Raw genomic sequence first — 115343 nt, 5'->3', positions numbered from 1 at the left:
GGCGGAACGGCAGGGCGTGGGCGCGGCCATCGCCGATCTGTTCGGCGAGGTGGCCTCGGTGCGCACGCCGGTCACCACGCTGGTGATCGGCGAGGGCGGCTCGGGCGGCGCGCTGGCGCTGGCCGCGCCCGGCAGGACCTGGGCCACGCCGGACAGCTACTTCTCCGTCATAGCGCCGGAGCTCGCGACGGCGATCCTGAAGCGTCCGCCCGGGGAGACGGAGACGACCGCTGCTCAACTGCGGCTGCGTCCACAGGACTTGACCGAGCTGGGCGTGGTGCGGGACCGGCCGTGATCCGAACAGGGGAGCAGTTGTTCCCTGGAACAGGTGATCGTCGCTCCTGAGATCGACCGTGGCACGCGCGGCCCGGGATACTTACGGTGCGCAAGCGACGGGCTGCAGACCGTAGTTGCCGCGCAGGTCCCACACAGGCAACACGCAAGGAGAAAGCACGATCATGAACCTTCTCACCGACATCCTCGCCGGCATCGTCCACTTCGTCGGCTGGCTGGTCTGACGGTCCGAGAGAAGACGACGGCGCCGCCTCCCCGTCCCAGGGAGGCGGCGCCGTCCGCGTGCTACCGGACGCCCACGGCCCGGATGATCTCCTGCGTGACCGAGCCGCCCCGGTCGTCGCGGGCCGAGGCCCGCAGGGAGACGTGCTCGGCGTCGCGGGGCACGGTCAGCGTCCCGCGCCAGGACGCCCCGTCACCGTCGCGCAGCTTCACCGGCTGCCACGACTCGCCGTCGTCGTAGGACACTTCGAGCTTGCCGCCGCCGATGGTCCCGGTGTCCGGGGCGCCCACGACGTACTCCGCGCCGATCCCGACCGGCATCTTCCGGCCGCCGCGCACGTCGCCCGCGAGGTCGGTGTCGATGTCGAAGGAGAGGTTGATCAGCGGGAGGTAGGTCCAGCGGTCCTCGGGTGTGGCGGCCGACCGGAAGGTCCACTCGGCGTGGCCCTCGGTGCCGAGCCTCCAGCGGTCGGCGTCGAGCGCGGTGTCGGTGACGAGCTCGTACGTGTGCTCGTCGGCGGGTGCGTCCCACACGTAGGCGGCGGAACTCGGGCCGTCGTCGACCAGGTCGCCGTCCAGATAGACCGCCGTGGTCTGGGACATGCCGCTGTCCTCGCTCCACACGTCGCCGAAGCCGGTGTGGTCGGGCCCGGAGTCGCCCCAGCCGGGGGCGTTGAACTTGAGCTGGTCGCCGGCCCGCTGCTGGCCCCAGCCGAGCCCGGTGCCGAGCCACGGGTGCCACACGGGCTTGAACCAGTTCAGCTCCTGGCTCGAGCCGCCCTCGTACCGGACCAGCCCGCCGCGCTCCTCCAGCGCGCCGCCGGCGGAGTCCACGGACTCGTGCCACAGCTGACCGGGCCCGGTCGACACGTACTCGGTCCGCTCGACGGGGTAGTCGATCCGCTCCTTGAAGCCGAGGCCGATGGGGAAGGTGTCGGTGATCGAGTACCGGAACTCGCCGCCGCTCGACGGTTCGCCGCCGTGGTACTTCGTGTGCACGGCGGCCAGGTCACGCCTGCCGGGCTCGTAGGTCAGGTCCCGGTCGGGAACCGCGCCGCGGTGTCCCTCCGAGAGGTCGTAGACGTAGGGCGTGTTGCGCGTGCCGGTCATGTCGACCCGCCCGGCCGTGCGCAGCCGGGCCGCGTCGGCGGCGGAGACCGTGGCGATCTGCAGCGGCCGGTCGGCGTTGTCGTCCCTGCCCCACCACCGCATCAGCCGGCCGGGCGCGTCGTCCGTCACGAACAGGGCCTTCGCCCCCGCCTCCTGGGCCGCCTGGGCGAGGGCGGCCGGTTCGGTGCCCCCGGTGAGCCGGGCGAGGACCGCCTTGCCCTCCACCCCGGTGAACGGGCCGTCGCCGACGTCGACCAGCGGCAGCCGGCTGCGGCCCTCGATCAGGGTGCCGCCCGACTGGACCACGGCCTCGCCGATGCCCTTGACCTCCAGCAGCGGCTTGCCGAGCCGCCACACGGTCCGGTACTCGAAGTCCCCCTCGGTGACCTTCCCGGTGGGCGCGGCGAAGACGCTGTCGTACGTCAGGGGCACCTGGGCCGCGCCGAACAGGTCGGAGCCGCCTCCGCTGCGGTCGTACTCCATGATCAGCTGCCGGGTCTCGGTGCGCCGGTCGACGTCCGCGCCGATCTCGCGCAGTGTCCGGCCGTCGAGGGTGATCTCGCGGTCCCGGTCGAGGACGACCTCGGGCGCCGCGAGGAAGCCGAGCCCGAGCGAGTCGGCGCCGTGGCTGCCGCGCACGTCGAGGAAGGAGGTCAGGCTGTACGTCCCGGGCGTCAGCCGCAGCTTCAGGGTGCCGGAGTCGCCGACGTGCGCCGGGAAGGGGTCCACGCCCTCGGCGAGCTGCTGCACCACCAGGTCGGCGGGGGTGGCCGTGCCCGCCCGGTCCTTGACGTGCACGGTGAGCGTGTACCGCTCCTCCTCCTTGACCAGGCCGAACGCCGTGTGCGCGACGGGGGTGCCGTCGGCCGAGGCGACGATCCGCCCGCTCGTCGTGCCCACGGGCGCCTTGGTGCCGTCGCCGGTCACGGTCGTCGAGGCGGTGCCGTGGGCGGGCACGGTCAGCGTGCTGTCGGCGAGGGTGGCGACACCCTCGGCGGCACCCTGCACGGACAGGCCCAACTCGACGTCCGTCTCGGAGGAGTTGGTGTAGGTGACGGTCCGGGTGACCGGCTTGTTGCCGTCGTACGGCCAGGAGTGGAAGCCCAGGTCGGCACTGCCCGTGGCGGTGACCTTCGCGCCGATGGCCTCCGGCACGCTGACCCGGCCCGCGCCCAGCCGGTAGGCGGAGGCGTCGAGCTGCTTCGACGTGGACATCAGCGCGTCCTTGAGCTGCGCGCCGGTCCAGTCGGGGTGCTTCTCGGCGAGCAGGGCGGCCACTCCGGCGACGTGCGGAGTCGCCATCGACGTACCGTCCATGGAGGTGTAGTCGCCGCTGCCCGCGCTGAGCCGGGAGCGGGCGGCGAGGACGCCGACGCCGGGCGCGGACAGGTCGGGCTTGAGCGCGTTGTCCCCGTAGCGGGGGCCGGCGCTGGTGAACCAGGCGGCCTCGTCCGCGGAGTCGACGGCCCCCACGGTGAGGGCGGCGTCGGCGGCGCCGGGCGAGCCTATGGAGGACGGCGCGCCGGTGTTGCCCGCGGCGACGACGAACAGTGCGCCGGTCTCGCGGGACAGGGTGTTCACGGCCTGCGCCATCGGATCGGTGCCGTCGCTGGGCTCGGTCGAGCCGAGGCTCATCGAGACGATGTCGGCGCCCACGTCCCGGGCGGCCCACTCCATGCCGGCGATGATCTCCGACTCGCTGCCCGATCCCTGGTCGTTCAGGACCTTGCCGACGGCGAGCGTGGCACCGGGCGCGACGCCCTTCTCCTTGCCCTCGGACGCGGCCCCGCTGCCGCCGACGGTGGAGGTGACGTGCGTGCCGTGCCCGTGACGGTCGGTCACCTCCTCGCCCGCGATGAAGCTCCGGCTCTGCGCGATCCGGCCGTCGAGGTCGGGATGACCGGCGTCCACGCCCGAGTCGAGGACGGCGACGGTGACCCCCTTGCCGGTCAGCCCGGCCTGCCACGCCTCGGGCGTGCCGATCTGTGCGTTGCTCTCGGCCATGTCGGCGCTGACCCGTCCGTCGAGCCAGACGCCGTCGATGCCGCCCTGCCGGGTGAACGCCTGCCAGAAGGTGCGCCCCTTGTCCGCCTCGACGGCGGCGCCGCGGACGCTGGGCAGCGCCCGCGTCCGCTCGGTGCCCCGCGGGGTGACGGCCCGCGCGTCCTTCTCGTACGTCACGATGAGCGGCAGCTCGCCGGTCTCGGCGTCGGCGAGCCCCTGGCGGAGCAACTCCCCGACGTCGAAGAGCCGTTCGTCGAGGCTGCCGTCGCGCAGGTAGGGAAGGGCCTCGTCCGGTACGACGCTGATCCCGCCGTTCGCCGCCTGCGTGCGCACGGCGCCGGTGGCGCCCCGCGGCCGCTCGACGGTGACGGTCTTCTTCCCGCCGCCCAGGTCCGTGACGGTCACGCGGTCGCCGGTGACGAGGGTGACGGTACGGGCTGCGGCGGTCGCGGTGGGCGCCTCGCCCTCGGGTGCCCCGGCCGCCGGTGCCGGACCGGCCGGCAACAGTGCCATCACAACCCCGGCCGACAGGAGGGTCGCCCCGCGTCTGACAAGTGAGCTGCTCATCCACGCCTCTCTTCGTAGAGTGCTGCGAAGAGTGTCAGGGGGCTTGTGTTGCAGGGGAGTTGACGGAACCTGGCGGGTTGCTGCCCTGGCGGGTTTCCGCCAGGCGCGCGACGGGCCGACGCCGGAACACGGGACATGGCCGAGCACCGTCCGTCACAATGGCGTTCCGCACAGGAACAGGCACGGGGAGCGAGTGGCGCCATGGACGGGCTGGTGCAGTTCACGACCGAGGACGGCGCCCATGTGGTGGTTGAGGCCGTCGAGGACGATTCCGGCTCCCGTCTGGTCTCGCGCGACGACGCACCGGCCCGGACGGCGCGCAGCTTCGAGGGTGCCCTGGAAGGGGTGCGCGCGGCGGCGCAGTCCGCGCTGCGGGTCTTCAGGGACGGCTCGCTCCGACCCGACTCCGTGGAGCTGGAGTTCGGGGTCAAGCTGACCGCGGAGGCGGGGGCGGTCATCGCCAAGGGTTCGGCGGAGGGCCATCTCGTGGTGAAGCTGAGCTGGTCACCGGGTGCGGACCGGACGGAAGGGGCCGCCGGCCCGACGATCCCGGCGCAACCGGGGACGCACGCGCTTCCGGGCGCACACCCGAATCCAGGAGCCGACGGAGGCCCGGGACCCCACGGGAACGCGGCGGCACAGGCGAACCCGGGCACGCACGGGGACCCGGGGACGCAGGCGAATCCGGGAGCGCAGGTGGCCCCGGGACCGCGTGCCGATCCGGGGCCGCGCGCCAACCCGGGGTCGCGTGCCAACCCGGGCGCGCACACCGCCCCGGGCGCGCACCTGAACCCGGGAGGACACACGAGCCCCGGCACGGAGCTGAACCCGGGAGCACACATGACCCCCGGCACGCAGCTGAACCCGGGAGCACACATGACCCCCGGCACGCAGCTGAACCCGGCAGCTCATGCGAACCCCGGCACGCAGCCGGACCCCGGAGCACACCACAACCCCGGCACGCACCTGAACGCAGGAGCACACACCGACTCCCGCGCGCACCTGAACCCAGGAGCACATGCGAACCCCGAGCCCGACCTGCCCCCGGGGCCCCGGGCCGACCCTCGGCCCCACGCCGCCCCGGGTGTCCAGGAAGGCCCGGAGATCCAGGCGGACCCGGGAGCCGCCGGCCGGCCGTGATCAGCGCTGCCTGGCACGCCCGGATCGAGTGCGGGGGCAGGATCGCCGGAGCGGGCTTCCTGGTCACCCCCGACAAGGTGCTGACCTGCGCCCACGTCGTGCGCGACGGCGACCGGGAACCGCTGATGGTGACGTTCACCGAACGCCCGGGCCTGCCATCGGTGCCCGCCCGGATCGTCGCCCACGGCGGCTGGGCCGGCGGCGCCACCGACCCGGGCGACCTGGCCGTGCTGGAGCTGCGGGACGCGGTCGAGATCGAGCCGGCCGCCTTGGCCCCTGCCGACGCGGCACACGGCGAACCGCCCCGCAGGCTGGTCGTGTACGGCTTCCCGGCCGGCTTCGACGAGGGCGCGCTCGCCGAGTACCGCACCACGGGCCCGCAGCTGATCAAGAACGAGTGGACCCAGCTGGAGGCCTGGCAGACCGACGGCCAGCCGCTCGCCCGCGGCTACAGCGGCGCCGCGGTCACCCTGGCCGACACCGGTGAGGTGGTCGGCATGGTCACGGCGGCGGCGGGGGCCAAGGGGGTGCGCAACGGGCGGATGATGCCGACCCGGGTCATGGTCCGTTACTGGCCCGACCTGGAGAGCCTCGTACCCGCCTCCGCGCACGCGGCGGCCCAGCGCGCCCGGCTGCGCGAGCTGGTCGAGAAGGCGGTCCGGGCGGGGCTGGACTGCGACCCGGTGCGGCTGTACACCGCCGCGGCCGACCCGCTCGACCCACTGCCGCCGCCGGACGGCTTCGACTCGCTGCGGTCGGCGGCGCTGTTCGTGCTGTGCGAACTCGACGCGCGCGCAACGGCCACCGTCGCCCGGTTCGCCGACCGGCTGGAGTCCCTGCTGCGCGCCCCCGTCGAGGCGGCCGCGCCCGACTGGTCGCCGATCCTCGTCGAGCTGGCGCCCAGCGGCGCCGGCCAGGGCCTGATCCGCGTGGAGGTGTCGGCGTACAGCGGCGGGCGGCGTCATCCGGTCGGTTCGGACACGGTCCCCCAGGCGCGGCTGCGGCCCCACGTGCAGGACCGGATCGAAGCGGCGTTCCGCCATCTGACCCCCGGCACACAGGAGTTGATCGCCTTCTCCCTGCCCCGGGACTGGCTCGACTGGCCCGTCGACCGCTGGCCCAGCTCCCCCGACGACGAGACGCCGCTCGGCTGCGTCTACCCGGTCGTCGTCACCGACCACGCCCGCCGCAAGGCCGGCACCCGGCACGTCCTGACCCGCGCCTGGAACCGGCTGGACACCCGCGCCGCCGCCCGGCTGCACCGCGTGGAGTGCGGCTGCCCGGAGGACCCCCGGAAACTGCGGCTCGCGCTGCGTCGGTCCGAGGCGTGCCTGGCCGGTTTCGCCGCCGCCCCGCACACGGCCCGGGCCCGCCCGCACTTCGAGGTGTCGCTCACCGCACCGGCCCCGGTGATCGTGTGGTCACGCGGCGGCTGCGCGGACACCCACGGGGCCGCCGCGGACGCCGGCGACTGCCCGGGCACGGCGTTCCTCGACGCGCTCGACGCGCACGTGAGCCGGGTGCCGCCCGCCCAACTGCCGCGCGCCGTGATGGACCTGCGGGAGGAGGCCGACACGGAGGACGGCCACTGGGCGCGGGACATCCAGCTGCTGTGGGACGACCCCCGCTGCTTCACCGAGCCGCACGGCGGCGCCGTCCACCTCCAGTGCCCCGTGGCCTGACCACCGCCCTCTCGACACCCGGAGACCTCAAGATGCCGCACTGGTCCGTCTACACCGGCGACAGCGAGCCGCACGACGGCATCGACCGGCTGCCCGAACCACCGCCGTGGCGGGCCTTCGACGGCGGGCCCCCGCTGCCCTCCCCGCACGACACCGACGACGAGGCGGCCGTCTCGCCGGACCGCGTCCACCGCGCCCAGACGTACGTGGCCACCCCGGAGAGCGTGCAGCTCGTCAACGCCGCCCTGTGCCTGCGCCGCCCGTTGCTGGTCACCGGGCCGCCCGGTACGGGCAAGTCCTCGCTGGCGTACGCGGTGGCACGCGAGCTGCGGCTGGGGCCCGTGCTGCGCTGGAACATCACCAGCCGCAGCACCCTGGCCGACGGCCTGTACCAGTACGACCCGCTGTCCCGGCTCTACGCCGTCCGGCAGGCGGCACGGCACGAGGGCCGCCTCCCCGAGCCCGAGGACGGCGGATCCGGCCCCGGCGGCGGCGTCGAGGACCACCTGCGGCTCGGTCCGCTCGGCACGGCCCTGCTCCCGTACGCGCGGCCCCGCGTCCTGCTCGTCGACGAGATCGACAAGAGCGACCTGGACCTGCCCAACGACTTGCTGAACATCCTGGAGGAAGGCCAGTACGAGATCCCGGAACTGGTCCGGGCGGCCCGGCACTCGGCCGAGGGCACGGCCTCCGTGGCGACGGACGGCGGCGACACACCCGTCACCGTCCGGCGCGGGCGGGTGCGCTGCCGTGCCTTCCCGTTCGTCGTCCTGACCAGCAACGGCGAGCGGGAGTTCCCGCCCGCGTTCCTGCGCCGCTGCGTCCGGCTGAGGCTGCGCCGGCCCGACCGGGCCCAGCTCACCGACATCGTCCGCGCCCACCTGGGGGAACCGGACGCCGGGGCCACCTCCCTGATCGACGCCTTCGTGGACCGGGCGACGAGCGGCGAACTCGCCACCGACCAGCTGCTGAACGCCATCTACCTCACCGGGGTCGCCGGTCTGGAGGCAGACTCCCGCGACGCGCTGGCCGAACAGCTGATGCCCTACCTGAGCGCGGCGGCGGACGGCGATGGCCTCTGACCCGGAGGGCACGGAGCCGCCGGCCGCCGCCCCGGCGAACGGCACCTCGGCGCCCCTCCCGACGCCACCCGCCCGAACGACACCCGGCAACCGCGCGAACCACACGGCAGCCGCCACGGCCGACAACCCGTCGACCGCCGACGAAACGGACACCCCACCGACGGACAACACCACGTCCGCTCCCCCGGCCCCACCCGACGCAACAACCCCCGGAAACCGCGCGAACGACACGGCAGCCGGCGCGGCGGACGGCTCGGCGGGCACCCCGGCGACAGCCGCCCCGGCAGCCGTCGGACGGCTGCGGGCCGTGCTGGCCGCCGCCGCGGGAGCGGACGCCGCCGACGGGCCGACACCCCGCGAGCTGGCGGAACTGCTGTGGCTGGCCGACCGGTTACCGCCGCCGCCCGGTGGGCGCCCGTCGGCCGGCGGACCCGGTGGCCGGGAGGACGCCGCCCGATCCGTCGCCGGGATGCCCCGGGACCCCGCCGCCGGCGCCGCGGTCCCGTCGCCGCCCCGGAAACCGCGCGCCGATCCGCCGCCCTCGGCGCCCCGTGCGCCCTCCGACGACCGGATCCCCCTGCACCTGCCTGCGACCTCCCGGCCCCGCGGGCACGCCGACAGCACGTCGCTGCTGGCGCCCGCGCCACCGATGCTGCCCCGCACGCTCGCGCTGCAACGCGCGCTGCGCCCGTTGCAGCGCAAGGTGCCCACGTCCCGCGCCCGCGTCGTCCTGGACGAGCGGGCCACGGCCGACCGCATCGCCCGGCTCGGCGCGCACCCCGACGTCTGGCTGCCGGTGCTGTGTCCGGCCCCCGACCGGTGGCTGCGCCTGAACCTGGTGCACGACACGGGCCCCACGATGCCCGTCTGGCGGCCCCTGGTCCGCGAACTGCACGCCGTCCTCGCCCAGTCCGGCATCTTCCGCACGGTCACCGTCCATCCGGCCACCCCCGACGGCCGCGCACCCGGCGTCCCCGCCATCGCCGACGGCCGCACCGTCACGCTGGTGGTCACCGACTGCATGGGCCCCCAGTGGCGGCCGGGCCCGGCGGGCGACCGCTGGCACCGCACCCTGCGCCGCTGGGCCGGCCGCATGCCCCTGGCCGTCGTCCAGCCACTGCCCGAACACCTGTGGTCCGGCACCGCGCTGCCCGCCGAGGCCGGACTGCTCACGCCCCCGGCCGCCGCCGCGCCCTCGGCGGCCCTCGCCTTCGCCCCGTACGCCCCGGACGCCCCGGTCCGGCCCCCGTCCGCCGTCCCCGTGCCGGTGCTGGAGCCCGGTCCCGCCTGGCTCGCCAACTGGGCCGCGCTGCTCGCCGACCCCGGCGCCGGGCGGTATCCGGGCGCGGTCGCCTGGCTGCCGCCCGCGCCGGTGCCGCCCGCCGAACCGGCTCCCGACGTCGCCGAGCTGTCCGCCGAGGACCTCGTGCTGCGCTTCCGGGCCACGGCGTCCCCGGAGGCGTTCCGCCTGGCCGGCCATCTGTCCCTCGCCGTGCCGTCCCTGCCGGTGATGCGCCTCGCGCAGCGCGCCCTCGAACGCAGCCCGCGACCGCAGCACCTCGCCGAGATCGTCCTCAGCGGCCTGCTGACCGCCGTCCCCGGCCCGGCCGGTTCGTACGCCTTCCGCCCGGGCGTACGCGACCTGCTGCTGCGGTCCCTGCCGCGCACCGCACGCGGGCGGACCCGGGAACTGCTGGCCCGGATCGGCGGGCTGATCGACGAGCGGGCGGGGTTCGCGGCGGGCGAGTTCCGCGCCCAGGCCCGCCCGGACCCGGAGGGCACGGCGTTCGCGACGGTCCGCGAGGAGACGGTGCGACGGCTCGGCGGGGACCGGGCGAGGGGGCGGCTGGTCGGCGGACGGTACCGGCTGGTGGAGCAGCCGAACTACGGGCGCCGGGTGTGGGAGGCCGTGGACGAGCGGTCCGGCGACACGGTGGTCGTCCACCTGTACCCGGGCCAGTCGTCGCGGGAGCGGTTCGAGCGGCAGGCGGATGTCCTCGCCGGGATCGACGACCCGCATGTGGCGCGCGTGCTGGACCACGGCTGGGAGGGCGAGCAGCCCTATCTGGTCGTGGAGTTCCAGGACGGGGTCACGGTGCGCGAGCTGGAACGCGGCAGCGGACCCGGTGTGTCCTTCGGGGTGTTCGCCCGCCTGGCGGCGCAGACGACGGCAGGGCTCCAGGCACTGCACGCCCGGGGCCTGGTGTGGGGACAGCGCGACACCAAGGGGCTGCGGCTGCGACCGGACGGCACCGTGGTGATCAGCAGGTTCGCCCTGGGCTGGGAGTCCTCCGGCAAGGACGCCGCCCAGGACTTCACGGAGCTGGGCCGCATGGTGAAGCGGCTGGCCCGGGACGTGGCGGCACCGGCCAAGTACCAGCGGCTCGTCGAGGAGATAGAGCACAGTCCGGCGTCGGGCGTCACCCGGTCGGCGGTGGCGGAGCTCTCACGGGTCTCCTGGCCCCGCCGCATGCGCTTCCGCCTGCTCGGCCGCCCGGGGATCCGCCGCGGTGACGGGTCTCGGGTTCTGCTGACGCCGGAGGCGGAGGCCGTGCTCTGCATGCTGCTGCTCAGGCCCGGCAGGCGGGTGTCGTTCGCCGAGCTGACGGCGGGCCTGTGGGAGACCCAGCCCGCGGACTTCCCGGCCAACCGGGTCCGCATGCTGGCGGACGAACTGCGCACCCGCCTCGGCCCCGCCACCGTCGCCGCCCTCCCCGACGGCTACGCCCTGCACGCCCCGGACGACTACATCGACGTACGCCACTGTGAGGAACTCCTCGGCCACCCGACGGCCGGGTCCGAGCCGCGCGAGCGGCGCCGGGCGGTCCAGAAGGCGCTGGACCTGTGGTTCGGCGATCCCCTGGAGCGCGTCCCCGGCCCTGCCGCCCGGGCGGCCCGCGCCCGGCTGCGCGCCCTGCGCCTGAGCCTGTGCGCCACCCGGGCCGAACTCGACCTCGGACTCGGCGACCACGAGCGGGCCGCGGCCGACCTCCGCGTCCTGCTGCGGGACCACCCGGACCGCGAGGACCTGCGCCGACTGCACATCCTGGCGCTGCGGGGCGCGGGCCGGATCGCGGAGGCCGTCGAGTCGTACGAGTCGTACGCCGAGCACCGGCACCGGCAGCACGGCGAGCCGGCCGACCCCGCGCTCCAGGAGCTGTACCGCGAGCTGCGCGCGGCCTCGGAGCGGCCCCGGCCGACGATCGTGTTCGAGGCGGCGTCCGACCTGGACGAGGAGGCCCGCCGCGTGCTCGGCCTGGCGGTCACCGAGTTGCTGGCGCAGGGCGACGTCGCGGCCGGCGATCACGAGGTGCTGGCCCGCGGGAACGGCTACATCGTCCTCACCGAACCGGAGGCCGACGTCCAGCCGGTCCTCGTCGGCGTCCTGCACCATCTGCCCCGGGCGCTCGCCGGGCTGGAGCGCCCGCCCCGGGTCCGGGTGACCTTCTGGCACGCGCCCCGGTTCGCCGACGCCGACCGAGCCGTGGAACCGCCCGAAGTACGCGAAGCCCTCGACCGGTCCGGCGGGGACGTCCTGGTGGTGCTCTCGCCGGCGCTGTACGAGGAGTTCGCCGACGTCCTCGGCGAGCACGGGCCCACGTCCTTCCGGCCCCTCCCGCGGCCCGGATCGCCGAACGCCCAGCCCCTCGCCTGGTACTGCCCCCTGTCCCCGCCGCCGGCGGCCCCGGACGCCCGCCAGCGGGATCTGGTGCGCGGCCCGTTCACCGTCCCGGACAGCACCCGGCTCCCCGCGCCGGACCCTGGCCGCACGGCCGTCGTCCTGGTCTCGACGAACGGCCTGCTGACCCTCCTCGACCCGGAGGAACGGGGCCTGCCGCGCACCGGGCGGGAGATGAAGTACTACGAGGTCGACCTGACCACCCACCGGGCCGCTCACGAAGTGGTCCTGCCCGGTTCCCGCGGCGGGGTGTTCGCGGCCTCCGTCGAACTGTCCTGGCACGTCGTCGACCCGGTCGCCATGGTCGCCGCCAGGACCCCGCGTGTCCTGGACCGCCTGCTCGAGCACGTCCTGGAGGAGGCGCCCCGGCACACCCGCCGCCACCCCGTCCAGCGCGTCGGCGCCGCCCAGCAAGCGGTCAGGGACGCCCTGCGCGAGTGGCGGGTGCCGGGCCTGTCGGTGGCGTGCTCGGTGCGGCTGGAGCCGGAGGGCGGGTCGCAGGGCTCGCCCCAGCGGCCCGGCTCCGGCGAGCGGACGCCGTCGCAGGTGCTGCGCGGCGCGGACGCGGTGCTGCTCGGCTTCGACGGCCCGCTGACGCGCCTGTTCTCGGAGTCGGCCGCCCGCGTCGCGGCCCGCGAGCTGCTGTCCCTGGTGGCCGACGAGCGCGACCCGGCGGACGCGTTGGCCGGCCACCCCCTCCCGCGCCCGGACGTCGCCCGGGCCGGTGCCGTGCACCCGTTGGAGGTGCTGCGCGTCTTCGCCCACGACACCCGTCTCGCGCCGGTGCTGCGCGAGCGCCTGGACCGCCTGGAGCTGAGGGCCGCGTCGAAGGCGTTCCAGACCCCCGACGCCACCTCCCTGGTGGTCGCCCTGACGTCCTCCCGTTTCGCGTTCGACTTCCGGGTGGTCACCGACGTGTCCGAGCAGGCCGCGCACCGGCATCTCAGAGACCACTCGCTGGCGGCGTCGGTGCGCCGGGTGCACGGCCGCAGCGCGGACCTGACCCGGCTGATGCCCCACCCGGACTGTCTGGAGCGGGCGCTGGACTCCCTCCACCACGTGCCCCGCGCGCCCGCGGTGATCGGCTCCTCCTCCGCCGAGCTGGGCGCGGCCCGGCACCTGGGCCTGCCGTTCATCGGCTTCGCGCGCACGCTCGCCGACGAGCAGCGGCTGCGGGCGGAGGGCTGCGAGGTGATCGTCCGCTCCCTGGCACCCCTGATCGACGCGCTGGGCGCGCTGCCCCGATGAGCGCCCACCGCGTGCGGGTCCCGTTCGGCCCCCCATAACAGGCGCCAGCCCCCGCCCCCGCGCACGATGCCTGAGAGGCCGGCCACCCCGGCGGCCCCCGCACGGTCCGCGCTCTCGGGAGGATCTGCCATGCCCGCCAGTCTGGAGCAGCTGCGCCGCTGCCACTTCGCCGTCGACCTGGGAGCGTCACGGACCCGCGTGTACGTGAAGGGTGTCGGGCTCGTCGTCGACGAGCCGTCCGCCGCGGCGATCAACACCCGCACCGGCGCGCTCATCGCGGTCGGCGAGTTCGCGGAGAGGATGACCGGCCGCACCCCCGCCTACATCCGCGTCGTCCGGCCCGTCTCCGGCGGCACGGTGGTCGACATCGAGATGGCCCAGCGCATGCTGCGGCACCTGCTCGGCGACAAGATCCGCCGTGGCCTGCGCCGCAAGCCCCGGCTGCGCGCCGCCGCCTGCACCCCGCACGACGCCGATCCGCTGGCCCAGCGGGCGGCGATCGAGACGCTGGTCGGGCTCGGCGCCCGCCGCGTCGAACTCGTCGACACGCTCATCGCCGCCGCCGTCGGCTGCGGTCTGCCGGTGGAGCAGCCCGAAGCCACGATGATCATGGTGTGCGGGGCGCACGCCACGCAGGTCGCCGTGCTCTCCCTGGGCTCGATCGTGACCGCCGTGCGCATCCCGGTCGGCGGTGAGGCCGTCGACCACGCGATCGTGCAGCACCTGCGCCACCAGCACAGGCTGGTGCTGCCCAGCCAGTCCGTGCGGCCGCTGCAGGTCGCCCTGTCCGGGAACGGGCTCACCCCGCAGGGCCCGGCGTGCACCGAGATCCACGGCCGGGACGTGGCGACCGGTCTGCCCCGCAGCGTGCAGGTCGACACCGCCGCCGTGCGCAACGCCATCCAGACGCCGCTGACCGCCGTGCTCGACGGCATCGGGCAGGTGCTGCGGGGCTGCCCGCCGGAGCTGGTCGCGGACCTCGCCGACCGCGGGATCATGATGGTCGGCGGGAGCGCGCTGCTGCCCGGCTTCGACCAGATGCTGCGTCAGGCGACCGGCATGCCGGTGCACATCGCGGACCGGCCCGACGTGTGCGCCGTCCAGGGCCTCGGCACCATGCTGGAGGGCGGGGTCGAGCCGATGGTGCTGGATCCGCTGGCCGAGTGAGCGCCGAGGAAGCCGAACGGCATGCCCGGCCCGTCCGCCGCGCGGCTGACCCGCCTGCTGGAAGCCGTCCTCGGCGTCGGCACCGACCTCGATCTGCGCGGCACCCTGCAGCACATCGTGGAGGGTGCCGTCGAGCTGACCGGCGCCGCCCGCGCGACGCTGGCCCCGGCCGAGCCCGGGCGGGACGGCCTCACCGAGATCCACGCCGCGTGCCGCCCGGCCGCCGCGTCCGACCCGGCCCACCGCCTGCGGGTGCCGATCCACGTGCACGACGAGGAGTTCGGCCGGCTGCACCTGGCCGGCCGGCGCGGCGGCGGCCCGTTCACGGCCGAGGACGAGCAGGTGCTGCGGGTCCTGGCCGCCCACGCCGGCATCGCGATCGGCAACGCCCGGCTGTACGAGACGGCCCGGCAGCGCGAGCGCTGGATCGAGGGCGCGGCGGCGGTCACCACCGCGCTGCTCACCGGGGAGAGCGCCGACGACGCGCTGATGACCGTCGCCGAGCGGGCCCGGATCCTCGCCGACGCGTCCGCGGGCGTGATCCTGCAGCCCACCGCCGAGGGCGGCATGGAGATCGTGACCGCCTCGGCGCCGGACGACCCGGGGGGCATCGTCGGCACCACGATCGCGCCGGGCAGCGCGGTGCTGGAACAACTCCTCGTCGGTGAACCGGTGTTCATCGCGGACTCCGCCACCGACCCGCGCATGACGACGCATGTGCGGCACCGGTTCGGGCCGAGCATGATGCTGCCCCTGCAGGCCGGCGGCCGGCTCATCGGCACCCTCGCGCTGCCCCGCCGCCGCGGCGGCCGGCCCTACACGTCCGTGGAACGGCTGCTGGCCGGCCAGTTCGCCTCCCAGGCCGCGCTCGCCCTGGTCCTCGCCGACGCGGCGCACAGGCGGGAACGCCTCGCGGTCTACGAGGACCGCGACCGCATCGCCCGGGACCTGCACGACCTGGTGGTGCAGCGGCTGTTCGCCACCGGCATGATGCTGGAGTCCACACGGCGCCGCCGCGGCGCGGACGACGTCGCCGACATCCTCGGCCGGGCGGTGGACGAACTGCGGTCCACGGTCCAGGAGGTCCGTACGACGATCTTCTCGCTGCAGCAGCCCCCGGCGGAGCCGCCGGCCGGTCTGCGGGCCCGGGTGCTGCGGGAGAGCGCGGGCGCCGCCGCGCGGCTCGGCTTCCCGCCGTCCACGCAGTTCACGGGCGCCGTCGACAGCCGCGTACCGGACCGGGTCGCGGACCGTCTGCTCGCCGCCCTGCGCCGCGCCCTGGCCGCCGCGGTCCGGCGCCCCGGCGTCAGCCGGGTCGAGGTCGCCGTCGACGCGTCCGCGACGCTCGCGGACGGCCGGGAGGGGGTGCGGCTGACGGTGTCCGACGACGGCGCCACCGGGGACGAGGGCACCGGTGGCGGCGCGGGGACGACGGTCACCTGGGAGGCGCCCCTGTGAGCGGCCGGGACCGCGGACGGCGGCCGTCGGTCACAGCGCGAACCAGCACCGCACGGTCGTCCCGTCCTCACCGGTGTGCACCCGGACCAGATCCGACACCAGGTTGACGAGCAGCAGGCCGCGGCCGCCGCGCTGGTCGCGGGAGGCGGGCCGGCGTCCGGCCAGCGGGTCCGTGAGCCGCCCGCCGTCGTGCACCTCGCACACCACGAACCCGTCCTCCGGCCAGACCCGCAGCATGCCGGAACCGGCGCCGTGCACCACGCTGTTGGTGACCAGTTCGGCCGTCACGAGCGCCAGGTCCTGCAGCCGGACGCCGGTCAGTCCGAGTCCGGCGCCCTCGTCGACGGCGATGTGCCGGGCGTGGGAGAGCGAGTCGGCGTCGAAGGCGAAGGCGGTCGCGTGCGGCACGGGCGGCAGCGGCTCGTTGTAGCGGGCGACGACGTCGGCCGGGTCGTAGGCGGCGCTGCCCTGCTCGCGCCGGGAGCCGGAGGGGATGACGGTCGGATGGGTGGCGTGGGCGTCGGCGAGAACGCGCTCGTCGAGGCGGCGGGCGTCGTACGGGCAGAGGATGGTCACCGTACGGTCCCGGAAGGCGTCGTTGATCAGCGCCTCGTGCTGGACGCAGGCCGGGTACTCGGTGCTGCTGCGGCCGGCCCAGATCGGCTCGCCGATGATCCGCACCCGTCGGCCGTCCGGCTGCGCGTCGGCGAAGGCGCGCAGCACCCCGGGGATGATCCGGCCGGGGTTGCGGCCCGCCTCCCGCATGTCCAGCAGCCGTACGGAGTCGGCGTCGCCGCCCAGCGCGTCCCGGATCAGCGCGAGCCGCTCACCGGGCACCGCCACGGCCACGGGTTCGCCGGCCGCCAGTCCCTCCCGCACGAAGGGGACCGTGCCGGCGAGGTACTCCTGCTCGTCGCCGTAGAACAGGGCCGGGTGGACGAAGGGCCCGGCACTCTCCACGGGGACCGCGGCCGCACGGGGCTCGGAGGGTGGTTCGGCCACGGCACTCATGACATCGACACCTCGATCGTCGACAGGTCGGGCCAGAACATCTCCAGCACGCGTCGCAGCGTGGGCGGCGGCCGGTCCAGTACGAGCCGACGGCCGTCCGGGAGCCGCTGGGCGGCGGACACGAGCACGTCGGCGCCGGCGACGTCGACGAAGGTCACCGCGGACAACTCCAGGTGGTACACGTCCTCTCCCTCGCCGTCCGCGCCCTCCCGCACCGCCTGCTCCAGCGCACGCTGCCAGGTCGCGTGTGTCGACAGCCCCACCTCCCCCGCCGCCCGCACGCCCCTGCGCCCGGTCAGCGGGGAGACCGTCAGCCCCGGCGGGCAGGCGCCGTCGGACCGCCTCTCGTGCTGAGTGCCCACGCTCGTCTCCCCATGCTCCCGGACGTGTCGCCCCTACCCAGCCCTGGGCCGGTCATTCCTCGGCCGGGTGTGTACTCCGCCGTCCGGGGGGCAGGCGCACCTGCAGCACCACCGGACCACCGCCGGGCCGGGCCCACGGCCCCCGGCCCGGCCCGACGAGGACCGACAAGGCGGTGACATGACCTCAGCGGCACCCCCACGTCCGGCGGAAGGGCCGGCCACACTGCTCATCGAGGAGCGGGTGGACACGGACCGGGCGTTGCTCGTCCCGCGAGGGGAGCTCGTCCACGGATGCGTGGACACGCTGGCCGACACACTGGCCGGGCTGCCGGCCGGCATCGGCCGGATCGACCTGGACATGAGCGGCGTGGTGTTCATGGACACGGCCGGACTGCAGTTCCTGGATCTCCTGGACGGCTACGGCCACCGGCAGTCGGTGGCGGTGACGGCCACCAACTGGAACGGCCAGCCACTGCGGACCCTGGAGCTGGCCGGCCTGGACACCACCGATCCCCTGCGCTCCGTGTCCCGGCGGACGGCTCCCGAGCCGGCGCCGGCCCGCTCCGCGGTGGCGGCGGAGCGCTCGGAGCGGCTGCACGTCCTCCAGGAGGAGGTGGAGCAGCTGCGGCAGGCGATCGTGTCCCGTCCGGTGATCGACCAGGCGCGGGGCGTGCTCATGGCCCTGCACGCCTGTACGCCGGACGAGGCGTGGCAGATCCTGCGGGAGACCTCCCAGTTGTCCAACACCAAGCTGCGCACCGTGGCGGCGGCGGTCACCGCCGGTGCCGGGAACGACGGCCCGGTTCCTCCGGCCGAGGTGCGCACGGCCCTGCGGACGGCTCTGGCCCGGTTCGGCCGCTGAGGCGGCGGGCGGCGTGGTGCCACCGCGCCGGTCGGGGTACTCGGCGTCCGGAACGGCCGGCCGGACGAAAGGCACCACCATGAGCGAGACCACCCCGTCACAGGCCGAGGGCGAACGCGACGACGACCCGGCGGCGGACGACCGCCCGGACCCGCCGCACACGACGCCGTCCCAGGCGGAGGGCGAGCGCGACGACGACGACCTCGGCACGGACCAGGAGGGCCGGGGCCCCGGCGTGGGCTCCTGACGCCCCATGGGCCGGGCACAACCCCCTCCGGGTGGAGGGGGGCAGGCGGCGCCGCAGGTGAAAACGTTCCTGCGGCGGACCGCTTCGGTGGGGCGGGTGGGACTCGAACCCACGGCCGACGGATTATGAGTCCGCTGCTCTAACCGGCTGAGCTACCGCCCCATGGCGGCGTGTCGCGTACAAGTGTGCGCGCCGTCTGCCGCAGCATAGCCGCTCATACGATCTCCTGCCTCGGCTGGTCGGCTACCACGGCTGCCTCCATGACCTTGAGGACTCCGCAGCGTGCCGCGCGGTTCCCCGGAGATCCCGGGAGTTGCCCGGGCGGGGCGCCGGACATGAAAAAGGACCCCGGAGGGGTCCTCGTTCAACATGCTCCCCCGACTGGACTCGAACCAGTAACCTGCCGGTTAACAGCCGGCTGCTCTGCCAATTGAGCTACGGAGGACCGAGCTCCCCCGACTGGACTCGAACCAGTAACCTGCCGGTTAACAGCCGGCTGCTCTGCCAATTGAGCTACGGAGGAATGCCTCGTTGCATCGAACGTACCTCCCTGGGTATCCGCCAGGGGGCGCCCGCTCGCTGCGACACATACATTAGCGCAAGCAGGGGGGTGCTCCGCCAATCCGTACTCCCCGACACCTGGAGCCAGGCAAAGAAAGGGTGGCCGCCATGCGTTACCGGCTCACGTTCGTCGCCGGACTCGCCGTGGGTTACGTGCTGGGCACGAAGGCCGGACGCGAGCGCTACGAGCAGTTGAAGAAGTCCGCCCGGCAGGTCGCGCAGAACCCTGCCGTCCGCAACACCGCGGAGTCTGCGGCACAGCAGGGCCGCCACTTCGCCGACAAGGCGTACCACGTGGTGAGCGACAAGGTCGGCGACCGGATGCCCGACTCGGTCACCCAGCGGGTGCGGTCCCTGCGCGAGCGCAACGCCCATGGGGCGGGCGCGGACGACTGGGGCACCAGCAACACATGAGGCGGCTGCCCCCACCGGGTACGGCCACCCCTCGCGGTGCGGCAGAATTTTCAGCATGGGGATAGTCGCCGGGTTGGACAGTTCGCCCGATTTCACTCGTATCGTCGTCTGTGACTCGGACACGGGTGCCGTGCTCCGGCAGGGGTTCGCGCCGCATCCGGTGGAGAGCCCCGAGGGCGGGGGCCGTCCCTATGACGTCGACCCGCAGGCGTGGCTGCTGTCCCTGGGCGAGGCGGCCGGCGGCGGGCTGCTGGAAGGCGTGCAGGCCATCGGGGTCTCGGCGCAGGCGAACGCGGTCGTGCCGCTGGACACGCAGGGCAACACGGTGCGGCCGGCCATGGTGGGGGGCGACAAGCGGTCCCAGGTGGCGGCCGCGGACCTGATCGACGCGCTCGGCGGGCGCGAGGCGTGGGCGCAGGCCGTGGGCTGCGTGCCGCAGGCCGCGCAGCCGGTGACCAAGCTGCGCTGGCTGGCCAGGACCGAGCCCGAGGCCGCCGCGCGCACCGCCGTACTGCTGCAGGCTCACGACTGGCTGGTGTGGCAGTTGCTCGGGCGGCCCGTGCGGCGGACCACCGACCGTGGCGGGGCCTCCGGGACCGGCTACTGGTCCGCGGCGACCGGCGGTTACCGGCCCGAGCTGGTGGAGCTGGCGCTCGGGCACCAGGCGATGCTGCCGGAGGTGATCGGCCCGGCGGAGGCGGCCGGCACGACGCCCGAGGGGCTGCTGATCTCGGCCGGCACCGGGGAGACGATGGCCGCCGCCTTCGGGCTCGGGATCGGACTGGGGGACGCGGTGGTGTCCCTCGGGGCGTCCGGCTCGGTGATGGCCGTGCACCCCGAGGCACTCGTCGACCAGAGCGGCATGATCACTTCCCTGGCGGACGCGACCGGCATGCACCTGCCGGTCGTCACCACCCTGAACGCCGTACGGACCCTGCGCGGGGCCGCCGAGCTGCTCGGCGTGCCGGACCTGGAGAGCCTGTCCGAGCTGGCGATGAAGTCGACGCCGGGAGCCCACGGCCTGGTGCTGCTGCCCTACCTGGAGGGCGAGCGGACGCCGAACCTCCCCCACACCGCGGGGACGCTGGCCGGGCTCAGGCGCGAGTCGATGAAGCCGGAGCACCTGGCGCGGGCCGCGTTCGAGGGCATGCTGTGCGGGCTCGCCGACGCCCTCGACGTGCTGCGCGGCCGGGGCGTGGACGTGCGGCGGGTCTTCCTGCTGGGCGCGGCGGCCGAACTGCCGGCCGTGCAGGCGGCGGCACCGGCGCTGTTCGGGGCGCAGGTCGTCGTACCGCAGCCGGCGGACTACGCCGCGACCGGCGCCGCCCGGCAGGCGGCCTGGGCGCTCGGTGTGTCCCAGGGCACGCTCGACCCGCGCACGCCGCCGGCCTGGCAGGGTGCGGTCGCGCAGGTGCTGGAGCCGGGCGAGGAACTGGCGGTGGGTCAGGCCGTGCGGCAGCAGTTCGTGTCGGTGCGGGAGCAGACGCATCCGGGGGCGCTGCGGCCCTGAGGCCCCGCGAGTCCGGATGCGGCGCACCGTCGGGTTAATCGGTTGAGGTAACGCGGGTGGAGTGTCCGACGATAGGGGCCACGGGCAACCAACCGCCCCCGTCGCCGACCCCGAGAGACCCAGCGTGCTCATACGACTCCTGCGGACCTATCTCAGGCCCTACAAGAAACCCATCGCCCTGCTGGTGGTGCTGCAGTTCCTGCAGACCTGCGCCAGCCTCTACCTGCCGACCCTCAACGCGGACATCATCGACAACGGTGTCGTGAGCGGCGACACCGGTTACATCCTGACCTACGGCGCCCTGATGATCGGCATCTCGCTGGCGCAGGTCGTCGGCAACATCGGTGCCGTCTACTACGGTGCCCGCACCGCTTCGGCACTGGGCCGGGACGTGCGGGCGGCCGTCTTCGACCGGGTGCAGTCGTTCTCGGCCCGCGAGGTCGGCAACTTCGGCGCGCCCTCGCTGATCACCCGGACGACGAACGACGTGCAGCAGGTCCAGATGCTGGCCCTGATGACGTTCACGCTGATGGTGTCGGCGCCCATCATGTGCGTCGGCGGCATCGTCATGGCGCTCGGTCTGGACGTGCCGCTGTCCGGCGTGCTGGTCGGGGTAGTGCCCGTGCTGGCGATCTGCGTCACGCTGATCGTGCGGCGGCTGCGTCCGCTGTTCCGGGCCATGCAGGAGCGGCTGGACACGGTGAACCGGGTGCTGCGCGAGCAGATCACCGGCAACCGGGTCATCCGCGCCTTCGTGCGGGACGAGTACGAGCAGCAGCGGTTCCGGAAGGCCAACACCGATCTCACCGAGGTGGCGCTCGGCACCGGCAATCTGCTGGCGCTGATGTTCCCGGTGGTCATGACGGTGGTGAACCTGTCGTCGATCGCGGTGGTGTGGTTCGGGGCGCACCGGATCGACAGCGGCGGGATGCAGATCGGCGACCTGACCGCGTTCCTGGCCTACCTGATGCAGATCGTCATGGCCGTGATGATGGCCACCTTCATGTTCATGATGGTGCCGCGCGCGGAGGTGTGCGCCGAGCGCATCCAGGCGGTCCTGGGCACCGAGAGCAGTGTGGTGCCGCCGGTGGCGCCGGTCACCGAGCTGCGCCGGCACGGGCACCTGGAGATCCGGGGCGCCGGTTTCCGCTATCCGGGCGCCGAGGAGCCGGTGCTCCGGGGCATCGATCTGGAGGCCCGGCCGGGCGAGACGACCGCCGTCATCGGCTCGACCGGCAGCGGCAAGTCCACGCTGCTCGGGCTGGTCCCCCGGCTGTTCGACGCCACCGACGGCGAGGTGATGGTCGACGGGACCGACGTCCGCTCCCTCGACCCGAAGCTGCTGGCGCGGACCGTGGGGCTGGTGCCGCAGAAGCCGTATCTCTTCGCCGGCACGGTCGCGAGCAATCTGCGGTACGGCAATCCGGACGCGAGCGACGAGGAGCTGTGGCACGCGCTGGAGGTGGCGCAGGCCAAGGAGTTCGTGGAGCGGCTGGAGGGCGGGCTCGACGCGCCGGTCGCGCAGGGCGGGACGAATGTCTCCGGCGGTCAGCGGCAGCGGCTCGCCATCGCCCGGACACTGGTGCAGCGGCCGGAGATCTACCTCTTCGACGACTCCTTCTCCGCCCTCGACTACGCCACGGACGCCGCCCTGCGCGGGGCGCTCGCCGAGGAGACGGCCGACGCGACCGTGGTGATCGTCGCGCAGCGCGTGGCGACCATCCGGGACGCCGACCGGATCATCGTCCTGGACGCGGGCCGGGTGGTCGGCGCGGGCCGGCACGAGGAACTGATGGCGGACAACGAGACCTACCGGGAGATCGTGCTCTCCCAGCTGACGGAAGCGGAGGCTGCCTGATGGCGGGGCCTGCGGGTCGCATGATGGCCGGGGGCGGCCCCGACCAGCGTTCGATGGACTTCAAGGGGTCGGGCAAACGGCTCGTCGCGCAGTTCAGGCCGGAGCGGATCACCATCTACGCGCTGCTGGCGTGCGTGGTGGTCAGCGTCGCCCTCAGCGTGGTCGGGCCGAAGATCCTCGGCCACGCCACCGACCTGGTCTTCGCCGGCATCGTCGGGCGGGACATGCCGTCCGGGGCGACGAAGGAACAGGTCCTGGACTCCATGCGGGAGCGCGGCGACGGGGATGTCGCCGACATGCTGCGCGGCACGGACTTCCACCCGGGCGAGGGCATCGACTTCGGCGCGGTCGGCCATGTGCTGCTGCTCGCGCTGGGCACGTTCCTCGTCGCGGGACTGCTGATGGCGGTGGCCACGCGGCTGGTGAACCGGGCGGTCAACCGGACGATGTTCCGGCTGCGCGAGGACGTGCAGACGAAGCTGTCGCGGCTGCCGCTGTCGTACTTCGACAAGCGTCAGCGCGGCGAGGTGCTGAGCCGGGCGACGAACGACATCGACAACATCGGGCAGACCCTCCAGCAGTCGATGGGCCAGCTGATCAACTCGCTGCTGACCATCATCGGCGTGCTGGTGATGATGTTCTACGTCTCCTGGATCCTGGCCCTGGTCGCGCTGGTGACCGTGCCGCTGTCGTTCGTGGTGGCCACGCGCGTGGGCAAGCGGTCGCAGCCGCACTTCGTGCAGCAGTGGCGGTCCACCGGGCAGCTGAACGCGCACATCGAGGAGATGTACACCGGGCACACGCTGGTGAAGGTGTTCGGGCGCCAGGAGGAGTCGGCGAAGCAGTTCGCCGAGCAGAACGAGGCGCTCTACGAGGCCGGGTTCAAGGCGCAGTTCAACAGCGGGATCATGCAGCCGCTGATGATGTTCGTGTCGAACCTGAACTACGTCCTCGTCGCGGTCGTCGGCGGCCTCCGGGTCGCCTCGGGGTCGCTGTCCATCGGTGACGTCCAGGCCTTCATCCAGTACTCCCGGCAGTTCTCGATGCCGCTGACGCAGGTCGCCTCGATGGCGAACCTGGTGCAGTCGGGCGTGGCGTCGGCGGAGCGGATCTTCGAGCTGCTGGACGCGGAGGAGCAGCAGGCGGACCCGATCCCGGGCGTCCGGCCCGAGGACCTGCGCGGCCGGGTGGAGCTGGAGCACGTGTCGTTCCGCTACGACCCGGACAAGCCGCTGATCGAGGACCTGTCGCTGAAGGTCGAGCCGGGTCACACGGTGGCCATCGTCGGACCGACCGGCGCCGGCAAGACCACCCTGGTCAACCTCTTGATGCGGTTCTACGACGTCTCCGGCGGGCGGATCACCCTGGACGGCGTGGACATCGCGAAGATGTCCCGGGACGAGCTGCGCGCCGGGATCGGCATGGTGCTGCAGGACACCTGGCTGTTCGGCGGCACGATCGCGGAGAACATCGCCTACGGGGCGTCGCGGGAGGTCAGCCGCGGGGAGATCGAGGAGGCGGCGCGGGCCGCGCACGCGGACCGGTTCGTGCGGACGCTGCCCGACGGCTACGACACCGTGATCGACGACGAGGGCACGGGGGTGAGCGCCGGCGAGAAGCAGCTCATCACCATCGCGCGGGCGTTCCTGTCCGACCCGGTGATCCTGGTGCTGGACGAGGCGACGAGTTCGGTGGACACCCGTACCGAAGTGCTGATCCAGAAGGCGATGGCCAAACTGGCGCACGGGCGGACGTCGTTCGTCATCGCGCACCGGCTCTCCACCATCCGGGACGCGGACACCATCCTCGTGATGGAGAACGGGTCGATCGTGGAGCAGGGCGCGCACGCGGAGCTGCTCGCGGCGGACGGGGCGTACGCGCGGTTGTACAAGGCGCAGTTCGCGCAGGCCGTGGCCGAGGTCGAGTAGCCGCCACGGGTACGGGGGCCGCCGCCGGGCGGCCCCCGTTCAGTCCAGGTAGCCCCTCAGCTGGTCCGCGAAGGCGTGGTCGCGGAGCTTGTTGAGGGTCTTGGACTCGATCTGCCGGATCCGCTCGCGGGTCACACCGAAGATGCGCCCTATCTCCTCCAGGGTGCGGGGGCGGCCGTCCACCAGTCCGTAGCGGAGCTGGACGACCTTGCGCTCGCGTTCGCCGAGGGTGGAGAGCACCGCCTCCAGGTGTTCGCGCAGCAGCAGGAACGCGGCGGACTCGACCGGGCTGGTGGCGTCGCCGTCCTCGATCAGGTCGCCGAGGGCGACGTCGTCCTCCTCGCCGACCGGGGCGTGCAGGGAGACGGGCTCCTGGGCGAGGCGCAGCACCTCGCCGACCCGCTCCGGCGGCAGGTCCAGGTGGGCGGCGACCTCCTGCGGGGTCGGCTCGTAGCCGCGTTCCTGGAGCATGCGGCGCTGGACGCGGACGACGCGGTTGATGAGCTCGACGACGTGGACGGGCACGCGGATGGTGCGTGCCTGGTCGGCGAGGGCCCGGGACATGGCCTGGCGGATCCACCAGGTGGCGTACGTGGAGAACTTGTAGCCGCGGGCGTAGTCGAACTTCTCGACGGCCCGGATGAGGCCGAGATTGCCCTCCTGGACCAGGTCGAGCATGGTCAGGCCGCGTCCGACGTACCGCTTCGCCACGGAGACGACGAGCCGCAGGTTGGCCTCGATCAGGCGGCGCTTGGCCATGCGGCCCATGACGACGAGCCGGTCGAGGTCCAGGGCGAGCCGGCTCTCCAGGTCGGGGGTGAGCCGCAGTTTCTCCTCGGCGAACAGGCCGGCCTCCACGCGGCGGGCGAGCTCGACCTCCTCGGCCGCGGTGAGCAGGGGAATGCGGCCGATCTCGCGCAGGTACTGGCGGAACAGGTCGGAGGAGGGGCCGCCGGTCTCGGCGCGGGCGGGGGCCGGCTCGACGGGTTCGGGGGTGTCGGCCGCCTCCAGGGCCTCGGCGGGCGGGTCCTCCGGGCGCGTCTCGGGGTGGTGCACGGCACGGTTCTGCGGGGGCACCGCGACGAGGACGTCGGTCTCCGCGTCGGGCTCCGTGCCGTCGGTACTGACGTCGGTCTGGGTGAGGGTCTGGGTCTGCACGGGGGCGACCTCCAGGATGAACGCTGCCGAAGGGGTGGGCAGCGGTACTTCGGGGGCGGAGTCGGCGGCCTCGCCGCTGTCCGTCCCGTACACGTTGAACGGAACCGCGGGGGTCAGGGACCCGTCGGGGACGGATCGGCCGCGCTCCGAGGACTCAGGCACCGGAACCCAGTGTGGGGTACGACACATCGCCGCCACGAGGGGCGTGCGGTGACTTTTTGCGTCCGGTCCGTGACCGCCCGGTTATCTCACCGTACGGGTGTGCGACCGACGCGGGGTGAAACCCCCGGAAAGGGCGGTGTCGGGATGTGGCCGGATCTCAGAGGGCGGCGGCGCCGTGCTCGCGCAGGGACTGGTCGTACTGCTGGAGGATCCACAGCTCGTTCTGGACGGCCGCCAGCTCGGCCGGGTCGCCGTAGGTGCCCAGGCGGGTGAAGCGGCTCTGGACGTCCCGGACGCGACGCTCGACGGCCCGGCGGCGGACCCGGACCAGCACCTCGCCCGCGTAGACCTCGTCCACCGCACGGCGCATGATCGCCTCGACGGCGAGTTCCGTGACCATCGCGCGCACGGCGTCGTCCGGGGCGGCGTCGCGGACGCGGACCAGGTACTCCTGCGGGTCCTGGATGCCGTACTCCGCGCCGCCCGCCTCCAGGATCGCCTGGCGCACGGCCGCGTACGGCGCGGCGGTGAACTCGTCGACGCCGTACGCGTCGAAGGCCGGGGAGACCAGTTCCGGGCGCTGGAGGGCGAGCTTGAGCAGTTCGCGTTCGGTGGCGTAGACGGGGTTGCGGAGGTTGAGGGCGGGGCCCCGGGGGGCGCTCGTGGCGGGGGCGTACTGCTGCGGGCCGCGCTGCTGCGGGCCGGGGCCGGGCGCGGGGCCCTTGCCGCCGCGGTCGCGGGCCCAGCGGGCGAGCTGCGCGACCCGCTTGACCACGAACTGGGTGTCGAGGATGCCGAGCATTCCCGCGAGCTGCACGGCGACCTCGTGCTGGGCTCCGCTGTTCTTGATGCGGGCGACCACCGGGGCCGCCTCGTCGAGGGCCGCCGCACGGCCGGCCGGGGTGTCCAGGTCGTAGCGTCCGACGATCTGGCGGAGAGCGAACTCGAAGAGCGGGGTCCGGGGTTCGACCAGGTCGGCGACCGCCTCGTCGCCCTTGGCCAGGCGCAGGTCGCAGGGGTCCATGCCGTCGGGGGCGATGGCGATGTAGGTCTCGGCGGCGAACTTCTGGTCGTCCTCGAAGGCGCGCAGGGCCGCCTTCTGGCCGGCCGCGTCGCCGTCGAAGGTGAAGATCACGCGGGCCGAGCCGTTGTCCATGAGCAGCCGGCGCAGGATCTTGATGTGGTCGCCGCCGAAGGCTGTGCCGCAGGTCGCGATCGCCGTGGTCACGCCCGCGAGGTGGCAGGCCATGACGTCGGTGTAGCCCTCGACGACGACCGCGCGGGACGCCTTGGCGATGTCCTTCTTCGCGAGGTCGATGCCGTAGAGGACCTGGGACTTCTTGTAGATCGCCGTGTCGGGGGTGTTGAGGTACTTGGGGCCGTTGTCCGCCTCGTAGAGCTTGCGGGCGCCGAAGCCGACGACGTCCCCGCCGATGTCGCGGATGGGCCACATCAGCCGGCCGCGGAAGCGGTCGATGGGGCCGCGGCGGCCCTCCTGGGAGAGGCCGGACAGGAGCAGTTCCTTGTCGGAGAAGCCCTTGCCGCGCAGGTAGCGGGTGAGGTGGTCCCAGCCCTGGGGGCTGTAGCCGACGCCGAAGTGGACCGCGGCGGCCTGGTCGAAACCGCGCTCGGCGAGGAAGAGGCGGCCGGTGTCGGCCTCGGGCGAGGTCGCGAGCTGCTCGGCGTACCACTCGGCGGCGATCTTGTGCGCCTCGACCAGGCGGATGCGCTCGCCGCGCTGGTGGGCGGGGTTGTACCCGCCCTCCTCGTAGCGCAGGGTGATGCCGACCTGGCCGGCCAGGCGCTCGACCGCCTCGGAGAAGGTGAGGTGGTCGATCTTCATCACGAACGTGATGGTGTCGCCGCCCTCCTGGCAGCCGAAGCAGTGGAAGAGACCCTTGCTCGGGCTGACCTGGAAGGACGGGGACTTCTCGTCGTGGAACGGGCACAGCCCCTTGAGGTTGCCGCCGCCCGCGTTCCGCAGCTGGAGGTACTCCGACACGACGGCGTCGATCGGGACCGCGTCCCGTACCGCCTTCACGTCCTCGTCGTTGATCCGTCCTGCCACAAGGTGATTCTACGGCGCGGTACCGACACTCCCGGGGCGCGTTGCCCCCGGGCCGGGGGTCGGGGGCTGCCCCGGGGAATCGCGGCACGGGGACGGTACGACAGCCCTGACGGCTAGGCGACGAGGCCGGTCAGCGGCACGTGCGGGTCCGCGAGCGCCTCGGTGTCCACCTGGGTCCCGGTGCGGATCAGCTGCTGGACGGTGTCCGTGACGTCCCACACGTTCACGTTCATACCGGCCAGCACCCGGCCCTCCTTCACCCAGAAGGCGATGAACTCGCGTTTGGCGGCGTCCCCGCGGATCACCACCTGGTCGTACGACCCCGGCGGCGCCCAGCCGGAGTACTCCATCCCGAGGTCGTACTGGTCGGAGAAGAAGTAGGGCACGCGGTCGTAGGTGAGGTCGTGGCCGAGCATGGAGCGGGCCGCGGCCGGGCCGCCGTTGAGCGCGTTGGCCCAGTGCTCCACGCGCAGCCGGGAGCCGAAGAGGGCGTGCTGGAAGGAGGCCACGTCGCCGGCCGCGTAGATGTCCGGGTCGGAGGTGCGCAGCCGTTCGTCGACCGCGACGCCGCCGCCGTGGGCGCGGTCGGCGATCTCCAGGCCCGCGGCCTGGGCCAGCGACACGCGCGGGGCGGCGCCGATGGCGGCGAGCACGTCGTGCGCGGGGTGCTCCTCGCCGTCGTCGGTGCGGGCGGCGAGGACGACGCCGTCCTGGCCGACGATCTCGGTCAGCCTCACGCCGAAGCGGAAGCGGACGCCGTGCGCCTGGTGCAGTTCGGCGAAGACGGCGCCCAGCTCGGGGCCGAGGACGCCGTGCAGCGGGGTCGGCTCGGGCTCCACGACGGTGACCTCGGCGCCGTACTCGCGGGCCGCCGCGGCGACCTCCAGGCCGATCCAGCCGGCGCCGGCGATCACCAGGTGGCCGTTGTCACGGCCGAGGGAGGTGAGGACGCCCTTGAGGCGCTCGGCGTGGGCGAGACGGCGCAGGTGGTGGACGCCCACCAGGCCGGTGCCGGGGATGTCGAGGCGACGGGGCTCGGCGCCGGTCGCGAGGAGCAGCTTGTCGTAGCGGGCGCGGGTGCCGTCGTCGCCGTAGTGGACGGTCTTCGCGGCGCGGTCGATGGCGACGACGGTCTGGCCGAGGTGCAGCTCGATGTCGTTCTGCGCGTACCAGGCGGGTTCGTGCACGAAGACGCTGTCGCGTTCCTCCTTGCCGAGCAGGTAGCCCTTGGACAGCGGCGGGCGCTCGTAGGGGTGGTCGCGCTCGTCACAGATGAGGATCACCCGGCCGGTGAAGCCCTCCGCGCGGAGCGTCTCCGCCGCCTTCGCACCGGCCAGTCCGCCTCCGACGATGACGAATGTCTGATCCGCGTCGACCACTTGTTGCCTCCTCGTCAGGGTGCCGCCACATGCGAGCGTCCCGCACGCGGCGTGGTGCGGGAAGGGGGAGTGGCCCGATCAGGCCACGCACGGTCACATTCGGGGCTCCTGGTGTCGCTGATGTCACTGGCGTCCCGCCAGTCTCATGGATGCGCTGTCAGACGGGCGTGAAGCGAGCGGGCCGAGGCGTCGGTGAGGGAGGCGATCTGGTCGACGATCACCCGTTTGCGGGCGCGGTCGTCGCCGGCCCGGTCGAGCATGGCGCGGAACTGCGGGTCGAGGCCGTCCGGGGCGCGGGCGGTGAGCGCCTCGGCGAGTTCGGCGACGACGATGCGCTGGTCGGCGCGGAGCCGCTCCTGCTCGGCGCGCTGCATGACGTACAGGTCGGCTACCGCCTTGAGCACGGCGCACTCCAGCCGGGTCTCGCGGGGCACGACCAGTTCGGCCGTGTACCGGGTGAGGCGGCCGGTGCCGAACGCCGCGCGTGTGGCTCCCTCGGCGGCGAGGCAGAAGCGGCCGATGAGCTGGCTGGTGGCGTCCTTCAGCCGGGCCTGGGCGACGGCCGAGCCGTCGTAGCCGTGCGGCCACCACTCCTGGGCGAGGAGCCGGTCGAGGGCGGCCGCGAGCTCGGCGTGGTCCGTGTCCGCGGGGACGTACCGCCCGACGGCGACCTCGAACACCGCCCGGCGTTCCGGGTCGGCGAGCAGGCAGTTGGGGTCGATGTGGCCGGCGTGCAGGCCGTCCTCGACGTCGTGCACCGAGTACGCCACGTCGTCGGACCAGTCCATGACCTGGGCCTCGAAACAGGTGCGGGTGCCGGGGGCGTCCGCACGGACCCAGTCGAAGACGGGGCGGTCGTCCTCGTAGACGCCGAACTTCACCGACGCCGGGTCGGTGGGGTGGGCGCCCCGGGGCCAGGGGTACTTGGTGGCGGCGTCGAGGGCGGCCCGGGTGAGGTTGAGGCCGACGCTGACGAGGTCGCCGGACTCCGGGTCGGTGACGAACCGTTTGGGTTCGATGCGGGTGAGCAGGCGCAGCGACTGGGCGTTGCCCTCGAAGCCGCCGCAGTCCTCGGCGAACTCGTTGAGCGCCTGTTCGCCGTTGTGCCCGAAGGGCGGGTGGCCCAGGTCGTGGGAGAGGCAGGCGGCCTCGACGAGGTCCGGGTCGCAGCCGAGGGCGGCACCGAGCTCGCGGCCGACCTGGGCGCACTCCAGGGAGTGCGTGAGGCGGGTGCGGGGGCTGGCGTCCCACATGGGGTTGCGCTCCCCCGGCGTGACGACCTGGGTCTTGCCGGCGAGGCGGCGCAGGGCCGCGGAGTGCAGCACGCGGGCGCGGTCGCGCTGGAAGGCGGTGCGGCCGGGGCGTTTGTCGGGTTCGGTGGCCCAGCGGGCCGCTGAGGCCGGGTCGTACGGCGGCGGGGGTGCGGTGCCTTCCATGTCATAGACAGTAAGGGGAGGGAGTGGCACGTGGGTGCCTATGCGTCTGCCATGTCCTGCAGTCGTTCGGCTGCAAGTCCTGTGTGGTCGATCGCGCAGTTCACCGCGCCCCTGGGGCGTTCACACCGACGCCAGTGACACCGAGCCCGGCACCATGGCCCAAGTCGCCGCCGTCTCGTCGTAGCGGTGCAGGAGCAGGCGGGCCATCGCCGGGTGGGTGCCGAGGGGGGCGGACGCGATCCACGGGGCGGCCGAGGCGCACTCCGTCGCGAAGCGACCCGGGGCCGTGAAGTACGAGGCGATGGCCACCCGGCGGTACCCCTGGGCGGTCAGGGCGCGGACCGCCTCCGGCACGGTGGGGGCGGCTGCCGAGGCGTAGGCCGGGACGACCGGCACGCCGAGGCGTTCGGCGAGGAGGGCGGCGGTGTGGCCGGTGTCGGCCCCGGACTCCGGGTCGCGGGAGCCCGCGGAGGCGAGGACGACGGCGCTGGGCCGCAGGTCGTGGGCGGGCCCCCCGGCCTCGGCGAGGCGGTCGCAGAGGGCCTCGACGAGGAGCGGGTGGGGGCCGAGCGGGGCGGCCACGCGGGTGCGGGCCGGTGCCGCGGCGGCCATCTCGGGGATGTCCCGCTTGACGTGGTGGCCCCGGCTGAGCAGCAGCGGTACGAGAACGGCCTCCGTGTCGCCGAGCCCGGCCAGCGTGTCGGGGAGCAACGGCTCGTTCAGCTCGATGTGCCCGAGGTGCACGGGCAGGCCGGGGCGCAGCTCGCGGACCCGGTCGAGGAGTGCGCGTACGGTGCTCAGGGCGCGCGGGTCGCGGCTGCCGTGGGCGACGACGACCAGGGCGGGTGTCCCGTCGGGGCCGGTCGTCGCGCGCGTCCCGCGCATCCTGCTCGTCATCGTCGTGGCCGTCATGCACCGATCGTGGCGGCGGCACGTTGCCGTCCCGTTGCGCGGGCGTCACGGCAATTTTCCGTCGGTTCACACGGCGGCGTGCGGGCGGCGTGAGGCGGCACGGCCTGCGGTGTCCCCCGGTGCGGTGAACCTGGTCACGCGCCGGGCGGCGAACCGGACGGGTGGGCGGGGACGTCTCCCGGTGTCGAGAGCCGACCGGGGAAGGGACCGTCCGATGCGCCGCTGGAGACCTCGCAGACCCCGCCTGCCGCGCACCCGTAAGGGGCAGCGGAGGCTGGCCCAGGCGGTCATGGCCGGGTGCGTGCTGGCACTGCTGCCCGCCACGTGGATGCACCTGGTCACCGGCGACCGGCTGCGCACCACGGCCGACGTGCCCCGCACCGAGGTCGCGGTCGTCTTCGGTGCCGGACTGTGGGACGGCGAGCCGTCGCCGTACCTGGCGCACCGGCTGGACGCGGCGGCCGAGCTGTACCGCGCGGGGCGGATCGAGGTGGTGCTCGTGACCGGGGACAACAGCCGTGAGGAGTACGACGAGCCGGACGCCATGCGGGCGTACCTCGTCCGGCACGGCGTGCCCGACGGGCGGATCGTCAGCGACTACGCGGGCTTCGACACCTGGGACTCCTGCGTCCGCGCGAAGAAGATCTTCGGTGTCGACCGGGCCGTCCTGATCAGCCAGGGCTTCCACATCCGGCGGGCGGTGGCTCTGTGCCAGGAGGCGGGGGTGGTGTCGTACGGCGTCGGGGTCGACGACAGGCACGACGCGACCTGGTACTACGGGGGCGCGCGGGAGATCCTCGCGGCCGGCAAGGCGGCGCTGGACGCGGTCTTCGAGCCGGATCCCACGTTCCTCGGGCCGAAGGAGCCGGGGGTGGCGCGTGCCCTGGCCGCTGAGCGGTGACGCGGCCCTCACCGCGGCCCATGGGCGGCGGGGAGGTCGCCGTCCCGGTGGCGTAACAAACCGCCGCACGGTCGTGTAACACGGGCGTCGCACGCTGGGCGTCATGCAGAACACCGCGACGCCCACGCACTGCCCGTACTGTGCCCTGCAGTGCGGGATGAATCTGACGCCCGCCGCCGACGGGACCGTCGAGGTGACCGAGCGCGCGGACTTCCCGGTGAACCGGGGCGCGCTGTGCGGCAAGGGCCGCACCGCGCCGGCGGTGCTGTCGTCACGGGTGCGGCTGACCTCCCCGTTGGTGCGCTCCGGCGACGGCACCCTGGTGCCGGCCACGTGGGACGAGGCGCTGGACCGGATCGCCCGGCACCTCGCCCGCACGCGGGAGGAGCACGGCGCGGACGCGCTCGGCGTGTTCGGCGGGGGCGGGCTGACGAACGAGAAGGCGTACGCGCTGGGCAAGTTCGCCCGGGTGGTGCTGGGCACCTCGCAGATCGACTACAACGGCCGGTTCTGCATGTCGTCGGCCGCGGCGGCCGGCACGAAGGCGTTCGGGCTCGACCGGGGCCTGCCGTTCCCGCTGGAGGACATCCCGAGGACCGGCTGCGTGATCCTCGTGGGGTCGAACCTCGCGGAGACCATGCCGCCGTCGCTGCGGTTCTTCAGCGAGCTGAAGGAGAACGGCGGCACGCTGATCGTCGTCGATCCGCGGCGCACGAAGACCGCCGAGCAGGCCGACCTGCACCTCGCGCCCCGGCCCGGCACCGATCTGGCGCTCGCGCTGGGCCTGCTGCACCTGGTCGTCGCCGGGGGCCGGGTGGACGAGTCCTACGTCGAGGAGCGCACGGCCGGCTGGGAGGAGGCGCGGGCGGCGGCGATGGCGCACTGGCCCGAGCAGGTGGAGCGGATCACGGGGGTGTCCGTTCCCGAACTCCGGGAGGCGGTGCGGCTGTTCTGCGAGCCGGAGCACGCGATGGTGCTCACCGCGCGCGGGCCCGAGCAGCAGGCCAAGGGTACGGACACGGTGGGCGCGTGGATCAACCTGTGCCTGGCGACCGGGCGGGCCGGGCGGCCCCTGTCGGGGTACGGCTGCCTGACCGGGCAGGGCAACGGGCAGGGCGGGCGCGAGCACGGGCAGAAGGCCGACCAGTTGCCCGGCTACCGCAAGCTGACGGACCCGGCGGCGCGGCGGCACGTGGCCGAGGTGTGGGGCGTGGACCCGGACTCGCTGCCGGGGCCGGGCCGCAGCGCCTACGAGCTGCTGGACGCGCTCGGCACGGACATCAGGTCGCTGCTGCTGATGGGTTCCAACCCGGTGGTGTCGGCGCCGCGCGCCGCCCACGTCGAACAGCGGCTGCGGTCGCTGGACTTCCTGGCCGTGTGCGACGTGGTGCTGTCGGAGACGGCGGCCCTGGCGGACGTGGTGCTGCCGGTGACGCAGTGGGCGGAGGAGACGGGCACCACGACCAGCCTGGAGGGCCGGGTGCTGCTGCGGCGGCGCGCGATCACCCCGCCGGACGGGGTCCGCAGCGACCTGGAGGTGCTGCACGAACTGGCCGCCCGGCTCGGGGTCGAGAAGGGTTTCCCGACCGAGGCGGAGGAGGTCTTCGAGGAGCTGCGCCGGGCGAGTGCGGGCGGGCTCGCCGACTATTCCGGGATCACCTACCGGCGGCTGGCGCAGGAGAACGGGGTCTTCTGGCCGTGCCCGGCGCGGGAGGAGGCGGGCGAGGCGGAACACCCGGGCACCGCCCGGCTCTTCCTCGACCGCTTCGCCACCGAGGACGGCCGGGCCCGGTTCGTTCCGGTCTCGCACCGCCCGAGCGCCGAGGAGCCTGACGACGAGTACCCGGTGCTGCTGACCACGGGGCGGGTCGTGGCGCAGTACCAGTCCGGCGCGCAGACCCGGCGCGTGGACGAGCTGAACGCCGCCGCTCCCGGCCCGTTCGTCGAGCTGCACCCCCGGCTGGCGGCGCGGCTGGGGGCGGCCGAGGGCGACCCGGTGGCCGTCGTCTCCCGGCGGGGCCGGGCCGTGGCGCCGGCCCGCATCACCACCGGCATCAGGCCCGACACCGTCTTCATGCCCTTCCACTGGCCGGGCGAGGGCCGCGCCAACACGCTGACCAACCCGGCCCTGGACCCGACCTCGCGGATGCCGGAGTTCAAGGTGTGCGCGGTGCGGGTGGAGGCGGTGACGCGGTAGGGGACGGTCACCGCACGGGCCAGGTGCCGCCCTCGATCGGCGTGCCCCGGGCCCGCAGCCGGACGGCGACGGCCGGGGCGGCGACGTACACCCAGGCGCGGACGTGCGCCCCGTCGGCGTCCCGCACGACCGTCCTCGCCACGCGGTCGTACAGGTTCCGCGGATCACCCGGCACGTACTCCTCCAGCCGGTCCAGGGCGGCGAGCAGTTCGTCGTACGTCTCGGGCCGGGCGGTGACGATCTCGCCGGCGACCACTCCCTGGGCCCCCTCCACGGCGTAGGGGTAGCCGGGGCCCGCGTACAGGACGGCGCCGGGCAGACGGGCCGGTTCCTCGAAGCGGGTGCGGCCGCGCAGGAAGAGGTCGTGGTTGGGCCCGCCGGGGCGCAGGGTGCCGTAGACGAAGAACGGGAGTCGCGCTGCTTCCACGGGGTCATTCTCCCGGTCGTCCCGTGCCCTCATGCTCTCCCCCCATGATCTCCACCGGTCGGCTATGGACATGACATGTCATGCTCCCCTAAATCTGGGGCGACATCAGCGCCACCCCCACGCGCCCGAGGCGCTCCCCCCTCCAAGGAGTCCGATGAGCCGAATACGGCACGTCCGACGTTCCCGTCCCGCCGTCGCCGGCATCGCCGTCACCACCGCCGCCCTCCTGACGGCCGCACTCGTCCCCACCGCCGAGGCGGCCGGCCGCCCCACTTCCGCCGACGCCCTCGACAACGCGTCGGCGGCCCTCGCCGACCACGCCGCGAGACTGGACCTGACGCCGGCTCAGGACACCGAGGTCCGTGACGTGGTGGTCGACGGGGACGGCACCCAGCACGTCCGCTACGACCGCACCTACCGCGGACTCCCCGTGCTGGGCGGCGACTTCGTGGTCCACCTGGCCCCCGACGGCGACTACCGCGGCGCGAACCGCGCGACCACGCGACCGCTCTCCCTGGCGTCCGTGACCCCGAAGCTGTCGGCTCCGAAGGCCGCCGACCTGGCCGCCGACGCCCTGCGCGCCGCCAACCCGGGCGAGTTGCTGAAGAGGCTCACCGCCAAGCCGGAGCTGGTCGTGGACGCCCTGCACGGCGCCCCGAAGCTGGCCTGGCGCACGGACGCGGCGGCACTGGACTCCCTCGGCAACCCGGTCGCGCGCACGGTGCTGACCGACGCCCGCACGGGCGCCCGGATCGACGCCTGGGACAGCATCGAGTCGGCGACGGGCGACGGCAGTTCGCTGTACGGCGGGACGGTGCCGCTGGAGACGACGCAGTCGGGGCCCGCGTACCAGCTCAAGGACCCGACGCGCGGCGGCACGTACACCGGCGACGCGGCGAACAAGACCGACCTGTGCTTCCTCGGCATCTGCCTGAGCCGGGCGCCCTCGACGGTGTTCACGGACGCCGACAACCACTGGGGCACGGGGGCGGAGTCCGACCGCGCCACGGCCGCGGTGGACGCGCAGTACGGCACCGACGTGACGTGGGACTACTACGAGAACGTGCACGGCCGCAGCGGCATCGCGGGCGACGGCAAGGGCTCGTACAACCGCGTGCACTACGGCACCCGGTACAACAACGCCTTCTGGGACGACAGTTGCTTCTGCATGACGTACGGCGACGGTGACGGGGCGACCTTCGGCCCGCTGGTCTCGCTCGACGTCGCGGGCCACGAGATGTCGCACGGCGTGACGTCGTCGACGGCGGCGCTGACCTACTCCGGCGAGTCCGGCGGCCTGAACGAGGCCACCTCCGACATCTTCGGCACGCTGGTGGAGTGGTACGCGGGCAATTCCGCCGACGCGGGCGACTACAGAATCGGCGAGAAGGTGGTCCGCTCCGGCTTCGGCCGGGACGCCCTGCGCTACATGGACCGGCCGAGCAGGGACGGCAGTTCGGCGGACTGCTGGAGCAGTTCGGTGGGCAACCTCGACGTCCACTACTCCTCCGGGGTCGCGAACCACTTCGCGTACCTGCTGGCCGAGGGCAGCGGCGCGAAGACCGTGGGCGGCGTGCGCCACGACTCGCCCACCTGTGACGGCTCCACCGTCTCGGGGATCGGCCGGGACAAGCTCGGGAAGATCTGGTACCGGGCACTGACGGTCTACATGACGTCGTCCACGGACTACGCGGGGGCGCGGACCGCGACCCTGAACGCGGCCAGGGACCTGTACGGCGCGAACGGCACCGAGTACGCCGCGGTGGCGGCGGCGTGGAGCGCGGTGAGCGTGGGCTGACGGGCCGTCGGCCGGCCTTGCCCGGCCTTGCCCGGCCCGGAGAACGGACGGTGGCCGGCACCTCGCGGGGTGCCGGCCACCGTCCGTTTCCGTGACCGGGTGGCGCGTTCGGGGTTCTCCTCCCGCTCCCGCCGCGACACCGCGCTCGCGTACGGCCCGGAGGTGGTCCTCGGCGGACCGGCGCGGCGGCTACGCGCCGTCGTAGGGGCGCTTCTCCTTCGCCTCCCGCAGCGCCCGACCCCACCACACCAGCTGGTCCAGCATCGTCTTCGCCGCCGCATCCGGGCCCGAGGGGTCCCTGAGCCTGCCCTCGTCGTCGAAGGAGGCGCCCGCGTTGTGGAAGGACACCGTGTCGCGGACGGTGACGGCGTGCAGCTCGGCGAAGACCTGACGGAGGTGCTCGGTGGCGCGCAGGCCGCCGGCGAGACCTCCGTAGGAGACGAGGGCCACCGGCTTGGCCCGCCACTCGGTGAAGTGCCAGTCGATGAGGTTCTTCAGGCCCGCCGGGAACGAGTGGTTGTACTCGGGGGTGAGGACGACGAACGCGTCGGCGCCCGCGAGCTTCGGGGTGATCTCCGCCAGCGCGGCCTTCGCCTCCTCGGTCGGCTCGAAGGTCGTGGGCAGCTCGGTCCCGGCGACGTCGACGACCTCGGGGAGCAGGTCCTCATGGTCCCGGAGGCGGTCCAGGAGCCAGTCGGCGACGACGGGGCCGAAGCGGCCGTGGCGGTTGCTGCCGACGAGCAGGGTCACACGGAGCGGTTCAGTCGCTGTGGTCATGCCCCGCAGCCTCCTGCCTCAACTTTGCTTGAGGTCAAGTCATGCCTCCCCGAGCCGTTGCGCGGACCCGTCGCGCGGACCGGATCACCCGTTCACACCCGCGCCGGGCGTCCTTCGGTGTCTTTTCCTCGCGTGCCCGGTCACACCGCCGGTGACCTGCCGAAACGGCGTCCCGTGCGGAGCTGCCGGGCAGCCGGACGACACCCGTTCATCCCATTCCCGGCGCTTTCTCGGGGAGCGGGCCGGGCCCGGTGCCACTTACCTCGGTAGGGCAGGGGCCACCGAAGAGCTCAGGGAGCATCGATGCGACGTACCGCCCGCGTGCTGACGGGTACCGCGCTCGCCGTCGCCGCCGCGGGCCTCGCCACCGCGGCTCCGGCGCACGGCCTCGACGGCGAGACGGTCTCCGGCGGACTGAAGATGTACCCGTCCTCGGTCGTGCCGGGAGAGCTGGCGTCCGTGAACACGGCGGCGTGCGGGGAGGACGACACGGTGGAGGGCGATGCCAGCGCGGTCGGCGCGGGCCGGTTCGCACTGGCGCCCAGCACGCACGAGGGCGAGGCGATCGGGCAGTTCGAGGTGCCGCCGAGCGCGCAACCCGGAACGTACGAGATCGTCGCCACCTGCGCCGAGAACGGCCTGCGGGTGACGGGGGACCTGGTGGTCACACTGACGCCCGTCCGCGAGCAGGTGCACCCCAAAGGAAGCGTGAAGACGGGGGTCGGCGGCACCTTGGGCTCCGACCCCGTACAGACCGCGGCCGGCGTGGCGGCTCTCGCCGTCGCCGCCGCGGGCGGTACCTGGCTCCTGCATCGCCGGGCGAGAGGCGACGGGATCTGACGGGCACCCTCCGCTGCCCGTCCGCCGGTACCGCACTTCCCCACCCCCTCCGGGTCCGACGCCCCTCGCGGCCCGGAGGGGGGCGGGGTCCTCCAGGAGAGGAGTCGTCATGGCCAGAGTCGGCAACACCGCGATAGCGGCCGTCACCGCGGTCGCCCTCTGTTCCGGGGTGTGGCTGCTGAGCGGCGGCACCGGGACCGGGTCCCCGCCGCAGCCCTCCGCCGCCCAGGCCCGCAGCGGGCAGGCCGCCGAGGCGCCCGCCGCCCCGGCGCTGCCGCCGTCCCCGCCCGACCGCATACGCATACCGGCGATCGGCGTGAACGCCCCGCTGATGGGCCTCGGCCTGACCGGGACGGGCAGCCTCGACGCGCCGCCCCCCGAGATCAAGAACCTGGCCGGCTGGTACGAGGCCGGCACCACCCCCGGCGAGACGGGCACCGCGATCGTCGCCGGGCACGTCGACAACGCCGAGGGGCCCGCCGTCTTCTACCGGCTGGGCGCCCTGAAGAAGGGCGACACGATCGAGGCCGACCGGCGCGACGGCGGCGTCGCGGTGTTCACCGTGGACGCGGTGGAGGTGTACGCCGCGAAGGACTTCCCCGACGAGAAGGTGTACGGGGCGGCGAAGCGGCCCGAGCTGCGCGTCATCACCTGCGGCGGCCGCTACTCACGCAGCACCGGTTACCAGGGCAACGTCGTCGTCTTCGCCCACCTGACCGGCAGCCGCTGAGGCACCGCGGCCCTCGATGACATGCGCCTTCCCCCACGCGCCGAGCGGGCCCAGCGCGTCGTTGAGGGCGACTCCGCGCGGCGTCAGCCTGTACTCGACGTGCGGCGGCACCTCGTCGTACTCCTCGCGGTGCACGATGCCGTCGGCCTCCAGCTCCCGCAGCTGCGCGGCGAGCACCTTCTCGGTCACACCGGGCAGCTCCCGGCGCAGCTCACCGAAGCGGAACGGCCGCTGACCGAGCGCCCAGAGGATCAGCACCTTCCACTTGCCGCCGATCACGTCCATCGCCGCGTCGACTCCGCAGACGTACGCCCCCGGTCGCCGTACCGTTCCCATGCCCGACACCCCGTCTCCTCGCTGCCTGGACCCTTTCGCCGGGGTAACCGCCCACTCACAAGTGCGTACTTGAGCACACCGACCCCCACGACGAGTCTGAACATCATGACTGACAAGGCACCCGTCTCCCGTATTCCGCTCACCGTCCTCGGCACCGGCGCCATGGGCACCGCGCTCGTCCGCGCCTGGCTCGCCGCCGGCCATCCGGTCACCGTCTGGAACCGCACCCCGGCCCGCGCCGAGGCCCTGGCCGCCGAGGGCGCCACGGTCGCCCCGACCGCCGCCGCGGCGGTGGCGGCCAACCGCCTGGTGATCGCCTGCCTGCTCGACGACGCCTCGGTCGGCGAGGCCCTCGACGGGGCCGACCTGACCGGGCGGGACCTGGTGAACCTCACCACCGGGACGCCCGCCCAGGGCCGCGCCCGCGCCGCGTGGGCCGAGGAGCGCGGGGCCCGCTTCCTGGACGGCGGGATCATGGCCGTACCGCCGATGATCGGGGAACCGGACTCCGGCGCGTACGTCTTCTACAGCGGCTCCTCCGCCCTCTTCGAGGAGCACCGGGACACCCTCGCCGTCCCGGCCGGCACCCGCTGGGCCGGCGAGGACGCGGGCTTCGCCGCACTGCACGACGTGGCGCTGCTGAGCGCGATGACCGGCATGTTCGCCGGTGTCCTGCACGCCTTCGCGCTGATCCGCCACGAGGACGTCGCCCCGAAGGACTTCGCGCCGCTGCTCTCCGGCTGGCTCACCGCGATGGCGCCCGCCGTGCACAAGGCCGCCGAGCAGCTCGAGGCCGGCGACTACGGCCTGGACGTCGTCTCCAACCTCGCGATGCAGGTCGCGGGCAACGCCACGCTGCTGCGGACGGCCGAGGAGCAGCAGGTCAGCTCCGAGCTGCTGACGCCGTACATGGACCTCATGGAGCGCCGGCTCGCCGAGGGGCACGGGGAGGAGGACACCACCGGGGTGGTCGAGCTGCTGGATCTCCGGCGGGGGAAGGACGCCTAGGCCACCGACGGGGGAAGGACGCCTAGGCCAGCCACTGCTCGTAGGCCAGGTTCGCCACCAGCGCGAAGACGACCGTCAGCAGGACGACGCGGACGAAGCCGCTGCCCCGCTTCAGGGCCGTGTGTGCGCCCAGGGTGCCGCCCGCCAGGTTGAACACGGCCATCAGGGCGGCGAGCTGCCACAGGACGGCGCCCTGCCAGGCGAACATCGCGAGGGCGCCCGCGTTGGTGCAGCAGTTGACGATCTTGGCGGTGGCGGAGGCGGTCACCAGGTCCAGGTGGAGGAGCGCGGTGAGCGCCAGCACGAGGAAGGTGCCGGTGCCGGGGCCGATGAAACCGTCGTAGAAGCCGATGCCGATGCCCGCGAGGCCGATCGCGGCGAGGATCTGGCGCCGGGTGGCCGGGCCGGCGGCGGGGGCGGTGCCGAAGGCGGGGCGCAGGATCACGAAGGCCGCTACGGCGAGCAGCACCACCATGATCACCGGCTTGAGGACGTCGGTGCTCATCCCGGCCGCGAAGAAGGCCCCGGCCGACGACCCGGCGAGGGCGGCCAGCCCGATCCGCACGGCCGTGCCGACGTCGACCGGCGCCTTGCGCGCGTACGTCACCGCCGCGCCCGTCGTCCCGACGATGGCGACCGCCTTGTTGGTGCCCAGGGCGTGCGCGGCCGGGGTGCCGGCGGGCAGTCCCAGCAGCAGCACCGGCAGCAGCAGAAGCCCGCCCCCGCCGACCACGGCGTCGATCCAGCCGGCCGCGAGGGCCGCGAGGCAGAGCAGGACGACCGTGGTCAGCGATATGTCGGGCATGATCACGACCCTATGGACGGGATGGATGTGCCGTCCATCGAGATGAGGGTCTTCTGAGGTTGCCGGGCGTCCGCCGGTGTCCCTCACACCCGCCCCCGGTTCCCGCTGAGGGCAGCGTTCCCGGTGGGAAACAGACGTGATGCCGCCGGGTAACACCCGCACCGCACGCTCGATGCCATGACCTCGAATACGCGTGTGGTGGTGATCGGCGCCGGCCTCGCGGGCGTGACGCTCGCCCGGCGGCTCGGTGAGCTCGGCACGCCCGCGCTGGTCGTCGGCGACGAGGAGCACCGCCCGTACAACCGGGTGCTGCTCGCCGAGGTGCTGGCCGGACGGTACGGCCCCGAGGTGGTCGCCCTGCCGGAGCCCGCGGAGCTGATCCGCGCCCGGGTCACCGGCATCGACCGGGCCGGACGCAGCGTCCGGTGCGCCGACGGCTCGCTGATCGCATACGACACGCTGGTCCTGGCCACCGGTTCCAACGCCGTGCTGCCGCCGCTGCGCGGCCTGTTCACGCCGGACCACGAGCTGCCCGAGGGCGTGCACGCGTTCCGCACCATGGACGACTGCCTGGGCCTGTCCAAGGCGGTACGGCCGGGGGTACGGGCCGTCGTCATCGGAGGCGGGCTGCTCGGCGTGTCCGCCGCCCGTGCGCTCGCGGTGCGCGGCGCGCAGGTCGTCCTCGCCCAGCAGTCCGAGCGGCTCATGGAGCGCCAGCTCGACCCGGCGGCCTCCGGGCTGGTCCGGCGGCACCTGGAGGACCTGGGCGTGGAGGTGCACACCGAGTGCCGGGTGCGTGACGTGCGCTCGGTCGGCGGCGCGGTGCGCTCGGTGGAGATGGCCGACGGGTACGCCCTCGGTGCCGACCTCGTGGTCCTGGCGTGCGGCGTCCGCCCGCGTACCGGCCTCGCCGAGGCGGCCGGTCTGGAGGTCGCCAAGGGCGTCGTCGTCGACGACGAGCTGCGCACCTCCGACCCGCACGTCCGCGCCGTCGGCGACTGCGCCCAGCACGCGGGCACGGTGTACGGGCTGGCCGCCCCCGCCCTGGAACAGGCCGGCGCGCTCGCCGCGCTGCTGGCCGGTGACACCACCGCCCGCTACGCCGGCACCCGGTCCCTGACCCGACTCACCCTCACCGGGCCCGACAGCCCCTTCGACCTCGCCGCGTTCGGCGAGACCGACCCCCGCCCCGGCGACGACGTCGTGCAGCTCGCCGACGCCACCCGCGGCACCTACCGCAAGGTCGTCGTCCGTGACGACCGGCTGGTCGGCGGGGTCCTGGTCGGCGAACTCGGCACCGTCGGCGCGCTCGCGCGCGCCTGGGAGGGAGCAGAGCCGCTCCCGTCCGACGGCGGCCCCCTGCTCCACCTGCTCACCAACGACGGAGGCTCCTGATGACCGCCAACCTGGGGGGCACCCCCACGATCGTGCTCGTCGGCCACGGCATGGTCGGCCAGCGCTTCCTCGAAGCGCTCGCCGAACGCGGCCTGACCGCCACGCACCGCGTGGTCGTGCTGTGCGAGGAGCCGCGCCCCGCGTACGACCGCGTGCAGCTGACCTCCTACTTCTCGGGCCGCACGCCCGAGGACCTGTCGATGACGGACATGGGGTTCATCGAGGAGCACGGCATCGAGCTGCACGTCGGTGACCCGGCGCAGACGGTCGACCGTGCGGCGAAGAAGGTGACGGCCCGCTCCGGACTCGTCGTCGACTACGACGTCCTGGTGCTGGCCACCGGCTCCTACCCGTTCGTGCCGCCCGTCCCCGGCAAGGACGCCACCGGCTGCTTCGTCTACCGCACCATCGAGGACCTCCTCGCCATCGAGGAGTACGCCCGGAAGGCGACGACCGGGGCCGTGGTGGGCGGCGGTCTGCTCGGACTGGAGGCCGCGGGTGCGCTCAAGGGCCTCGGACTCACCTCCCACATCGTGGAGTTCGCGCCCCGGCTGATGCCCGTCCAGGTCGACGAGGGCGGCGGCGCGGCGCTGCTGCGCACCATCGAGGACATGGGCCTGTCCGTCCACACCGGCGTCGGCACGCAGGAGATCCTGGTCGGCGAGGACGGCGCCGTCACCGGCATGAGGCTGTCCGACGGCTCCGAACTGGCCACGGACCTGGTGGTGTTCAGCGCCGGTGTCCGTCCCCGCGACCAGCTGGCCCGTGACTGCGGCCTCGCCGTCGGCGAGCGCGGCGGCATCAGCGTCGACGAGCAGTGCCGCACGGTCACCGACCCGGACGTGTTCGCGATCGGCGAGTGCGCGCTGGCCGCCGACGGGCGGGTGTACGGCCTGGTGGCGCCCGGCTACGAGCAGGCCGAGACGGCCGCCGCGACGATCGCCCGGGACGAATCGGCGTTCACCGGAGCGGACCTGTCGACCAAGCTGAAGCTGCTCGGCGTGGACGTGGCGTCCTTCGGCGACGCGCACGGCACCGCCGGGGACTGCCTGGACGTCGTCTACTCCGACTCCCGCGCCGGCCTGTACAAGAAGCTGGTCATCGGCCGCGACGGCACGCTGCTCGGCGGCATCCTGGTCGGCGACGCGGAGGCGTACGGCACGCTGCGCGCGCTCACCGGCTCGGTGCCGCCCGTCGCGCCGGAGGCGCTCGTCCTGCCGGCCGGTGCCGGGGCGCCGGCCCAGCTCGGGCCGTCCGCGCTCCCCGACGACGCGGTCATCTGCTCCTGCCACAACGTCACCAAGGGCACGATCCGGGGCGCGGTCACCGACCACCAGTGCACGACCGTGCCCGAGGTGAAGAAGTGCACCAAGGCCGGCACCGGCTGCGGCTCCTGCGTCAAGGTGCTCGGCCAGCTGGTCACCGCCGAGCTGGAGGCGAGCGGCGTCGAGGTCGACAAGGGCCTGTGCGGCTGCTTCGCCCAGACCCGCGAGGAGCTGTACGAGATCGTCCTCGCCCTGCGGATCACCTCCTACCAGGAGCTGCTGGACCGGCACGGCCGCGAGGAGGCCCGCGGCGGCGACGGATGCGAGGTCTGCAAGCCGGCGGTCGGTTCGATCATCGCCTCCCTCGCCCCGACGATCGGCGCGAGCGGCTACGTCCTGGAGGGCGAGCAGGCGGCGCTGCAGGACACCAATGACCACTTCCTGGCCAACCTGCAGAAGAACGGCTCGTACTCGGTCGTGCCCCGCATCCCCGGCGGCGAGATCGCCCCGGACAAACTGATCGTGATCGGTGAGATCGCCCGGGACTTCGGGCTCTACACGAAGATCACGGGCGGTCAGCGCATCGACATGTTCGGCGCGCGGGTCGAGCAGCTGCCGCTGATCTGGGCCCGGCTGGTGGACGCCGGCTTCGAGTCCGGGCACGCCTACGGCAAGTCGCTGCGCACGGTGAAGTCCTGCGTGGGGCAGACCTGGTGCCGCTACGGCGTCCAGGACTCCGTCCGCATGGCGATCGACCTGGAGCTGCGCTACCGGGGCCTGCGCTCCCCGCACAAGCTGAAGTCGGCGGTCTCGGGGTGCGCCCGCGAGTGCGCCGAGGCCCAGTCGAAGGACTTCGGCGTGATCGCCACGTCCAACGGCTGGAACCTGTACGTCGGCGGCAACGGCGGCGCCACCCCGCGCCACGCGGACCTGCTCGCGCAGGACCTCTCCGACGCCGAACTGGTCCGCCTGATCGACCGGTTCCTGATGTTCTACATCCGCACCGCCGACAAGCTGGAGCGCACCTCCACCTGGCTGGAGCGGATCCCCGGCGGCCTGGACCACGTACGGGACGTCGTCGTGCACGACTCGCTCGGCATCTGCGACGAGCTGGAGTCCCTGATGGCCGCCCACGTCTCCCACTACCGCGACGAGTGGGCCGAGACGATCAACGACCCCGAGAAGCTGGCCCGGTTCGTGTCGTTCGTGAACGCGCCCGACACGCCCGACCCGGTCGTCGGCTTCGTGCCCGAACGCGACCAGATGAAGCCCGACCTGCCGCTGCTGGACATCGGCAGGCGGCGCACCGAGGAAGACGTCCTGGAAGGAAGCGCCCAGCGATGACCCTGGCACCCGAGACGACCGACCTGAAGGTCCGGCTGCGGCTGGCGGACGGCTGGTTCACGGCCTGCGACCTCGGCGCGCTGCTCCCGGGCCGCGGTGTGGCGGCCCTGCTGCCGGACGGCCGCCAAGTGGCCCTGTTCCGCGACCGGTCCGGTGCGCTGTACGCCATCGACAACCGCGATCCGTTCACCGGTGCGGCGGTCCTCTCCCGCGGGCTGACCGGCACCCACCGGGGCCGCCCGTTCGTCGCCTCCCCGCTGCTCAAGCAGCGTTTCGATCTCGCGTCCGGGCAGTGCCTGGACGACGAGGCGGTGCGGGTGGCGACGTACGAGGTGAAGGCCGCCTGACCCCGTTTCTTGACTGACCGTTTCAGAAAGTCCTAGGCTTCAACGCGTGGCCAGGACCAAGGAGTTCGATCCGGACGCCGCGCTGCGGGCAGCCCTGGAGCTATTCTGGCAGCGCGGCTTCGAGTTGACGTCGATGTCCGATCTGGTGGCGCACCTCGGCATCGGACGCGCCAGCATCTACGCGACCTTCGGCAACAAGCGCGAGCTGTACCTGAAGGCACTGGAGCGCTACGAGCAGGGGCTGCTGCCGGACATGCTCCAGGAGCTGGCCCGACCGGGTCCCGCCCTGCCGGGCGTACGGGCGCTCGTGCGCCGCTACGCCGCCGAGGCGACCGCCGACGACCTGCGCGGGCGCGGCTGTTTCGTCACCAACACGGCGGCCGAGCTGGCCCCGCACGACCCGGCCGCCGCGCGGCGGGTCGAGCGCAACTGGGACCAGCTGGAGGCGGTCCTGCACGCGGCGCTGGTCCGCGCCCGCAGCCAGGGCGAACTGCCGGCCGACCGCGACCCGCTCGCCCTGGCCCGCATGCTGCTGGTCCTGCTCCAGGGGCTGCGCGTCGTCGGCAAGGCGTCCGCGGACCCGGCGCGCGTACGGGACGCGGCGGAACAGGCACTGGCCCTGCTCGACTGAACACCGCCGTGCGGGCGCGGCCTTGCGCCTGCCCGCATACTGAACCGCTCGGTCAAATAAAGGGGAGATCATGACCAGCCGTTTCACCGACCGCACCGCCCTCGTCACCGGAGCCGGATCCGGCATCGGACGGGCCGTCGCCCTCGCGTTCGCCGCCGAAGGCGCGAACGTCGTCGTCGCGGGGCGCCGCCGGGAGCCGCTCGACGAGACGGTGGCCCTGATCGAGGAGGCGGGCGGCAAGGCGCTCGCCGTCACCGCCGACGTGGCGCGCGCCGCCGACGTCCAGGCGGTCGTGGACGCCGCCGTGGAGCGCTTCGGCTCCCTCGACGTGGCGGTCAACAACGCGGGCGTCTTCCGGGGCGGGCAGCCCGTGGCCGACCTGACCGACGACGACTGGCGGACACAGCTCGACATCAACGTCACCGGCGTGTTCCTCGCCCTGCGGGCCGAGGTCCGCCGGATGCGCACCCAGCCGGCCGGCGGCGCGATCGTCAACATCGCCTCCACCTTCGGCATGCACAAGCGGCAGCCGGGGGCCACGGCCTACGCGGCCACCAAGGCGGCCGTCTCGGTCCTCACGCGGGGCGCCGCCCTGGACCACATCGGGGACGGCGTCCGCATCAACGCCGTCAGCCCGGGCGCAACCGACACCTCCATGTCCCTGCAGCCGGGCGAGACGGAGGCCGGGCGGGCGGAGCGCATGAGGAACGAGGTGCCGCTGGGCCGGGTCGCGGCGGTCGAGGAGGTGGCGGCAGCCGTGCTGTACCTGGCCTCGGACGACGCGGCGTCCGTGGTCGGCACCGAGCTGGTGGTGGACAGCGGCCAGACGGCCTGACCGCCTCACGTCAGCCGTCCCGGGAGCGGAGAGCTACCACCCGGTCACGTCACGTTCGTATCACGGGTCCTTCATATCGCCTCCACAACGGGCGCCCCTCAATACGGTCATCACCTCACATGCGACTCATCGCATCACCAAGATCACCGATACGGACATTCACACCTGACCCGGGACGCTCCATGACCCTGCTCCGCAAGCCCGCCGCCCTCGCCGTCGCCGCCCTGGCCCTGGCCGCCCTGCCGACCGCCGCCATGGCACACGAGGGCACGCACCCGTTCAAGAACTGCACCGAGGCGTACGACAACGGCTACGCCCACATCCCCGCGTCCGACGAGGAGCACTACGGCAAGCACCTGGACCGCGACGGGGACGGCGTCGGCTGCGACAAGCCGCCCGCGGGCTTCGTGCCCGCCGGCGACAAGGACGCGGGCGGCGACGACGGCAAGGCGGACCAGGCGTCCGGGCAGCAGGAGTCCGGAGCCGGGTCCGGGTCCGGGTCCGGCAAGGACACCGACCTCGCCGCGACCGGCGGCGACGACACCACCCCGTACATCGCCGCGGGCGGTGCGGCCGTCGTCCTCGCGGGCGGCGGGCTGCTGCTGGCGGCGCGCAGGCGGCGGGGCACCCGCTGACGACACCTGGAGGGGTCCGGCGTGTACGGCCGGGCGTCACGGATTGTCCATGACCCGTCAACCCCGCTCCCCTAGGGTCCGTGACCGCGCGACCCCGCCGTCACCCGGCGGCGGGGCGGTCACGGCCCCATCTGGAGTGAGAGTGGAACGTCGTACCCTCCTGCGTGCGGTCGCCCTGGGCGGCTCCTCCGCCGTCCTGGGCGGCACCCTGTGGCGCGGCGCCGCGTACGCGGCCCCCGCCCAGCCCGGCACGGGCCCTTACGGCCCGCTGGGCTCGCCCGACGCCAACGGCATCAGACTCCCCAGCGGCTTCACCAGCCGGGTCGTCGCCCGTTCCGGCCAGAAGGTCCCGGGCACCTCGTACACCTGGCACAACGCCCCTGACGGCGGCGCCTGTTACGCCGACGGCACCGGCTGGATCTACGTGTCGAACTCGGAGATCAACCCCTCCGGCGGCGCGAGCGCGGTGAAGTTCTCGTCCACCGGGACGATCACGGCGGCGTACCGCGTGCTGTCGAACACCCGTCAGAACTGCGCGGGCGGCAAGACCCCGTGGAACACCTGGCTGTCCTGCGAGGAGGTCGACCGCGGCTACGTCTACGAGACCGACCCCTGGGGCGTGAAGGCCGCGGTCCGCCGCGACGCCATGGGCCGCTTCAAGCACGAGGCCGCGGCCGCCGACCCGGTCCGGGGGGTCGTCTACCTCACCGAGGACGTCACGGACGGCTGCTTCTACCGCTTCCGCCCGACGACCTGGGGCGACCTGTCCTCCGGCACCCTGGAGGTGCTGGTCGCGGGCACCGCCACGAGCGGCCCGGTGACGTGGGCGAGGGTCCCCGACCCTTCCGGCGCCACCGCCACCCGCAACCAGGTCTCCGGCGCCAAGCGCTTCAACGGCGGCGAGGGCTGCTACTACGCGAACGACACCTGCTGGTTCACCACCAAGGGCGACAACCGCGTCTGGCAGTACAACGCCGCCTCCCAGACCCTCGAACTGGCCTACGACGACTCCCTGGTGACGTCCGGCACGGCCCCGCTGACGGGCGTGGACAACGTCACCGGCTCCGCCTCCGGCGACCTGTTCGTCGCGGAGGACGGTGGCAACATGGAGATCTGCGTGATCACCCCGGCCGACGTGATCGCCCCGTTCCTGCGCATCGACGGCCAGTCCGGCTCGGAGATCACGGGCCCGGCGTTCTCCCCCGACGGCAAACGCCTGTACTTCTCCAGCCAGCGGGGCACGAGCGGGAGTTCGTCGGACGGGATCACGTACGAGGTGACGGGGCCGTTCCGGGCGTAACGCTCCGGCTCGAGGCGTCTGTTCAGGTCAAAAGAAGAGGGCGGCACCCCCCGCACGGGGTGCCGCCCTCTCTCCGTGATCCGGAGCCGTCGCCGATCGGTGAGGGTGGTCGGGTGACAGACGACGGCTCCGGGGTCCAGTGCCCCGCAGGGGCTAGCGGTGGTCGCTTCCCTCCGCCGTGACCGACGCGCGGCCCGCCTCCAGTCGCGCCACCGGGATCCGGAACGGCGAGCAGGAGACGTAGTCCAGACCCACCTCGTGGAAGAAGTGGACCGACTCCGGGTCACCGCCGTGCTCGCCGCAGACGCCGAGCTTCAGGTCGGGGCGGGTGGCGCGGCCGGCCTTCGCGGCGGCGGCGACCAGGGAGCCGACGCCGTCCTTGTCGATCGTCTCGAAGGGGGAGACGCCGAAGATGCCCTTCTCCAGGTACGCGGTGAAGAAGGAGGCCTCCACGTCGTCGCGGCTGAAGCCCCAGACCGTCTGGGTCAGGTCGTTGGTGCCGAAGGAGAAGAACTCCGCGGCTTCCGCGATCTGACCGGCGGTCAGCGCGGCGCGCGGCAGCTCGATCATCGTGCCGATGGCGAGCTTGAGCTTCGTGCCCGAGGCCGCCTCGACGTCGGCGATGACCTGGTCGGCCTCCTCGCGGACGATCTCCAGCTCCTGGACGGTGCCGACCAGCGGGATCATGATCTCGGCGCGCGGGTCGCCCTTGGCCGCCTTGCGTTCGGCGGCGGCCTCGGCGATGGCGCGGACCTGCATGGTGAACAGGCCGGGGATGACCAGGCCGAGGCGGACGCCGCGCAGGCCCAGCATCGGGTTCTGCTCGTGCAGGCGGTGGACCGCCTGCAGGAGGCGCAGTTCGTTCTCGTGCGGCTCCTGCCGGGACTCGGCCAGGGCCACGCGGACCGACAGCTCGGTGATGTCGGGCAGGAACTCGTGCAGCGGCGGGTCCAGGAGACGGATCGTCACCGGGAGGCCGTCCATCGCCTCGAACAGCTCGACGAAGTCCTGCTTCTGGAGCGGCAGCAGCTCCTTCAGGGACTCCTCGCGCTCCGCCTCGGTGTCGGCCAGGATCAGGCGCTCCACCAGCTCACGCCGGTCACCGAGGAACATGTGCTCGGTGCGGCACAGGCCGATGCCCTGGGCGCCGAAGCGGCGGGCGCGCAGCGCGTCCTCGGCGTTGTCGGCGTTGGCCCGCACGCGCAGCCGGCGCTTGCGGTCGGCGAAGGCCATCATCCGGTGGACGGCCTCGACCAGTTCGTCGGCGTCGTCGGCGCCCGGGTGCATCCGGCCCTCGAAGTACTCCACGACCGGGGACGGGACGACCGGGACCTCGCCCAGGTAGACCTTGCCGGAGGAGCCGTCGATGGAGATCACGTCGCCTTCCTCGACGACGTGCCCGCCGGGCACGGTCATCCGGCGGCGCTTGGTGTCGACCTCCAGCTCCTCGGCGCCGCAGACACAGGTCTTGCCCATGCCGCGCGCCACGACGGCCGCGTGGGAGGTCTTGCCGCCGCGCGAGGTGAGGATGCCCTCGGCGGCGATCATGCCGTCCAGGTCGTCGGGGTTGGTCTCACGGCGGACCAGGATGACCTTCTCGCCGGAGCGGGACCACTTCACGGCGGTGTAGGAGTCGAAGACCGCCTTGCCGACCGCCGCGCCCGGCGAGGCCGCGATGCCCCGGCCGACCTTCTCGACCTTCGCGCTCTCGTCGAAGCGCGGGAACATCAGCTGGGCGAGCTGGGCGCCGGTGACGCGCTGGAGGGCCTCGGCCTCGTCGATCAGGCCCTGGTCCACGAGCTGGGTCGCGATGCGGAAGGCGGCACCGGCGGTGCGCTTGCCGACGCGGGTCTGGAGCATCCAGAGCTGGCCGCGCTCGATGGTGAACTCGATGTCGCAGAGATCCTTGTAGTGGTTCTCCAGGGTCTCCATGATCTGCATCAGCTGGTCGTACGACTTCTTGTCGATCGACTCCAGCTCCGCGAGCGGGACGGTGTTGCGGATGCCCGCCACGACGTCCTCGCCCTGGGCGTTCTGCAGGTAGTCGCCGTAGACGCCCTGGTGGCCGGAGGCGGGGTCGCGGGTGAAGGCGACGCCGGTGCCGGAGTCCGGGCCAAGGTTGCCGAAGACCATGGAGCAGACGTTGACGGCCGTGCCGAGGTCGTGCGGGATGCGCTCCTGGCGGCGGTAGAGCTTGGCACGGTCGCCGTTCCAGGAGTCGAAGACCGCCTTGATGGCGAGGTCCATCTGCTCGCGCGGGTCCTGCGGGAAGTCCCGGCCGGCCTCCTTCTTGACGATCTTCTTGAAGGCGGTGACCAGCTTCTTCAGGTCGGCGGCCTCCAGGTCGGTGTCGACCGTGACCTTCTTGGCCTCCTTGGCCTTCTCCAGCGCCTCCTCGAAGAGGTCGCCGTCGACGCCGAGGACGGTCTTGCCGAACATCTGGATGAGGCGGCGGTAGGAGTCCCAGGCGAAGCGGTCGTCGCCGGCCTGCTTGGCCAGGCCCTGCACCGACTTGTCGGAGAGGCCGATGTTGAGGACCGTGTCCATCATGCCGGGCATGGAGAACTTGGCTCCGGAGCGGACCGACACGAGGAGGGGGTCGTCGGCCTGGCCGAGCTTCTTGCCCATCTTCTGCTCGAGGGCGTCGAGGTGCGCACTCACCTCGTCACGCAGTGCCGCCGGCTCCTCGCCGCTCTCCAGGTAGACCTTGCAGGCCTCGGTGGTGATGGTGAAGCCGGGCGGGACCGGGAGTCCCAGGTTGGTCATCTCGGCGAGGTTGGCGCCCTTGCCGCCGAGGAGGTCCTTGAGGTCTTTGTTGCCCTCGGTGAAGTCGTAAACGAACTTCACGCCCTCAACGCTGGTGCCGTGCTCAGCTACCTGGGGTTCTTTGTTTTCCGACACGGGTCTCGACTCCTCGAGGACGCGGTGGCTGCCCTGACGGCGAGGAATGTACCCAGATCAAAGGCTCCTGGGTACGTCCACTTGCGCGTCATGCGCCTGTAACCACTCGTCCGCCAGCGGATCGAAAGTCAAGGCTTGGCAAGCGACCGAACGCTTATGTTTTCACTTCTTGAACGAATGAACCTCCAGATGCACCCGCAGTCGCTCACCTGAGCGCCAATCTCCACGTCTGAGTTCGATCGATGAACGATCAAGGCGTGGCACTGAGTGCCACCCCTTGGAGAAGTGCATTCGCCCAAGATCCGCTCATCTGAGCGCCCCTCTTATCAAGGGTGGCGAGAATCACGCTGCCACAGCCAGCCGGATTTCACCATGCGGACGTGTTCCGAACGCGATCCGGACACGAACCGCAGCAGGCTGAACACACCGCGCGGACCGGACGTACGACAGTGCGGCGGACCCGATCCCCCACGTCGGGTCCGCCGTCAGAACGGGTTTCGTACGGAAGGACCTTCGGGTGCCTGTCTTCACGCACTTCCGCCGGCCGGCGCGCACGGCCGACGACACCCACGCCGTGGCCGCGACCGATGCCGACGACGCCCCCGAAGACGGCACCCGACCCGCCCGGCCCGGCAGACTCCGGGCCCTCAGGACCCGCCTCGCCCACCGGCGCGGCGCCTGGCGCATCCGCCACCCCACGGCCGCCCCGGTGCTGCGCCGGGCCACCACCGTCCTCGCCGCCGCCCTCGTCCTCGGCGCGCTGCTGCTGCCGAACACCCTCGTCGCCCTGGAACCGAACCGGTTCGCCCGGATCCCGGTGGAGGCGGTCGTCGGGGCCGTGATGCTGCTCTGTCTGCCCCGCGCGGCGCGCCGGGTGGCGGCGGCGCTCTTCGGGGCCGGCCTCGGCGTGCTGACCGTGCTGAACGTGCTCGACATGGGCTTCACCGAGTACCTGGGGCGGGGCTTCAACGTGGTGCTCGACTGGGGTCTGCTGGACGACGCCCAGTCGTACCTGGCGGACTCGATGGGCGGGGCGGTGGCGGCCTGGGCCGCCGCGGGCGCCGTCGTGCTGGTCGTACTGCTGGTGCTGCTCATGGCGCTGGCGGCCCTCCGGCTCGGCGAGCTGCTCGCCGCGCACCGGGAGCGGGCGGCCCGGGGCGCGCTGATGGCGGCCACCGTGTGGATGACCTGCGTGGCGCTGGGCGTGCAGACCTTCGGCGTGCCGGTCGCCACGAGGAGCGCCTCCGCGGCGCTGGAGGCGCAGGCGCACCGGGTGGTGGACACGCTGCGGGACGAGGCGGCGTTCGCCAGGGAGGCGAAGGCCGACCGCTTCGGCGCGACGCCCGGCGAGGAGCTGGTGCCGGACCTGCGGGGCAAGGACGTGATCTTCACGTTCATCGAGAGCTACGGGCGCAGCGCCGTCGAGGACCCGGTCATGGCGCCCGGCGTCGGCAGGACGCTCGAGGCGAGCACGAAGGCGCTGGCCGAGGCGGGCTTCCACGCCCGCAGCGGCTGGCTGACGTCGGCGACGTACGGCGGCAGCAGCTGGCTGGGGCACTCCACGTTCCTGTCGGGCCTGTGGGTGGACAACCAGCAGCGCTACCGCACCGTGACCGCCGGCGACCACCTCACGCTCACCAAGGCGTTCGAGAAGACCGGGGACTGGGACACGGTCGGTGTCATGCCGGGCGTGCAGAAGGCCTGGCCGGAGGCGGAGTGGTACGGGCTCGACAAGGTCTACGACGCGTTCGGCATGGGCTACGAGGGGCCGAAGTTCAGCTGGTCGACCATGCCGGACCAGTACGCCCTGGAGGCGTTCCAGCGGCTGGAGCACGGCAGGAAGCGGGACAGGCCGCTGATGGCGGAGATCATCCTGACGTCCAGCCACCAGCCCTGGGCGCCGGTCCCGACGATGGTCGGCTGGGACGAGATCGGCGACGGTTCGGTCTTCCACGGTGTCGCGCGGGCGGGTGAGAAGCCGTCCGACGTCATCGCCGACACCACCCGGTCCCGGCAGGCGTACGGCAGGTCGGTCCAGTACTCGGTGACCTGCCTGACCCAGTGGCTGGAGCGCTACGGCACCGACGACACCGTCCTCGTCTTCCTCGGCGACCACCAGCCGATCGCCCGGGTCAGCGGGACCGGGGCGAGCCGGGACGTGCCCGTCTCGATCGTGGCCAGGGACCCGAAGGTGCTCGACGCGATCGCCGACTGGAACTGGACGGAGGGCCTGAAGCCCGCCCACGACGCCCCGGTGTGGCGGATGAGCGCCTTCCGGGACCGGTTCCTGACGGCGTACGGCTCCGTCCCGCACCCGTCCGGGCGCTGATCAGCCCCCGGAGGTGTCCAGCTCGGCGTCCTCGCCGATGCCCGCGCAGTCGTAGGGGTCCTTCAGCCAGCCGTCCGGCAGGACCACCCGGTTGTTGCCGGACGTGCGGCCGCGGGGTCCGTCGGCACCGGCCGGCCAGGGCTGGTCGAGGTCGAGTTCGTCGAGGCCGGCGCGCAGCTCGGCGAGGGAGGAGGTGATCGCGAGCCGTTTGCGCATCTCGGAGCCGACCGCGAAGCCCTTGAGGTACCAGGCGACGTGCTTGCGGAAGTCGATCACGCCGCGGGCCTCGTCGCCGATCCACTCGCCGAGCAGGGTGGCGTGCCGGACCATCACGTCGGCGACCTCGCGGAGGGTGGGCCGTACGTAGGCGTCCGCGCGGCCCTCGAAGGCGGCCACCAGGTCGGCGAAGAGCCACGGCCGGCCCAGGCAGCCGCGGCCGACGACCACGCCGTCGCAGCCGGTCTCGCGGACCATGCGCAGCGCGTCCTCGGCGGACCAGATGTCGCCGTTGCCCAGCACCGGGATCTCCGGGACGTGCTCCTTCAGGCGGGCGACGGCGTCCCAGTCGGCGGTGCCGCCGTAGTGCTGGGCGGTGGTACGGCCGTGCAGGGCGATGGCGGTCACGCCCTCCTCGACGGCGATCCGCCCGGCGTCGAGGTAGGTGAGGTGGTCGTCGTCGATGCCCTTGCGCATCTTCATCGTGACCGGCAGGTCGCCGGCTCCGCTCACGGCCTCGCGCAGGATGGCCCGCAGGAGGTTCCGCTTGTACGGGAGGGCCGATCCGCCGCCCTTCCTCGTGACCTTCGGCACCGGGCAGCCGAAGTTGAGGTCGATGTGGTCGGCGAGGTCCTCCTCCGCGATCATGCGGACGGCCTTGCCGACGGTCGCCGGGTCCACGCCGTACAGCTGGATCGAACGCGGCGTCTCGGTGGCGTCGAAGTGGATCAGCTGCATGGTCTTCTCGTTGCGCTCGACGAGCGCGCGGGTCGTGATCATCTCGCTCACGAACAGGCCCTTGCCCCCGCTGAACTCCCGGCACAGGGTGCGGAAGGGCGCGTTGGTGATCCCGGCCATCGGCGCCAGCACCACGGGGGGTGCGACGGTGTGCGGACCGACCTGCAGCGGCGGGTTCACGGGGAGCGCGGTGGGCGTGGTGGGCGTGGACATCCCTCCATTGTTCCGTATGCGGGGCGGTGCGCGGCACGCCCGTACCCCAAGATCGTGTACTGGTCATTAGTTAACCGCACTATCGAAACGCGCTAGGCTGGAGGTCATGCCCGAGCTCCCCCGCCGCCGCCTGCTCGACCCGCCATGCAGCGCGACCTGCACGCGAGCACCTCGGGACTGCAGTGGGCGATCGACGCCTACACGCTGGTGCTGGCCGCCCTGCTGATGCTCGCGGGCTCGACGGCCGACCGGATCGGCCGCAAGCGGGTCTTCATGGCGGGCCTGGTCGTCTTCACCGCCGGCTCGCTGCTGTGCTCGCTCGCGCCGGACCTGTCGTCGCTGATCGCGTTCCGGATGGTGCAGGCGGTGGGCGGTTCGATGCTCAACCCGGTCGCCATGTCGATCATCACCAACACCTTCACCGACCCGCGCGAGCGCGCCCGGGCGATCGGCGTCTGGGGTGCCGTGGTCGGCATATCCATGGCCGCCGGCCCGCTGGTCGGCGGAGTGCTCGTGGAGTCGGTCGGCTGGCGGTCGATCTTCTGGATCAACCTGCCGGTGGGCCTGGCCGCCCTCCTGCTCACCCTGCGCTTCGTGCCCGAGTCCCGCGCGCCCCGGGCCCGCCGACCGGACCCGCTGGGCCAGCTGCTGGTGATCGTGCTGTTCGGCTGTCTGACGTACGCGATCATCGAGGCGCCGAACGCGGGTGCGGCGACGGTGCTGCCCTTCGCCGCGGCGGCCCTGGCCGCGCTGGCCGGCCTCCTGTTCTACGAGCCGCGCCGCGCCGAGCCGCTCATCGACCTGCGCTTCTTCCGCTCTGCGCCGTTCAGCGGTGCGACGGTGATCGCGGTCAGCGCCTTCGCCGCGCTGGGCGGCTTCCTGTTCCTGTCCACGCTGTACCTGCAGAACGTGCGCGGACTGAGCGCCCTGCACGCGGGCCTGTGGATGCTGCCGATGGCCGTGCCGACCTTCCTGTGCGCCCCGCTGTCCGGACGGCTGGTGGGCAGCCGGGGGCCGCGGCCGTCCCTGCTCGTCGCGGGGGGCGCGATGACCGTCAGCGGGGTGCTGTTCGCCGCGTTCGAGGCCGAGACCTCCGACGTCGCCCTTTTCATCGGGTACGTCCTCTTCGGCGTCGGCTTCGGCTTCGTCAACGCGCCGATCACCAACACCGCCGTCTCCGGCATGCCCCGCGCCCAGGCCGGGGTCGCCGCCGCCGTCGCCTCCACCAGCCGCCAGCTGGGCCAGACGCTCGGCGTGGCGGTCGTCGGCGCGGTGCTCGCCGCGGGCGTGGGCGCCTCCTCGTACCGGGACACCTTCGTCCAGGCCGCCCGCCCCGGCTGGTGGATTCTGGCCGCGTGCGGCTTCGCGGTCCTCGTGCTCGGGGCCCTGACCACCGGCGCCTGGGCCCGCCGGACGGCGGAACGCACGGCCGGGCGGCTGGAGTCGCCGGAGGTACGCCAGGCCGCGGGCACCGGGGCGTGACGGCAGGGGCCGGCGCGGTCCGGTCAGAGCCTGCGGTTGCCGCCCTCGTTGACGATGCTCGCCTTCTTGCAGTTGTTCCAGGTGAGCTCGAGGCCGGTGCTGCCGCCGCCGCGGCCGCCCCACTTGACGAGGCCGATCTTCTTTCCGGCGTAGCCGCCGGAGGCGTACTTGTTGTTCTTGAAGACGTTGCCGCGGCCGCAGGTCTCCCCCTTCTCCAGCCGGCCCCACTCGCTGAAGAGGGCGTAGGTGCCGGACTTGGTGAAGGTGTTGCCGCTCACGGTGTTGTCGCGGCTGCCGTCCCGGATCCGGACGGGGTCGCCGGTGACGGACGAGAACGTGTTGCCGGTGATGGTGCTGCCCGTGGTGCCGACCAGGTAGACCCCGTGCATGTTGCCGCCGTTGCGCAGCCCGGAGAAGGTGTTCTTCCGGATCACGATGCCGGAGGAGTTCTTCACGTGGACCCCGGCGTAACCGGTGTCGCCGCTGAGGTTCTTGAAGGTGTTGCCGGTGACGGTGACACCCGAGACGTTGCGCAGCAGGATGGCGTTGGCGTGGCCGGAGAACGTCCTGCCCTTGATGGTGAAGCCGCCCGGACCCCCGTCGATGCAGAGCTGGTAGTCGCCCTTGGGGCACTTCACCTGTCCCGGGTACTTGGCGGCGGCCCCCCAGCTCGGCTCGGCCAGGCCGGCCAGCACCAGCGCACCGCCGAGGGCGGTGGTCAGCACCGCCCTCGGTGCGAGACGGGCGCGGGTCCGCAGCGCGTGCGTACACATGTGGTGGCTCCTCTTCGGATCATCGACGGCGCATGGGGCGCGCGGCCGGTCCACCCCCGTGGGGCCGGCCGTCGCGCCGCCAACCGAGCCTGGGCCGCGGGACCGTGTCCGGCAACGGTTTTCCCTGTCCGGGACAGGCATACGGCTGTCCCGGCTGGTCAGCGGCCTGTCCGGACGGTACGGAAGGGCCAACGGACGTGGCCGGGACGGAGGTTGTCGGTTGTGGCCGCCGGGATGACAATGACCGCATGACGATCACGCGGGGCACCGGGGAGTCCGATCCGGGGGACGCGGGCACCCCGGCCGAGTACGTCGCGCTGTTGCGGCGGCTCAAGGAGCGCAGCGGACTGACCTATCGTCAGCTGGAGCAGAAGGCCGCCGAACGGGGCGACGTCCTCGCCCGCAGCACCCTCGCGGACGTCCTGCGGCGCGATGCGCTGCCGCGCGCCGAACTCGTCACCGCGCTCGTCCGGGCCTGCGGGGCGCAGGAGGAGGAGTCCGCGTGGCTGGCGGCCCGGGCACGGCTGGCAGCCGCGTCCGGCAACGAGCGCGGCTCGGTGTCCGAAGAATCCGCGGAGCCCGCCTGGGCCGCGGAGTCCGCGGAATCCGCTGGGACCGTGGAGTCCGCGGGGGCTCCGGGCCCTCGGGAGCCCTCCGGGCCGCGCCGCGACGCCGCCGGCAGCCGTGCCCGTACGGCCTCCCTCGCCGCCCTGGCCTCGCTCGGCACGGTCGCCCTGCTGGTCGTCGGCGCCCTGGTGCTGCTGCCGGAGGACGGGAAGCCGCCGGCCACCGGCGGTGCGGGCGGCCGAGCGCAGGGGACGGCCGCGGGACCCGGCGCGTCCGAGGCGGCGGGGGCATGGCAGACGCCGGAGGCGGACGCGAGTTCGGAGACCGGTCCCGTGGGGCCGGGACCCGCCCCCGGGATCTCGCGCATCCGGCCGGCCGGGGCGCCCGGCCTGTGCCTGACCGACGGCGAGGTGCGTGCGGACGGTGCCGGGTCGAAGGTGGTGGCGGTTCAGCGGCCGTGCGGCGAGGCCGTGCCGCCGACGACGTCCCTGCTGAGGGCAGGCGACCGGTCGTACCGCATCCAGTGGGACCACCCGGTGCACGACAAGGGCTGTCTCACCGTCCTGGACGACGGCCCCTTCCGGAACACGCTCGAACCCTGGGACGACTGCTCCCTCCCGGGCGCCTCCCAGCTGTTCCGCATCGAGCGGGCCGAGGGCGGGGAGGGCTGGCGGCTGCGCCCGGAGACGGGCGACGACCTGTGTGTGGGCATCCGCGGGGACGCCGGCGAGACCGGGGCGGCGGCCGTGGTGGAACCCTGCCTGGACGGCGCCCCGCCCCGGCAGCGGTTCCTGATCGGCCGGGGGTGACCGGCCGGCCGGCCCGGACCCGCCGGCGCGACGCACACGGCGGCAAGCGGCAGGCGGGAGGTGCCGACCAGGGCCAGGGGGCCCAGCGCGCGGTGGCGACCGGGGCGGCTCCCAGGTGGCAGGGCAGGGGCAGGCCGCGCAGGTCGGCCAGCCGCCCCGGCAGCGGCAGCCCGAGCGCCGGGGCGATGCCATAGAGCGCGGCAAGCAGGCTGGCGGTTGCCAGGCAGTGGCCGTCGGTCGCGGCAGACGTCTCACCACCCCGGCCTCGGCAGCCGCTCGGCGACCGCCGGCCAGTGCTTCATCACCGCCTCCTCCACCCGCGGCAGGGCCCGCTGGCCCGCCAGCGCCAGGATGATCGCCGCGACCACGCCGGCCCAGGCGAGCGGGCCGAGCGGGGTGCAGCCGAAGAGCTGGCTGGCGCCCGGGGTCTGGACGAGGGCGACCAGAGCGGCCGCGGAGCCCAGAGACGTGACCTGCACCAGAGTGCTGTCGCGCCGGTCGGCGAGGGTCTGGGCGAGCTGCGTGCCGACCACCGCGCACAGGGCCATCGTCGTCGACCGGCGGCCCGTGCCCGGGGTGAACCGGCCGAACAGCCAGGCCGCGGTCGCCCCGAGCGCCGTGGTCAGGGCCCGGTGCCGGATCTGCCGGATGAGGGGCTCGCCCAGGACCGCTGTACCGAGCGGCGCGCCCGCGTCGGCCTCCGCCTGCTCGGCGTCGCCCGTCGGTGTCACCGCCACCGCCATCGCCGGGAACAGGTCCGTGAAGAGGTTCACCAGCAGCATCTGACGGGTGGAGAGGGGAGCCGATCCGCCCAGCACCGTACCGAGGATGCCGAAGCCGACCTCGCCCGCGTTGCCGCCGATGAGGATCGCGATGGCGTCGGCGACGCTGTGCCACAGGGCCCGGCCCTCGCGTACCGCCTCCGTCAGGACCAGCAGGTCGTCTCCGGTGACGACGAGGTCGGCGGCGTTGCGGGCGGCGGCCGAGCCGCGCGCGTTGATGCCCACGCCGATGTCGGCCGCGCGGATGGCGGCGGCGTCGTTGGCTCCGTCGCCCACCATGCCGACCACGCGTCCGGCGTCCCGCAGGGACTCGATGACCTGGAGCTTCTGCTCGGGCGCCACCCGGGCCACGACGTCCGCGTCGCGCAACAGGCGGGAGCGGGCCGAGCGGTCGGCGGCGGCGAGTTCGTCGCCGGTGACCACCGTCGCGTCCTGCGGCCAGCCGAGGTCGGCGGCGATGGCGCGGGCGGTCTGCGGATGGTCGCCGGTCAGCACGACCGGCCGTACGCCCGCCTCGCGCAGCCCGCGCACCAGCGCGGGGGACGTCTCGCGGGCCACGTCGGCGAGCGCCAGCAGCCCGGTGAACTCCAGCTTGGCGGGCGGCTGTTCCAGGACCTCCGCCGGGTCCTCGCCGTCCGTCAGGGGCCGCTTCGCCACCGCGATGATGCGCAGTCCGTCGCGGGCCAGGGCGTGCGCCGCCTCGGAGGCGTGGTCCGCCAGACCGGCGCAGGCGGGCAGCACCGTCTCCGGGGCGCCCTTGACCACCAGCACGGGCGCGCCGTCCCCGTCGCGGCCGACGGCGGCGGCGTAGCCGCGGGACGTCTCGAAGGGCAGTCCCTCTTCCTGCCGCCACCCCGGGTCGTTTCCGGCGGCGTCCAGGACGGCCTCGTCGGTGGCGTGCGTGGGCCGGGCGCCGCCGTCGCCGTTCAGCCGGGGGCAGGCACGGGCCGCGACCCGCACCGCCTCGGCGGCCTCGGACTCGCCCAGCCTGTGCACCGTGCCGTCCGAGGCGGCCACCTTGACCAGCCGCAGCCGGTTCTCGGTGAGCGTACCGGTCTTGTCGAAGCACATGGTGTCCATGCGGCCCAGGGCCTCCAGCGTGCGCGGGGTACGCACCAGGACACCGCGGCGGCTGAGCCGGCGGGCCGCCGCCAGCTGCGCCACGGTCGCCACCAGCGGCAGCCCCTCGGGCACGGCGGCCACGGCCACCGACACCCCGCCGCTGACGGCCTGCCGGATCGGCGCGCCGCGCAGCAGCGACAGGCCGGTCACCGCGGCGCCGCCCGCGAGCGTCAGCGGCAGCGCCTTGCGGGTCAGCTCCTGCAACCGGGCCTGGACGCCGGCGGCGGCCGGTGTGCGGGCGGCGAGCGAGACGGCGCGGGCGGCCTCCGTGTGGTCGCCGATGTCCACGACGACGGCCTGCGCCCGCCCGGCGACGACGGTCGTGCCCTCGAAGACCATGCAGTACCGCTCGGCCACGGGGGCGTGCGGCGCGGGGTCCACGGACTTGTCCACCGGCAGGGACTCGCCGGTCAGCGCGGACTCGTCGACCTCCAGGCCGTCCTCCCACAGCAGCCGGGCGTCGGCGGGCACGACGTCGTCCGTCTTGAGCTCGATGATGTTCCCGGGGTGCAGCTTGGCGGCGTCCACGACACGTGGCTCGGCCGACGGGTCGTGCGTCTCCTCGTCGGCGACCCGCGCCTTCTGCTTCTGCTCCGCGAGCAGCCCGGCCAGCGCCCGCTCGGCCCGCAGCCGCTGGAAGCCGCCGACCAGGGCGTTCAGGTCGAGCGCGCCGACGACGAGGAGGGCGTCCATGACGGAGCCGAGGATCGCCTCGGCCGCGGAGCCGACGGCGAGCACGGGCGTGAGCGGGTCGTCCAGTTCACCGCGGACGGCCCGGCCCAGTTGCCACGTCCACTTCAGCGGGGCGAGCGCGGGCTGACGGCCCGCCCGGCCGGCCGCGGCACGCAGCCGTGCGGTCAGCTGTTCCGTGGCGGAAAGCTCCGGTTCTCCCTCCCGGTCCAGCCGCTCCCGTACGCCGACCGGGTCCAGCGCGTGCCACGCCACCCGCGGCCGGGGATGCGGTGCGCGTGCCGCGGCCACGCCGAGGGCGGCGCGGGTGCCGGAGAACAGGGCCGCCGCGGCGCTCGCGTCGACGGGCGCGTGCCGCAGCCCCGGCAGCGGCGACGGGCCGTTGCCCTTCCCCTTGCGTGCCTCGCCGACCGCCACCAGCAGCCCGGACAGCGCGGCGCCGGACCGGGCCAGCGTCTGCGAGCGGCGCCCGACCTTGCGGGCCGCGGGCACCGCCCGCAGCAGCCGCCACACGTCGGCCAGCCCCTGCGGCGCGAGCACGTCCGCGCCCCACGCCACCGGGGAGTCGGCGTCGGCGAGCGCCACGGCCACGTCGCCGGCGAGGAGTCCGTCCAGCACCGCCGGGTCGTCGTCGGGCCGGGGCCGTACGACGGTGATGACGCCGCTCTCGGCGCGCAGTTCGTCGACCACCTCCCGCAACGGGCGGGCGGCACTGACGACTTGGTCCGCCAGGCCGGTGAAGTCGGCCAGCGCGGGGTCCTCGACCATCACGACGCGCAGCCTGGCGCGCCGTGCCGCGTCCAGCACCTCCTCGGTCCACGGGTCCGCCCCCGCGTCCGGGGCCCTGAGCGCGCCGGAGTGCAGGACGACGGTGCCGACCATCTCCAGCTGCCGCAGCCGCTCCGGGTCGCGCACCAGCACGCCGCTACGGGACAGCGCGCCGCTGAGCACGGCGTGGAAGGCGGCCGGACCGTAGCGCGCGGCCTTGGGGGAACCGGCGAGCACCGCCTCGGCGGCCTCGGCGACGTCGTGCTTGACGAGCAGGGTGGCCGCCGCGCCCGCCACACTGCCGGTGGAGGCGTGGGCGGCGTAGGCCTGAGCCGGGGAGGAACGCAGCGGCGGGCGCACGGCGGGGTCGGCGGGCAGGCTGTCCCGGCCGGGGACGCACAGCTGGTCGTGCACCACCTCGAAGGTGGCCGTCCGCGCCACCGCCTCCGCCAGCTGGCAGACGCGCAGCGCCCCGTCGAGCACGAGCGAGGTCGGGCTCTGGCCCGCGCCGTGCACGGCGGCGTTGGCGGCGGCCAGCGCCACGTCCATGCGGTGGACGCCGAGCCGGTCGCGCAGCCAGGAGCGGAAGGCCGGGTTCTCGCGCAGCAGCGTCGCCACGGCGGTGACCAGGCGGGGCGAGGCCGGCACACGCAGGGCGGATCCGGTCAGGGCGGCGGCGATGCCGAGCACATCGGCGCCGAGGGCCGTCGCCGCGACGCGTACCGAGGCGGGGTCGCCGGGGTGGGCCAGTTCCTCCACCTGGTCGTCCGTCCGGGTGAGCCCGTGCTGCTCGGCGAGCGCGGTCGCCCGGTCCACGACGCGGTCGGCGACCGACTCCTCGGTCGCCGCCACCACCAGCCGGGCGAGCCCTGAATCCCAGTAGGCGAGCACCACGTCGGGGTGTTCGGCCAGTGCCGCCGCCACCCGCCGGGCCACCCGCTCCCTGCCGCCCGCGCGCCGCACCTCGTCCGGCGCGGCCGGTTCGAGCGCGATGTGCGCTCTCGGACCGGCCCGCCAGTCCCGGGTCCCACCCGGCAGCGCGGCGCGGGCGACCCGTGCCGCCCGCGCCGCGAAGTCCGCGCCGCGCACTCCGGCCCGTGCCGTGCCCGCCACCGCGCCGGCCGCCGCACCGACCGCGGGTGCCGTGCCGCGCGCGAGCAGCCGGGGCCCGGCCAGGACCAACCCTGTGACGGCGCTCTGGGAACGCGTCAGAATTCCGCCGGCCATCTCTGCCTCTCAGCCCGCCTTCCGGGAACGCGACGCCGAGGCCGTCTTGCGGGTCCTGCTTCCGGCCGAGCTCGTGGGCCGACTGGAGGACGCCTTGGTTCCTGACTGGGTCTTGGCCCGAGTGGGGGACGCCTTCGCCGCGGAGGTGCTCCTGGACGACGTGCTCCTGGTGGAGGCGGTGCTCTTCTTCGCTGTGCTCTTCTTGGCGGTGCTCTCCTTCGCCGTGCTCTTGCGCGCGGGGCTCTTCCTGGCGGCGCTCTGCGTCCCGGCGCTCTTCTGCGCGGTGCTCTTCTGCGCGGTGCTCTTCCTCGCCGTGTTCTTGGCAGCCGGGGTCTTCTCCTCGGCGCTGGGCGACGCGGCCTCGTCCTTGCCCTGCGCGGCTTCGTCCTCCGTGGTGGCGCTCGCCCCGTCGCCGGCCGTCGTCCGCGCGGCCTGCGCGGCCGGGGACTCCTGCGGCCGTGGCTGCGTCAGCCACGCCACCGCCGCTCCGGTCAGCGCGATGGGCCACTCCACGAGCCCGGCGACGCCCAGCACGCCGGCCCCGGTGTACACGACCATGCGCCGCCCGCGCGGCGACACGGCCCCGATCCTGTCCAGTGCGCCCTCGGCGGCTTTGCCCACCGTCCCGGCGCCCGGTACCTTCCGCAGCGCCGACGCGGCCGCGTGCAACGGCCGCGGGAGCGTCTGCGCCGACTTCTGCTCAGCCATGACTGTCCTCGCCCTGTGCGAACTGTGGAAACCCTGGGAACATCACCTTCCGCATTAACCCGGGTTCCCGCACTTCGGGCGGTCATCCCGCCGAAGTCGCCCGGCGCTCCCGAGCGATCGCGTGCAGCCTCTCCAGACGTTCCCGGGAGGTGTCGTCGGCCGGTACGTACGTCACCATCCGGGGGCCGGGTTCGGGGCCGAGCCACAGGTCGGTGTGGTCCACGGTGATGCGGCCGACGTGCCGGTTGAGGAACTCCTTGCGCTTGGTGCGGTGGGCGACGACCTCGTGCCGGTCCCAGGCCGCGCGGAAGTCGGACGACTCCGCACGCAGCCGCTGCAGCAGCGTCTTCCAGGCGGGCTCGGCGAGGTGACCGGCCATCATGGCGCGGAACCGGGCGGCCATCAGCCGCTGGGTCTCCTCCAGGTGCACGATCGACGAACGCCATTCGTCGTGGGTGTAGGAGAGGATCATGCAGTTGCGGTCCTCTGGCGGCACCGCGTCGAGGTCGCACAGCAGCAGCCCGTAGGTGCGGTTGTGGGCGAGGATGTCATAGCGGCTGTTCTGCAGGCAGGCGGGGTACGGCTCGATCTGCTCCAGCAGGGTCCGCAGCGCCGGGGTGACGGACGGGCAGTCGGCCGCCGGTGCCGGGTCGACGGCCCCGGCCAGCTGGAAGAGGTGGGCGCGCTCGCTGGGGTCGAGCAGCAGGGCGCGGGCGAGCGCGTCGAGCACCTGCACCGAGACCTGGATGTCCCGGGCCTGCTCCAGCCACGTGTACCAGGTGACGCCCACCGCCGAGAGCTGGGCGACCTCCTCGCGCCGCAGTCCCGGTGTGCGGCGCCGGCGTCCGCGGGGCAGGCCGACGCGCTCGGGGGCGATCCGCTCCCGGCGGCTGCGCAGGAAGGCGGCGAGTTCGTGCCGCCGCACCGCCGAGACCGCTTCCCCCGGTCCGGCGTCCCGGACCGTCTCCTGAGCCATGGTCGTCATGCTCTCCAGCGTGCCGCTGCCCGGATCCTGTTGCCAGGTGCTCCTTGTACCAGGACAAGAAGACTCTGGTACCCGGTTGAGCCGGGGCGCAGCCTCGTTCCGTGACCGAAACCATCACTTCACGTCCCGTCCGTCCGGCCCCGGCACCACCCGTGCTCGGCGGCCTCGGACTGTTCACGGTGCTGCTGGCCGCGGCACTCCCCCTGATCGACTTCTTCATCGTCAACGTCGCCCTGCCGACCATGGGCGCGGACCTGTCCGCGAGCGAGGCGGTCCTGGAACTCGTCGTCGCCGGGTACGGGGTGGCGTACGCCGTCCTGCTCGTCCTCGGTGGGCGGCTCGGCGACCTGTTCGGCCGGCGGCGGCTGTTCCTGGGCGGGATGGCCGCCTTCGGACTCACGTCGTTGGCGTGCGGGCTCGCGCCCGACGCGTGGTCGCTGGTGGCGGCCCGCGTGGCGCAGGGCGCTTCGGCCGCCGCGATGCTGCCGCAGGTGCTGGCCACCATCCAGGCGACCACCTCCGGTCCCCGGCGCGCGAAGGCCATGGGCCTGTACGGGGCGACGGCCGGTCTGGCGATGGTGGCCGGCCAGATCCTCGGCGGCGTCCTGGTGGCCGCGGACGTCGCCGGCACCGGCTGGCGTTCGGTGTTCCTGGTGAACGTGCCGGTGGTGCTGGCCGGCCTGCTGCTGGCCGTCCGTACGGTCCCGGAGACCCGCTCGGCGCGCCCGGAGCCGGTGGACGTTCCCGGCACGCTGCTGCTGGCCGCCTCGCTGCTCACCCTGCTGGTGCCGCTCACCGAGGGCCGGGCCGCGGGCTGGCCGCTGTGGACGTGGTCGGCGCTGGCGGCCTTCCCGTTCCTGGCGGCGGCGTTCTACGCGGTGGAGCGGCGGGCGGACCGCGCGGGCCGTACGCCGCTGGTCCCGCCGAGCCTGTTCGCGCTTGTCTCGCTGCGGCGCGGGCTGCTGCTGATCGTGCCGTTCTCGATCGGCTTCAGCGGGTTCATGTTCGTGATCGCCGTGGGGTTGCAGCAGGGCGCGGGCCTGGGCCCGGTGGCGGCGGGGCTGGCGCTGGCGCCGCTGGCGGTGGCGTTCTTCGTCGTCTCCCTCGCCGGCCCCCGGCTGGTCGCCCGGTACGGCACGCGCGTGGTGACGGCGGGCGCAGTGCTCCAGGGCGCGGGCCTGGCCCTGATGACGCTGGCCGCCTGGCGTTCCTGGCCGGACCTCGGTCTCGTCGAACTGCTCCCGGGCGCGGCGGTCGCCGGGGCCGGTCAGGCGCTCCAACTGCCCGTGGTCTTCCGGATCGTCCTGTCGGAGGTGCCGCCCGCCCGCGCGGGCGTCGGCAGCGGGGTCATGATCACCACGCAGCAGTCGTCCCTGGCGCTGGGCGTGGCCACCCTGGGCACCCTGTTCCTGTCGCTGGTCCCGGGCTTGGGCATGCGCGACGCCCTGGTGACGACGCTGCTGGTCCAGTTGGCGGGAGTGGTCCTGACGGGGCTGCTGAGCCTGCGGCTGCCGCGCACGATCGGCTGACGCCGAAGGCCATGGCGTGGCTACCGGCCCCGCAGTCCCCGCACGAGGAGGTCGACGACGGCCGTGAACTCCTCCTCCACCCCGGGCCGTTCCCACTCCCGCGCGTGGCACGGGTCGTGGAAGCGGCCCGTGGCGTGGAAGACCGCGCGGGCGGTGGCCTCGGGGTCGGTGGTTTCGAAGCTGCCGGCCTCCGCGCCCGCCCGGACGATCCGGGTCAGCTGGGCGGTCAGGTCGGCGAGGTGTTCGCCGACCGCCGTGCCGTTCTCGTCGGTCAGCACCGTGTACGTGGCGAACAGTTCGGGATCGTCGCCCGCCTTGCGGCGCTTGGCCTCGAAGAGGGTGCGCAGCCAGTCCCGCAGCCGCCCCTCGGGGTCGCGGTCCTCGGCGACGATCCCGGACAGGGCCTCGGAGGTGCGGTCCAGCCACCGCTTGGTGACCGCCTCGCGCAGCGCCGCCTTCGTACGGAAGTGACGGTAGACGCTGCCGTGGCTGACGCCGAGCGCGCGGGCCACGTCGACCACGGTGGCCTTGGCCGGGCCGTGGCGGCGCAGCACCTCCTCGGTCGCTTCGAGGATGCGCTCGGCGGTCAGGGTCTCGGAGGTCGGTGCCATGGCCTAGACCGTACCTGGCGCCGCTCAGCGCTCGACGTGGGCCATCTGCGCCGCCGGATAGCGCTCACCGGCGGCGGCACCGGCCGGGACGGCCCGCTCGATCGCGGCGAGGTCGGCCTCGTCGAGGTCCACGTCAAGGGCGCCGAGGGCCTCGGTGAGCCGGTCGCGGCGGCGGGCGCCGACGAGCGGCACGATGTCCTCACCGCGGGAGAGCACCCAGGCGATGGCGATCTGCGCGACGCTCACGCCCTTCTGTTCGGCGATCTTCCGCAGGGCGTCGACGAGGTCCAGGTTGTGCCGGAGGTTCTCGCCCTGGAAGCGTGGCGAGTGGGCGCGGAAGTCGTTCGCGGCGAGCTGCCGGTCGCGGGTGAAGTGGCCGGAGATCAGACCGCGGGACAGGACGCCGTACGCGGTGATGCCGATACCCAGTTCGCGGGTGGCCGGCAGGATCTCGTCCTCGATGCCGCGGGAGATGAGGGAGTACTCGATCTGCAGGTCGGAGACGGGGGCGGTGGCGGCGGCCCGCCGGACGGTCTGCGCGCCGACCTCGCTCAGGCCGATGTGCCGTACGTAGCCCTGCTCGACGAGTTCGGCGATGGCGCCGACCGTCTCCTCGATCGGCACGTTCTCGTCGAGGCGGGCGATCCGGTAGACGTCGATGTGGTCGACGCCGAGGCGCTGGAGGGAGTACGCGGCGAAGTTCTTCACGGCGGCGGGCCGGCCGTCGTACCCCGACCAGCTGCCGTCGGGGCCGCGCAGGGCACCGAACTTCACGCTGATCAGGGCCTGTTCCCGGCGGGCCGCGGGGGCGGCGCGCAGGGCCTCGCCGATCAGCATCTCGTTGTGGCCCATGGCGTAGAAGTCGCCCGTGTCGAGCAGGGTCACGCCTGCTTCGAGGGCGGCGTGGATCGTGGCGATCGACTCGGCCCGGTCCGCGTCGCCGTACAGCGCGGACATGCCCATGCAGCCGAGACCGAGGGCGGAGACCCGGGGGCCTGTCTTTCCGAGGGAGCGGGTGTTCATCGTCATGACACCAGCCTTGCATGACAGCTGACAGATTTCAATATCTGTCATTCGTTGATCTGTCACCTCTTGACGAAAGGTCTGGACCAGAGGATTGTCATGTCTGCGCCACCTCACCCCACGAAGGAGGCACGTCGCATGATCCGTCACAGGCTCCGCCTGTTCGCCGCCGCGCTCGCGGCCACCGTCCTCGCCCCCTTGACGGCCGGCACCTCGTCCGCCGCTCCGGCCGCCACCGACACCTGCGCGGTGAAGTCGAAACCCGCCGGCAAGGTCCTGCAGGGCTACTGGGAGAACTGGGACGGCGCCGCGAACGGCGTCCATCCCCCCTTCGGCTGGACCCCGATCACCGACTCCCGCATCGCCGCGCACGGCTACAACGTGATCAACGCGGCCTTCCCGGTCATCCGCTCCGACGGCACCGCGCTGTGGGAGGACGGCATGGACACCGGCGTGAAGGTGGCCACCCCGGTCCAGATGTGCGCCGCGAAGGCGGCCGGACAGACGATCCTGCTCTCCATCGGCGGAGCGACGGCCGGCATCGACCTCAGCTCCACCGCCGTCGCCGACCGCTTCGTCGAGACGATCGTCCCGATCCTGCAGAAGTACAACTTCGACGGCATCGACATCGACATCGAGACCGGCCTGGTCGGCAGCGGCGACATCGGCCGGCCGTCCCCGTCCCAGGCCAACCTGATCCGCATCATCGACGGCGTCCTGGCCCGCATGCCGTCGAACTTCGGCCTCACCATGGCCCCGGAGACCGCCTACGTCACCGGCGGCAGCGTCGTGTACGGCTCGATCTGGGGGGCGTACCTGCCGGTCATCAAGAAGTACGCGGACAACGGCCGCCTGTGGTGGCTGAACATGCAGTACTACAACGGCAGCATGTACGGCTGCTCCGGCGACTCCTACGCGGCCGGCACCGTGCAGGGCTTCACCGCCCAGACGGACTGCCTGAACAGAGGACTGGTCGTCCAGGGCACGACCGTCCGGGTGCCCTACGACAAGCAGGTGCCGGGCCTGCCCGCACAGCCCGGCGCGGGCGGCGGCCACATGCCCCCGTCCCAGGTCGCCCAGGCCTGGAACCACTACGGCACGAGCCTCAAGGGCCTGATGACCTGGTCGATCAACTGGGACGGCTCGAAGAACTGGACCTTCGGCGACAACGTCAAGGCGCTCCAGGGCCGCTGACGTTCACCGCGCGGTCAGCGCCAGCTTCGCCCCCAGCGCCACGAACGACCCCGCGAAGCTCCGCCGCAGCCACGTCATCACCCGGGGCCGGGAGGTGACGTGGCCGCGCACCGACGCGGCCAGGACGCCGTACCCGGCGAACACGACGAAGGTCACCAGCATGAACACGCCGCTGAGCACCAGCAGGTGCGGCAGGGCGCCGGCCCGGCCCGGCTCCACGAACTGCGGCAGGAAGGCGAAGAAGAACAGCGTCAGCTTCGGGTTGAGGATGTTGACCAGCACGCCGCGGAGGATCACCCGCCGCGCCGGGACGGGTGCCGCGCCGTCGCCGTCCACCGTGATCGCCTCCTTGTCCCGGAGGGTGGCCCACGCCATGTACAGCAGGTACGCCACACCGGCGTACTTCAGGACCTGGAAGGCGGTGGCACTGGCGTGCAGCAGCGCCGCCACACCGGTGACGGTGGCCAGCATGTGCGGGACGATGCCGAGCGCGCACCCGAAGGCGGCGACGACGCTCGCCCGGCGGCCGCGCGAGAGGGCGGCGGCGAGGGTGTAGACGACGCCGGTGCCGGGTGTGGCGAAGACGACGAGGGTGGTCAGCAGGAAGGCGATGCTCATACGGCCACCCTGCCGACGCGACGGCCCCCGGCACAGGACCAATCCGGTGCCTGTGTCGGGGGCCAATGAGGCGTGCGGGCCCTGGGGGCCGCCGGGCGGGAGCTAGCAGCCGATCAGACGCGAGGCCAGGTAGCCCTCGATCTGGTCCAGCGACACGCGCTCCTGCTTCATCGAGTCGCGCTCACGCACCGTCACGGCGTTGTCGTCGAGGGTGTCGAAGTCGACGGTCACGCAGTACGGCGTGCCGATCTCGTCCTGCCGGCGGTAACGGCGCCCGATCGCGCCGGCGTCGTCGAACTCGATGTTCCAGTGCTGGCGCAGGGTCTGGGCGAGGCCCTTGGCCTTGGGCGACAGCTCCGGGTTGCGGGACAGCGGAAGGACGGCGACCTTCACCGGGGCCAGGCGCGCGTCGAGGCGCAGCACCGTGCGCTTCTCCATCTTGCCCTTGGCGTTCGGCGCCTCGTCCTCGACGAAGGCGTCGAGCAGGAAGGCGAGCATCGCGCGGCCGACACCGGCCGCCGGCTCGATGACGTACGGCGTCCAGCGCTCGCCGGCCTCCTGGTCGAAGTAGGAGAGGTCCTGGCCGGAGGCCTTGGCGTGGGCGGAGAGGTCGTAGTCCGTGCGGTTCGCGACACCCTCCAGCTCGCCCCACTCGCTGCCGCCGAAGTTGAAGCGGTACTCGATGTCGGCGGTGCGCTTGGAGTAGTGGGAGAGCTTCTCGGCCGGGTGCTCGTACCAGCGCATGTTCTCCTCACGCAGGCCCAGGCCGGTGTACCAGTTCCAGCGCTGCTCCATCCAGTACTCCTGCCACTTCTCGTCCTCGCCCGGCTTGACGAAGAACTCCATCTCCATCTGCTCGAACTCGCGGGTGCGGAAGATGAAGTTGCCGGGCGTGATCTCGTTGCGGAAGGACTTGCCCATCTGGGCGATGCCGAACGGCGGCTTGCGGCGCGAGGTGGTCTGCACCTGGGCGAAGTTGGTGAAGATGCCCTGCGCGGTCTCGGGCCGCAGGTAGGCGACGGAGCCGCTGTCCTGGGTCGGGCCGAGGTGGGTGGACAGCAGCCCCGAGAACTGCTTGGGCTCGGTGAACTGGCCCTTGTTGCCGCAGTTGGGGCAGTTGACGTCCGCCAGACCGTTCTCCGGCAGGCGGCCGTGCTTGGCCTCGTAGGCCTCCTCCAGGTGGTCCGCGCGGAACCGCTTGTGACAGGCGGTGCACTCGGTCAGCGGGTCCGTGAAGGTGGCGACGTGGCCGGAGGCGACCCAGACCTCGGGGGCCAGGATCACGGACGAGTCGATACCGACGACGTCCTCGCGCGAGGTCACCATGTAGCGCCACCACTGGCGCTTGAGGTTCTCCTTGAGCTCGACACCCAGCGGACCGTAGTCCCAGGCGGCGCGCTGGCCGCCGTAGATCTCACTGCAGGGGAATACGAAGCCACGGCGCTTGCTCAGGCTGACGATGGTGTCGATCTTGTCGGCGGCCACGGTGCTCTCTTCATTACGACGACGGGCGACGAAGCGAGATGCTTCCAGCGAATGCTTCAGGTTACCGGCGTGGGCTGCCCCTCGACCAAATCGGGGCACCCCTCCGGGCAACCCGACCCTTGTTGACAACCGTTTCCAGATTTGTTGAAAATGACTGTCATGAACGTACGACGACGCCGCATATCCGGCATAGCAGTCACCGCGGCCGCCGCACTCGGCCTCGGTACCCTCTCCGCCTGCTCCGGCGACAGTTCGGCGGCGGGCAACACGGACAAGTTCGACGTCGTCGCGTCGTTCTACCCCATGGCCTTCCTCGCCGAGCAGATCGGCGGGGACCACGTGAACGTCACGAGCCTCACCGAACCCGGCCAGGAGCCGCACGACCTGGAGATCAGCGCCAAGCAGCGCGCCCAGCTGGAGGAGACGGACGCCGCGCTCTTCCTGAAGGGCCTCCAGCCCTCCGTCGACGAGGCCATCGCCCAGTCCGGCGCCAAGACGAAGATCGACGCGACCACGCTGACCTCCCTGGAGGAGCACGGCAACGAGGTCGGCGGGCACGAGGACGAGCACACCGAGGAAGAGCACGGCCACGACCACGCCACGGAGGGCGGCCAGGACCCCCACATCTGGCTCGACCCGGTCAAGTACGCCGAGGTCGCCGAGGGCGTCGGCAAGGCCTTCGAGAAGGCCGACCCCGACAACGCCGCCGACTACAAGAAGAACACCGAGGCCCTGGTCGGCAAGCTCGGCGAGCTGAACACGAAGTTCGAGACCGGGCTGAAGGACACGAAGACCAAGGTCTTCATCACCACGCACGCCGCCTTCGGCTACCTCGCCGAGCGCTACGGCCTCACCGAGGAGGCCATCAGCGGCCTCGACCCCGAGTCCGAGCCCAGCGCCGCCCGGGTCAAGGAACTGGCCGAGATGGCCGAGGCCGACGGCGTCTCCACCGTCTTCTACGAGACGCTCGTCAGCGACAGGACCGCCAAGACGGTCGCCCAGGACGCGCACCTCAAGACGGACGTCCTCGACCCGATCGAGGGCATCACCGACAAGTCGCGCGGCGACGACTACTTCCAGGTCATGGAGGCCAACCTCAAGGCCCTGCAGACGGCCATGGGCGCCAAGTGACCGACCAGAGCGACCGACCGGAGGCCGGCATGACCGAGTCCGTCATAGCACTGCGCGGCGTACGCGCCGAGCTGGGCTCGCGCCCCGTCCTGCGCGGCATCGACCTCACCGTGCGCCGCGGCGAGGTCGTCGCGCTGCTCGGCGCGAACGGCTCCGGCAAGTCGACGGCCGTGCGCAGCATCATCGGCCAGGTCCCGGTGGCCGCCGGGGAGATCGAGCTGTTCGGCACCCCGCGGCGCCGGTTCCGCGACTGGGCGCGCGTGGGCTACGTCCCCCAGCGCACCACGGCCGCGGGCGGCGTGCCGGCGACGGTCACCGAGGTCGTCTCCTCCGGCCGGCTCTCCCGGGCCCGGTTCGGGATGCTCCGCAAGGCCGACCACGCCGCCGTGCGCCGCGCCCTGGAACTGGTCGGCATGGCGGACCGGGCCAGGGACTCCGTGAACGCCCTCTCCGGCGGCCAGCACCAGCGCGTCCTGATCGCCCGCGCGCTCGCCACCGAACCCGAGCTGCTGATCATGGACGAGCCGATGGCGGGCGTCGACCTGGCCAGCCAGGAGGTCCTGGCCGAGACGCTCCGGGAACAGGTCGCGGCAGGAACCACCGTCCTCCTCGTCCTGCACGAACTGGGCCCCCTGGAGCCCCTGATCGACCGGGCCGTCGTCCTGCGCGACGGCTGCGTCCTGCACGACGGCCCGCCCCCGGAGGCCGTCGGCCAGCACGCGCTGCCCGGCCACGACCACGTACACCCGCACGCACCGGCGGGCGCCGAACCGATCCGCACGGGACTGCTGAGCTGATGGAAATCCTGAACTACGCCTTCATGCAGCGGGCGCTGCTGGCGGCCGTCCTGGTCGGCATCACCGCCCCGGCCGTCGGCATCTACCTCGTCCAGCGCCGCCAGGCCCTGATGGGCGACGGCATCGGCCACGTGGCGATGACCGGCGTCGGTCTCGGCTTCCTGCTGTCCTGGTCGCCGGTGTGGATGGCGACCCTGGTCTCCGTCCTCGGCGCGGTGCTCATGGAGCTGATCCGCTGGTACGGCAGGACCCGCGGCGACATCGCGCTCGCCATGCTGTTCTACGGCGGCATGGCCGGCGGCGTGATGTTCATCAACCTGGCGCCGACGGGCTCCAACGCGAACCTCACCTCCTACCTCTTCGGGTCGCTGTCGACCGTCTCCGAGTCCGACGTGACCGCGATCTGCCTCCTGGCGGCCTTCGTCGTCCTCGTCACCCTGGGACTGCGCCGCCAGTTGTTCGCGGTCAGCCAGGACGAGGAGTTCGCGCGGGTCACCGGCCTGCCGGTGCGCGCCCTGAACCTGCTGACGGCCGTCACGGCCGCCGTGACCGTGACCGTCGCCATGCGCGTCGTCGGCCTGCTGCTGGTGTCCGCGCTGATGGTGGTCCCGGTGGCCGCCGCCCAGCAGCTCAGCCGCAGCTTCGCCGCCACCTTCGCCATCGCCGTCGCGATCGGCGTGGCCGTGACGCTCGGCGGCACGGTGACGTCGTACTACCAGGACGTGCCGCCCGGCGCGACGATCGTGCTGCTCACCATCGCCGCGTTCGTCCTGCTGACCGCGCTGGCGACACCGCTGGCCCGGCGACGCGCGCGAGCGGTGGCATCCGCACAGCCCGGCGCCGACCCCACGGAGTGCCGGATTCCGGCCACCCGGGGGGCCGGCGACGAGCTCGGCGTCTGACCGCTGACAGACCGGGCTGGCACAATGGCCCCGGCAGGCAGAGCAGACGTGAGGAGGCAACCGGTGACGACCGCTGGACCGCCCGTGAAGGGCCGCGCCACCCGGCAGCGGGCCGCCGTGGCGGCGGCTCTCGAAGAGGTCGAGGAGTTCCGCAGCGCGCAGGAACTCCACGACATGCTCAAGCACAAGGGCGACTCGGTCGGGCTCACCACGGTCTACCGCACGCTGCAGTCCCTCGCCGACGCCGGCGAGGTCGACGTCCTGCGCACCGCCGACGGCGAGTCGGTCTACCGCCGCTGCTCCACCGGCGACCATCACCACCACCTCGTCTGCCGCTCCTGCGGCAAGGCGGTCGAGGTCGAGGGCCCCGCGGTGGAGAAGTGGGCCGAGGCCATCGCCTCCGAACACGGTTACGTCAACGTGGCCCACACGGTGGAGATCTTCGGCACGTGCGCGGACTGCGCGACGGCCGGCAACTAGGTCCGGCCCCCTAGGGACCGGCCGGTTCCTGCAGCCGGGCCACCAGGGTCACCGCCGCGAGGAGCAGCACCAGCGCGGCGATGACGACGAGCGCGGGCCCGGTGCCGAGCGGCACCAGCAGCAAGGTGCCCAGCACACCGCCGACGAAGATCCCCACCGCGGTCGCCGTCCACCGCGCCCTGGACAGCCGCTGCCGGTACGTCATCCCGCGCAGGGCCGTGCGTGGCTGCTTCAGCACGTCGTCGATCAGCTGCGCGATCACCGTCTGGATCAGCAGCGTCGGCATCCCCGGCACGTGCACGCGCAGGGCGCCGACGGTGCGCAGCCCCATGGCCACCCCCACCGTCGCGACGATCACGAGGCCGGAGTCGTCGCCGGGCGAACCGGTGCCGTGCCATCCCCAGGCCAGCCCACCGGCCACCGCCAGCAGCACGCCCTCGCAGGCCACCCCCAGCGCGAACCAGGGCCGCCCCCGCGCCGCGAGACCACTCAGCACGACGGCCCCGACGGCGGCCCCCGCCATGAACGCCCCGAGGGCGGTGGCGGGCCGCTCCACCGGAACCTCGCCCTCCCCGGCGAGCGCGAACGCCAGGAAGAGCACGTTGCCGGTCGCCAGCGCGCAGAAGACCTTTCCCATGGTCAGAAAGCTCACGGCGTCGACGGCGCCCGCGAGCACGGTGAGCACGGTCATGACGACCGTAAGCCGGACGTCGGGCGGGCGGGCGCCGCCGGGCGGGGACGCGGGGGTCTCGGGCATGTCAGCCAGCATGGGCAGCGCCGCCGGGCCGTCGGCGCAGCAACCCGGCGACACGCGGCCGAAGCCTACGCCCGGCTCACGCCTGCTCGCCCTCCATGGCGAGCAGCTCCTCGTTCGGCACGGCCCCGCCGAACCGCCGGTCCCGGGACGCGAACTCCACGCACGCGCGCCACAGATCACGCCGGTCGAAGTCCGGCCACAGCACGTCCTGGAACACCATCTCGGCGTACGCGCTCTGCCACAGCAGGTAGTTCGACGTCCGCTGCTCCCCGCTCGGCCGCAGGAACAGGTCCACGTCCGGCATGTCCGGGTAGTAGAGGTACTTCGCGAAGGTCTTCTCGGTCACCTTCGACGGGTCGAGCCGCCCCGCCCGCACGTCCTCCGCGAGCGCCTGCGCCGCGTCCGCGATCTCGGCCCGGCCGCCGTAGTTCATGCAGAAGTACAGCGTGAGCCGGTCGTTGTCCTTGGTCTGCTCCTGGGCGATCTGGAGCTCCTTGGCCACCGACTTCCACAGCTTGGGCATGCGCCCCACCCAGCGGACCCGGATGCCCAGCTCGTCGAGCTGGTCACGGGTCTTGCGGATGAAGTCCCGGTTGAAGTTCATCAGGAAGCGCACCTCGTCCGGCGACCGCTTCCAGTTCTCGGTGGAGAAGGCGTACAGGGAGATGTTCTTCACGCCGATCTCGACGGCGCCCTGGAGCACGTCCAGCACCCGCTCGGCCCCGACCTTGTGCCCCTCGGTGCGCGGCAGCCCGCGCTCCTTGGCCCAGCGGCCGTTGCCGTCCATGACGATCGCCACGTGCTCGGGGACCAGCTCGCCCGGGAGCTTCGGCGGCCGCGCGCCGGACGGGTGCGGCTCCGGCGTCCTGTAGTCCCGGCGCTGCCGCCCCAGGAACCCGCGTACGGCCATGTGTCTCTCGTCTCCTTGGTGCTGTGGGTACTTCGGTCTTCTTCGCTACTTCTCTACGTACCGCAGGGAGCGAAGCCCGCGCTCCAGATGCCAGTGCAGATACGCGGACACCAGCCCGCTCCCCTCCCGGACGTACCGCGGCTCGCACGCGTCCGCGGTTGCCCAGTCTCCCGCAAGCAGGGCACCGAGCAGTTCCAGGGCCTGCGGGGAGGGTACGACGCTGCCGGGGACCCGGCAGTCGACGCAGACGGAGCCGCCCGACCCGACCGAGAAGAACCGGTTCGGACCGGGCATGCCGCACTTCGCGCAGTCGCCGAAGGTCGGGGCGTAGCCGTTCACGGCGAGGGAGCGCAGCAGGAAGGCGTCGAGGACGAGGCCCGGGGCGTGCTCGCCCCGGGCGAGGGTGCGGAGCGCCCCGACGAGCAGCAGGTACTGCTGTACGGCCGGCTCGCCCTCGTGGTCGGTGAACCGCTCGGCCGTCTCCAGCATGGCCGTCCCGGCGGTGTACCGCGCATAGTCCGTCACGATGGCACCGCCGTACGGCGCGATGGTCTCGCTCTGCGTGCACAGCGGCAGGCCGCGCCCGATCAGCTCGCTCCCCTTGGCGAAGAACTGGACGTCGACGTGCGAGAAGGGCTCCAGCCGGGCCCCGAACTTCGACTTCGTCCGCCGCACGCCTCGCGCCACGGCGCGTACCCGGCCATTACCGCGTGTGAGCAGGGTGATGATCCGGTCCGCCTCGCCCAGCTTCTGGGTGCGCAGCACGATGCCGTCGTCGCGGAACAGACTCATGGAGCCATTCTCGCCCATGCGGGCCGGCCCTGGTTCCGGGGCTTCAAGGGACCTCGCCCCGGCTGCGTGCGTTGGCGTACGCCGTCGCCGCGCTGAGCCGCTCGGCGGGGGTGGCCTGGCGCACGGCCCCGGGCTCGGCGTCCCACTCCCTGCCGCCGCCGTACGGCCTCAGCTGCACGTAGGGCCCCTCGTGCCCCATCACGATGCCCACCCGCTCCGTGCGGGTGTCGACGACGTAGGTCCCGACGGGCGGCTTCATCGCGACACCGGCGCGAGTCGCTGCGCGGTCCCGGCGCGACGGCGTTCCCGTTCGACGAACGGACAGGACGCCTCCCGCGCAAGACTCACCGGGTCGGCCCCGAGTGACGGCACAGTAATTCCGGTCCTCATGAGTGCCGCGCGCAATTCTTTCACCATGTCCTCCGCTTCTTCGACGCAGAGCGCCGAGTGCTGTGCTTCCAGCCTGTTCCCCTTCCTTTTTCGGTTTCACTCCTCGCGTCCCCACAGCGTCTGGGTGCACCTACACTCGATAGGAGTCTGTGCACTTCACGTGCGGGTCGGCGCGAGGCCGCCGGTCCTGGCCAACGGTTCACGGCAGGCGGCGCCGACGCCCTCCGGAGGATTCGATCAGCCCATTCGAAAACCTCGACGTGATATCGCGCGGCGGATAGCCGGGGTACTACGGACCGGGGGTTTTTCCGAGCGGCCGACCGGCATGCGGAATACTTCGCGAAGCCGCCGGACCGGCGGCGGGAACGACCGGAATCGGCCCCCGGGCCTACGCCTCCCGTCCGCCCCTTCTCGATCTTCCGGACGATGCCCGAGGTGCCCCCGGTGCGCGAGAGTTGCGTCGTCGCACCCACTCGTGAAGGAGCACTCCATGTCGTATCCGGAGCCGCGCTACCTCGGGGAGAAGGGCGAGATCAACGCCGTCTTCCGGGACGCGGGCACCCCGCCCGACGTCGTCGCCCCGAACGGCACGGCCACCCACTACCTCGCGAGCCACGCCTCCACCGGAGGCGAGTTCGGACTGTACAAGGTGGACATGGGGCCGAAGGCACCCGGCGCCAGGACGCACTTCCACCGGGGCATCTCCGAGTCCTTCTACGTCCTGTCCGGCGAAGTGCAGCTGTACGACGGCGACCGCTGGATCACCGGGCGGCAGGGCGACTTCCTGTACGTACCGGTCGGTGGACTGCACGCCTTCAGGAACGACACCGACGACCCGGTGTCCATGCTGATGCTGTTCTCGCCGGGCGCCCCGCGCGAGGAGTACTTCGAGCGCGTCGCCGAGTTCGCACAGCGCGGCGGCGATGAGCTGCGCGACTTCCAGGTACGGCACGACAGCTTCTTCGTCTGACAACGGCCGACCGGGGGGAACCCGGGACGCTCCCCGGGGCGGGGCGCCTCCGCCTGCCCGCGGGTCACCCGCCTCCCGGCGTCACCAGTCCCGACTCGTAGGCCACGATGACCAGTTGGGCCCGGTCCCGGGCCCCGAGCTTGCCCATGATCCGGCTGACGTGGGTCTTCGCCGTCAGGGGGCTCAGCCCCAGGGACTCGGCTATCTCCGTGTTGTTCAGGCCGCGTGCGACGAGCGCGAGGACCTCGCGTTCCCGGTCCGAGAGGCAGTCGGGGCCGCCCGCCACCGGAGCGGCGGGGCTGCGCAGGAACCGCTCGATCAGCCGTGCCGTCGGACCGGGTGAGAGCAGGGCGTCTCCCGCGGCCACCGTGCGGATGGCGTCGAGGAGTTCGGCGGGCCGGGTGTCCTTGACGAGGAAGCCGGAGGCGCCCGCGCGCAGCGCCTCCACGATGTTCTCGTCGGTGTCGTAGGTGGTGAGGACCAGCACCTTCACGCCCGCGAGGTCGTCGTCGGCGGCGATGAGCCGGGTGGCCTCGATGCCGTCCAGGTCGGGCATGCGCACGTCCATCACGACGAGGTCGGCGCGCTCGCGCCGGACCAGCTCCAGGGCCTGGCGGCCGGTGCCGGCCTCGCCGACGACCTCCATGTCGGGCGCGGACGCGACGAGCAGGGCGAAGGCGGCGCGGACGAGGTTCTGGTCGTCCGCGAGCAGTACTCGGATGGTCATCCGTTCCTCTCCGGCGTCACGTCGTGGGGGTCGTCGTCGGCAGTACCGCCGTCACCCCGAAGCCGCCGCCGTCGCGCGGCCCGGCGTCGAGTGTGCCACCCACGCTGCGGGCCCGCTCCCGCATGCCGACGAGCCCGAAGCCGCCGGCGGAGCCGGGGACCGGCCCCCCGGTGCCGTCGTCGGTGACGGACAGGCGCAGGGCGCCCTGGCCGGCGTGGACCTCGACGCGGACGGACGGCTGCGGTCCCGCGTGCCGTACGGCGTTGGTGAGCGCCTCCTGCACGATGCGGTAGGCGGCGGCGCCGACCGCGGGAGGGACGTCGCCGGTGCGGACCGACAGCTCCACGGTCGCGCCGGCGACCCTGGCGGCCTCGGCCAGGTCGGCCAGTCCGCGCAGGCCGGGCAGCGGGCCGCGGGCGTCCGGCGCGTCGTGCTCCCGGAGCACCTCCAGGGTGGTGCGCAGCTCGCCGCGCGCGGTCCGGCAGGTCTCGGCGATGTCGTCGAGGGCCTTCACGACGGCGGCCCGGTCGAGGCGTTCCGGGTCGGCGGCCAGGACGTGGGCGGCGACGGAGGTCTGCACGCCGATGAGGGTGATGCTGTGGGCGAGCAGGTCGTGCAGGTCCCGGGCGATGCGCAGGCGTTCCTCGGCGACCCGGCGCCGGGCCTCCTCCTCGCGGGTGCGTTCGGCGCGCTCGGCTCGTTCGACGATTCCGGCGACGTACTGACGGTAGTAGCGGACGTCGACGCCGGCGAAGAGGACGGCGACCACCCAGCCGGAGATGCGGATCAGCTCGACGGCCTGGTGGGTGTTGACGGTGAGCATGACGCTCACGGAGACGGTGAGGACGCCGATGCCGGTCAGGATCGTGCGCAGGGGGCGGCCGGTGACGGCGAGCGTGTACAGCGCGACGTACGAGACGGGGCCGGGCGCGGCGTGGTTGTTGTCCAGGGCGTGGTACGGGCCGACGAGGGCGACGACCGTCACCAGCACCAGCAGCGGGTGGCGTCGCCGCCACACGAGCGGGACGTGCGCGGCGAGCAGCAGGGACCAGCCGAGGGGGTCCGGGCGGCGGCCCTCGTCGGTGAACAGGGCCATGCACGTCGCCGCCGCGGCGAGGACGACGGCGAGAACGACGTCGTTGCGGGTGCCGTGCGCGGCGGTCCGCGGGTCGCGGTTGATCGCCGCCATGATCCGCTCGCCGAGGCGCGGCCGGGAACGCGGCGCCGTCGCCGCCCGCACCCGCGGCGGGCGTACGGGTGTCTCCTGCACGGGTGCTGCGGGCACGGGTGTCTCCTGCACGGGTTCATCCTCCGGGACGGGGCGCCCCTCCGGGAGGGGAGGGGCGCCCCCGGTTCAGGCACCGACGGGCTCGCGCTCCCGGGCCCGTACGGGCTCCTCGGGCGCCCGGGACAGCCGGCCCGGCCACCACACCCGGCGGCGCAGGGCGACGCTCGCGCTGGTGACCAGGTAGGTGCGGACGAGGAAGGTGTCCAGGAGGACGCCGACGGCGATGACGAAGCCCAGTTCGACGAGCTGCACCATCGGCATGTTGGTGAGCACCGCGAAGGTGGCCGCGAGGACGAGCCCGGCGGAGGCGATGACCCCGCCGGTGGTGCGCAGCGCGATGAGCGCGGCCTCGACGGGTTCGGTGCCGTTCCGGGACTCCTCGCGCATGCGGTGCATGAGGAAGATGCCGTAGTCGACGCCCAGCGCCACCAGGAACACGAAGGACAGCAGCCCCATCCCCGGATCCGTGCCCTCGAAGCCGAACAGCGGCCCGAAGACGAGCCCGCCGATGCCGAGGGCGGCGCCCCACACGGCGACGACGGCGGCCACCAGGAGCAGCGGCGCGACCAGGGACCGCAGCAGGGCGACGAGGATGAGCAGCACGGACAGCAGCACGATCGGCACGACGACGGCGGTGTCGCGGGCGTTGGTGTCCTTCAGGTCGATCTGCTGGGCGCTGGGGCCGCCGACGTAGGAGCCGTCGAGCCTGTCGCGCAGGGCCTCGATCGTGGCGGTCTCGCCGGCCGACTGGGGCGGGGCGGCCGCGAGGACGCTGATCTCGGTCCAGCCGCCGCCGCTGCGGCCCCGCTCGGCGCTCTCGACGCCACGGGTGTCGCGGGCCGCGGCGAGGGCGGCGTCGGCGCGGCCGGTGGGGGCGATGACGGTGATGGGCTGGGTGCCGCGCTCGGGGTAGGCGGCGGCGAGGGTCTCCATGGCGGCGACCGCGTCGGGCTTGGAGGTGAAGGAGTCCTCCTGCTTGAGCGTGCCGGGCAGGTTCAGGCTGCCGAGGGCGAGCGCGCCGAGCAGGGCGGCGCCGCCCGCGAGGACGGCGAGGGGCCGGCGTCCGGCGGAGCTGCCCATGGCCGCGAACAGGGACCGGCGGGCCTTGGGGGTGCTGCCGTAGCGGGGCACGAGCGGCCAGAAGACGCGGCGGCCGAGCAGGACGAGGATCGCGGGCAGCAGGGTCAGCATGGCGGCCAGTGCGCACAGCACGCCGACGGTGCCGAGCGGGCCCATGCCCCGGCTGGAGTTGAGGTCGGCCGCGAGCAGGCAGAGCAGTCCCGCGGCGACGGTGCCGGAGGAGGCGAGCACGGCCGGGCCGCAGCCCCTCAGGGCGGCCGCCATCGCGTCGTACGGCCGCTCGATGCGCCGGAGTTCCTCGCGGTAGCGGGAGACGAGGAGGAGGGCGTAGTCGGTGCCGGCGCCGAAGACCAGGATCGTCATGATGCCGGAGGCCTGGCCGGAGACCGAGGTGCCGAACCACTGGTTGAGGCCGTAGGCGACGCCCATCGACAGGTAGTCGGCCATGCCCGCGACGGCGAGCGGGACGAGCCAGAGGAACGGGCTGCGGTAGATGACGATCAGCAGCAGGGCGACGACGGCGGCCGTGGTGTAGAGCAGCGGTCCGTCGAGGGAGTTGTAGACCTCGGCGGCGTCGGTGGCGAGTGCGCCCGCGCCGCCGACCTCGACGCTCAGCCCGTCACCGCCCCGGGCCACGTCCCTTACGGCGTTGACGAGTTCGTCGCGGGCTTCCTCGTCCTGGCCGGGTTCGGTGCTGGCCACCGGGTACATCACGGTGGTGCCGTCCCGGGACGGGATGCCGGCGGGCCGGCCGGTGAGGGTGTGGGCGCCGGCGATCTCGGCGATCTGGTCGGCTGCGGTGGCCCTGTCGGCGGCGGTCAGGCCACCGTCGCGGTGGTAGACGACGACCATCTCGGTGGCCTCGCCGCCGGGCAGCCGGTCCTGGATCTTCGCGACCTGCGTGGAGTCGGCGCTCGCCGGGAGGTAGTCGACGGCCCGGTCGCGCTGCACGTCGGAGAGTTTCGAGGCGAACGGCGAGGCGAGTGCCAGTACGGCGATCCACAGCCCGAGCACCAGCCAGGGCACGGCCCGCCGTCGCCGTGAGCTTGTCCTTGCGGCCCCCATGTGACGGGCCTCCCTCCGGTCGGGTGTCTGGGTCGGTCTCCAGACTCCCGGCGCGAAGGGGCCGCGTCGTCGGGCGGAAGGGCGAGTCGGCGGCTACTGCCGGGGGCGGCCGCGCCGGTCCGTTACTCCCCGGGGAGTAACGGACCGGCGCACCGGCCGGCTCACCCCCTGTCGACCATCCAGGTGCCGTCCTCCTCGTCGTCGACCCGTACCTCCAGCTCGCGGACGCTCATCCCCGCGTCCCAGAGTTCCTTGAAGCGCTTCATCCGGTCCTGGACGTGGTCCTGACGCGCGTTGAGCCGGGTGCGGACGTTGACGTCGCGCAGGTCCTGCTCGATCTCGAAGGAGACCTCCTCGTCGTAGACGATGAAGTCGTTGGTGGTGCCGCGCTGGAGGTGCGGCGGCAGTTCGGGCAGGACGGCCACGCGCACCTCGATGCGCAGCAGTTCCTGCTCCTCGCACAGCCGCAGCAGCCGGTCGTCGAGTTCCCGGGCGCTCTCCAGCAGGAACAGCCGGCGCACCGACACGCCCTGCTCGTCGATCGCCTCCTGCTGGGCCTGGAGGTAGCGGCTGGCGGGCTCGCTGTTCCAGAACTCCCGGTCGACGGAGGTGCTGGTGGCGCAGATGGACTGCTCGGCGGCGCGGGTGAGGGTGAGCATCCAGTCGTGGTTCTCGCCGGGACACTCCGCGGTCAGGTTGGTCAGGTCCGACATGTGGCCGACGACCCGTTTCATCTCCAGGCGGACGAACGTGTACAGGATCGCCGGCCCGGGTGCCAGCACCTCGGCGAAGCTCTTGGCCAGCTCGGGCGCGCCGTCGAGGCGGACCCGGTCCAGCTGGGGGTGGGACTCGTCGCCCCCGTCGTCCCGGACCGTGGCCGGGAGGCTCTCGACCAGCTGCCGCACGTCCTCGGTGTGCCGGGCGAGGGCGGTCCGCAGCTCCTCGTCGTGCCGTTCCAGGCCGTCCCGTACGGCGGCGGCGGTCTCGGTCAGCACGCTCTCCGTCCGCCGGGTGTGGTCCGGCGCGTTCCGGTCCCCGCCGAGGATGTGAGGGACGATCACCGCGGCGCCTGCGCACAGCAGCGCGGCCGCGAACTGCCGCAGCGGCCCGTCCTCCGGGGTCAGCAGCGCGGTGACGCTCCAGGCGAGGGCGCCGACGACGAGGCCGGCCAGCAGCCGGCGCGTCCACCGGGACGGTCCGGGCTGTTCCTCGGGGGCGGGGGCCGCGGGGGCCGTGCGGAGTCTCTCCGGGTCTTTGGACGTACGCCCCCCGACGGCCGGGCCGGGGATCGCCGGACCGGGTGTGCGTGCGGTGTCCTCGGGCTGGGGTGACTGTGCCGTGCTCATCTCGCTTCTCCCCCCGTTGGGATACGCGTCGGATCGGGGTGCGGGGATGTGCGTGGGGCCCTGCCGGATCCGCTCGTGGGCGTCCGGTCAGGGAGCGGGCTCCACCTCCCGGTACAGCGTGGGAATCGCGTGCAGGGTGAGCTGGTCGCGGATGCGCTGCACCAACGCCTGCCACTGACGGGTGAAGCCGGGTCGTTCCTCCAACGCCTCCCACAGCGGGGCCAGTTCCTTCGCCACCCGGGCCCGCGGCATCCACAGGTGCAGCAGGTGGTCGACGGCGGGCCGCAGCGCCCGGACGACGGCGGGAGGGTCCTGCGTTCCCGGCCCCACCCGGGCGGACGGCGGCTCGGAGCCCAGTCTGATGCCGTCCAGCAGCCGGACCACGGTGGTGAGCAGCCAGTCGTGCAGGGCGAGATCGTCGCAGAGTCCGGCGGCATCGGCGGCCGGTGTGCCCTCGGGCACCCGGAGCCGTACGGTGCGCAGCTCGTCCTCGGCGAGGGTGAACCGCTCGATGGACGGGCCCTCGCCGCCTTCCGCGGGCAGGGCGACCCAGCGGAGCCGGGTGGGCCGGGACCTCAGGGGCGGCCGCTGGTCGAGCAGGGGGTGGCGCAGCAGTCGCGTGAGGAGTCCGCCGGCGATCAGTCCGACGTCGAGTTCGCCGTGCCGCCCGCCGTCGAGCACTCCCTGGGCGACCGCCTCGTGGGGCAGCTTCCCGAACGGCTCGACCGTGCCGGGCCGCACCAGGTAGTGGCCCCACGGCCGCCGTCGGTCGGGGCCGGCGGCGGGCAGGCGGAAGTACGCGGAGGTCTGCAGCACGCGGCCCTCGGTGAGGGCGGCCCGCGCGGCGACCGTGCCGACCGCGCGCACGTGTGCGCCGTTGGCGCTGGGCAGGGGGCAGTCGACGCCGGTGAGGGTGTCGGGCGAACGCGCGTAGAGGTTGGGGCGCTCGGAGAGCAGGACCCGTTCGTCGGCGCGCAGTCCCAGGAGCTGGGCGGCGGCCCGGACGTCCAGGGCCTGCCGGGCGGGCAGCAGGCAGGTGCGGACCTCTCCGCAGGCGAGTACGGCGTGCGGTGCGCTGCCGGCGTCCTCCAGGGCCCTCATGTCAGGACCCCGCGTAGAAGACGTAGGAGACCCGGTCGGCCACGGAGTCCGGTACGGCGACCTGCTCGCGGGCGGACCGCTCGGCGACCTGGCGCAGTGCTCCCCGGTCCACCTCGGTCTGGTCCAGGATCACGCGGACGGCGTGCTCGACGGGCAGGAACCTGCTCGGCAGCACCGAGCAGGTCCGGTAGGCGGCGAACGGGTCCGCCCGGGGGTTGAGCCGGACCAGTGCGGGCAGTTCGTCCCAGTCGTCGGGGAATCCGGGGGCGGTGTGCGGCTGGGGCACGAAGACGGGCTCCCCCTCGTTGCGCAGCAGCCCGAGGCGGGCGAGCTGCCACACCGCGGCGAGGAAGGGGCAGGACCAGGTGCGGTGTCCGCCCGCGTCGTCGCTCCACAGCTCGACGTCCAGGAAGACGGAGTGGCGGCGGGCCGCGGTCTCCTTGGGCGGCTGCCACGCGGCGGCCTTCTTCATCGCCTGCGGGGCGCGCGCGACGGGGCTGCGCACGCCGTTGGCCAGCCAGCCGGTCTGCGCGGCCGGCGGGCGCAGTCCGTAGCTGCCGGGCGGCGGCGACTCGACTATGCGGCCGGCCACCGCCTCCGCGACCGGCACCTTGCCGGTGACCGCGCAGCCGGACTCGCGGGCCAGGTAGTCGACGACGAGCCCGGCCCGGTCGGCCTCCGCCAGCAGCAGCGGGACCAGTTCGGCGGGGCTGGAGAAGCGGGTGAAGTAGTCGTCGATCAGGAAGCAGGTGCTGATGCGGGGGCGTTTGCCGCCGGCCCGTGCCGCCGCGGCGGCACGGGCGGCGTCCACCCAGGGGCGCACCTGCGCGAAGTGCTGCCGCAGCCGCTCGGGTCCGGCCTCGAAGTCCTCCATGTAGAGGTGGCCCAGCTCCAGCGAGAGGTGGGCCAGTGGGACCGCCTGGGTGCGCGGGTCGGCGGCGGTCTCGCGGAACACTGCCTCCGTCACGGCTGCCCCCAGTACGAGTCGTCCGTCAGGCGCCGGGCGATCTCCTCCAGTGCCTCCAGCGTCTCCTTGTTGGCGATCTGGGTGGAGAGCACGTCCTCTTCCGTGATCAGCTGTTCGCGCCATTGCAGGATGGGCTCCAGCGGTACGACGCCGAGGACGACGCTGTCGCCGATGCGGTGCTCGGCGGCGAGCCTGCGCAGCGCCTCGTCGCAGGACTGCATCCAGGCGGCCTGCGCGGGTGAGCCCTGGGACCACAGCGGCGACTCGGGGTCGGGCACGGCGGCCCGCACGAAGCGGATCGCGGCGCGCAGGGACTCCTCGTCGTGTCCGCGCTCGACGCCGCCCCCGATGATGCCGTGTTCCTTGTGGACGAGCCCGGAGGCGGCGATCACGTGCTGCCGGGTCCAGCGGTGGAAGACCAGCCAGCGGAAGGGGACGTTGCGCATCCGGGGGTGGGCCGTGGCCGCCAGGACCATGTCCACGGCGTAGGAGCGGCCGGCGCTCAGGTCGACCACGATCAGGTCGAACTCGCCGTTCAGCCGCAACAGGAGGTCGATGCAGCGCTCCAGGGCGTCGTCGTCGGTGGCGAACTCGCCGCCGCCGGCGTCACCGGGGAACAGGACCAGGCGGCCGGACTGGTTCGGCCGGGCGCGCAGCAGGGGGTGCTCGGTCTGCCGCCAGACGTCGATCCTGGCGGGTTCCGCGATCTCGCCCTCCAGGTAGGAGTGCAGTCCGCGCTCCTCGGTGCCGCGCACCGCGCCGGGCACGTCGAAGACGGCGGCGGCCGTCGGCGAGCCGAAGTCGAAGTCCACGTAGGCCACGTGGTCGCCGGTGAGGGCGCGCTGGTACGCCAGGTTGGCGCTGGTCACCGAGCGGCCCGTGCCTCCTTTGTCGGAGGCGGCGAAGACGAGCAAGGCTCACACCTCCTGCGCGGCGGCGCCCCTGGCCTGCGCCAGGGTGTCGAGTTCCTGGAGTACGGGCAGGGCGAGCGCGAAGGCGGTGGCGGGCCGTTCGTCGATGAGGCTGCGGGCGTGGTCGAGGCGGTTCTCGATGCTGCGCATCGCCCGGCCGCGGCTTCCGTCGGTGCCGGCGGACGCCTCCAGTTGTTCCTTGCCGAACAGGTGGGTGGCCTCGCTGAGCAGTTCGCGGGCCAGCTGGGCGAGTTCGGGGCTGCGGATGGGCTGCTGTTCGTACAGGTTGCGGGCGGCGACGAGGCACTCGGTGATGCGCTCGGTGATGCTCCAGGACAGGCGCGGGCCGGCGTCGCGGGCATCCGGGTAGACGGCCCGCACGTCGTCCCAGAGGTCGGCGCCGTCGCCCTCCTCGATCCGCCGGTCCCACAGGTGCTCGAAGGCCCGCTCGGCCAGGCGCAGCAACCGGTCCTGGGCGCCGATGTTCCGCGACAGTTCGGCGAGCTGGATGATCCGCTTGAGGAGCTGGGCCGAGAAGTCGGTCATCCGCCACTGGAGGAGCCCGCCGGAGCGCTCCGACCCGGCGAGCGGCATGGTGACTCCGGGGTTGTGCAGCCGGATGGTGGGGTCCTGTCTGGTCATCCGGCTGGTGACCCGCCCGCGGTCGGCGAGGCGTTCCATGATGGCGACGGTGCGGGTGAGGTCGTCGTCGGTCGCCTTCCGGCGGACCAGGTCGTGGACGAGGATGGCCGCGACGGTCAGGGAGAAGTACTCGGACTCCAGTCGCAGGCCGGTGGTCTGCCAGGGGAGGTCCTCCAGTGGCCAGCGGTCCGTCCCGAAGCGGGCGACGGCCGACCAGTACTGCTGGCTCAGTTCCCAGCGCAGGCGCAGTGCCTCGGCGAGTTTCTGCTGGTCGGCGTCGAGCAGCCCCAGGGTGAGGGTGCGCTCGGAGAACAGGTCCTGGATGCCGTCCAGGGCGACCACGGTGAAGTACACGTAGGGCAGCCGGTCGGCGATGCCGTCGGGCTGGCCGGGGACCTGTTCCTCCAGGTCGGTGACCTTCGGGGCGTCCTTCACCACGCCCCAGGCCCAGCCGCACTCGAAGAGCTGGCTCTCGTCCCGGATGCTCTCGTCGACCTGGATGCCGCGCGTGAGGCTCTCGATGATCGTGGCGCGCAGCGGGCGGAACCGGCGGGAGAACTGCTGGAGAACGGCCCGGTCGGACTGTCTGTTCTGCCCGATGACCTCGATCAGGCGGCGGCCCTGTTCGGACTCGGCGTCGAAGACGTTGACGGTGAAGGAGCGCAGCAGGCTGATCATGGCGGCGGTCAGCCGGGTGTTCGTGGCCTCTCTGAGCTCGGCGACCGCTTTGCGCACCTCGGGGCGGGTCGTGGTGCCCTCGTAGATCTTGAGGAAGCCGAGCGTGGCGAGGCACAGCGTGACGGACATGGAGTAGGAGTCCACCACGCCCAGCTGGGCCTGCTCGTGGGTGAGTTCGTCTTTGGGGTCGGCCGGTTTGAAGTAGTGCCCGCCGGCGAAGGTGGGGCTGTCGTCCGGGCCGGTGTGGGTGCGCATGAACTGGGCGAGCGCGGTGATCAGGTTGGGCGGGATCTCCAGCCGGCTGCCGACGCCCTCCAGTACGCGCAGGACGTCCCGCTCGGTGGTGTCCGGCTGGTCGAGGCGGAACGCGGGGACCTCGGTGGCGGGGTACAGCAGGCAGAGCAGCCGCTCGGCGTCGGCGACGCTGCTCAGCCCGTCGGTGTCCCCCCAGACGAGCTTTCCGTCGTCGAACGAGTGGCGGGCCACGGCCCGCCAGACGTCCAGCAGATGCTGGCGTGGCTTGATCTGCATCCCCGCACCCCTCGTACAGATCTCGTTGCCCTGTGTGCAGACATGGTCCCCGTTCCTACGGGGTGGCAATCTCCGAATTCCTCCGCCCCAGGGCGAGGAGCATCCCCTCGTGTCCCGGCCGCACCATGTGGTGCAGATCGTGGATCTCCAGCTCGGCGGTGAACGGTTCCAGGCTTTCCCTGACCCGGTCCTCGTTCACCCGGTAGGCCGGGTAATGGTGTTCGCCGACGCGGTAGCCGACCGACTCCTTCATGAACGCGGCGGCGAACGGGGCTCCCTCGCCCAGCGCGTTCATGAAGCAGCGCACGCCCCGCCGGAACTCCTCGGGGCACTCGGACATCGAGTCGGCGACGAAGAACATCGTTCCGATGTCCCAGCGCCGCTGCCCGTCCAGGTCGAACAGGTTGGCGCGCTCCACGCGGACGATCTCGCCGACCCGGCCCCTCGGTTCGATCTCGGCGTAGGCCGGGGCTTCGCGGAGCACTTCCCAGAACGCGTCCCACGCCGTGTCGTATCCGCCGGAGGAGACCTGCCGCTCCAGGTACTCGACGTTCGGTCGCGCGTACTCCAGCAGGAGCAGTTTCTCGCACCAGGGGAGCATGGAGAGCGCGGGGTAGAGATTCGCACCGGCGCCGACGTCGACACCCCGCACGGAATCCGGGACGGCCCCCGTGAAGCAGCGGCTGAAGTAGTCACGCATCAACCGGACGATCAGCAGGTCGACTTCCAGCGGCGTCCGGTAGTTGTTGTCGACATACACCTCAGGATCGAATTTCGACCAAGGTGCGTCGGCGTTGCGATCCATAGTCACCCTGCCGCGTTCCATTCGATTCCGGACAAGCCCCAGTGCCGTGCACGGTAGGCCACCAGGACACGTCGAGACAGCCGGGAACACGCCAGTCCTCATCCGCCGGGCGCACGTCGGGCGCATCGTCGCACACCCGAACTCGCCCTTGCAGCTGGGGAGTTGGAAGCTCACTCTAGCCAGAAGGAGTCACCGGCCGCCACACGAAGCCGCGTACTCCTGACGAATGAACAGCGCATCCGTCGAGTTGACCTCGCACGTCCCGACTGGGGGTTGCATGACCGCCGAACCGCTGGAACGCTCCCTGGACCGCCACGACCAGCTCACGCGACCCGCCCCTCACCCGGACGTCCTGCCACTGGTCCTGCGGACCGCCCGGGAGTCCGACCTGCCCGAACTGCGGCGGCTCGACGAGGAGGTCTTCCAGGAGGTCGCCTATCCCGGTTTCCTCCTGCGCCAGCTCTTCGACATGTACGAGGAGCACTTCCTGGTCCTCGACGACCGCACGGGCCGGCTGCGCGGCTACGTGCTGGCCGCCACCAGGGCACTCGGCCGGGACAGCTGGATCCTCGGCCTGTGCGTCACCCAGGACCGCCGCCGGCACGGGCTGGGCCGGGAACTGATGAAGGAGGTCCTGAGCCGACTGCGCCGGGACGGCATAGAAGTGGTCCGCCTCACGGTGGAGCCCGCCAACCTCGCCGCCATCCTGCTCTACCGCTCCCTGGGCTTCCGCCCCGAGGAACCCGACGGCGGCCTTCGCCCGGACTACTTCGGCCCGGGCATGCACCGCCAGATCATGCGCCTGGACATCCCCGGCTAGGAGGGCGTGCGCGCGGCCGCCAGGAGCCGGGTGACGTCGTCGGAGCAGATGGTCAGGGCCGCTCCGACGGTAGCGAGGACGTCGCGCTCGGCGGGTGTGTAGGGGCCGTCGGCCAGGGCGATGCGGGCGCCCTGGAGCAGGATCGATTCGCGGCCGACGGTGGCGAGGTGCGGGGCCAGCGGGTCCAGCGCCTCGTGCAGCTCTATCGCCAGGCCCGGCACGCATGGTTCGCCGTGGACCCGGCCGGTGTCCGCCTCCAGCGCCTCCACCAGCGCGTTCAGCTGTTCCTCGGTGCAGTCGTCGAAGCCGGCGGCGCGCACGGCGACGGCCGCCGTCTCCAGGGACGTCCGCGAACAGGTGCCGCCCGCGGCCAGGACCGCGAGGGCGACCGTGTGGACGGCGTCGCGGAGCATCGCGGAGAAGCGGGTGGTGGTCGGGTGGTCGAGGACGTCGGTGCCGAAGTGCCGGCCGCAGGCCGCGCACTCGACGGTCGGCGCGGACTCACCGCGCGGCAGGACGGGCACGCCGAGCAGGGTGAAGCGGCGGCGGCCGGTGAGGCGCTGGTAGTTGCGGTCGCCCCCGCAGCCGGGGCAGAAGAACTCGCCGTCGCCGACGCTCGTCCACGCGGTGCGGGTCCCCAGGATGCGCGGCAGCCGGGCAGCTCGGCCGTTCCGTCCCCGTCCAGGCAGCACGTCGCACCTCCGTAACCGCGCGGCAGCATCGCCGCACTGGCGTGATGTTAGCCACATCGCCGACGTGGAGTCAGTACCCCGGAGGAGACCTTTCCGTGACCTGATCGTGGAGATGGCCGGTATACGACGGGGCCCCGCCCGCCTGTTTCCGGCGAGCGGGGCCTCAAACCACCGATTCGGCTGGTCAGCGAGCCGCCCGGTTGACGGCGGAGACGACGGCCTTCAGCGAGGCGCGGGTGGTGTTCGCGTCGATTCCGATGCCCCACAGGACCTTGTCGCCGATGGCGCACTCGATGTAGGAGGCGGCCTGCGCGGAGGCGCCCTCGCTCATCGTGTGCTCCTGGTAGTCCAGCAGGCGTACGTCGATGCCGACGCCCTGCAGCGCGTGGAAGAACGCCGAGATCGGGCCGTTGCCGGTGCCGACCAGGGTGGTCTCCGCGCCGTCGACCGTGGCCTCGACGGTGAGGGTGTCGACGCCGTCGCGGTCGGTCGTGGTCTGGCCGTTCGCGACCTGGATGCGGCCCCAGGGGTTCTCCGGGTTCGGCAGGTACTCGTCCTGGAAGACCGCCCAGATGTCGGCCGGCGTGATCTCGCCGCCCTCGGCGTCCGTCTTGGCCTGGATGATCTTGGAGAACTCGATCTGCATCCGGCGCGGCAGGTCCAGCTTGTGGTCGTTCTTCAGGACGTAGGCGACGCCGCCCTTGCCGGACTGGGAGTTGACGCGGATGACCGCCTCGTAGGAGCGGCCGACGTCCTTGGGGTCGATCGGCAGGTACGGCACGGCCCACTCGATGTCGTCGACCGTGACGCCCTTGGCCTTCGCGTCGGCCTCCATGGCGTCGAAGCCCTTCTTGATGGCGTCCTGGTGGGAGCCGGAGAAGGACGTGTAGACCAGGTCGCCCACGTACGGGTGGCGCGGGTGGACCTCCATCTGGTTGCAGTACTCCCACGTACGACGGATCTCGTCGATGTCGGAGAAGTCGATCTGCGGGTCGACGCCCTGCGAGAACAGGTTCATGCCCAGCGTCACCAGGTCGACGTTGCCGGTGCGCTCGCCCTGCCCGAACAGGCAGCCCTCGACGCGGTCGGCGCCGGCCATCACGGCCAGCTCGGCCGCCGCGACCGCCGTGCCGCGGTCGTTGTGCGGGTGGACGGACAGGCAGACGTACTCGCGGCGGGAGAGGTTGCGGTGCATCCACTCGAAGCGGTCCGCGTGCGTGGACGGGGTGGAGCGCTCGACGGTGGCGGGCAGGTTGAGGATGATCTCGCGGCCCGGTCCGGGCTGCCAGACGTCCATGACGGCCTCGCAGACCTCCAGGGCGAAGTCCAGCTCGGTGTCGGTGAAGATCTCCGGGCTGTACTGGTAGCCGAACTCCGTCTCCGGGTCCAGCAGCTTCTCGGCGTACTCCATCACCAGGCGGGTGCCGTCGACGGCGATCTGCTTGATGTCGTCCTTGGAGCCGCGGAAGACCACCCGTCGGAAGACCGGGGCGGTGGCGTTGTACAGGTGGACGGTGGCACGCTTCGCACCCTTCAGGGACTCCACCGTGCGCTCGATCAGGTCCTCGCGGGCCTGGGTCAGTACGGAGATGGTGACGTCGTCGGGGATCGCGCCCGGATCCTCGATGATGGAGCGCACGAAGTCGAAGTCGGTCTGGCCGGAGGCCGGGAAGCCGACCTCGATCTCCTTGTAGCCCATCTTGACCAGCTGGTCGAACATCCGGCGCTTGCGCTCGGGCGACATCGGGTCGATCAGGGCCTGGTTGCCGTCGCGCAGGTCGGTGGAGAGCCAGCGCGGCGCCTCGGTGATGCGCTGGTCCGGCCAGGTGCGGTCGGGGATGTCGACCTGCTCGTAGCCGCGGTACTTGGTGGTCGGCATGGAACTGGGCTGCTGGCGGTTGGCCATGATCGCGTTGGCTCCTCGTGATGTCCGCGGTGTCCGCGTGTCCGGAAGGACGGCCGACGACGCAACGCGAAGCTCCGCGGGGAGGGGGTCGGCCTCGACTACAGGCCCTCGCCGCGGCAGCTAAGGAGAAGCAGCCCGAAACGCATGGTGCTCCGCAGCCTAGCCGAGCCACGCCGGTCACGCGGGTCCGTATCAGTATGCGGGACCAGAGGAAGAACCCGGATAAAAAGTGCTGCATACCACTTCGGGGGTGACCCTGCGTCCCCATGCCCTCACATTTCACCAATCACGGTTGCGGCCGGTGACAGCGGAGTCACACAGTGCAAGGGTGCCGGACATGACCATCAACGGGGGCTTCGAGCCCGTCTTCTGCACCATCGTTCCGCCCCACGTCCTCGACAGGCTCGCGCAGGCCGAGGACCCCGTGCTGGCCGGACCCGCCCGCCGGACGCTGCAGCGCGACGCCTTCGAGCGCACACGGCGCCGCCTGACCACGGTCGTCGGCGCTCCCGCCGTGGCCCCGCCCGCCGGCGCCGAGCCCGAGCAGCCGCACCGCACGGTCTACGACGCCCGGCACGGCACCGACCTGCCCGGCACGAAGGTGCGCGGCGAGGGCGACGAGCCCGGCCAGGACGCCACCGTGAACCGGGCCTACGCGGGCCTCGGCGCCACCTTCGAGCTGTTCCTCGAGGCGTACCGGCGCAATTCCATCGACGGCGCCGGCATGCCGCTGGACGCGACCGTGCACTACGACCGCGAGTACAACAACGCCTTCTGGAACGGCGAGCAGATGGTCTTCGGCGACGGGGACGGGGAGATCTTCCTCGACTTCACCATCCCGATCGACGTCATCGGCCACGAACTCGCCCACGGCGTCACCCAGCACACCGCCAACCTGACCTACTTCGGCCAGCCGGGCGCGCTCAACGAGTCGCTGTCGGACGTCTTCGGCGCCCTCATCAAGCAGTACACGCTCGGCCAGACCGCCACCGAGGCCGACTGGCTGATCGGCGCCGGGCTGCTCGCCCCGCGGGTGACGGGCGTGGCCCTGCGCTCGATGAAGGCGCCGGGCACGGCGTACGACGACGACGTCCTCGGCAAGGACCCGCAGCCCGCGACGATGGACGACTACGTCCGCACCGGCCGCGACAACGGCGGTGTGCACATCAACTCCGGCATCCCCAACCACGCCTTCTACCTCGCGGCCACCGCCCTCGGCGGCCACGCCTGGGAGCGGGCGGGACAGGTCTGGTACGACGTGCTGACCGGCGGCGAGCTGAAGCAGGACGCGCTGTTCACGGACTTCGCCGCGCTGACGGTGAAGTCCGCCCTGGAGCGCTACGGCGACGGCGAGGAGCTGGACGCCGTGGGCAAGGCCTGGGAGCAGGTCGGGGTGCGCACGCCGTAGTTCCGTACTAGACACGGATCCATGCGGATTCAGGTGAAGCGCACAGGAGGCTTCGCGGGCGTCGAACGCCACGCGGAGGTGGACACCGCGGGCCGGCCCGACGCGCCCGAGTGGCACGCCCTGGCCGAGCGGGCGGTCGCCGACGGACGGGGCACGCCGCCGATCGGGGTGCCGGACGGGTTCAGCTACCAGATCACCGTGGACGGTAAGACGGTGTACGCCACCGACCCCCGGCTGACGGACGAGCAGCGCAAGCTGATCTCCCGGGTGCTGAAGGAAGGTGCGTGATTTCCGCTGTGACGCACGGGCGTTGACTTGGGTTACCGGGGGTACGGATGATCCGCGCATGGCGACGAACCCGATTCCCCGGTTCCCCGACGGCTTCCTGTGGGGCGTGTCGACCTCGGCCCACCAGATCGAGGGCGCGGCCTCCTTGCGTGAGCGGTCGGTGTGGGACGCCTTCACGGAGCGGCCGGGCCGGGTCAAGGACGGCTCGACGGCCGCGGTGGCCTGCGACCACTACCACCGCTACCGCGAGGACGTGGCGCTGCTGGCGGACCTCGGCGTGGACGCGTACCGCTTCTCGGTCTCCTGGCCGCGGGTGAACTCCCCCGGCGGCCTGGACTTCTACGACCGCCTGGTCGACGAGCTGTGCGCGGCGGGCGTACGGCCCGTGCCGACGCTCTTCCACTGGGATCTGCCGGTGGCGCTGGACTGGCTGGAGCGGGACACGGCGTCCCGTTTCGCCGCGTACGTGGCGCTGGTCGCGGACCGGCTCGGGGACCGCGTGGGCACGTGGATCACCCTGAACGAACCCGCCGAGCACACCCTGCTGGGCCATGCCCTCGGCGCCCACGCCCCCGGCAAGGCGCTGCTGTTCGACGCTCTCCCGGTGGCCCACCACCAGCTGCTGGCGCACGGCCTGGCGGTGCGGGCCCTGCGCGCGTCCGGCGCCACGGACATCGGGATCGCCAACTCCCACGCGCCGGCCTGGCCGGCGTCCGGCGAGCCCGCGGACCTGGAGGCGGCGGAGTTCTACGACGTGCTGCTGAACCGGACGTTCGCCGACCCGTTGCTGCTGGGCCGGTACCCGGACGGCGTCGGCGAGCTGATGCCGGGGGACGTGGACGCCGACCTGAAGGTCATCGCCGAACCGCTGGACTGGTACGGCATCAACTACTACGCGCCCACCCGGGTGGGCGCCCCGCAGGGCGCGGAGATCGAGTTCGGCGGCCTGACGCTCCCGGCCGGTCTGCCCTTCTCCGTGCGCACCATCGAGGGCCGCCCGGTGACGGACTTCGGCTGGCCGGTCGTCCCCGAGGGCCTGACGGAGCTGCTCACCGGCTTCCGCGCCCGCTACGGCGACCGGCTCCCGCCGGTCGTGATCACCGAGAACGGATGCTCCTACGACGGCCTCGACGACCAGGAGCGCATCACCTACCTGGACGGGCACATCCGGGCCCTGCACGAGGCACTGGCCGCCGGGGTGGACGTCCGCGGCTACTTCGTGTGGTCGCTGCTGGACAACTTCGAGTGGGCGGAGGGGTACGCACGCCGCTTCGGACTGGTCCACGTGGACTTCGACACGCGGACGCGCACGCCGAAGGCGTCGTACCACTGGTACCGGGAAGTGCTGCGGGCGCAGGGCGCACGGGGTGGCTCAGCCCAGTCCTCGTAGCCCTCCGGCGACGGGTGGGAGCGGTCCGGAACTTCGCCGTGGCGGCCGGCTACCGACTCCGGCCGCGCGACCGCGTCCGTGCGGGGCCCGGGCGCGGATCCCGGCGGCACGCCTCGCGACCCTGACGGAGGCGACGCTCGCCCGACCGGCGGCACGGAGCCCGGCCCGCGGCTCAGAAGCCCAGGCGCCGCAGCTGCTTGGGGTCCCGCTGCCAGTCCTTGGCGACCTTCACATGGAGGTCCAGGAAGACCGGGGTGCCCAGCAGTGCCTCGATCTGCTTGCGGGACTTGATGCCGACCTCCTTCAGGCGCTTGCCCTTGGGGCCGATGATGATGCCCTTCTGGCTGGGGCGTTCGATGAAGACGTTGGCGTGGATGTCGAGGAGCGGCTTGTCGGCGGGGCGGTCCTCGCGGGGGAGCATCTCCTCCACGACCACGGCGATGGAGTGCGGCAGCTCGTCGCGCACGCCTTCCAGCGCCGCCTCCCGGATCAGCTCGGCGACCATGACCTGCTCGGGCTCGTCGGTCAGGTCGCCCTCCGGGTAGAGCGCGGGGCCCTCCGGCAGCAGCGGGATCAGCAGGTCCGCGAGCAGGCCCACCTGCTTGCCCCCGGTGGCCGACACGGGGACGATCTCCGCCCAGGCGATCCCCAGCTCCTGGCCCAGCCGGTCGATCGCGATCAGCTGCTCGGCCAGGGCCTTGGAGTCCACGAGGTCGGTCTTGGTGACGACTGCGATCTTGGGGGTCTTCTTGATCGCGGCCAGTTCCTTGGCGATGAACCGGTCGCCCGGCCCGATCTTCTCGTTGGCCGGCAGGCAGAAGCCGATGACGTCGACCTCGGCCCACGTCGTGCGCACGACGTCGTTGAGCCGCTCGCCGAGCAGCGTGCGCGGCTTGTGCAGGCCCGGGGTGTCCACCAGGATCAGCTGGGCGTCCGGGCGGTGCACGATGCCCCGCACGGTGTGCCGGGTCGTCTGCGGCCGGTTCGAGGTGATCGCCACCTTCTGCCCGACCAGAGCGTTCGTGAGGGTGGACTTGCCCGCGTTGGGACGGCCCACGAAGCAGGCGAAGCCGGCCCTGTGGACAGCCTCGGCCGGCTTTTCGGATGACTGGGTACGCACGCTCATGGCGCCCATTGTCCCTGATCCCCGGAGCCCCGCCGTACCAGCCGTCCCACGGCTGCCGGGCAGGGGACGGCCGGGGGCTCCGGGGACCGCCCGCGTCAGCCCGCCGGTACGGTCTCGCGGACCGTGCCGTCCGGGGCGGCGACCAGTACCGGGGTCCCGGCGCCGCCCAGGTCCCGGACCGCCGCCAGGTCCTCGGCCGACGCCGACGCCGACTCGGTCACCACGGCCGCCGCCTCGAGCGACTTGGCGCCGGACGCCACCGCCATCGCCACCGCGGTCTGCAGGGCGCTGAGCCTGAGCGAGTCCAGGGCGACGGTCCCGGCGACGTACGTACGGCCGGTCTCGTCGCGCACGGCCGCCCCCTCGGGCACGCCGTTGCGGGCCCGGGTGGAACGGGCCAGGGTGACGATCTTGCGGTCCTCGGGGTCGAGGTCGGTGCTTTCGGTCATGGGGTGAGCATAAGGAAGCGGACCGGGTCCCCGGCACCGGGCAGGGCGGTCGGGCCGGTGCGGGGTGCGCCGGGAGCGCGGCTGCGGACCGGCGTCAGGCCCGGTCGAGCCTCAGCCGGTCCGCCCGCGGCAGTCCCGCCACCACCAGGTCGTAGGAGTCCTCGACCAGCTCGCGGACCATGCGGTCCGGGAGACCGCCGTCGGCGGTCACCGTGTTCCAGTGCCGCTTGTTCATGTGCCAGCCGGGGACGATCAGGCCCTCGTGCTCGGTGCGCAGCCGGACGGCGTCCTCCGGGTCGCACTTGAGGTTGACCGTGAGCGGGCGCGCGTCCAGTGCGGTCAGGGCGAACATCTTGCCCTGCACCTTGAAGACGGATGTCTCCGGGTTGAAGGGGAAGTCCTCCACGGCCGCGTTGAAGGACAGGCAGAGCGCGCGCAGCTCCCGGGGGGTCATTCCGCCTTCTTCTCCCCGTCCTGCGAGGACCCGGCCGAGGCGATCGGCTCGGCCAGCACGGTCACGATCTTGTTACGCCGGCCGGCCGCGGCCTCGGCGGTCAGCCGCAGCTCGCGGCCGTCGGGGAGCCCGACGATCGACGAGGCGCCGGCGATCGGCACCCTGCCGAGCGCCTTGGCCAGCAGGCCGCCGACGGTCTCGACGTCCTCGTCGTCGAACGCCTCCAGGCCGTACAGCTCGCCGAGGTCGCCGATGTCGAGGCGGGCGGTGACCCGGTAGCGGTCCTCGCCGAGGTCCTGGACCGGCGGGAGTTCCCGGTCGTACTCGTCGGTGATCTCGCCGACGATCTCCTCCAGGATGTCCTCGATGGTGACGATGCCAGCGGTGCCGCCGTACTCGTCGATGACGACCGCGACGTGGTTGCGTTCCTTCTGCATCTCACGCAGCAGGTCGCCCGCGTTCTTGGTGTCGGGCACGAAGAAGGCCGGGCGCATCGCCGTCGAGACCAGCTCGCTCTCGGCGTCGCGACTGATGTGCGTCTTGCGGGCGAGGTCCTTCAGGTAGACGATCCCGACGATGTCGTCCTCGCTGTCGCCGGTCACCGGGATGCGGGAGAAACCGGAGCGCAGGGCGAGCGTGAGGCCCTGGCGGATGGTCTTGTAGCGCTCGATGACCACCAGGTCGGTGCGCGGGACCATGACCTCCCGTACGAGCGTGTCGCCCAGTTCGAACACCGAGTGCACCATGCGGCGCTCCTCGGCCTCGATCAGGGACTCCTTCTCGGCGAGGTCGACCAGGGCGCGCAGCTCCGCCTCGGAGGCGAAGGGGCCGCGGCGGAAGCCCTTGCCGGGCGTGAGCGCGTTGCCGATGAGGATGAGGAGCGAGGGGATCGGGCCCATGATCCTGGCCAGCGGGACCAGGACGTAGGCCGCCGCCGTCGCCGTGTTCAGCGGGTGCTGGCGGCCGATGGTGCGCGGGGAGACCCCGACGGCGACGTAGGAGACGAGGACCATGACCGCGATGGCGATCACCAGGGCCTCGCCGGTGCTGTCGAACTGCTGCAGGCACGCGTACGTGACCAGCGCGGCGGCCGCCATCTCGCAGGCGACGCGGACCAGCAGCGCCACGTTGAGGTAGCGGGTGGGGTCGGCGGCGATCCGGGCGAGTTTGGCGCTGCCGCGCCGCCCGGACCGTACGGCCTCCTCGGCGCGGAAGCTGGAGACCCGCGCGAGGCCGGCCTCCGCGCAGGCGGCGAGCCAGGCGACGACGACCAGGGCGACCGCGCCTGCGACGAGTGCCGGGCTCATGAGACGGTCGGGGCCGGGGACGGGCCGGTCAGGCCCTTCTCCGCGCGCCAGCCGTCCACGATCGCCGCCTGCAGACCGAACATCTCGGCCTTCTCGTCCGGCTCCTCGTGGTCGTAGCCGAGCAGGTGCAGCACGCCGTGGACGGTGAGCAGCTGGAGCTCCTCGTCCATGGTGTGCCGCGTCTCCGCGTCGGCGCCCTGCTTGGCGGCGACCTCGGGGCAGAGCACGATGTCGCCGAGCAGGCCCTGCGGCGGCTCGTCGTCGTCCTTCGACGGCGGACGCAGCTCGTCCATCGGGAAGGACATGACATCCGTCGGACCCGGCAGGTCCATCCACTGGATGTGCAGCTGCTCCATGGCGTCGGCGTCCACGACGATCACCGAGAGCTCGGAGAGCGGGTGGATGCGCATCCGCGCGAGCGCGTAGCGGGCGATGTCGAGGATCGCCTGCTCGTCGACCTCGGTGCCGGACTCGTTGTTGACGTCGATCGACATGGTGCTGCTGGTCTACTTCCCCTTGGAGCGCTTGGCGCCGGTCGGCTTGCCGTGGGGCTTGTGGCCGCCGTTCTCGGTGCCGTGCTTGCTGTCGTACAGCTCGTACGCGTCGACGATACGGCCCACCAGCTTGTGCCGTACGACGTCGTGGGACGACAGCCGGGAGAAGTGGACGTCGTCGACGCCCTCCAGGATCTCCTGCACCTGCCGCAGACCGGACTTGGTCCCGCCGGGCAGGTCGACCTGCGTCACGTCACCCGTGATCACGATCTTCGAGTCGAAGCCGAGGCGGGTGAGGAACATCTTCATCTGTTCGGGGCTGGTGTTCTGGGCCTCGTCCAGGATGATGAAGGCGTCGTTGAGCGTGCGTCCGCGCATGTAGGCGAGCGGCGCGACCTCGATCGTCCCGGCGGCCATCAGGCGGGGGATGGAGTCCGGGTCGATCATGTCGTGCAGCGCGTCGTAGAGCGGGCGCAGGTAGGGGTCGATCTTCTCGTAGAGCGTGCCGGGCAGGAAGCCGAGGCGCTCCCCCGCCTCGACCGCCGGGCGGGTCAGGATGATGCGGTTGACCTGCTTGGACTGCAGGGCCTGGACCGCCTTGGCCATCGCCAGGTACGTCTTTCCGGTGCCCGCCGGGCCGATGCCGAAGACGATGGTGTGCTTGTCGATCGCGTCGACGTACCGCTTCTGGTTCAGCGTCTTGGGACGGATCGTACGGCCGCGCGAGGACAGGATGTTCTGCGTGAGCACCTCGGCCGGGGTCTCCTGGCCGTCGCTCTCCCCGTTCTCGCTCGCCTTGAGCATGGCGATCGAGCGTTCCACTGCGTCCTCCGTCATCGGCTGCCCGGTGCGGAGCACCAGCATCATCTCGTCGAACACGCGCTGAATGAGGGCGACTTCCGCGGGGTCGCCGGTCGCGCTGATCTCGTTGCCCCGGACGTGGATGTCGGCCGCCGGGAAGGCCTCCTCGATCACGCGCAGCAGGGAGTCGCCGGACCCCAGGACGGTCACCATGGGGTGCTGGGCGGGGACGGTGAACTGTGCTCTCGCCTGCTCCTGCGCGGAGGTGTGAGCTGTGGGTGTCTGAGTCATGGGCCGGCGCTTAAGGCCTGCGGTTCCTCCTCGTCACGGCCGCGCAGCTGAGGGCGGCCTCGCGATTCCAAGGGTACGACGGGGGGCTGACAACGCCGTAGGGCTTTTCGGCAGCGTGTTCGCCTCGGTGATCGTCCCCGGGTGGTGGTACGCGGGTGCGCGCCGCTCACGCCGGCCGGCGGAAGCCGATCGTCGGCACCGCCCGCCGCAGCGGCCACGGCCTGACCGGTTCGTCCGGGACCAGGTCCGCCAGGAACGCGTACCGGCGCAGGGCCGCCGGGTCCTGGCCCTCGACGGACTGGACCTTGCGCCACCAGGTGGCGATCTCGGACCAGCCGGGCGCCGACAGGGAGCCGCCGAACTCCTGGACGGAGAGCGCGGCGGTCAGGCCGGCGAAGGCGAGCCGGTCGGCCAGCGGCCAGCCGGCCAGGGTGCCGGTGACGAACCCGGCGACGAAGACGTCCCCGGCGCCGGTCGGGTCCAGGGCCTCGACCTCGATGGCCGGGACCTCGGCGCTCTCCCCCGTGCGCCGGTCCACCGCGTACGCGCCCTCCGCGCCGAGGGTGACCACCGCGAGCGGCACATGCTCGGTCAGGGCGTGCGCCGCGGCCCGGGGGCAGCGGGCGCCGGTGTACCGCATGGCCTCCTCGGCGTTCGGCAGGAACGCCTCGCAGTGCGCCAGGTCGGGCAGCCCGGCCAGGTCCCAGGCGCCGGTGTCGTCCCAGCCGACGTCGGCGAAGACCCGGGTGCCGCCGGCCGACGCCTGGGCGATCCACGGGGCCCGGCTGCCGGGCGTGAGGGAGGCGATGGCGGCACGGGCGCGGGGCGGGCGGTCGGGGGCCGGCACGGCCTCCGGGGGCGGCTCGTGGCCGTGGGAGACCATCGTGCGTTCGCCCTCGTACGCCATGGAGACCGTCACCGGGGAGTGCCAGCCGGGCACGGTGCGCGAGGGGGTCAGGTCGATGCCCTCGCCCTGGGCGAGGGCGTCCCAGCAGTAGTCGCCGTAGTGGTCGTCGCCGAAGGCCGCGGCGAGGGAGGTGCGAAGGCCCAGGCGGGCCAGCGCGGTCGCCATGTTCGCCACGCCGCCCGGGCTCGACCCCATCCCCCGTGCCCAGGACTCGGTCCCGCGCACCGGGGCGGAGTCGAGCCCGGTGAAGATGATGTCGAGGAAGACGGTGCCGGTCAGATACACGTCCCAGGGCGGGTCGTGCGGGGCGCGCCGGCCCGCCAGGGGATCGACCTGGGGGTGGCGGTGCGATCCGTCGTGCTGTGCGACCTCGCTGTGGGTTCCTTCGCGGTGTTCGCGGCGTGCTCCCCCGGCGATCGACGCGGCGGTGGACGCGGTGGACACGGTGGACGCTGTCACGGTGCGCTCCCTGACGTGGTGCGGATCAGGCCAGTGTGCCTCACACCACCGTCACCCTGGTGGCCTTCCACTGTCGGGTGAGGTGGATGCGCCGCGACCCAAGGGCACGACTTCGGTGTCCGCCCGACATCAGCGGGCTGCCATCTGACACGTTCGGGTGAGGTTCAGGTGAGCCCAGCTTGGCTTGCGAGAGGGGGATGGCTCGTGATCCGCGGGTACAAATTCCTCCTGCGTCCGACGATCCGCCAGACGGCCGCGCTAGGCGAGATGCTGCGCGACCACTGCTACGGCCCTACACCAGCAACACCGAACGCACCGACGCCCTGGCAGACTTCCTGCACACCTACAACCACCACCGCTGCCACACCGCACTCGGCGGCCAGCCACCCATCACCCGCGTTAACAACCCTGCGGGTCAATACACCTAGCCACCGGCGCAGGAAGCCGCCGCGTCAGCGGAGGCGGAGTTCGCGACGAACAGGCACAGGCCGGTCGGGCTCACCAGCGGGGTACGGAGGGGGTGACCCAGTCCGGGTCGGCCACGCGCATCGCGGCCGTGTCGTCGCGGTCCCGGTGCGTGCCGTCGTCGTCGAGCCAGCGCCCGTGGAGGAGGGCCAGCCTGTCGCGGTCGAGTTCGACGCCGAGGCCGGGCGCGTCCGAGACGGCGACCTTGCCGCCGTCGAAGGTCAGCCGTTCGGTGAGCACGTCCTCCGACTGCCAGGGGTAGTGGGAGTCGCAGGCGTGGTGGAGGTTCGGGACGGTGGCCGCCACGTGGGTCATGGCGGCGAGGCTGATGCCCAGGTGGGTGTTGGAGTGCATGGACACCCCGACGCCGAAGGTGCGGCAGACGGCGGCGAGCTGCTGGGTGTTGCGCAGCCCGCCCCAGTAGTGGTGGTCGGACAGGACGACCTGCACGGCGTTCTTCGTGAACGCCTCCTTGATCTCGGCGAACGTCGTCACGCACATGTTGGTCGCGAGCGGCACGCTGGTCCTCGCGGCGACCTCGGCCATGGCGGGGGTGCCGAGCGCGGGGTCCTCCAGGTACTCCAGGACGTCGCCGAGTTCCTCGGCGACCTCCAAGGAGGTCGCGACGGACCAGGCGCCGTTGGGGTCGAGGCGCAGGGGGTGTCCGGGGAAGGCGGCGGCGAGGGCCTTGATCGCGGCGATCTCCTCCTCGGGCGGGAAGACACCGCCCTTGAGCTTGAAGGAGGTGAAGCCGTGGCGCTCGGTGAAGACGCGGGCCTGTGCGACGACGCCGGCCGGGTCGACGGCGGCGCCCCAGTCGTCCTTCTCGCAGGCCACGCCCTCGGGGTGGTCGGCCCACTTGTAGAAGAGGTAGGCGCTGTACTCGACGGCGTCGCGCACCTTGCCGCCCAGCAGGGCGTGCACGGGCAGGCCGAGCGCCTTGCCGAGGGCGTCGAGGCAGGCGACCTCGAAGCCGGAGACGACGGACAGGCGCAGCTTGTCGGCGGTCTGGACGCCGCGCAGGCCGCCGACGTCGACCTGACCGGACACGCGGGAGGCGTCGACGGCCACCTCGTCGGCGGTGGTGAACAGGCCGTTGAGGTCGGAGACCTTCCGCCCCACCAGCTTGTTCGCGAAGGGGCGGGCCAGCTCCAGGTACTTGGTGTCGCCGTACGTCTCGCCGACGCCGGTGACCCCGCCGGCGGTCATGACCTCCACGATCAGGCGCGGGGTGTAGGGCTGGTGGACGCCCTGGGTGTTCAGCAGCGGCGGGTCGGCGACCAGGATCGGCGTCAGCCGTACCTCCGTGATGGTGAGGTCGCGGGTCACAGGGCGGCTCCTACGAGGTCGAGTCCGGTGGTGAGCAGGGTCCTGAGGCCGGCCAGGTCGGCGGCCGAGGGGTCGGTGAGCGGGGCGCGCACGGGGCCGACGGGGCGTCCGCGCAGGCGGGCGGCGGCCTTCACCAGGGACACGGCGTATCCGGGGACGCGGTCGCGCAGTTCGACGAAGGGGACGTAGAAGTCGCGCAGCAGTTTGTCGACCGTGCCGGTGTCGCCGTCGCGCAGGGCGGTGAAGAAGGCGTTCGCGATCTCGGGAGCGAAGGCGTGCACGGCGGAGGAGTAGGCGGGGACGCCGACGGCGGCGTAGGCGCCGGCCTGGACCTCGGCGGTGGTGGCGCCGTTGAAGAACAGGAAGTCCTCGGGGGCGGCGAGGACGAGCCGCTGGAGGCGGTCCAGGTCGCTGTGGCCGTCCTTGAGGCCGATGACGCCGGGGACCCGCGCGATGCGCCGGAGCGACTCGGTCGTGTAGGAGACCCGGCCGCGCTGGTAGGCGACGAGCGGGAGCCGGGTGCCGGCGGCGATCCGCTCCAGCTGGGCGACCAGCCCGTCCTGCGGGGCGGCGGTGAGGTAGTGCGGCATGACCAGCAGGGCGTCGGCGCCGGCGTCCTCGGCGACGCGGGCGAAGCGCAGGGCCTGCGCCCAGCCGTATCCGGTGCCGGCGACGACGGGCACGCGGCCGGCCGCCTCTTCGACGGCGATGGTGACGACCTGCCGGTACTCGTCCTCGTCGAGGGAGAAGAACTCGCCGGTGCCGCAGGCGGGGAAGAGGGCGCCGGGGTCGGCGGCGAGCCGTTCGGCGACGTAGGTCCGGTAGCCGTCGGGGTCGAGCGACCCGTCGGCGCGGAAGCTGGTCAGCGGGAAGGACAGGACCTTCTCCGCCGCCCCTTCCCGCAGCCGCCGGGCGACCACGGCCGCCGTGCCGGTGCCGGTGTCGAGACCGGTATCGAGACTTACCCTGGCCATCTCCCTATGTAGATGTCGTCCACGTATGGAGATGGAGATTAGGTAGGCGAACACGCGGCGTCAATGGGTCGGCGGTGTCCGATTACGATCGGCACATGTCGGAGACAGGGGGCGCGAACGGCGGCGTCCGCGAGGTGAAGTCCGCGGCGCGCACGGTCGAGTTGCTGGAGGTGCTGGCCGCGCGCGGGGACCGCCCGGCCCGGCTGCAGGAGCTGGCGGACGAGCTGGGCGTGCCGCGCAGCTCCATGTACGCCCTGCTCCAGACCCTGGTCTCGCGCGGCTGGGTCCGCACCGACGTCACCGGATCGCTGTACGGCATCGGCATCCACGCCCTGCTGACCGGTACCAGCTACCTGGACTCCGATCCGCGGGTGCGCCTGGTGCGGCCGTACCTCGACGAGGCGTCCGAGGCGCTGGGCGAGACGATCCACCTGGGGCGGCTGGACGGGCGCGACGTGGCCTATCTGGCCACCCGGGAGTCGCACGAGTACCTGCGCACGATCAGCCGGGTGGGGCGCCGGCTGCCCGCCCACGCGGGGGCACTGGGCAAGGCGCTGCTGGCGGAGCGGCCGGACGCGGAACTGCCGGAGGGGCCGTACGAGGCGCTGACGCCCACCACGCACACCGACCGGGACTCCTTGGCGGCCGACCTCGCGGAGATCCGGCACCGCGGCTACTCGGTCGACCGGGAGGAGGGCGTGACGGGGATCGTCGGCTTCGGGTTCGCGCTGCGGTACGACATGCCCGCGCAGGACGCGGTCAGTTGCTCGGTTCCGGTGGCCCGGCTGACACCCGCGCACGAGCAGCGGATCGTCGCGGTGATGCGGGAGATCCGGGCCAAGGTGGAGGCTACGGTTCCGGCCGGGGGCGGCTCCGTCCACTGGCGTTGACGACCGCTGCTACCCAGCCTTCGCAGCCCCAAACGTACGCGTGGTCCAGATCACACCCCCTGCCCTCCCGTGCCGTTCCCGCGCTTGATACAAATTGCCCGCGCGTTCCTGTCCGTCGACGGTCGTCGCCCCCTCCCCTCCTGAACCGCTCCTTTCGCATGCCCTGGGAACGCCCGTGTTCGCCCCCCGCACCACCCCCTGGCCCCTCGTCGCCCTTTTCACGGCCGGGTACCTCGCCCCGTATCTGCTGCCCACGACCGTCGGCAGACTCGACGCCGCGCTCGGTCTGACCGCCACTCAGGCGGGCGCCGTCGGCAGCGCGCTGCTGCTGAGTTCGGCTTCGGCGGGCTTCGCGCTGGCCTCCCGGGTGGAGCGGATCGGCGCGCGGACGCTGGCCCGGTTCGGACTCGCCCTGGCCGCCGTCGGCTACGGTGCCGCGTCGCTCACCACCGCCGTCCCGGCCGTCGTCGCCGGCGCGGTCGTGGGCGGGTTCGGGTCGGGGACGGCCACCACGGTCGCCGCCACCCGGATCGCCGCCGAGCGGGACCCGCACCGGGCGTCCATCCTGGGGCTGCTGAGCGTGTCCGGGCTGGCCGCCGCGGTGTACCTGACGGTCCCGCACCTCGGCCGGGGGCACGGTCTGCCGCTCGCCGCGATCGCCCTCACCGCCCTCGCCGTGTGGCCCGCGACCGGCCGGCTCCCCGGCGGTACGGCCGCCCTGCCCGCGGGCCGCGACGACGCCGCCCCGCTCCCCCGCCGGCGCTCGGGGGCGGTCCTCGCCGCCACCATGCTGTGCTGGTCCCTCGCCCAGAACGCGCTGTGGGGCGTCAGCGGCCGGATCGGGCTGACGCAGGCCCACCTCGGCGAGGCCGCGCTCGGCGTGGTCTTCGCCGCCGCCCTGGCCGCCGGTCTGCTGGGCGTGCTGGCGGCCGGGGCGCTCGGGGCGCGGCTGGGGCGCGCGGTGCCCATCGGGGCCGGGACGGTGCTCATCGCCGGGTGCATCGCGCTGAGCGCGTCGGCGACCGGGCCGGTGAGCTTCGCCGCCGGGGAGATCGCCTGGAACACGCTGTACCCGGTCGTCCTGTCGTACCTGATCGGCCTCGCCGCCTCGCTCGACCCGCGCGGCCGCTGGGCGGTGCTCGCCGGGTCGGCGTCCTCGCTGGGCACGGCGGCCGGGCCGCTGACCGGCAGCGTGCTGTCGGCCGAGGCCGGGTTCCCGGTCATGGGCGCGGTCCTCGGCGCCGGTCTGCTCCTGGTCGCGGTGCCGATGACCGCCGTCGCCCTGCACACCGGCGGGCGCCCGCTGCTGCCCGGCGCGGTCCGCCGCCGCGGCGGCACCCCGGCCGCCCTGGTCGCCGCCACCACCGGCACGCCCAGCGGCGCGGTGCCCGAGGTCGGCGCGGCGGAACAGCCGGTGGTGGAGATCCCGGTGGACGCCCCCGCCGTGCCCGTCCAGCGCGCCTACGACACGGCGGGACCCCGGCAGGCGGCGGCCACACCGGGGTCCGGGACGGGCTGAGCGCCACGGGAGCCGGCCGCTACGGGAAGACGTAGGCCTCCACCTCGGCGAGGTACCGCGCGCGCCGCTCCTCGTCGTCCTCCAGGAAGGAGGCGAGGAAGGAGTTGCGGGCGAGTTCGCGCAGCCGCTCCTCGGTCAGTGAGAGGGCCTCGCGCACGGCGTCGAAGTTGTCGCCGGCGTAGCCGCCGAAGTAGGCCGGGTCGTCGGAGTTGACTGTGCACAGCAGGCCGGCGTCGAGCATCGCGGGCAGCGGATGGTCGGCGAGGGTGTCGACCGTGCGCAGGCGGACGTTGGACAGCGGGCACAAGGTCAGCGGGACGCGCTCGCGCACCAGCCGCTCGACCAGTGCCGGGTCCTCCACGCAGCGCAGGCCGTGGTCGATCCGCTCGACGCCGAGGACGTCCAGGGCCTCGGTGATGTACTCCGGCGGCCCCTCCTCGCCCGCGTGCGCCACCCGGCGCAGCCCGAAGGCGGCGGCGGCCTCGTACACCTCGCGGAACTTCACCGGCGGGTGCCCGACCTCGGCCGAGTCCAGGCCGACGCCGGTGATGCGGTCGAGATACGGCTTGGCCGCCTCGAGGGTGCTCAGGGCCGACTCGGCGGACTCGTCGCGCAGGAAGCACATGATCAGCCGGGTGGAGACGCCGTGGTTCTCCTCGCTGCGGCCCAGCGCCCGCCACAGCCCCTCCACGACCGTGCCCATGTCGACGCCCCGGACGAGATGCGCCTGCGGGTCGAAGAAGATCTCCGCGTGCCGGACGCCCTGCGCGGCGGCGCGGGCGAGATAGGCGTCGGCGAGGTCCTCGAAGTCCCGTTCGGTGCGCAGGACCGCCATGAGTTCGTAGTACAGGTTCAGGAACGACTGGAGGTCCTCGAACCGGTACGCCTCGCGCAGTTCGCCGGTGTCCTCGTAGGGCAGCGGCACACCGTTGCGGGCGGCCAGCTCGAAGGCCAGCTCGGGTTCCAGGGTGCCTTCGATATGGAGGTGCAGTTCAGCTTTGGGCAGGGACATCAAAGCATCGTACGGCGCTTTCACCGACGTTTCGGAACCGGAACTCTCTGTAGGTCATGGGCTACGGTCAGCTCCCCCTCGTAGCCCGCCGCCCGGGCCTGCCGCTCGAACTCCTCCGGGTCCGAGTAGCGCTGGCTGAAGTGGGTCAGGACCAGGTGCCGCACACCCGCGTCCCGCGCCGCCCGCGCCGCCTGCCCGGCCGTCAGGTGCCCGTGCTCGACGGCCAGCTCCTCGTCCTCGTCCAAAAACGTCGACTCGATGACGAGCAGGTCGCAGCCCTCGGCGAGGGCGTGCACCCCCTCGCACAGCCGGGTGTCCATGACGAACGCGAACCGCTGGCCTCGGCGCACCTCGCTGACGTCCTCCAGCCGGACGCCGCCGAGCGAGCCCTCCCGCTGCAGGCGGCCCACGTCCGGGCCCGCGATCCCGTGCGCGGCCAGGCGCTCGGGCAGCATGCGGCGGCCGTCGGGCTCGGTGAGGCGGTAGCCGTAGGACTCCACGGGGTGGGAGAGCTTGCGGGCCTCGAGCGTGTAGGCGGGCGTGACCGCCAGGGGCCCGTCCGTGTCCACCGGCACCTCGGTGATGGCGACCGTCTCGCGGTAGGCGGTGGCGTACCGCAGGCGGTCGAAGAAGCGCCGGCCGGAGCGCGGGTAGTGGGCGGTGATCTCGTGCGGCACCTGGTCGAGGTTGATGCGCTGGATGACGCCCGCGAGGCCGAGGCTGTGGTCGCCGTGGAAGTGGGTGACGCAGATCCGGTTCAGGTCGTGGGCGGCGACCCCGGCGCGCAGCATCTGGCGCTGCGTGCCCTCGCCGGGGTCGAACAGGATGCCTTCGCCGTCCCAGCGCAGCAGGTAGCCGTTGTGGTTGCGGTGCCGGGTCGGGACCTGGCTGGCGGTGCCGAGGACCACCAGTTCGCGTACGGACACGCTGCTACCCGGGGGGCCATTCGAGGCCGCGGCCGCCGAGGACGTGGGCGTGGGTGTGCCAGACGGTCTGGCCGGCGCCGCTGCCGGTGTTGAAGACGATGCGGTAGCTCTCCAGCTTCTCCTCGTCGGCGACGGCCTGGGTCTCGCGCAGGAGGTCCGCGGCCAGCTCCGGGGCGCCGGCGGCGAGCGCGGCGGCGTCCCGGTAGTGCGCCTTGGGGATCACCAGGACGTGGGTGGGCGCCTGAGGGTTTATGTCACGGAAGGCGACGGTCGTCTCGGTCTCGCGGACGATCGTCGCCGGGATCCGCCCTGCGACGATCTTGCAGAACAGGCAGTCGTCCTGCGGCTCCCCTGCCATGGGGCCTCCTCACGCTGGTGATCTTCTACCGGGCATCGTATCGACTGGGTGCCTCAGTCAGAGGCGGGCAGGCTGGGCGGCGTCTTCGCCGGCGTCTCCTCCAGTGCGGCCAGCGCGATGCGGATGGCCTCGTCAAGTTGGGGGTCACGGCCCGCCGCGTGGTCCTGGGGGCGCTGCGGCACCTCGACGTCCGGGTCGACGCCGTGGTTCTCCACGCCCCAGCCGTAGCCCTCCAGCCAGAAGGCGTACTTGGGCTGGGTGATCAGCGTCCCGTCGACCAGCCGGTAACGGCTGTCGATGCCCACGACGCCGCCCCAGGTACGGGTGCCGACGACCGGACCGATGCCGAGCGCCTTGATCGCGGCGTTGACGATGTCGCCGTCGGACCCGGAGAACTCGTTGGCGACGGCGACGACCGGGCCGCGCGGCGCGTCCAGCGGATAGCTCGTGGGCCGCATGCCGCGCGGCAGGTCCCAGCCGACGATCCGCCGGGCCAGCTTCTCCACGACCAGCTGGGAGGTGTGGCCGCCGCGGTTCTCGCGGACGTCGACGACCAGGCCGTCCCGGGTGACCTCGACGCGCAGGTCGCGGTGGAGCTGGGCCCAGCCGGAGCCGACCATGTCGGGCACGTGGAGGTAGCCGAGCCGGCCGCCGGACTTCTCCTGGACGTAGGCGCGGCGGTCGGCGACCCAGGCGTGGTAGCGCAGCGGCTCCTCGTCGGCGAGCGGTACGACGACGGCGTGCCGCAGGTCTCCGCCGCCGGACGGGGAGACGGTGAGCTCGACCGGCTTGCCGGCTGTGCCGACCAGCAGCGGGCCGGGCCCGGTGACCGGGTCGACGGGCTGTCCGGCGACCGCGACGATCGCGTCCCCGGCGCGGACGGCGACTCCGGGCGCGGCGAGCGGGGAGCGGGCCTCGGGGTCGGAGGTCTCCGAGGGCAGGATGCGGTCGATGCGCCAGCTGCCGTCCTCGTGGCGGGAGAGGTCGGCGCCGAGCAGGCCCTGCCGGGCGCCGCCGCCGTGGCCGCCGCGCGGGGTGACGTAGGCGTGCGAGGTGCCGAGTTCGCCGTGCACCTCCCAGAGCAGGTCGACGAGGTCGTCGTGGGTGGCGAGGCGGTCCAGGACGGGCCGGTAGCGGTCCAGGACGCCCTCCCAGTCGACACCGTTCATGTCCGGCCGCCAGAAGTTGTCCCGCATGATGCGGCCGGTCTCGTCGTACATCTGCCGCCACTCGGCGGCCGGGTCGACGGTCTGCCGTACCCGGCTCAGGTCGACGGTGATGTTGGTGTCGCTGTCCTCGTCGCCGGAGGCCCGGCGGTCGCTGGGCACGACCTTGAGCCGTCCGTCGGTCCACAGCAGCACCCGCTTGCCGTCGCCGCTGACCTCGAAGTGGTCGGCGTCGGCGGCGAGGTGCTCCACGCGCTGCTGGGCGAGGTCGTAGCGCTCCAGCTCGGTGTGCGGGTCCGGGTCGTCCGGAGTGGCCCGGGAGGCGCCGAGGACGCCGGTGACCGGGTGGCGCAGCCACAGGACGCCGTCCTTGGCCGCGCGCAGCCGGGAGTAGCGGGCGGCCTCGACCGGGAAGGGCACGATGCGGTCGGCGAGGCCCTCGAGGTCGATCCGGGTGGTGGGGGTGCCCTCGCTGTCGGGGGTCTCCTCGCGGTCCGGGGTCTCGAAGGGGCGGCCGTGGCGCTGCGGGCCGAACGGCGAGGGGGTGGTCGCGGCGAGCGTGATCAGGTACGGGCGGGCGCCCTCGACGAAGGCCAGGTCGAAGACGTGCTCGTCGTAGACCGGGTCGAAGGACCGGGTCGACAGGAAGGCGAGGTGCTTGCCGTCCAGGGTGAACGTCGGCGAGTAGTCCTTGAAGCGCAGCGGGGTCGCCTCGGTGACCGACAGGTCGGTGGTGTTGGCGAGCTTGAGCTGGCGCAGCGGGTCCGGGCCGGCGTGCGACCAGGCGAGCCAGGCGGAGTCCGGCGAGAAGACCAGCCCGGAGGCGTCGCCGTCCTCGCTGCGGTCGACCTCGCGCACCTCGCCGGTCTCCCGCTCGACGAGCAGGACCCGCCCGTCGTGGGAGGCGACGGCGGCGCGGCTGCCGTCGGGGGCCATGGCGAGCGACAGGACCCGGCCGAGCTGTCCGGCGGCGAGGCGGCGCGGGGTGGCGCCGGGCGCGAGGCCGGTGGCGGGCGCGAACTCCAGGGCGTCGTCGCCCTCGGCATCGGTCACCCACACCACCCACTCCTCGCCCTCGGCGCGGAAGGTGCGCGGCAGCCGGGCCCGTACGCCGGGCTGCGCCGCGAGGGCGCGGGCCGGTCCGGAGCGGTGGGTGACCCAGTGGACGCCACCGCGTACGGCGACGGCGCTGCCGCGCGCGGTGTGGTCGGGGGACGCCGAGCCGAACCAGCGGGCGGCGTTGACCGGGTACGCCTGGAGGTCGACGCGCGGTCCGCCGAGCCGGATGTCCAGCCGGCGGGGCTCGGCCCCGTCCAGGTCGTCCAGGACCCACAGTTCACCGGCGGAGGAGTACACGACGCGGGTGCCGTCGGTGGCGGCGTGCCGGGCGTAGAAGCCGTCGAGGGGGGTGTGCCGGCGCAGGTCGGAGCCGTCGGCGAGGGAGGAGTAGAGCGCGCCGGTGCCCTCGTGGTCGGAGAGGAACGCGACCCGGTCCCCGGCCCAGAAGGGGTACTCGACGTTGCCGTCGAGGTCTTCGTGCAGCCGGACGAACTCGCCGTCGCCCTGGGCGTCGATCCACAACTTGCCCGCCGTGCCGCCCCGGTACCGCTTCCACCAGGCGGCCTCGCGGCCCATCGGCGCGGACAGCAGCACGGTGTGCGGCCCGTACGCGATGTCACCGACGGGCCCGTACGGCAGGGTGGCGGCGGGTCCGCCGTCGAGCGGGACGGCACGGGCCCAGGTACGGCGCAGGCTGGCCTCCCCGTACGTGCTGAGGGCGAGCACCTGTCCCTCGGGCGTCCAGCCGCGCACCTGCGTCTTCGGACTGCCCCAGTGGGTGAGGCGCTTGGCGGGGCCGCCGTCGACGGGCGCGACGTGCACCTCGGGGGCGCCGTCGCGGGTGGAGGTCCAGGCGACGGTGGTGCCGTCGGGCGAGATGCGCGGGTGGTTCACCGGCACGTTGTCGGCGCTGACCCGCCAGGCCCGGCCGCCGTCGAGCGGGGCGAGCCACACGTCGTCCTCGGCGGTGAAGGCGACCAACTCGCCGTGCGGGTGGGGGAACCGGAGGTAGGCAGGCGCTGCGGGCTGTGTCACCCCCTCACCCTATGCAGGGGCGGCGTTCGCCGACAGAGGTTTGGATCACTTGCCGGCGTCACGGCGGCCGGGCCTACTTGCCCTGCACGGGCCTGCAGTTGGGATAGGCGTCGCACCAGACGGTCCTGGTGACGGTCACGGTGACGGTGGGCCCGGGCTGCCCGCGGGTGGGCGTCCGCGCGGGGGGCGCGGTGGTGGCGTCGCAGTCGCCCAGCCCCTGGACGCGGAACCACTCCTTGCCGTCGACCTTCGCGGTCAGGTCGCCGCGGACGCAGGCGCCCTCGACCACGCGGGTCACCTTGCCGTCGACGGTGATGTCCTGCCCGTCGTCGGTCTCGCCCCGGCAGTCGACGGAGGCGACGGTGTCCTCGTCCGCCGAGGCGGTGGCGCCGTCGTCGCCGTAGGAGGCGGTGCAGGTGAGCCACCTCACCTCCGCCTTCTGCCGCTCGAGTTCCCGCGTCACGGTCCGATCGGTCGTGTACGCCACCGACGCGGAACTGAGCCCGGCGGGGTCGCAGGCGACGAGACCGCCGACGGCGACGACCGCGCTCCCGGCCACCAGAACCGACCGCGGTGCGCGTGACCGCCGCCAAATGCTCCTCAATACCCCCATGGACGGCAGACTGCCACCGGCGGGAGCCTCGCGGTAGGGCGCATACGGCCACTCCGCACCACCTAGGGACCACCTTCGGACGGGACGGGAAACGACCGCAGGCAGCACAGGCTCGTCATGGACGGACGGACCACGTGTCCCTGGAGCCACCGGCAGAAAAAGGGGCCGTGACGGCGTCTGGCGCGACGCCCTCACGCTGTACCGCGACGGCGTCCGCGTCCGGTTCGTCTTCCGCGCGGGCGGACCGGGCTCGGGCCGGTACACCTCCGAGGGCCGGCTCTGGTTCGAGGGCTGCGTGGGCGACGGCCGCGGCAACCTGCTCAACCTGCGCGAACCCGGTGTCGTACGGGCGTTGGCCGAGGAGGCCGGGCGGCGCGGGCCGCTGCCCGCGGCCGGCGGCCGTCCGGTGGAACTGGACGGCTGGGGCCTCTTCCCGGCCGTGGCGTCCCCGGGCGACCGGCCGGACGCCGACGCTCCGTCAGGACCAGCGGCCGGTGCGGGCCAGTAGCACGGCCGTCGCCGCAGTCCCCGCGGTGGAGGTGCGCAGGACGCTGCGCCCCAGCCGGTAGGGCTTCGCGCCGGCCTCCTCGAAGGCCGCCAACTCCTCCGGGGACACCCCGCCCTCGGGCCCGACGACCAGCACGATCTCGCCGGAGGCCGGGAGTTCGGCGGCGGCCAGGGGCTCGTCGCCGCTCTCGTGGAGCACGGCGGCGAGATCGGCGCCGGCCAGCAGCGAGGCGACCTGCTTGGTCGTCGCCGCGTCGGCGACCTCGGGGAAGCGGACCCGGCGGGACTGCTTGCCGGCCTCCCGGGCCGTCGCCCGCCACTTGCCGAGCGCCTTCAGGCCCCGGTCGCCCTTCCACTGGGTGATGCAGCGGGACGCGGCCCACGGCACGATGGCGTCGACGCCGACCTCGGTCATCGTCTCCACGGCCAGCTCGCCGCGGTCGCCCTTGGGCAGGGCCTGGACGACCGTGATGCGGGGCTGCTCCGGGGGCTCCTCGTGCACGCTCTCCAGGTCGGTGACGACCAGGCGGTCCTTGCCCTCCGCCGCCTTGACGACGCCCTCCGCC

Annotated in this window: 94 protein-coding genes, 3 tRNA genes and 2 pseudogenes (2 of these 99 cut by a window edge); 44 read left to right on the top strand and 55 right to left on the bottom strand. The window is 73.0% G+C overall.

All coding sequences use genetic code 11. The features are described 5' to 3' along the window. Positions 1–295, top strand: partial view of a carboxyl transferase domain-containing protein gene (locus IE260_RS13265; protein WP_189871270.1) — the end only. Its footprint begins 1031 nt before the window's first position; only the last 295 of its 1326 coding nucleotides appear in the window; the start codon falls outside the window, past its left edge; the stop codon is at positions 293–295. A gap of 284 nt (positions 296–579) precedes the next feature. Here IE260_RS13265 and IE260_RS13260 read toward each other — a convergent pair whose 3' ends face one another. Then, positions 580–4197, bottom strand: coding sequence for a S8 family serine peptidase (locus IE260_RS13260; protein ID WP_189871268.1), 3618 nt, complete (start codon positions 4195–4197; stop codon positions 580–582). Between the two features lie 201 nt (positions 4198–4398). Between IE260_RS13260 and IE260_RS42785 the strand changes: the two genes are divergently transcribed. The 6 genes from IE260_RS42785 (at position 4399) to IE260_RS13230 (ending at position 15653) form a co-directional block, all read left to right on the top strand. Continuing rightward, positions 4399–5337, top strand: coding sequence for a CU044_2847 family protein (locus IE260_RS42785; RefSeq protein ID WP_308434663.1), 939 nt, complete (start codon positions 4399–4401; stop codon positions 5335–5337). Beyond that, the gene (locus tag IE260_RS13250) at positions 5334–7019 is read left to right on the top strand and encodes a VMAP-C domain-containing protein (protein ID WP_189871267.1); all 1686 of its coding nucleotides are present in this window, start codon (positions 5334–5336) and stop codon (positions 7017–7019) included. The genes IE260_RS42785 and IE260_RS13250 overlap by 4 nt, the downstream gene beginning before the upstream one ends. Positions 7020–7051: 32 nt before the next feature. Beyond that, entirely contained in the window at positions 7052–8101 is a 1050-nt protein-coding gene (locus tag IE260_RS13245) for an AAA family ATPase (protein ID WP_189871264.1), read from the top strand. Continuing rightward, on the top strand, positions 8091–13028 hold the full coding sequence (locus tag IE260_RS13240) for an SAV_2336 N-terminal domain-related protein (RefSeq protein ID WP_189871262.1): 4938 nt from the start codon (positions 8091–8093) through the stop codon (positions 13026–13028). The genes IE260_RS13245 and IE260_RS13240 overlap by 11 nt, the downstream gene beginning before the upstream one ends. A gap of 129 nt (positions 13029–13157) precedes the next feature. Further along, on the top strand, positions 13158–14195 hold the full coding sequence (locus tag IE260_RS13235) for a rod shape-determining protein (protein ID WP_189871260.1): 1038 nt from the start codon (positions 13158–13160) through the stop codon (positions 14193–14195). 21 nt (positions 14196–14216) lie between these two features. After that, positions 14217–15653 carry a sensor histidine kinase gene (locus IE260_RS13230; RefSeq protein WP_189871258.1) on the top strand — a complete coding sequence of 479 codons (1437 nt, stop codon included), beginning with the start codon at positions 14217–14219 and terminating at the stop codon, positions 15651–15653. Between the two features lie 30 nt (positions 15654–15683). Here IE260_RS13230 and IE260_RS13225 read toward each other — a convergent pair whose 3' ends face one another. Further along, entirely contained in the window at positions 15684–16664 is a 981-nt protein-coding gene (locus IE260_RS13225; RefSeq protein WP_189871256.1) for an anti-sigma factor RsbA family regulatory protein, read from the bottom strand. Beyond that, positions 16661–17026, bottom strand: a complete 366-nt coding sequence (locus IE260_RS13220) for an STAS domain-containing protein (RefSeq protein WP_189871254.1) — start codon at positions 17024–17026, stop codon at positions 16661–16663. The genes IE260_RS13225 and IE260_RS13220 overlap by 4 nt, the downstream gene beginning before the upstream one ends. Positions 17027–17204: 178 nt before the next feature. Between IE260_RS13220 and IE260_RS13215 the strand changes: the two genes are divergently transcribed. Both IE260_RS13215 and IE260_RS13210 read left to right on the top strand, forming a co-directional pair. Continuing rightward, positions 17205–17888, top strand: coding sequence for an ANTAR domain-containing protein (locus IE260_RS13215; RefSeq protein ID WP_189871252.1), 684 nt, complete (start codon positions 17205–17207; stop codon positions 17886–17888). A 79-nt stretch (positions 17889–17967) separates the two neighbouring features. Beyond that, the gene (locus tag IE260_RS13210; protein ID WP_189871250.1) at positions 17968–18135 is read left to right on the top strand and encodes a hypothetical protein; all 168 of its coding nucleotides are present in this window, start codon (positions 17968–17970) and stop codon (positions 18133–18135) included. Positions 18136–18223: 88 nt separating this feature from the next. On the opposite strand, the gene IE260_RS13205 is transcribed toward IE260_RS13210, so the two are convergent. From IE260_RS13205 to IE260_RS13195, 3 genes are all read right to left on the bottom strand, one after another. Continuing rightward, positions 18224–18297: transfer RNA gene (locus IE260_RS13205), tRNA-Ile, on the bottom strand. Positions 18298–18507: 210 nt separating this feature from the next. Beyond that, positions 18508–18580, bottom strand: a tRNA-Asn gene (locus tag IE260_RS13200). A gap of 5 nt (positions 18581–18585) precedes the next feature. Further along, positions 18586–18658: transfer RNA gene (locus tag IE260_RS13195), tRNA-Asn, on the bottom strand. A 146-nt stretch (positions 18659–18804) separates the two neighbouring features. Here IE260_RS13195 and IE260_RS13190 point away from each other — a divergent pair. The 4 genes from IE260_RS13190 (at position 18805) to IE260_RS13175 (ending at position 24406) form a co-directional block, all read left to right on the top strand. Next, entirely contained in the window at positions 18805–19110 is a 306-nt protein-coding gene (locus tag IE260_RS13190; protein ID WP_189871248.1) for a YtxH domain-containing protein, read from the top strand. Positions 19111–19165: 55 nt separating this feature from the next. Further along, positions 19166–20620 carry a xylulokinase gene (locus tag IE260_RS13185; RefSeq protein ID WP_189871246.1) on the top strand — a complete coding sequence of 485 codons (1455 nt, stop codon included), beginning with the start codon at positions 19166–19168 and terminating at the stop codon, positions 20618–20620. A 124-nt stretch (positions 20621–20744) separates the two neighbouring features. Beyond that, positions 20745–22478 (top strand): ABC transporter ATP-binding protein, encoded by a 1734-nt coding sequence (locus tag IE260_RS13180; protein ID WP_189871243.1) that lies wholly within the window; start codon positions 20745–20747, stop codon positions 22476–22478. Continuing rightward, positions 22478–24406, top strand: a complete 1929-nt coding sequence (locus IE260_RS13175; protein ID WP_189871241.1) for an ABC transporter ATP-binding protein — start codon at positions 22478–22480, stop codon at positions 24404–24406. The genes IE260_RS13180 and IE260_RS13175 overlap by 1 nt, the downstream gene beginning before the upstream one ends. 39 nt (positions 24407–24445) lie before the next feature. Here the strand turns inward: IE260_RS13175 and IE260_RS13170 are convergent, their stop codons facing one another. The 5 genes from IE260_RS13170 to IE260_RS13150 form a co-directional block, all read right to left on the bottom strand. After that, positions 24446–25726: an RNA polymerase sigma factor gene (locus IE260_RS13170; RefSeq protein ID WP_189871239.1), complete on the bottom strand. Its 1281-nt coding sequence runs from the start codon at positions 25724–25726 to the stop codon at positions 24446–24448. 157 nt (positions 25727–25883) lie between these two features. Continuing rightward, positions 25884–27794 carry a DNA primase gene (gene dnaG / locus IE260_RS13165; RefSeq protein ID WP_189871237.1) on the bottom strand — a complete coding sequence of 637 codons (1911 nt, stop codon included), beginning with the start codon at positions 27792–27794 and terminating at the stop codon, positions 25884–25886. A 113-nt stretch (positions 27795–27907) separates the two neighbouring features. Continuing rightward, positions 27908–29173 carry an NAD(P)/FAD-dependent oxidoreductase gene (locus IE260_RS13160; protein WP_189871235.1) on the bottom strand — a complete coding sequence of 422 codons (1266 nt, stop codon included), beginning with the start codon at positions 29171–29173 and terminating at the stop codon, positions 27908–27910. A gap of 143 nt (positions 29174–29316) precedes the next feature. After that, on the bottom strand, positions 29317–30609 hold the full coding sequence (locus tag IE260_RS13155) for a deoxyguanosinetriphosphate triphosphohydrolase (protein WP_189871234.1): 1293 nt from the start codon (positions 30607–30609) through the stop codon (positions 29317–29319). A gap of 120 nt (positions 30610–30729) precedes the next feature. Continuing rightward, the gene (locus IE260_RS13150) at positions 30730–31494 is read right to left on the bottom strand and encodes a sirohydrochlorin chelatase (protein ID WP_229880741.1); all 765 of its coding nucleotides are present in this window, start codon (positions 31492–31494) and stop codon (positions 30730–30732) included. A gap of 241 nt (positions 31495–31735) precedes the next feature. Between IE260_RS13150 and IE260_RS13145 the strand changes: the two genes are divergently transcribed. Then, positions 31736–32422 carry a SanA/YdcF family protein gene (locus IE260_RS13145; RefSeq protein ID WP_189871230.1) on the top strand — a complete coding sequence of 229 codons (687 nt, stop codon included), beginning with the start codon at positions 31736–31738 and terminating at the stop codon, positions 32420–32422. 103 nt (positions 32423–32525) lie between these two features. After that, the gene (locus IE260_RS13140; RefSeq protein WP_189871228.1) at positions 32526–34619 is read left to right on the top strand and encodes a molybdopterin oxidoreductase family protein; all 2094 of its coding nucleotides are present in this window, start codon (positions 32526–32528) and stop codon (positions 34617–34619) included. A 7-nt stretch (positions 34620–34626) separates the two neighbouring features. Here IE260_RS13140 and IE260_RS13135 read toward each other — a convergent pair whose 3' ends face one another. Further along, on the bottom strand, positions 34627–35079 hold the full coding sequence (locus tag IE260_RS13135; RefSeq protein ID WP_189871226.1) for a gamma-glutamylcyclotransferase family protein: 453 nt from the start codon (positions 35077–35079) through the stop codon (positions 34627–34629). Between the two features lie 121 nt (positions 35080–35200). Between IE260_RS13135 and IE260_RS13130 the strand changes: the two genes are divergently transcribed. Then, positions 35201–36844 (top strand): M4 family metallopeptidase, encoded by a 1644-nt coding sequence (locus tag IE260_RS13130; RefSeq protein WP_189871224.1) that lies wholly within the window; start codon positions 35201–35203, stop codon positions 36842–36844. Between the two features lie 189 nt (positions 36845–37033). Here the strand turns inward: IE260_RS13130 and IE260_RS13125 are convergent, their stop codons facing one another. Beyond that, positions 37034–37621: an NADPH-dependent FMN reductase gene (locus tag IE260_RS13125; RefSeq protein WP_189871222.1), complete on the bottom strand. Its 588-nt coding sequence runs from the start codon at positions 37619–37621 to the stop codon at positions 37034–37036. Between the two features lie 303 nt (positions 37622–37924). Between IE260_RS13125 and IE260_RS13120 the strand changes: the two genes are divergently transcribed. Both IE260_RS13120 and IE260_RS13115 read left to right on the top strand, forming a co-directional pair. Next, positions 37925–38461 carry a GVDTG sorting domain-containing protein gene (locus IE260_RS13120; RefSeq protein WP_189871220.1) on the top strand — a complete coding sequence of 179 codons (537 nt, stop codon included), beginning with the start codon at positions 37925–37927 and terminating at the stop codon, positions 38459–38461. Positions 38462–38570: 109 nt separating this feature from the next. Beyond that, complete coding sequence (locus IE260_RS13115; RefSeq protein ID WP_189871218.1) at positions 38571–39191, top strand: class F sortase; 621 nt, start codon at positions 38571–38573, stop codon at positions 39189–39191. On the opposite strand, the gene IE260_RS13110 is transcribed toward IE260_RS13115, so the two are convergent. Beyond that, positions 39129–39527 (bottom strand): winged helix-turn-helix transcriptional regulator, encoded by a 399-nt coding sequence (locus IE260_RS13110; protein ID WP_189871216.1) that lies wholly within the window; start codon positions 39525–39527, stop codon positions 39129–39131. The genes IE260_RS13115 and IE260_RS13110 overlap by 63 nt on opposite strands. A gap of 105 nt (positions 39528–39632) precedes the next feature. Here IE260_RS13110 and IE260_RS13105 point away from each other — a divergent pair, with 105 nt between their 5' ends. Further along, positions 39633–40535, top strand: a complete 903-nt coding sequence (locus IE260_RS13105) for an NAD(P)-dependent oxidoreductase (protein ID WP_189871214.1) — start codon at positions 39633–39635, stop codon at positions 40533–40535. Positions 40536–40557: 22 nt separating this feature from the next. Here IE260_RS13105 and IE260_RS13100 read toward each other — a convergent pair whose 3' ends face one another. Then, on the bottom strand, positions 40558–41340 hold the full coding sequence (locus tag IE260_RS13100) for a sulfite exporter TauE/SafE family protein (RefSeq protein ID WP_189871211.1): 783 nt from the start codon (positions 41338–41340) through the stop codon (positions 40558–40560). A gap of 177 nt (positions 41341–41517) precedes the next feature. Here IE260_RS13100 and IE260_RS13095 point away from each other — a divergent pair, with 177 nt between their 5' ends. The 7 genes from IE260_RS13095 (at position 41518) to IE260_RS13065 (ending at position 49092) form a co-directional block, all read left to right on the top strand. Continuing rightward, on the top strand, positions 41518–42735 hold the full coding sequence (locus tag IE260_RS13095; protein WP_189871209.1) for an NAD(P)/FAD-dependent oxidoreductase: 1218 nt from the start codon (positions 41518–41520) through the stop codon (positions 42733–42735). After that, a complete protein-coding gene (gene nirB / locus IE260_RS13090) occupies positions 42735–45344 on the top strand; it encodes a nitrite reductase large subunit NirB (RefSeq protein ID WP_189871207.1) in 2610 nt (869 codons plus the stop codon). Before IE260_RS13095 ends, nirB begins: the two co-directional genes overlap by 1 nt. After that, positions 45341–45691: a nitrite reductase small subunit NirD gene (gene nirD / locus IE260_RS13085; protein ID WP_189871204.1), complete on the top strand. Its 351-nt coding sequence runs from the start codon at positions 45341–45343 to the stop codon at positions 45689–45691. The genes nirB and nirD overlap by 4 nt, the downstream gene beginning before the upstream one ends. A 46-nt stretch (positions 45692–45737) precedes the next feature. Further along, positions 45738–46322, top strand: a complete 585-nt coding sequence (locus IE260_RS13080; RefSeq protein ID WP_189871202.1) for a TetR/AcrR family transcriptional regulator — start codon at positions 45738–45740, stop codon at positions 46320–46322. A gap of 70 nt (positions 46323–46392) precedes the next feature. Continuing rightward, positions 46393–47157 carry an SDR family NAD(P)-dependent oxidoreductase gene (locus IE260_RS13075; RefSeq protein WP_189871200.1) on the top strand — a complete coding sequence of 255 codons (765 nt, stop codon included), beginning with the start codon at positions 46393–46395 and terminating at the stop codon, positions 47155–47157. A gap of 182 nt (positions 47158–47339) precedes the next feature. After that, positions 47340–47792, top strand: a complete 453-nt coding sequence (locus IE260_RS13070; RefSeq protein WP_189871198.1) for an excalibur calcium-binding domain-containing protein — start codon at positions 47340–47342, stop codon at positions 47790–47792. A gap of 142 nt (positions 47793–47934) precedes the next feature. Further along, positions 47935–49092: an alkaline phosphatase PhoX gene (locus IE260_RS13065; RefSeq protein ID WP_189871196.1), complete on the top strand. Its 1158-nt coding sequence runs from the start codon at positions 47935–47937 to the stop codon at positions 49090–49092. Between the two features lie 153 nt (positions 49093–49245). Here the strand turns inward: IE260_RS13065 and ppdK are convergent, their stop codons facing one another. Next, complete coding sequence (gene ppdK / locus IE260_RS13060) at positions 49246–51993, bottom strand: pyruvate, phosphate dikinase (RefSeq protein WP_189871194.1); 2748 nt, start codon at positions 51991–51993, stop codon at positions 49246–49248. Between the two features lie 517 nt (positions 51994–52510). Between ppdK and IE260_RS13055 the strand changes: the two genes are divergently transcribed. Beyond that, positions 52511–54322 carry an alkaline phosphatase family protein gene (locus IE260_RS13055; protein WP_189871191.1) on the top strand — a complete coding sequence of 604 codons (1812 nt, stop codon included), beginning with the start codon at positions 52511–52513 and terminating at the stop codon, positions 54320–54322. On the opposite strand, the gene dusB is transcribed toward IE260_RS13055, so the two are convergent. After that, a complete protein-coding gene (gene dusB, locus IE260_RS13050) occupies positions 54323–55489 on the bottom strand; it encodes a tRNA dihydrouridine synthase DusB (protein WP_189871189.1) in 1167 nt (388 codons plus the stop codon). It lies immediately after the preceding gene. Positions 55490–55621: 132 nt separating this feature from the next. Between dusB and IE260_RS13045 the strand changes: the two are divergent. Next, a pseudogene (locus IE260_RS13045) lies at positions 55622–56971 on the top strand (MFS transporter); the annotation flags it as partial. 23 nt (positions 56972–56994) lie between these two features. Here the strand turns inward: IE260_RS13045 and IE260_RS13040 are convergent. Continuing rightward, positions 56995–57744 (bottom strand): right-handed parallel beta-helix repeat-containing protein, encoded by a 750-nt coding sequence (locus IE260_RS13040; RefSeq protein ID WP_189871185.1) that lies wholly within the window; start codon positions 57742–57744, stop codon positions 56995–56997. A gap of 248 nt (positions 57745–57992) precedes the next feature. Between IE260_RS13040 and IE260_RS13035 the strand changes: the two genes are divergently transcribed. Further along, on the top strand, positions 57993–59120 hold the full coding sequence (locus IE260_RS13035; RefSeq protein WP_189871183.1) for a helix-turn-helix domain-containing protein: 1128 nt from the start codon (positions 57993–57995) through the stop codon (positions 59118–59120). Between the two features lie 251 nt (positions 59121–59371). Here the strand turns inward: IE260_RS13035 and IE260_RS13030 are convergent, their stop codons facing one another. The 3 genes from IE260_RS13030 to IE260_RS13020 all read right to left on the bottom strand — a co-directional run bounded on the left by IE260_RS13030 (position 59372) and on the right by IE260_RS13020 (position 65402). After that, on the bottom strand, positions 59372–63709 hold the full coding sequence (locus IE260_RS13030) for a cation-translocating P-type ATPase (protein WP_189871182.1): 4338 nt from the start codon (positions 63707–63709) through the stop codon (positions 59372–59374). 9 nt (positions 63710–63718) lie between these two features. After that, positions 63719–64417 (bottom strand): hypothetical protein, encoded by a 699-nt coding sequence (locus IE260_RS42780; protein ID WP_308434662.1) that lies wholly within the window; start codon positions 64415–64417, stop codon positions 63719–63721. Between the two features lie 82 nt (positions 64418–64499). Then, positions 64500–65402, bottom strand: coding sequence for an MmyB family transcriptional regulator (locus tag IE260_RS13020; protein WP_189871180.1), 903 nt, complete (start codon positions 65400–65402; stop codon positions 64500–64502). A 101-nt stretch (positions 65403–65503) separates the two neighbouring features. Here IE260_RS13020 and IE260_RS13015 point away from each other — a divergent pair, with 101 nt between their 5' ends. Beyond that, positions 65504–66931, top strand: coding sequence for an MFS transporter (locus IE260_RS13015; RefSeq protein ID WP_189871178.1), 1428 nt, complete (start codon positions 65504–65506; stop codon positions 66929–66931). Between the two features lie 20 nt (positions 66932–66951). On the opposite strand, the gene IE260_RS13010 is transcribed toward IE260_RS13015, so the two are convergent. After that, a complete protein-coding gene (locus tag IE260_RS13010; protein ID WP_189871177.1) occupies positions 66952–67542 on the bottom strand; it encodes a TetR/AcrR family transcriptional regulator in 591 nt (196 codons plus the stop codon). Positions 67543–67566: 24 nt separating this feature from the next. Next, entirely contained in the window at positions 67567–68571 is a 1005-nt protein-coding gene (locus IE260_RS13005; RefSeq protein WP_189871174.1) for an aldo/keto reductase, read from the bottom strand. Between the two features lie 132 nt (positions 68572–68703). Between IE260_RS13005 and IE260_RS13000 the strand changes: the two genes are divergently transcribed. Beyond that, a complete protein-coding gene (locus IE260_RS13000) occupies positions 68704–69759 on the top strand; it encodes a chitinase (RefSeq protein ID WP_189871172.1) in 1056 nt (351 codons plus the stop codon). A 3-nt stretch (positions 69760–69762) separates the two neighbouring features. On the opposite strand, the gene IE260_RS12995 is transcribed toward IE260_RS13000, so the two are convergent. Together IE260_RS12995 and IE260_RS12990 are read right to left on the bottom strand one after the other, a co-directional pair. Further along, positions 69763–70377: a LysE family translocator gene (locus IE260_RS12995; protein ID WP_189871170.1), complete on the bottom strand. Its 615-nt coding sequence runs from the start codon at positions 70375–70377 to the stop codon at positions 69763–69765. A gap of 102 nt (positions 70378–70479) precedes the next feature. After that, the gene (locus IE260_RS12990; RefSeq protein ID WP_189871168.1) at positions 70480–71862 is read right to left on the bottom strand and encodes a glycine--tRNA ligase; all 1383 of its coding nucleotides are present in this window, start codon (positions 71860–71862) and stop codon (positions 70480–70482) included. A 159-nt stretch (positions 71863–72021) separates the two neighbouring features. Here IE260_RS12990 and IE260_RS12985 point away from each other — a divergent pair, with 159 nt between their 5' ends. The 4 genes from IE260_RS12985 to IE260_RS12970 all read left to right on the top strand — a co-directional run bounded on the left by IE260_RS12985 (position 72022) and on the right by IE260_RS12970 (position 75172). Beyond that, positions 72022–72993, top strand: coding sequence for a metal ABC transporter substrate-binding protein (locus IE260_RS12985; protein ID WP_189871166.1), 972 nt, complete (start codon positions 72022–72024; stop codon positions 72991–72993). A 29-nt stretch (positions 72994–73022) separates the two neighbouring features. After that, complete coding sequence (locus IE260_RS12980) at positions 73023–73790, top strand: metal ABC transporter ATP-binding protein (protein ID WP_189871164.1); 768 nt, start codon at positions 73023–73025, stop codon at positions 73788–73790. Further along, a complete protein-coding gene (locus IE260_RS12975; RefSeq protein ID WP_189871162.1) occupies positions 73790–74692 on the top strand; it encodes a metal ABC transporter permease in 903 nt (300 codons plus the stop codon). The genes IE260_RS12980 and IE260_RS12975 overlap by 1 nt, the downstream gene beginning before the upstream one ends. Positions 74693–74755: 63 nt before the next feature. After that, positions 74756–75172, top strand: coding sequence for a Fur family transcriptional regulator (locus tag IE260_RS12970; RefSeq protein WP_189871160.1), 417 nt, complete (start codon positions 74756–74758; stop codon positions 75170–75172). Between the two features lie 10 nt (positions 75173–75182). On the opposite strand, the gene IE260_RS12965 is transcribed toward IE260_RS12970, so the two are convergent. The 4 genes from IE260_RS12965 to IE260_RS12950 all read right to left on the bottom strand — a co-directional run bounded on the left by IE260_RS12965 (position 75183) and on the right by IE260_RS12950 (position 77890). Next, complete coding sequence (locus IE260_RS12965; protein ID WP_189871158.1) at positions 75183–75929, bottom strand: YoaK family protein; 747 nt, start codon at positions 75927–75929, stop codon at positions 75183–75185. A 76-nt stretch (positions 75930–76005) separates the two neighbouring features. Next, a complete protein-coding gene (locus tag IE260_RS12960) occupies positions 76006–76839 on the bottom strand; it encodes an isoprenyl transferase (RefSeq protein ID WP_189871156.1) in 834 nt (277 codons plus the stop codon). A gap of 45 nt (positions 76840–76884) precedes the next feature. Beyond that, positions 76885–77631: a DNA repair protein RecO gene (gene recO, locus IE260_RS12955; protein WP_189871154.1), complete on the bottom strand. Its 747-nt coding sequence runs from the start codon at positions 77629–77631 to the stop codon at positions 76885–76887. 43 nt (positions 77632–77674) lie between these two features. Continuing rightward, a complete protein-coding gene (locus IE260_RS12950; protein ID WP_189871152.1) occupies positions 77675–77890 on the bottom strand; it encodes a hypothetical protein in 216 nt (71 codons plus the stop codon). 621 nt (positions 77891–78511) lie between these two features. Here IE260_RS12950 and IE260_RS12945 point away from each other — a divergent pair. Next, positions 78512–78991, top strand: a complete 480-nt coding sequence (locus IE260_RS12945) for a cupin domain-containing protein (protein ID WP_189871150.1) — start codon at positions 78512–78514, stop codon at positions 78989–78991. Positions 78992–79055: 64 nt separating this feature from the next. Here IE260_RS12945 and IE260_RS12940 read toward each other — a convergent pair whose 3' ends face one another. The 9 genes from IE260_RS12940 to IE260_RS12900 form a co-directional block, all read right to left on the bottom strand. Further along, a complete protein-coding gene (locus IE260_RS12940) occupies positions 79056–79718 on the bottom strand; it encodes a response regulator transcription factor (protein ID WP_189871148.1) in 663 nt (220 codons plus the stop codon). 16 nt (positions 79719–79734) lie between these two features. Beyond that, complete coding sequence (locus IE260_RS12935; RefSeq protein ID WP_189871553.1) at positions 79735–80907, bottom strand: sensor histidine kinase; 1173 nt, start codon at positions 80905–80907, stop codon at positions 79735–79737. Positions 80908–81072: 165 nt separating this feature from the next. Beyond that, complete coding sequence (locus IE260_RS12930) at positions 81073–83151, bottom strand: MMPL family transporter (RefSeq protein WP_189871147.1); 2079 nt, start codon at positions 83149–83151, stop codon at positions 81073–81075. A gap of 161 nt (positions 83152–83312) precedes the next feature. Continuing rightward, on the bottom strand, positions 83313–84497 hold the full coding sequence (locus IE260_RS12925; protein WP_189871145.1) for a hypothetical protein: 1185 nt from the start codon (positions 84495–84497) through the stop codon (positions 83313–83315). Positions 84498–84584: 87 nt separating this feature from the next. After that, entirely contained in the window at positions 84585–85598 is a 1014-nt protein-coding gene (locus tag IE260_RS12920) for an SCO2521 family protein (protein ID WP_189871143.1), read from the bottom strand. 1 nt (position 85599) lies between these two features. Further along, the gene (locus IE260_RS12915) at positions 85600–86565 is read right to left on the bottom strand and encodes an SCO2522 family protein (RefSeq protein ID WP_189871141.1); all 966 of its coding nucleotides are present in this window, start codon (positions 86563–86565) and stop codon (positions 85600–85602) included. Next, entirely contained in the window at positions 86562–87479 is a 918-nt protein-coding gene (locus IE260_RS12910) for an SCO2523 family variant P-loop protein (RefSeq protein ID WP_189871139.1), read from the bottom strand. The genes IE260_RS12915 and IE260_RS12910 overlap by 4 nt, the downstream gene beginning before the upstream one ends. 3 nt (positions 87480–87482) lie before the next feature. After that, positions 87483–89327, bottom strand: a complete 1845-nt coding sequence (locus IE260_RS12905) for an SCO2524 family protein (RefSeq protein ID WP_189871137.1) — start codon at positions 89325–89327, stop codon at positions 87483–87485. Between the two features lie 55 nt (positions 89328–89382). Further along, on the bottom strand, positions 89383–90153 hold the full coding sequence (locus tag IE260_RS12900) for an SCO2525 family SAM-dependent methyltransferase (RefSeq protein WP_189871135.1): 771 nt from the start codon (positions 90151–90153) through the stop codon (positions 89383–89385). Positions 90154–90409: 256 nt separating this feature from the next. Here IE260_RS12900 and IE260_RS12895 point away from each other — a divergent pair, with 256 nt between their 5' ends. Then, positions 90410–90952 (top strand): GNAT family N-acetyltransferase, encoded by a 543-nt coding sequence (locus IE260_RS12895; RefSeq protein ID WP_189871133.1) that lies wholly within the window; start codon positions 90410–90412, stop codon positions 90950–90952. Here the strand turns inward: IE260_RS12895 and IE260_RS12890 are convergent. Further along, positions 90949–91644 (bottom strand): tellurite resistance TerB family protein, encoded by a 696-nt coding sequence (locus tag IE260_RS12890; RefSeq protein WP_189871131.1) that lies wholly within the window; start codon positions 91642–91644, stop codon positions 90949–90951. The genes IE260_RS12895 and IE260_RS12890 overlap by 4 nt on opposite strands. Positions 91645–91828: 184 nt before the next feature. Further along, entirely contained in the window at positions 91829–93550 is a 1722-nt protein-coding gene (leuA, locus tag IE260_RS12885; protein WP_189871129.1) for a 2-isopropylmalate synthase, read from the bottom strand. Between the two features lie 337 nt (positions 93551–93887). Here leuA and IE260_RS12880 point away from each other — a divergent pair, with 337 nt between their 5' ends. Genes IE260_RS12880 through IE260_RS12870 form a run of 3 tightly spaced genes read left to right on the top strand, consistent with a single transcriptional unit; the run spans position 93888 to position 96636 of the window. Then, complete coding sequence (locus IE260_RS12880) at positions 93888–94958, top strand: M4 family metallopeptidase (protein WP_189871127.1); 1071 nt, start codon at positions 93888–93890, stop codon at positions 94956–94958. Positions 94959–94979: 21 nt separating this feature from the next. Beyond that, entirely contained in the window at positions 94980–95246 is a 267-nt protein-coding gene (locus tag IE260_RS12875) for a protealysin inhibitor emfourin (protein WP_189871125.1), read from the top strand. Between the two features lie 58 nt (positions 95247–95304). After that, entirely contained in the window at positions 95305–96636 is a 1332-nt protein-coding gene (locus IE260_RS12870) for a GH1 family beta-glucosidase (RefSeq protein WP_189871123.1), read from the top strand. Positions 96637–96808: 172 nt separating this feature from the next. On the opposite strand, the gene era is transcribed toward IE260_RS12870, so the two are convergent. From era to IE260_RS12835, 7 genes are all read right to left on the bottom strand, one after another. Next, complete coding sequence (era, locus tag IE260_RS12865; protein ID WP_189871121.1) at positions 96809–97762, bottom strand: GTPase Era; 954 nt, start codon at positions 97760–97762, stop codon at positions 96809–96811. A gap of 95 nt (positions 97763–97857) precedes the next feature. Continuing rightward, positions 97858–98211: a cytidine deaminase-like protein gene (locus IE260_RS12860; protein WP_189871119.1), complete on the bottom strand. Its 354-nt coding sequence runs from the start codon at positions 98209–98211 to the stop codon at positions 97858–97860. Positions 98212–98305: 94 nt separating this feature from the next. Next, a complete protein-coding gene (locus IE260_RS12855) occupies positions 98306–98665 on the bottom strand; it encodes an MmcQ/YjbR family DNA-binding protein (protein ID WP_189871117.1) in 360 nt (119 codons plus the stop codon). Further along, complete coding sequence (locus tag IE260_RS12850) at positions 98662–99972, bottom strand: hemolysin family protein (RefSeq protein ID WP_189871115.1); 1311 nt, start codon at positions 99970–99972, stop codon at positions 98662–98664. Before IE260_RS12850 ends, IE260_RS12855 begins: the two co-directional genes overlap by 4 nt. Continuing rightward, positions 99969–100466 carry an rRNA maturation RNase YbeY gene (gene ybeY, locus IE260_RS12845; RefSeq protein ID WP_189871113.1) on the bottom strand — a complete coding sequence of 166 codons (498 nt, stop codon included), beginning with the start codon at positions 100464–100466 and terminating at the stop codon, positions 99969–99971. The genes IE260_RS12850 and ybeY overlap by 4 nt, the downstream gene beginning before the upstream one ends. 12 nt (positions 100467–100478) lie before the next feature. Beyond that, the gene (locus IE260_RS12840) at positions 100479–101558 is read right to left on the bottom strand and encodes a PhoH family protein (RefSeq protein WP_189871111.1); all 1080 of its coding nucleotides are present in this window, start codon (positions 101556–101558) and stop codon (positions 100479–100481) included. A gap of 166 nt (positions 101559–101724) precedes the next feature. Continuing rightward, complete coding sequence (locus IE260_RS12835; RefSeq protein ID WP_189871551.1) at positions 101725–102789, bottom strand: carbohydrate kinase family protein; 1065 nt, start codon at positions 102787–102789, stop codon at positions 101725–101727. Positions 102790–103208: 419 nt separating this feature from the next. On the opposite strand from IE260_RS12835, the pseudogene IE260_RS12830 reads away from it, so the two are divergent. Beyond that, positions 103209–103352 (top strand): annotated as a pseudogene (locus IE260_RS12830) (IS481 family transposase); the annotation flags it as partial. Between the two features lie 70 nt (positions 103353–103422). Here the strand turns inward: IE260_RS12830 and IE260_RS12825 are convergent. Both IE260_RS12825 and IE260_RS12820 read right to left on the bottom strand, forming a co-directional pair. Then, entirely contained in the window at positions 103423–104718 is a 1296-nt protein-coding gene (locus IE260_RS12825; RefSeq protein ID WP_189871109.1) for a glucarate dehydratase family protein, read from the bottom strand. Then, positions 104715–105692: a 5-dehydro-4-deoxyglucarate dehydratase gene (locus IE260_RS12820; RefSeq protein WP_189871107.1), complete on the bottom strand. Its 978-nt coding sequence runs from the start codon at positions 105690–105692 to the stop codon at positions 104715–104717. The genes IE260_RS12825 and IE260_RS12820 overlap by 4 nt, the downstream gene beginning before the upstream one ends. A gap of 95 nt (positions 105693–105787) precedes the next feature. On the opposite strand from IE260_RS12820, the gene IE260_RS12815 reads away from it, so the two are divergent. Together IE260_RS12815 and IE260_RS12810 are read left to right on the top strand one after the other, a co-directional pair. Next, positions 105788–106582: an IclR family transcriptional regulator gene (locus tag IE260_RS12815; protein WP_189871105.1), complete on the top strand. Its 795-nt coding sequence runs from the start codon at positions 105788–105790 to the stop codon at positions 106580–106582. 175 nt (positions 106583–106757) lie between these two features. After that, positions 106758–108101: an MFS transporter gene (locus IE260_RS12810; protein WP_189871103.1), complete on the top strand. Its 1344-nt coding sequence runs from the start codon at positions 106758–106760 to the stop codon at positions 108099–108101. A 19-nt stretch (positions 108102–108120) separates the two neighbouring features. Here IE260_RS12810 and IE260_RS12805 read toward each other — a convergent pair whose 3' ends face one another. From IE260_RS12805 to IE260_RS12785, 5 genes are all read right to left on the bottom strand, one after another. After that, positions 108121–109113 (bottom strand): adenosine deaminase, encoded by a 993-nt coding sequence (locus tag IE260_RS12805; RefSeq protein ID WP_189871101.1) that lies wholly within the window; start codon positions 109111–109113, stop codon positions 108121–108123. Between the two features lie 20 nt (positions 109114–109133). Continuing rightward, positions 109134–110039 (bottom strand): ribonuclease Z, encoded by a 906-nt coding sequence (locus tag IE260_RS12800; RefSeq protein WP_189871099.1) that lies wholly within the window; start codon positions 110037–110039, stop codon positions 109134–109136. Positions 110040–110043: 4 nt separating this feature from the next. Continuing rightward, positions 110044–110397, bottom strand: a complete 354-nt coding sequence (locus IE260_RS12795; protein ID WP_189871097.1) for a histidine triad nucleotide-binding protein — start codon at positions 110395–110397, stop codon at positions 110044–110046. A gap of 53 nt (positions 110398–110450) precedes the next feature. After that, positions 110451–113657 carry a S41 family peptidase gene (locus IE260_RS12790; RefSeq protein ID WP_189871095.1) on the bottom strand — a complete coding sequence of 1069 codons (3207 nt, stop codon included), beginning with the start codon at positions 113655–113657 and terminating at the stop codon, positions 110451–110453. 73 nt (positions 113658–113730) lie between these two features. After that, positions 113731–114270, bottom strand: coding sequence for a hypothetical protein (locus IE260_RS12785; RefSeq protein ID WP_189871093.1), 540 nt, complete (start codon positions 114268–114270; stop codon positions 113731–113733). A 295-nt stretch (positions 114271–114565) separates the two neighbouring features. Between IE260_RS12785 and IE260_RS41640 the strand changes: the two genes are divergently transcribed. Further along, positions 114566–114778, top strand: a complete 213-nt coding sequence (locus tag IE260_RS41640; protein ID WP_229880719.1) for a hypothetical protein — start codon at positions 114566–114568, stop codon at positions 114776–114778. Here the strand turns inward: IE260_RS41640 and IE260_RS12775 are convergent. Next, a protein-coding gene (locus IE260_RS12775) for a 16S rRNA (uracil(1498)-N(3))-methyltransferase (RefSeq protein WP_189871091.1) crosses the window boundary here: on the bottom strand, positions 114749–115343 show its 3' portion. The gene runs 149 nt beyond the window's last position; only the last 595 of its 744 coding nucleotides appear in the window; the start codon falls outside the window, past its right edge; the stop codon is at positions 114749–114751. The two genes, IE260_RS41640 and IE260_RS12775, sit on opposite strands and share 30 nt — an antisense overlap.

The sequence above is a fragment of the Streptomyces viridiviolaceus genome (assembly GCF_014650995.1).
Classification (GTDB): Bacteria; Actinomycetota; Actinomycetes; order Streptomycetales; family Streptomycetaceae; genus Streptomyces; species Streptomyces viridiviolaceus.
The sequence above is the reverse complement of the archived record's forward strand: the minus strand, read 5'-3'. Positions and strand labels throughout refer to the sequence as shown.

Bases quoted from the DNA above. Each gene is read 5' to 3' on its own strand.
- IE260_RS13225 (WP_189871256.1), bottom strand. From the start codon at position 16,664: ATGAGTGCCGTGGCCGAACCACCCTCCGAGCCCCGTGCGGCCGCGGTC.
- IE260_RS13115 (WP_189871218.1), top strand. From the start codon at position 38,571: ATGGCCAGAGTCGGCAACACCGCGATAGCGGCCGTCACCGCGGTCGCC.
- IE260_RS12940 (WP_189871148.1), bottom strand. From the start codon at position 79,718: ATGACCATCCGAGTACTGCTCGCGGACGACCAGAACCTCGTCCGCGCC.
- IE260_RS13150 (WP_229880741.1), bottom strand. From the start codon at position 31,494: ATGCGCGGGACGCGCGCGACGACCGGCCCCGACGGGACACCCGCCCTG.
- IE260_RS12875 (WP_189871125.1), top strand. From the start codon at position 94,980: ATGCGGATTCAGGTGAAGCGCACAGGAGGCTTCGCGGGCGTCGAACGC.
- IE260_RS12815 (WP_189871105.1), top strand. From the start codon at position 105,788: ATGTCGGAGACAGGGGGCGCGAACGGCGGCGTCCGCGAGGTGAAGTCC.
- IE260_RS13245 (WP_189871264.1), top strand. From the start codon at position 7,052: ATGCCGCACTGGTCCGTCTACACCGGCGACAGCGAGCCGCACGACGGC.
- dusB (WP_189871189.1), bottom strand. From the start codon at position 55,489: ATGTCCACGCCCACCACGCCCACCGCGCTCCCCGTGAACCCGCCGCTG.
- nirB (WP_189871207.1), top strand. From the start codon at position 42,735: ATGACCGCCAACCTGGGGGGCACCCCCACGATCGTGCTCGTCGGCCAC.
- IE260_RS13145 (WP_189871230.1), top strand. From the start codon at position 31,736: ATGCGCCGCTGGAGACCTCGCAGACCCCGCCTGCCGCGCACCCGTAAG.
- IE260_RS12980 (WP_189871164.1), top strand. From the start codon at position 73,023: ATGACCGAGTCCGTCATAGCACTGCGCGGCGTACGCGCCGAGCTGGGC.
- IE260_RS13030 (WP_189871182.1), bottom strand. From the start codon at position 63,709: ATGGCCGGCGGAATTCTGACGCGTTCCCAGAGCGCCGTCACAGGGTTG.
- IE260_RS12895 (WP_189871133.1), top strand. From the start codon at position 90,410: ATGACCGCCGAACCGCTGGAACGCTCCCTGGACCGCCACGACCAGCTC.
- IE260_RS13040 (WP_189871185.1), bottom strand. From the start codon at position 57,744: ATGTGTACGCACGCGCTGCGGACCCGCGCCCGTCTCGCACCGAGGGCG.
- IE260_RS13140 (WP_189871228.1), top strand. From the start codon at position 32,526: ATGCAGAACACCGCGACGCCCACGCACTGCCCGTACTGTGCCCTGCAG.
- IE260_RS12900 (WP_189871135.1), bottom strand. From the start codon at position 90,153: ATGGAACGCGGCAGGGTGACTATGGATCGCAACGCCGACGCACCTTGG.
- IE260_RS13125 (WP_189871222.1), bottom strand. From the start codon at position 37,621: ATGACCACAGCGACTGAACCGCTCCGTGTGACCCTGCTCGTCGGCAGC.
- IE260_RS12795 (WP_189871097.1), bottom strand. From the start codon at position 110,397: ATGGCAGGGGAGCCGCAGGACGACTGCCTGTTCTGCAAGATCGTCGCA.
- IE260_RS12920 (WP_189871143.1), bottom strand. From the start codon at position 85,598: ATGAGGGCCCTGGAGGACGCCGGCAGCGCACCGCACGCCGTACTCGCC.
- IE260_RS12995 (WP_189871170.1), bottom strand. From the start codon at position 70,377: ATGAGCATCGCCTTCCTGCTGACCACCCTCGTCGTCTTCGCCACACCC.
- IE260_RS13210 (WP_189871250.1), top strand. From the start codon at position 17,968: ATGAGCGAGACCACCCCGTCACAGGCCGAGGGCGAACGCGACGACGAC.
- IE260_RS12945 (WP_189871150.1), top strand. From the start codon at position 78,512: ATGTCGTATCCGGAGCCGCGCTACCTCGGGGAGAAGGGCGAGATCAAC.
- IE260_RS12860 (WP_189871119.1), bottom strand. From the start codon at position 98,211: ATGACCGAAAGCACCGACCTCGACCCCGAGGACCGCAAGATCGTCACC.
- IE260_RS13010 (WP_189871177.1), bottom strand. From the start codon at position 67,542: ATGGCACCGACCTCCGAGACCCTGACCGCCGAGCGCATCCTCGAAGCG.
- IE260_RS13035 (WP_189871183.1), top strand. From the start codon at position 57,993: ATGACGATCACGCGGGGCACCGGGGAGTCCGATCCGGGGGACGCGGGC.
- IE260_RS12950 (WP_189871152.1), bottom strand. From the start codon at position 77,890: ATGAAGCCGCCCGTCGGGACCTACGTCGTCGACACCCGCACGGAGCGG.
- IE260_RS13120 (WP_189871220.1), top strand. From the start codon at position 37,925: ATGCGACGTACCGCCCGCGTGCTGACGGGTACCGCGCTCGCCGTCGCC.
- IE260_RS13135 (WP_189871226.1), bottom strand. From the start codon at position 35,079: ATGAGGGCACGGGACGACCGGGAGAATGACCCCGTGGAAGCAGCGCGA.
- IE260_RS12785 (WP_189871093.1), bottom strand. From the start codon at position 114,270: ATGGGGGTATTGAGGAGCATTTGGCGGCGGTCACGCGCACCGCGGTCG.
- recO (WP_189871154.1), bottom strand. From the start codon at position 77,631: ATGAGTCTGTTCCGCGACGACGGCATCGTGCTGCGCACCCAGAAGCTG.
- IE260_RS13130 (WP_189871224.1), top strand. From the start codon at position 35,201: ATGAGCCGAATACGGCACGTCCGACGTTCCCGTCCCGCCGTCGCCGGC.
- IE260_RS42780 (WP_308434662.1), bottom strand. From the start codon at position 64,417: ATGGCTGAGCAGAAGTCGGCGCAGACGCTCCCGCGGCCGTTGCACGCG.
- IE260_RS12870 (WP_189871123.1), top strand. From the start codon at position 95,305: ATGGCGACGAACCCGATTCCCCGGTTCCCCGACGGCTTCCTGTGGGGC.
- IE260_RS12925 (WP_189871145.1), bottom strand. From the start codon at position 84,497: ATGAGCACGGCACAGTCACCCCAGCCCGAGGACACCGCACGCACACCC.
- IE260_RS12905 (WP_189871137.1), bottom strand. From the start codon at position 89,327: ATGCAGATCAAGCCACGCCAGCATCTGCTGGACGTCTGGCGGGCCGTG.
- IE260_RS13230 (WP_189871258.1), top strand. From the start codon at position 14,217: ATGCCCGGCCCGTCCGCCGCGCGGCTGACCCGCCTGCTGGAAGCCGTC.
- IE260_RS12965 (WP_189871158.1), bottom strand. From the start codon at position 75,929: ATGCCCGAGACCCCCGCGTCCCCGCCCGGCGGCGCCCGCCCGCCCGAC.
- IE260_RS13260 (WP_189871268.1), bottom strand. From the start codon at position 4,197: ATGAGCAGCTCACTTGTCAGACGCGGGGCGACCCTCCTGTCGGCCGGG.
- IE260_RS12930 (WP_189871147.1), bottom strand. From the start codon at position 83,151: ATGGGGGCCGCAAGGACAAGCTCACGGCGACGGCGGGCCGTGCCCTGG.
- IE260_RS42785 (WP_308434663.1), top strand. From the start codon at position 4,399: ATGGACGGGCTGGTGCAGTTCACGACCGAGGACGGCGCCCATGTGGTG.
- IE260_RS13105 (WP_189871214.1), top strand. From the start codon at position 39,633: ATGACTGACAAGGCACCCGTCTCCCGTATTCCGCTCACCGTCCTCGGC.
- IE260_RS13070 (WP_189871198.1), top strand. From the start codon at position 47,340: ATGACCCTGCTCCGCAAGCCCGCCGCCCTCGCCGTCGCCGCCCTGGCC.
- IE260_RS13190 (WP_189871248.1), top strand. From the start codon at position 18,805: ATGCGTTACCGGCTCACGTTCGTCGCCGGACTCGCCGTGGGTTACGTG.
- leuA (WP_189871129.1), bottom strand. From the start codon at position 93,550: ATGGCCAACCGCCAGCAGCCCAGTTCCATGCCGACCACCAAGTACCGC.
- IE260_RS12880 (WP_189871127.1), top strand. From the start codon at position 93,888: ATGACCATCAACGGGGGCTTCGAGCCCGTCTTCTGCACCATCGTTCCG.
- era (WP_189871121.1), bottom strand. From the start codon at position 97,762: ATGAGCGTGCGTACCCAGTCATCCGAAAAGCCGGCCGAGGCTGTCCAC.
- nirD (WP_189871204.1), top strand. From the start codon at position 45,341: ATGACCCTGGCACCCGAGACGACCGACCTGAAGGTCCGGCTGCGGCTG.
- IE260_RS13175 (WP_189871241.1), top strand. From the start codon at position 22,478: ATGGCGGGGCCTGCGGGTCGCATGATGGCCGGGGGCGGCCCCGACCAG.
- IE260_RS12935 (WP_189871553.1), bottom strand. From the start codon at position 80,907: ATGGCGGCGATCAACCGCGACCCGCGGACCGCCGCGCACGGCACCCGC.
- IE260_RS13095 (WP_189871209.1), top strand. From the start codon at position 41,518: ATGACCTCGAATACGCGTGTGGTGGTGATCGGCGCCGGCCTCGCGGGC.
- IE260_RS13075 (WP_189871200.1), top strand. From the start codon at position 46,393: ATGACCAGCCGTTTCACCGACCGCACCGCCCTCGTCACCGGAGCCGGA.
- IE260_RS13000 (WP_189871172.1), top strand. From the start codon at position 68,704: ATGATCCGTCACAGGCTCCGCCTGTTCGCCGCCGCGCTCGCGGCCACC.
- IE260_RS13155 (WP_189871234.1), bottom strand. From the start codon at position 30,609: ATGGAAGGCACCGCACCCCCGCCGCCGTACGACCCGGCCTCAGCGGCC.
- IE260_RS12975 (WP_189871162.1), top strand. From the start codon at position 73,790: ATGGAAATCCTGAACTACGCCTTCATGCAGCGGGCGCTGCTGGCGGCC.
- ybeY (WP_189871113.1), bottom strand. From the start codon at position 100,466: ATGTCGATCGACGTCAACAACGAGTCCGGCACCGAGGTCGACGAGCAG.
- IE260_RS13185 (WP_189871246.1), top strand. From the start codon at position 19,166: ATGGGGATAGTCGCCGGGTTGGACAGTTCGCCCGATTTCACTCGTATC.
- IE260_RS12855 (WP_189871117.1), bottom strand. From the start codon at position 98,665: ATGACCCCCCGGGAGCTGCGCGCGCTCTGCCTGTCCTTCAACGCGGCC.
- IE260_RS12850 (WP_189871115.1), bottom strand. From the start codon at position 99,972: ATGAGCCCGGCACTCGTCGCAGGCGCGGTCGCCCTGGTCGTCGTCGCC.
- IE260_RS13005 (WP_189871174.1), bottom strand. From the start codon at position 68,571: ATGACGATGAACACCCGCTCCCTCGGAAAGACAGGCCCCCGGGTCTCC.
- IE260_RS13215 (WP_189871252.1), top strand. From the start codon at position 17,205: ATGACCTCAGCGGCACCCCCACGTCCGGCGGAAGGGCCGGCCACACTG.
- IE260_RS12840 (WP_189871111.1), bottom strand. From the start codon at position 101,558: ATGACTCAGACACCCACAGCTCACACCTCCGCGCAGGAGCAGGCGAGA.
- IE260_RS12805 (WP_189871101.1), bottom strand. From the start codon at position 109,113: ATGTCCCTGCCCAAAGCTGAACTGCACCTCCATATCGAAGGCACCCTG.
- IE260_RS13235 (WP_189871260.1), top strand. From the start codon at position 13,158: ATGCCCGCCAGTCTGGAGCAGCTGCGCCGCTGCCACTTCGCCGTCGAC.
- IE260_RS13100 (WP_189871211.1), bottom strand. From the start codon at position 41,340: ATGCCCGACATATCGCTGACCACGGTCGTCCTGCTCTGCCTCGCGGCC.
- IE260_RS13020 (WP_189871180.1), bottom strand. From the start codon at position 65,402: ATGACGACCATGGCTCAGGAGACGGTCCGGGACGCCGGACCGGGGGAA.
- IE260_RS12985 (WP_189871166.1), top strand. From the start codon at position 72,022: ATGAACGTACGACGACGCCGCATATCCGGCATAGCAGTCACCGCGGCC.
- IE260_RS12820 (WP_189871107.1), bottom strand. From the start codon at position 105,692: ATGGCCAGGGTAAGTCTCGATACCGGTCTCGACACCGGCACCGGCACG.
- IE260_RS12960 (WP_189871156.1), bottom strand. From the start codon at position 76,839: ATGGCCGTACGCGGGTTCCTGGGGCGGCAGCGCCGGGACTACAGGACG.
- IE260_RS13110 (WP_189871216.1), bottom strand. From the start codon at position 39,527: ATGGGAACGGTACGGCGACCGGGGGCGTACGTCTGCGGAGTCGACGCG.
- IE260_RS13240 (WP_189871262.1), top strand. From the start codon at position 8,091: ATGGCCTCTGACCCGGAGGGCACGGAGCCGCCGGCCGCCGCCCCGGCG.